The organism is Streptomyces canus 299MFChir4.1, from assembly GCF_000383615.1.
Taxonomy (GTDB): domain Bacteria; phylum Actinomycetota; class Actinomycetes; order Streptomycetales; family Streptomycetaceae; genus Streptomyces; species Streptomyces canus_C.
The window spans coordinates 223592-338934 of record NZ_KB911588.1 but is presented as its reverse complement, the minus strand read 5'-3'; the positions used below and the strand labels follow the sequence as shown (position 1 = coordinate 338934).

General features: G+C 69.4%; 100 protein-coding genes, 3 tRNA genes and 2 pseudogenes (2 of these 105 running past the window's edge). 57 read left to right on the top strand and 48 right to left on the bottom strand.

Translation table 11 applies throughout. From position 1 onward, the window contains the following. Both H293_RS0119450 and H293_RS0119445 read right to left on the bottom strand, forming a co-directional pair. Positions 1-53 carry the beginning of a globin domain-containing protein gene (locus tag H293_RS0119450; RefSeq protein WP_397895347.1) on the bottom strand. 1597 nt of this gene lie to the left of the window's left edge, so the window shows 53 of its 1650 coding nt (coding positions 1-53); the start codon lies at positions 51-53; its stop codon lies beyond the left edge, outside the window. A 220-nt stretch (positions 54-273) separates the two neighbouring features. Continuing rightward, positions 274-906: an HAD family hydrolase gene (locus tag H293_RS0119445; protein ID WP_020119523.1), complete on the bottom strand. Its 633-nt coding sequence runs from the start codon at positions 904-906 to the stop codon at positions 274-276. A gap of 207 nt (positions 907-1113) precedes the next feature. Between H293_RS0119445 and H293_RS0119440 the strand changes: the two genes are divergently transcribed. Next, a complete protein-coding gene (locus H293_RS0119440) occupies positions 1114-1980 on the top strand; it encodes a GNAT family N-acetyltransferase (protein WP_020119522.1) in 867 nt (288 codons plus the stop codon). A gap of 97 nt (positions 1981-2077) precedes the next feature. Here H293_RS0119440 and H293_RS0119435 read toward each other — a convergent pair whose 3' ends face one another. Further along, positions 2078-3286, bottom strand: coding sequence for an MFS transporter (locus H293_RS0119435; protein WP_020119521.1), 1209 nt, complete (start codon positions 3284-3286; stop codon positions 2078-2080). Between the two features lie 143 nt (positions 3287-3429). On the opposite strand from H293_RS0119435, the gene H293_RS0119430 reads away from it, so the two are divergent. Together H293_RS0119430 and H293_RS0119425 are read left to right on the top strand one after the other, a co-directional pair. Then, positions 3430-3912, top strand: coding sequence for a MarR family winged helix-turn-helix transcriptional regulator (locus H293_RS0119430; protein ID WP_020119520.1), 483 nt, complete (start codon positions 3430-3432; stop codon positions 3910-3912). A 9-nt stretch (positions 3913-3921) separates the two neighbouring features. Then, positions 3922-4374: a GNAT family N-acetyltransferase gene (locus H293_RS0119425; RefSeq protein WP_020119519.1), complete on the top strand. Its 453-nt coding sequence runs from the start codon at positions 3922-3924 to the stop codon at positions 4372-4374. Between the two features lie 89 nt (positions 4375-4463). On the opposite strand, the gene H293_RS0119420 is transcribed toward H293_RS0119425, so the two are convergent. Together H293_RS0119420 and dnaB are read right to left on the bottom strand one after the other, a co-directional pair. Continuing rightward, positions 4464-5849, bottom strand: a complete 1386-nt coding sequence (locus H293_RS0119420) for a serine hydrolase domain-containing protein (protein ID WP_020119518.1) — start codon at positions 5847-5849, stop codon at positions 4464-4466. A 94-nt stretch (positions 5850-5943) separates the two neighbouring features. Next, positions 5944-7422, bottom strand: a complete 1479-nt coding sequence (gene dnaB, locus H293_RS0119415) for a replicative DNA helicase (protein WP_028808003.1) — start codon at positions 7420-7422, stop codon at positions 5944-5946. 459 nt (positions 7423-7881) lie between these two features. Between dnaB and H293_RS0119410 the strand changes: the two genes are divergently transcribed. Beyond that, positions 7882-9219 (top strand): MATE family efflux transporter, encoded by a 1338-nt coding sequence (locus tag H293_RS0119410; protein ID WP_020119516.1) that lies wholly within the window; start codon positions 7882-7884, stop codon positions 9217-9219. Positions 9220-9355: 136 nt separating this feature from the next. Here the strand turns inward: H293_RS0119410 and rplI are convergent, their stop codons facing one another. From rplI to rpsF, 4 genes are all read right to left on the bottom strand, one after another. Then, positions 9356-9802: a 50S ribosomal protein L9 gene (rplI, locus tag H293_RS0119405; protein ID WP_007383256.1), complete on the bottom strand. Its 447-nt coding sequence runs from the start codon at positions 9800-9802 to the stop codon at positions 9356-9358. Between the two features lie 18 nt (positions 9803-9820). Next, positions 9821-10057 carry a 30S ribosomal protein S18 gene (rpsR, locus tag H293_RS0119400; RefSeq protein ID WP_003949403.1) on the bottom strand — a complete coding sequence of 79 codons (237 nt, stop codon included), beginning with the start codon at positions 10055-10057 and terminating at the stop codon, positions 9821-9823. A gap of 57 nt (positions 10058-10114) precedes the next feature. Next, positions 10115-10726, bottom strand: a complete 612-nt coding sequence (locus H293_RS0119395) for a single-stranded DNA-binding protein (RefSeq protein WP_020119515.1) — start codon at positions 10724-10726, stop codon at positions 10115-10117. A gap of 78 nt (positions 10727-10804) precedes the next feature. Continuing rightward, on the bottom strand, positions 10805-11095 hold the full coding sequence (gene rpsF / locus H293_RS0119390) for a 30S ribosomal protein S6 (protein ID WP_007383258.1): 291 nt from the start codon (positions 11093-11095) through the stop codon (positions 10805-10807). 263 nt (positions 11096-11358) lie between these two features. On the opposite strand from rpsF, the gene H293_RS0119385 reads away from it, so the two are divergent. The 3 genes from H293_RS0119385 to H293_RS0119375 all read left to right on the top strand — a co-directional run bounded on the left by H293_RS0119385 (position 11359) and on the right by H293_RS0119375 (position 14078). Further along, positions 11359-11673, top strand: coding sequence for a hypothetical protein (locus H293_RS0119385; protein WP_007383259.1), 315 nt, complete (start codon positions 11359-11361; stop codon positions 11671-11673). A gap of 180 nt (positions 11674-11853) precedes the next feature. Next, on the top strand, positions 11854-12972 hold the full coding sequence (femX, locus tag H293_RS0119380) for a peptidoglycan bridge formation glycyltransferase FemX (RefSeq protein WP_020119513.1): 1119 nt from the start codon (positions 11854-11856) through the stop codon (positions 12970-12972). A 74-nt stretch (positions 12973-13046) separates the two neighbouring features. Continuing rightward, positions 13047-14078, top strand: coding sequence for an alanine racemase (locus H293_RS0119375; RefSeq protein ID WP_020119512.1), 1032 nt, complete (start codon positions 13047-13049; stop codon positions 14076-14078). Positions 14079-14193: 115 nt separating this feature from the next. Here the strand turns inward: H293_RS0119375 and H293_RS0119370 are convergent, their stop codons facing one another. Beyond that, on the bottom strand, positions 14194-15693 hold the full coding sequence (locus H293_RS0119370) for a glycosyltransferase family 87 protein (protein WP_028808002.1): 1500 nt from the start codon (positions 15691-15693) through the stop codon (positions 14194-14196). A gap of 108 nt (positions 15694-15801) precedes the next feature. Then, a complete protein-coding gene (locus H293_RS0119365; RefSeq protein ID WP_078612615.1) occupies positions 15802-18489 on the bottom strand; it encodes a transglycosylase domain-containing protein in 2688 nt (895 codons plus the stop codon). Between the two features lie 351 nt (positions 18490-18840). Between H293_RS0119365 and H293_RS0119360 the strand changes: the two genes are divergently transcribed. From H293_RS0119360 to H293_RS0119350, 3 genes are all read left to right on the top strand, one after another. Further along, complete coding sequence (locus H293_RS0119360) at positions 18841-19521, top strand: PadR family transcriptional regulator (protein ID WP_020119509.1); 681 nt, start codon at positions 18841-18843, stop codon at positions 19519-19521. A 44-nt stretch (positions 19522-19565) separates the two neighbouring features. Beyond that, positions 19566-20648, top strand: coding sequence for an inositol-3-phosphate synthase (locus tag H293_RS0119355; protein ID WP_020119508.1), 1083 nt, complete (start codon positions 19566-19568; stop codon positions 20646-20648). Positions 20649-20736: 88 nt separating this feature from the next. Next, positions 20737-22011, top strand: coding sequence for an MFS transporter (locus H293_RS0119350; protein WP_020119507.1), 1275 nt, complete (start codon positions 20737-20739; stop codon positions 22009-22011). Between the two features lie 83 nt (positions 22012-22094). Here the strand turns inward: H293_RS0119350 and H293_RS0119345 are convergent, their stop codons facing one another. After that, on the bottom strand, positions 22095-23537 hold the full coding sequence (locus H293_RS0119345; RefSeq protein ID WP_020119506.1) for a CCA tRNA nucleotidyltransferase: 1443 nt from the start codon (positions 23535-23537) through the stop codon (positions 22095-22097). Between the two features lie 257 nt (positions 23538-23794). On the opposite strand from H293_RS0119345, the gene H293_RS0119340 reads away from it, so the two are divergent. From H293_RS0119340 to H293_RS0119330, 3 genes are all read left to right on the top strand, one after another. Continuing rightward, complete coding sequence (locus H293_RS0119340) at positions 23795-26164, top strand: DUF6049 family protein (RefSeq protein ID WP_020119505.1); 2370 nt, start codon at positions 23795-23797, stop codon at positions 26162-26164. Positions 26165-26208: 44 nt separating this feature from the next. Further along, the gene (murJ, locus tag H293_RS0119335) at positions 26209-28473 is read left to right on the top strand and encodes a murein biosynthesis integral membrane protein MurJ (RefSeq protein WP_020119504.1); all 2265 of its coding nucleotides are present in this window, start codon (positions 26209-26211) and stop codon (positions 28471-28473) included. A 119-nt stretch (positions 28474-28592) separates the two neighbouring features. Next, the gene (locus tag H293_RS0119330) at positions 28593-30305 is read left to right on the top strand and encodes a protein kinase family protein (RefSeq protein ID WP_020119503.1); all 1713 of its coding nucleotides are present in this window, start codon (positions 28593-28595) and stop codon (positions 30303-30305) included. Positions 30306-30496: 191 nt separating this feature from the next. On the opposite strand, the gene H293_RS49745 is transcribed toward H293_RS0119330, so the two are convergent. Beyond that, positions 30497-30910 carry a hypothetical protein gene (locus tag H293_RS49745; RefSeq protein WP_020119502.1) on the bottom strand — a complete coding sequence of 138 codons (414 nt, stop codon included), beginning with the start codon at positions 30908-30910 and terminating at the stop codon, positions 30497-30499. Between the two features lie 595 nt (positions 30911-31505). Here H293_RS49745 and sigM point away from each other — a divergent pair. From sigM to trxA, 4 genes are all read left to right on the top strand, one after another. Continuing rightward, positions 31506-32231 carry an RNA polymerase sigma factor SigM gene (gene sigM / locus H293_RS0119320; RefSeq protein ID WP_020119501.1) on the top strand — a complete coding sequence of 242 codons (726 nt, stop codon included), beginning with the start codon at positions 31506-31508 and terminating at the stop codon, positions 32229-32231. Next, complete coding sequence (locus H293_RS0119315) at positions 32228-33124, top strand: anti-sigma factor family protein (RefSeq protein WP_020119500.1); 897 nt, start codon at positions 32228-32230, stop codon at positions 33122-33124. Before sigM ends, H293_RS0119315 begins: the two co-directional genes overlap by 4 nt. A 168-nt stretch (positions 33125-33292) precedes the next feature. Continuing rightward, a complete protein-coding gene (trxB, locus tag H293_RS0119310) occupies positions 33293-34261 on the top strand; it encodes a thioredoxin-disulfide reductase (protein WP_020119499.1) in 969 nt (322 codons plus the stop codon). Positions 34262-34305: 44 nt separating this feature from the next. Beyond that, on the top strand, positions 34306-34638 hold the full coding sequence (gene trxA / locus H293_RS0119305; RefSeq protein ID WP_003991504.1) for a thioredoxin: 333 nt from the start codon (positions 34306-34308) through the stop codon (positions 34636-34638). 52 nt (positions 34639-34690) lie between these two features. On the opposite strand, the gene H293_RS0119300 is transcribed toward trxA, so the two are convergent. The 9 genes from H293_RS0119300 to rpmH all read right to left on the bottom strand — a co-directional run bounded on the left by H293_RS0119300 (position 34691) and on the right by rpmH (position 41600). Then, positions 34691-35308 (bottom strand): GNAT family N-acetyltransferase, encoded by a 618-nt coding sequence (locus H293_RS0119300; RefSeq protein WP_020119498.1) that lies wholly within the window; start codon positions 35306-35308, stop codon positions 34691-34693. Between the two features lie 325 nt (positions 35309-35633). Continuing rightward, the gene (locus tag H293_RS0119295) at positions 35634-36734 is read right to left on the bottom strand and encodes a ParB/RepB/Spo0J family partition protein (RefSeq protein WP_028807999.1); all 1101 of its coding nucleotides are present in this window, start codon (positions 36732-36734) and stop codon (positions 35634-35636) included. Next, positions 36731-37804 carry a ParA family protein gene (locus tag H293_RS0119290; RefSeq protein ID WP_078612614.1) on the bottom strand — a complete coding sequence of 358 codons (1074 nt, stop codon included), beginning with the start codon at positions 37802-37804 and terminating at the stop codon, positions 36731-36733. The genes H293_RS0119295 and H293_RS0119290 overlap by 4 nt, the downstream gene beginning before the upstream one ends. Before the next feature lie 265 nt (positions 37805-38069). Then, complete coding sequence (gene rsmG / locus H293_RS0119285; RefSeq protein WP_020119495.1) at positions 38070-38786, bottom strand: 16S rRNA (guanine(527)-N(7))-methyltransferase RsmG; 717 nt, start codon at positions 38784-38786, stop codon at positions 38070-38072. A gap of 118 nt (positions 38787-38904) precedes the next feature. Continuing rightward, positions 38905-39417 (bottom strand): Jag family protein, encoded by a 513-nt coding sequence (locus H293_RS0119280; protein ID WP_020119494.1) that lies wholly within the window; start codon positions 39415-39417, stop codon positions 38905-38907. 15 nt (positions 39418-39432) lie between these two features. After that, positions 39433-40719 (bottom strand): membrane protein insertase YidC, encoded by a 1287-nt coding sequence (gene yidC / locus H293_RS0119275; protein ID WP_020119493.1) that lies wholly within the window; start codon positions 40717-40719, stop codon positions 39433-39435. A 3-nt stretch (positions 40720-40722) separates the two neighbouring features. Further along, complete coding sequence (yidD, locus tag H293_RS0119270; protein ID WP_020119492.1) at positions 40723-41073, bottom strand: membrane protein insertion efficiency factor YidD; 351 nt, start codon at positions 41071-41073, stop codon at positions 40723-40725. Then, the gene (rnpA, locus tag H293_RS54960) at positions 41070-41441 is read right to left on the bottom strand and encodes a ribonuclease P protein component (protein WP_078612613.1); all 372 of its coding nucleotides are present in this window, start codon (positions 41439-41441) and stop codon (positions 41070-41072) included. The genes yidD and rnpA overlap by 4 nt, the downstream gene beginning before the upstream one ends. A gap of 21 nt (positions 41442-41462) precedes the next feature. Continuing rightward, positions 41463-41600: a 50S ribosomal protein L34 gene (gene rpmH / locus H293_RS0119260; protein ID WP_006381191.1), complete on the bottom strand. Its 138-nt coding sequence runs from the start codon at positions 41598-41600 to the stop codon at positions 41463-41465. Positions 41601-41983: 383 nt separating this feature from the next. Here rpmH and dnaA point away from each other — a divergent pair, with 383 nt between their 5' ends. From dnaA to H293_RS0119215, 9 genes are all read left to right on the top strand, one after another. Beyond that, positions 41984-43951: a chromosomal replication initiator protein DnaA gene (gene dnaA / locus H293_RS0119255; protein WP_078612612.1), complete on the top strand. Its 1968-nt coding sequence runs from the start codon at positions 41984-41986 to the stop codon at positions 43949-43951. 880 nt (positions 43952-44831) lie between these two features. Then, positions 44832-45962, top strand: coding sequence for a DNA polymerase III subunit beta (gene dnaN, locus H293_RS0119250; RefSeq protein ID WP_020119489.1), 1131 nt, complete (start codon positions 44832-44834; stop codon positions 45960-45962). 154 nt (positions 45963-46116) lie between these two features. After that, positions 46117-46992, top strand: a complete 876-nt coding sequence (gene gnd / locus H293_RS0119245) for a phosphogluconate dehydrogenase (NAD(+)-dependent, decarboxylating) (RefSeq protein ID WP_020119488.1) — start codon at positions 46117-46119, stop codon at positions 46990-46992. A gap of 52 nt (positions 46993-47044) precedes the next feature. Further along, positions 47045-48166: a DNA replication/repair protein RecF gene (gene recF / locus H293_RS0119240; RefSeq protein WP_020119487.1), complete on the top strand. Its 1122-nt coding sequence runs from the start codon at positions 47045-47047 to the stop codon at positions 48164-48166. After that, a complete protein-coding gene (locus tag H293_RS0119235; RefSeq protein WP_020119486.1) occupies positions 48163-48714 on the top strand; it encodes a DciA family protein in 552 nt (183 codons plus the stop codon). Before recF ends, H293_RS0119235 begins: the two co-directional genes overlap by 4 nt. A 396-nt stretch (positions 48715-49110) precedes the next feature. Next, on the top strand, positions 49111-51159 hold the full coding sequence (gene gyrB, locus H293_RS0119230; RefSeq protein WP_199790173.1) for a DNA topoisomerase (ATP-hydrolyzing) subunit B: 2049 nt from the start codon (positions 49111-49113) through the stop codon (positions 51157-51159). Positions 51160-51201: 42 nt separating this feature from the next. Next, a complete protein-coding gene (gene gyrA, locus H293_RS0119225; RefSeq protein WP_020119484.1) occupies positions 51202-53799 on the top strand; it encodes a DNA gyrase subunit A in 2598 nt (865 codons plus the stop codon). An 18-nt stretch (positions 53800-53817) separates the two neighbouring features. After that, positions 53818-54633 (top strand): DUF3566 domain-containing protein, encoded by an 816-nt coding sequence (locus H293_RS0119220; RefSeq protein WP_063746921.1) that lies wholly within the window; start codon positions 53818-53820, stop codon positions 54631-54633. A 111-nt stretch (positions 54634-54744) separates the two neighbouring features. Continuing rightward, positions 54745-54821 (top strand) — tRNA-Ile (locus H293_RS0119215). Between the two features lie 435 nt (positions 54822-55256). Here the strand turns inward: H293_RS0119215 and H293_RS49740 are convergent. Continuing rightward, positions 55257-55610 (bottom strand): DUF6344 domain-containing protein, encoded by a 354-nt coding sequence (locus H293_RS49740; protein ID WP_020119482.1) that lies wholly within the window; start codon positions 55608-55610, stop codon positions 55257-55259. 339 nt (positions 55611-55949) lie between these two features. Between H293_RS49740 and H293_RS54945 the strand changes: the two genes are divergently transcribed. Together H293_RS54945 and H293_RS0119200 are read left to right on the top strand one after the other, a co-directional pair. Further along, the gene (locus H293_RS54945) at positions 55950-56078 is read left to right on the top strand and encodes a DLW-39 family protein (protein ID WP_003999697.1); all 129 of its coding nucleotides are present in this window, start codon (positions 55950-55952) and stop codon (positions 56076-56078) included. 278 nt (positions 56079-56356) lie between these two features. Beyond that, complete coding sequence (locus tag H293_RS0119200) at positions 56357-57736, top strand: hypothetical protein (RefSeq protein WP_106968351.1); 1380 nt, start codon at positions 56357-56359, stop codon at positions 57734-57736. Between the two features lie 2279 nt (positions 57737-60015). Here H293_RS0119200 and H293_RS54940 read toward each other — a convergent pair. Continuing rightward, positions 60016-60916: pseudogene (locus H293_RS54940) on the bottom strand (serine/threonine-protein kinase); the annotation flags it as partial. A gap of 233 nt (positions 60917-61149) precedes the next feature. Continuing rightward, complete coding sequence (locus tag H293_RS0119185; protein ID WP_020119478.1) at positions 61150-61698, bottom strand: helix-turn-helix domain-containing protein; 549 nt, start codon at positions 61696-61698, stop codon at positions 61150-61152. Between the two features lie 185 nt (positions 61699-61883). Between H293_RS0119185 and H293_RS0119180 the strand changes: the two genes are divergently transcribed. Beyond that, positions 61884-61956: transfer RNA gene (locus H293_RS0119180), tRNA-Ala, on the top strand. 120 nt (positions 61957-62076) lie between these two features. On the opposite strand, the gene H293_RS0119175 is transcribed toward H293_RS0119180, so the two are convergent. Continuing rightward, the gene (locus H293_RS0119175; RefSeq protein ID WP_020119477.1) at positions 62077-63027 is read right to left on the bottom strand and encodes a glycoside hydrolase family 26 protein; all 951 of its coding nucleotides are present in this window, start codon (positions 63025-63027) and stop codon (positions 62077-62079) included. A gap of 149 nt (positions 63028-63176) precedes the next feature. After that, the gene (locus H293_RS0119170) at positions 63177-63878 is read right to left on the bottom strand and encodes a DUF5324 family protein (protein ID WP_020119476.1); all 702 of its coding nucleotides are present in this window, start codon (positions 63876-63878) and stop codon (positions 63177-63179) included. A 242-nt stretch (positions 63879-64120) separates the two neighbouring features. On the opposite strand from H293_RS0119170, the gene H293_RS0119165 reads away from it, so the two are divergent. Together H293_RS0119165 and H293_RS0119160 are read left to right on the top strand one after the other, a co-directional pair. Further along, a complete protein-coding gene (locus tag H293_RS0119165; protein WP_007383300.1) occupies positions 64121-64654 on the top strand; it encodes a peptidylprolyl isomerase in 534 nt (177 codons plus the stop codon). 105 nt (positions 64655-64759) lie between these two features. Then, positions 64760-65644: a rhomboid family intramembrane serine protease gene (locus H293_RS0119160; RefSeq protein ID WP_020119475.1), complete on the top strand. Its 885-nt coding sequence runs from the start codon at positions 64760-64762 to the stop codon at positions 65642-65644. Positions 65645-65907: 263 nt separating this feature from the next. On the opposite strand, the gene crgA is transcribed toward H293_RS0119160, so the two are convergent. Next, positions 65908-66162, bottom strand: a complete 255-nt coding sequence (gene crgA, locus H293_RS0119155; protein WP_020119474.1) for a cell division protein CrgA — start codon at positions 66160-66162, stop codon at positions 65908-65910. A 140-nt stretch (positions 66163-66302) separates the two neighbouring features. Between crgA and H293_RS0119150 the strand changes: the two genes are divergently transcribed. Genes H293_RS0119150 through H293_RS0119125 form a run of 6 tightly spaced genes read left to right on the top strand, consistent with a single transcriptional unit; the run spans position 66303 to position 70542 of the window. Then, complete coding sequence (locus H293_RS0119150) at positions 66303-67082, top strand: DUF881 domain-containing protein (protein WP_033415484.1); 780 nt, start codon at positions 66303-66305, stop codon at positions 67080-67082. Between the two features lie 27 nt (positions 67083-67109). Continuing rightward, complete coding sequence (locus H293_RS0119145; protein ID WP_020119472.1) at positions 67110-67799, top strand: class E sortase; 690 nt, start codon at positions 67110-67112, stop codon at positions 67797-67799. 50 nt (positions 67800-67849) lie between these two features. After that, positions 67850-68011 (top strand): hypothetical protein, encoded by a 162-nt coding sequence (locus tag H293_RS57295; protein ID WP_020119471.1) that lies wholly within the window; start codon positions 67850-67852, stop codon positions 68009-68011. After that, the gene (locus H293_RS0119135; RefSeq protein ID WP_007383306.1) at positions 68008-68646 is read left to right on the top strand and encodes an aminodeoxychorismate/anthranilate synthase component II; all 639 of its coding nucleotides are present in this window, start codon (positions 68008-68010) and stop codon (positions 68644-68646) included. The genes H293_RS57295 and H293_RS0119135 overlap by 4 nt, the downstream gene beginning before the upstream one ends. Beyond that, positions 68643-69791 (top strand): class E sortase, encoded by a 1149-nt coding sequence (locus H293_RS0119130; RefSeq protein ID WP_020119470.1) that lies wholly within the window; start codon positions 68643-68645, stop codon positions 69789-69791. Before H293_RS0119135 ends, H293_RS0119130 begins: the two co-directional genes overlap by 4 nt. Positions 69792-69804: 13 nt before the next feature. Continuing rightward, positions 69805-70542, top strand: coding sequence for a class E sortase (locus H293_RS0119125; protein ID WP_020119469.1), 738 nt, complete (start codon positions 69805-69807; stop codon positions 70540-70542). Positions 70543-70745: 203 nt separating this feature from the next. Here H293_RS0119125 and pknB read toward each other — a convergent pair whose 3' ends face one another. From pknB to H293_RS0119095, 6 genes are all read right to left on the bottom strand, one after another. Next, entirely contained in the window at positions 70746-72731 is a 1986-nt protein-coding gene (pknB, locus tag H293_RS0119120; protein WP_020119468.1) for a Stk1 family PASTA domain-containing Ser/Thr kinase, read from the bottom strand. Positions 72732-72900: 169 nt separating this feature from the next. After that, positions 72901-74373, bottom strand: a complete 1473-nt coding sequence (locus H293_RS0119115) for a peptidoglycan D,D-transpeptidase FtsI family protein (protein WP_020119467.1) — start codon at positions 74371-74373, stop codon at positions 72901-72903. Further along, positions 74370-75812 carry an FtsW/RodA/SpoVE family cell cycle protein gene (locus tag H293_RS0119110; protein WP_020119466.1) on the bottom strand — a complete coding sequence of 481 codons (1443 nt, stop codon included), beginning with the start codon at positions 75810-75812 and terminating at the stop codon, positions 74370-74372. Before H293_RS0119110 ends, H293_RS0119115 begins: the two co-directional genes overlap by 4 nt. A 27-nt stretch (positions 75813-75839) precedes the next feature. Beyond that, positions 75840-77405: a Stp1/IreP family PP2C-type Ser/Thr phosphatase gene (locus H293_RS0119105; protein ID WP_033415506.1), complete on the bottom strand. Its 1566-nt coding sequence runs from the start codon at positions 77403-77405 to the stop codon at positions 75840-75842. Positions 77406-77503: 98 nt separating this feature from the next. Further along, positions 77504-78016 (bottom strand): FHA domain-containing protein FhaB/FipA, encoded by a 513-nt coding sequence (locus H293_RS0119100; protein WP_020119464.1) that lies wholly within the window; start codon positions 78014-78016, stop codon positions 77504-77506. A gap of 10 nt (positions 78017-78026) precedes the next feature. Beyond that, positions 78027-78908 carry an FhaA domain-containing protein gene (locus H293_RS0119095; protein WP_020119463.1) on the bottom strand — a complete coding sequence of 294 codons (882 nt, stop codon included), beginning with the start codon at positions 78906-78908 and terminating at the stop codon, positions 78027-78029. A gap of 480 nt (positions 78909-79388) precedes the next feature. On the opposite strand from H293_RS0119095, the gene H293_RS0119090 reads away from it, so the two are divergent. Further along, a tRNA-Leu gene (locus H293_RS0119090) sits at positions 79389-79475 on the top strand. A gap of 118 nt (positions 79476-79593) precedes the next feature. On the opposite strand, the gene H293_RS0119085 is transcribed toward H293_RS0119090, so the two are convergent. Then, on the bottom strand, positions 79594-82107 hold the full coding sequence (locus tag H293_RS0119085; protein ID WP_020119462.1) for an ABC transporter permease: 2514 nt from the start codon (positions 82105-82107) through the stop codon (positions 79594-79596). Then, positions 82101-83021 (bottom strand): ABC transporter ATP-binding protein, encoded by a 921-nt coding sequence (locus H293_RS49735; RefSeq protein WP_020119461.1) that lies wholly within the window; start codon positions 83019-83021, stop codon positions 82101-82103. The genes H293_RS0119085 and H293_RS49735 overlap by 7 nt, the downstream gene beginning before the upstream one ends. Positions 83022-83211: 190 nt before the next feature. Between H293_RS49735 and H293_RS0119075 the strand changes: the two genes are divergently transcribed. The 5 genes from H293_RS0119075 (at position 83212) to H293_RS0119055 (ending at position 88064) form a co-directional block, all read left to right on the top strand. Continuing rightward, a complete protein-coding gene (locus tag H293_RS0119075; RefSeq protein WP_020119460.1) occupies positions 83212-84519 on the top strand; it encodes a sensor histidine kinase in 1308 nt (435 codons plus the stop codon). Continuing rightward, complete coding sequence (locus tag H293_RS0119070; RefSeq protein ID WP_020119459.1) at positions 84519-85151, top strand: response regulator transcription factor; 633 nt, start codon at positions 84519-84521, stop codon at positions 85149-85151. Before H293_RS0119075 ends, H293_RS0119070 begins: the two co-directional genes overlap by 1 nt. A 116-nt stretch (positions 85152-85267) precedes the next feature. Continuing rightward, positions 85268-86791: a DUF2252 domain-containing protein gene (locus H293_RS0119065; protein WP_078612620.1), complete on the top strand. Its 1524-nt coding sequence runs from the start codon at positions 85268-85270 to the stop codon at positions 86789-86791. Between the two features lie 71 nt (positions 86792-86862). After that, positions 86863-87678: a J domain-containing protein gene (locus H293_RS0119060; RefSeq protein WP_028807995.1), complete on the top strand. Its 816-nt coding sequence runs from the start codon at positions 86863-86865 to the stop codon at positions 87676-87678. Between the two features lie 56 nt (positions 87679-87734). Then, positions 87735-88064 carry a rhodanese-like domain-containing protein gene (locus tag H293_RS0119055; protein WP_020119456.1) on the top strand — a complete coding sequence of 110 codons (330 nt, stop codon included), beginning with the start codon at positions 87735-87737 and terminating at the stop codon, positions 88062-88064. Between the two features lie 114 nt (positions 88065-88178). On the opposite strand, the gene H293_RS0119050 is transcribed toward H293_RS0119055, so the two are convergent. The 6 genes from H293_RS0119050 to paaA all read right to left on the bottom strand — a co-directional run bounded on the left by H293_RS0119050 (position 88179) and on the right by paaA (position 93046). Next, positions 88179-89327, bottom strand: coding sequence for an acyl-CoA dehydrogenase family protein (locus H293_RS0119050; RefSeq protein WP_020119455.1), 1149 nt, complete (start codon positions 89325-89327; stop codon positions 88179-88181). A 99-nt stretch (positions 89328-89426) separates the two neighbouring features. Continuing rightward, positions 89427-90485 carry a 2Fe-2S iron-sulfur cluster-binding protein gene (locus tag H293_RS0119045; RefSeq protein ID WP_020119454.1) on the bottom strand — a complete coding sequence of 353 codons (1059 nt, stop codon included), beginning with the start codon at positions 90483-90485 and terminating at the stop codon, positions 89427-89429. After that, complete coding sequence (paaD, locus tag H293_RS0119040; RefSeq protein ID WP_020119453.1) at positions 90485-91012, bottom strand: 1,2-phenylacetyl-CoA epoxidase subunit PaaD; 528 nt, start codon at positions 91010-91012, stop codon at positions 90485-90487. Before paaD ends, H293_RS0119045 begins: the two co-directional genes overlap by 1 nt. Further along, positions 91006-91755, bottom strand: a complete 750-nt coding sequence (paaC, locus tag H293_RS0119035; RefSeq protein ID WP_020119452.1) for a 1,2-phenylacetyl-CoA epoxidase subunit PaaC — start codon at positions 91753-91755, stop codon at positions 91006-91008. The genes paaD and paaC overlap by 7 nt, the downstream gene beginning before the upstream one ends. Next, positions 91752-92039, bottom strand: a complete 288-nt coding sequence (gene paaB / locus H293_RS0119030) for a 1,2-phenylacetyl-CoA epoxidase subunit PaaB (protein WP_020119451.1) — start codon at positions 92037-92039, stop codon at positions 91752-91754. The genes paaC and paaB overlap by 4 nt, the downstream gene beginning before the upstream one ends. After that, the gene (gene paaA, locus H293_RS0119025; protein WP_020119450.1) at positions 92036-93046 is read right to left on the bottom strand and encodes a 1,2-phenylacetyl-CoA epoxidase subunit PaaA; all 1011 of its coding nucleotides are present in this window, start codon (positions 93044-93046) and stop codon (positions 92036-92038) included. Before paaA ends, paaB begins: the two co-directional genes overlap by 4 nt. A 310-nt stretch (positions 93047-93356) precedes the next feature. Here paaA and H293_RS0119020 point away from each other — a divergent pair, with 310 nt between their 5' ends. Genes H293_RS0119020 through H293_RS0119010 form a run of 3 tightly spaced genes read left to right on the top strand, consistent with a single transcriptional unit; the run spans position 93357 to position 96465 of the window. Further along, complete coding sequence (locus H293_RS0119020) at positions 93357-94376, top strand: DUF5819 family protein (protein ID WP_020119449.1); 1020 nt, start codon at positions 93357-93359, stop codon at positions 94374-94376. Further along, complete coding sequence (locus tag H293_RS0119015; RefSeq protein ID WP_020119448.1) at positions 94373-95722, top strand: HTTM domain-containing protein; 1350 nt, start codon at positions 94373-94375, stop codon at positions 95720-95722. The genes H293_RS0119020 and H293_RS0119015 overlap by 4 nt, the downstream gene beginning before the upstream one ends. Beyond that, a complete protein-coding gene (locus H293_RS0119010; protein ID WP_020119447.1) occupies positions 95719-96465 on the top strand; it encodes a TrmH family RNA methyltransferase in 747 nt (248 codons plus the stop codon). The genes H293_RS0119015 and H293_RS0119010 overlap by 4 nt, the downstream gene beginning before the upstream one ends. On the opposite strand, the gene paaN is transcribed toward H293_RS0119010, so the two are convergent. Then, positions 96462-98153 (bottom strand): phenylacetic acid degradation protein PaaN, encoded by a 1692-nt coding sequence (gene paaN / locus H293_RS0119005; protein WP_020119446.1) that lies wholly within the window; start codon positions 98151-98153, stop codon positions 96462-96464. The genes H293_RS0119010 and paaN overlap by 4 nt on opposite strands. A gap of 160 nt (positions 98154-98313) precedes the next feature. Between paaN and H293_RS0119000 the strand changes: the two genes are divergently transcribed. Both H293_RS0119000 and H293_RS0118995 read left to right on the top strand, forming a co-directional pair. Next, entirely contained in the window at positions 98314-99831 is a 1518-nt protein-coding gene (locus tag H293_RS0119000; protein WP_020119445.1) for a 3-hydroxyacyl-CoA dehydrogenase, read from the top strand. Beyond that, positions 99828-100418, top strand: a complete 591-nt coding sequence (locus H293_RS0118995) for a TetR/AcrR family transcriptional regulator (protein WP_020119444.1) — start codon at positions 99828-99830, stop codon at positions 100416-100418. The genes H293_RS0119000 and H293_RS0118995 overlap by 4 nt, the downstream gene beginning before the upstream one ends. A 2-nt stretch (positions 100419-100420) precedes the next feature. On the opposite strand, the gene H293_RS0118990 is transcribed toward H293_RS0118995, so the two are convergent. Beyond that, positions 100421-100906, bottom strand: a complete 486-nt coding sequence (locus tag H293_RS0118990; RefSeq protein ID WP_020119443.1) for an Lrp/AsnC family transcriptional regulator — start codon at positions 100904-100906, stop codon at positions 100421-100423. A 189-nt stretch (positions 100907-101095) separates the two neighbouring features. On the opposite strand from H293_RS0118990, the gene pdhA reads away from it, so the two are divergent. The 6 genes from pdhA (at position 101096) to H293_RS0118960 (ending at position 108105) form a co-directional block, all read left to right on the top strand. Then, on the top strand, positions 101096-102241 hold the full coding sequence (gene pdhA, locus H293_RS0118985) for a pyruvate dehydrogenase (acetyl-transferring) E1 component subunit alpha (RefSeq protein ID WP_020119442.1): 1146 nt from the start codon (positions 101096-101098) through the stop codon (positions 102239-102241). Continuing rightward, on the top strand, positions 102238-103242 hold the full coding sequence (locus H293_RS0118980) for an alpha-ketoacid dehydrogenase subunit beta (RefSeq protein WP_020119441.1): 1005 nt from the start codon (positions 102238-102240) through the stop codon (positions 103240-103242). Before pdhA ends, H293_RS0118980 begins: the two co-directional genes overlap by 4 nt. Then, entirely contained in the window at positions 103242-104549 is a 1308-nt protein-coding gene (locus tag H293_RS0118975) for a dihydrolipoamide acetyltransferase family protein (RefSeq protein WP_020119440.1), read from the top strand. Before H293_RS0118980 ends, H293_RS0118975 begins: the two co-directional genes overlap by 1 nt. Positions 104550-104687: 138 nt before the next feature. Beyond that, entirely contained in the window at positions 104688-105608 is a 921-nt protein-coding gene (locus tag H293_RS0118970; RefSeq protein ID WP_028807993.1) for an NTP transferase domain-containing protein, read from the top strand. Next, on the top strand, positions 105605-107011 hold the full coding sequence (locus H293_RS0118965; RefSeq protein WP_020119438.1) for a molybdopterin molybdotransferase MoeA: 1407 nt from the start codon (positions 105605-105607) through the stop codon (positions 107009-107011). Before H293_RS0118970 ends, H293_RS0118965 begins: the two co-directional genes overlap by 4 nt. Continuing rightward, a complete protein-coding gene (locus tag H293_RS0118960; RefSeq protein ID WP_020119437.1) occupies positions 107008-108105 on the top strand; it encodes a potassium channel family protein in 1098 nt (365 codons plus the stop codon). The genes H293_RS0118965 and H293_RS0118960 overlap by 4 nt, the downstream gene beginning before the upstream one ends. A gap of 24 nt (positions 108106-108129) precedes the next feature. Here the strand turns inward: H293_RS0118960 and H293_RS0118955 are convergent, their stop codons facing one another. Next, complete coding sequence (locus H293_RS0118955; protein WP_020119436.1) at positions 108130-108987, bottom strand: ABC transporter permease; 858 nt, start codon at positions 108985-108987, stop codon at positions 108130-108132. Continuing rightward, a pseudogene (locus H293_RS52785) lies at positions 108984-109996 on the bottom strand (ATP-binding cassette domain-containing protein). The gene H293_RS0118955 and the pseudogene H293_RS52785 overlap by 4 nt, the downstream one beginning before the upstream one ends. 146 nt (positions 109997-110142) lie before the next feature. On the opposite strand from H293_RS52785, the gene H293_RS0118945 reads away from it, so the two are divergent. Beyond that, on the top strand, positions 110143-111123 hold the full coding sequence (locus H293_RS0118945) for an NAD(P)H-quinone oxidoreductase (RefSeq protein ID WP_020119435.1): 981 nt from the start codon (positions 110143-110145) through the stop codon (positions 111121-111123). A 36-nt stretch (positions 111124-111159) separates the two neighbouring features. Here H293_RS0118945 and H293_RS0118940 read toward each other — a convergent pair whose 3' ends face one another. After that, a complete protein-coding gene (locus tag H293_RS0118940) occupies positions 111160-111915 on the bottom strand; it encodes a hypothetical protein (RefSeq protein WP_020119434.1) in 756 nt (251 codons plus the stop codon). A gap of 136 nt (positions 111916-112051) precedes the next feature. Between H293_RS0118940 and H293_RS0118935 the strand changes: the two genes are divergently transcribed. Further along, positions 112052-112594: a bacterial proteasome activator family protein gene (locus H293_RS0118935; RefSeq protein WP_007383385.1), complete on the top strand. Its 543-nt coding sequence runs from the start codon at positions 112052-112054 to the stop codon at positions 112592-112594. Between the two features lie 375 nt (positions 112595-112969). Further along, entirely contained in the window at positions 112970-114538 is a 1569-nt protein-coding gene (locus tag H293_RS0118930) for a protein kinase domain-containing protein (protein WP_028807992.1), read from the top strand. A 75-nt stretch (positions 114539-114613) separates the two neighbouring features. Here H293_RS0118930 and H293_RS0118925 read toward each other — a convergent pair whose 3' ends face one another. Continuing rightward, positions 114614-115343, bottom strand: the 3' portion of a protein-coding gene (locus H293_RS0118925) for a phosphotransferase (RefSeq protein WP_020119432.1). Its footprint extends 467 nt past the window's final position; 730 of the gene's 1197 nt are visible here — the last part of the coding sequence; its start codon lies off the right edge, out of view — the gene reads right to left on this strand; its stop codon occupies positions 114614-114616.

The window sequence follows — 115343 nt, the reverse complement described above, 5'->3', positions numbered from 1 at the left end:
GCCCCGCCCCCGGAAGCGCCGTTGTCGGCCGACATACCGGTTGGAGCGTTCATGGTGTGCCTCGCCTCGAACATCTTTCGGTCGGTCTGCGCACTTCCTCGGCCGGAAGAGTCCTGCTTTCCCCCGCGGACGGCTTGTCTTCCCACTCGACGTCCCGGCCGACGCGACCACACTCAGCCCCCTGCAGCGTGCCACCGCGTCCGGACGCCGTGGCCGCATAACCACGAATGCGGGTCTTCGATCTGTCCGTCCCGTTAGGCTGCATTGCCCTCATCACTGGGCGTGGCGCACCAATTCATAGGCTTCCCATAGATCCATGCCGTCGTAGGAGTGGGTCGAGATGTCGGACAGGTGATGATCCGCGTTGACGGCCACCGAGACCGGCACCACGGCGAACAGGTCCTTGTCGGAGGATGAGTCGCCGTAGGCGATGCAGTCGGCCCGTGTCACTCCGAACTGCTCGCACAACCGGTCCGCGATCAGGACCTTGGCGGCGGCACTGAGTGCTCCGGTGGGATCCACGGGCTCGGTGAAGGGGACGGCCGGAAAACGGGACCCGTACGCGGCATGAGCTCCCCAACCGGTGAGCCGTTCCACAAAGAAGGACGGCGAGAGGGATACGACCGCGCAATAGTCGCCCTGCCCCCTGATCTCCGCCCAGACCTCACGAATACGGGCCAGCCATGGAGCCCCATCGAAGGCCGCGACGACGTGCGCCTCGGTCAGGGACGCCCACAGTGCGTAGACCTGCTGCGCGTATTCGGGCGGCCCTATCAGCCCGGCCCCGATCGCCTGGTCGAGCGCCACCGTCTCGGCCTCGACTCCAAGTTGCCGAGAGATCTGTACGGGCGCGCTGGTCCCGTGCAGCAAAGTGCCGTCGAGATCGAAGAGATGAAGTCTCGCCATGTCGTGAGGCTAATGGTCCAAAGCCCGGTGAAGCCTCATGGGGTACTTCCGACCGATCGCCGGACGGTCGTCGTTCTCCGATGTTTCACGTGAAACACCCAGTATCTGATCGCGCCCTGTGCGCTTGGCCACGACATGACCAAAAGCCGGTACGCACCCCGGGAAACAGGTGGACGCCGAGGCCACCCGTCGGACAGCCTGACCTGCGTGCCGATTCCTTCTCTCGCCGCTCTCCCCATCCGCCGTCTGACGCTTCGTGACCTCAACGCCTGCGCGGACTTGTCCGAGGACCGGGGGTGGCCACGCGAGGAGTACAAGTGGGGCCTCCTCCTCGCGGCCGGAAAGGGCTACGGCATCGACGACCCCGGCGGAGGCCTCGTCACCGCCTGCGTGGTCACGGAGTACGGCCCCTACAGCGAGCCCGATCTGGGAGCGATCGGGATGGTGCTGGTCGCCGAACGGCACGCCCGGCAGGGCATCGGCCGTCGGTTCATGCGGCACATTCTCTCGTCGATGGGCACCACCCCGCTGACCCTTCACGCGACGCCCAATGGCCGCCCGCTCTACGAGGAACTGGGCTTCAAGGTCACCGGCCAGGCGGAGATGCTCCGTGGACACTTCAGTCCGGACGGCCTCACACCGGCGGTGAGCACGCGCGCGGCCACCGCCGAGGACCTCGCCGCGATTATCCGGCTCGACGAGGAGGTGCTCGGTACGGATCGCACGCACCTCATCACCCGGTTGCCCGCCTTCGCCGACCAGTTCCGCGTCGCCGAGGAGAGCGGCCGGCTCACCGGATACGCGGCTGCCTGGCCCAACATGGACACGCATGTCGTGGGCCCACTGATCGCCCGTGACACCGAGACGGCCCAGGCACTCCTCACCTCGCTCGCCGCAGGTACCGACCGCCCCCTGCGCACCGACATCGACGTACGGCACGAAGAGCTACGGGCCTGGGCCAGGGAACGCGGTCTGGCGCCGGTCGCCCTCAACGCGGTCATGACGTACGGGATCCCGGAGTTGCCGGGCGACTGGAGTCGGCGGTTCGCTCCGCTGACGGTGGCTGCGCTCTGAGGCACGCCTGCACGACGGCGCCGGCGCCCCGGGTTTCGGGGAACCGGCGCCGTCGTACCCGGCTGCGGGCCATGCGGTTTCAGTGGTGCATCACGCTTCAGTGGCGCACCGCGGTCCGTTGCTCCGCGAGTGTCGCCCCCGCGACCACGGCGCTGGGAGCGCTGTCCCGGCGCTCCAGCACGGCCGAGAGGAACGCCAGGAGGAGAGCGCCCGTGGCCAGGGTCGCGCCCACCCAGTTGGGGGCGGTGTAACCGAAGCCGGCCGAGATGACCAGGCCGCCCAGCCAGGCGGAGAGGGCGTTGCCCAAGTTGAAGGCGCCGATGTTGACGGCCGAGGCGAGCGTCGGGGCCGCGTGCGCCTGGTCGAGGACCCTCTTCTGGAGCGGCGGCACGGTCGCGAAGCCCAGGGCGCCGATGAGAGCGATCGTGACGCCGGCCAGGACCTTGTGGTGCGCGGTGAGCGTGAACAGCGCGAGCACGACGGCCAGGGCGCCCAGGGAGACGTACAGCATGGGCATCAGGGCCCGGTCGGCGTACTTGCCGCCCACGAGGTTGCCGCCGACCATGCCGAGGCCGAAGAGGACCAGCAGCCAGGTCACCGAGCCGTCGGCGAAGCCGGTCACGTGGGTCATCATCGGCGCGATGTAGGTGATGGCGGCGAAGACACCGCCGAAGCCGAGGACGGTCATCGCCATGGCGAGCAGCACCTGGGCGTTCTTGAAAGCGGCCAGTTCGTGACGCAGGCGCACGCCCTCCGGCCTGGGCATCTCGGGGACGAGCTTGGCTATGCCGACCAGACCGACGACACCGAGGGCCGCGACGATCGCGAAGGTGAGACGCCAGCCGGCGCTCTGACCGATCAGCGTGCCCAGGGGGACGCCGACGACATTGGCGACGGTCAGTCCGGTGAACATCATCGCGATGGCTCCTGCCTTCTTGTCCGGAGCCACCAGGTCGGCGGCGACGACCGAGCCGATACCGAAGAAGGCTCCGTGGGCGAGGGAGGCGACCACGCGGCCGATCAGCATCACTGTGAAGGCCGTGGCGAGGGCGGAGAGCAGGTTGCCGACGATGAACAGCCCCATCAGCAGCATCAGCATCCGCTTGCGCGAGATCTTGGTGCCGAGGGCGGTCATCAGCGGGGCGCCGAACATGACGCCGAGCGCGTAGCCGGTGACCAGGAAGCCGGCGGTGGGGATGGAGACCCCGAAGTCGTCCGCGACCTCGGGCAGCAGCCCCATGATCACGAACTCGGTCGTTCCGATTCCGAAGGCCCCGATCGCGAGGGCCAGAAGCGCGAGCGGCATGGGGGGACACCTTCCCAGACGATTGCAGGAGCATGTTGCGCACGCTCACAATAATTGCAGACGCTTTATATTGGCAAGCGATGGTAATCGCGGATCGTTCCTGCCTCCCGGGCAGGCACCTCGGGACGGAGGACGCAGGCCCCATGACCGCCACAGACCCCTTGCTCACGGCCCTCGCCCAGGGCCGGTGCGCGCTCTCCCTGCTGCACGGACGGATCGAGGCACACATCGAGAAGGCCCTGCAGTCCGCCCACGACCTCAGCGTGCGCGAGTACTCCCTGCTCGACGTCCTGGGCCGCCAGCACGACGGCGAGGGCGGACACCTGCAGATGAAACAGGTCGCCGACGCCGTCGTCCTCAGCCAGAGCGCCACCACCCGCCTGGTCACCCGCCTCGATGACCGCGGCCTGCTCGCCCGCTACCTCTGCCCCACCGACCGCCGCGGCATCTACGCCGACGTCACCGACACCGGCCGCACCCTCCTCGACCAAGCCCGCCCCACCAACGAGAAGGCCCTCCGAGAAGCCCTCGACCAAGCCGCCACCCACCCCGAACTCGCCCCCCTCGTACGAGCCCTGGAGGCCCTCGGCACACCTGCGGTGCCCGCACACGAGTGCCCCGCATAGGGTTCGGACATGGGAGAACTCGACATTCGGCCTGCCACGACGGACGACGTCTCCGCGATCGTCGACATGCTCGCCGACGACCCCTTGGGCGCCCAGCGTGAGTCCCCGTACGACCTGGCCCCCTATCTGGCCGCGCTGGAACGCCTCTCCTGCGACCCGAACCAGCATCTGGTCGTCGCCACGCGGAAGGATCGCGTGGTCGGCACGCTGCAGCTCACCGTCGTCCCGGGGCTGTCACGGCGCGGTGCCACGAGATCGATCATCGAAGGGGTGCGCGTCCACGCCGACGAGCGCGGCAGTGGGCTCGGGTCCCGGCTCATCGAGTGGGCCATCGAGGAATCCCGCCGTCAGAACTGCCAGTTGGTACAGCTGACATCCGACAGCACCCGCACGGACGCCCACCGCTTCTACGAACGGCTCGGTTTCACAGCCTCACACGTGGGCTTCAAACTGGCTCTCTGATCCTCGCCGTGGCCGCTTCCTCACTGCACGGCAAGGCGCCCTGTTTCACGTGAAACAGGGCGCCGCTTCGGCCAACCGGCCAGGGATGCCTAGCCGATGCCGCGCCACCCCTCCGGGTCCACTCCACCCGGCACGGAAGACCCCTCGTCGTACGGCTGCCGGGCGAACACGAACGAACCGAGGTCGAGATGGTCCACGGATCCGTCAGGCCGCCGTACGGCCTTGAGGACCTCTCCTTGGAAGTAGCCCTCCAGGCCGGTCCAGGTGCCGTCGGCGTTGGCCCGGAACCGCGAGCGCCGGCCTGCGCCCGACAGGGGCTCCAGCGAGACGAGTCCATCCGCCGTCAGCCGTAGGGCGAATCCGTTCGTTCCCCAGTACCACTGACCCGCCAACTCCAGTGCGGGTGCATCGGCTTCCCGCAGCGGGCGCCACGGCTCGGGGATCCTGGGCTCGGCCTCGGCGACGATCCGTACGAGATCGGCCCCTACGACGGACAGCAGCGGGCCAGACGTGCAGTTGGCCAGCACGACCGCGGCGACATCGTCCGTCACGCTGATCGTGAGATTCGCGAGGAAGCCCGGCAGCGAGCCCGAATGGCCCACGAGCAGCCGTCCGTCGCGGTGCTGGATCTGCAACCCGAGCCCGTACGTGGCACCGTCGGCGAGATCCCCCGTCCCGGAGGGTGCCGCGGGCGTGCGCATCTGACGCACGGTCTCCGCGCACAACACCCGGTCGTCCCCGTGCGCCAGGAAGTCCGCGAAGCGTGCCAAGTCTTCTGTCGTGGACCAGAGTTGCCCGGCTGGAGCCATGCGTCCGAGGTCCTCGGACGGCTCGGGCAGCATCACGTCGGCCCACGGATGGACCGCCCAACCGCCCGCATGGGGTGCTTCCGGTCGGCCACTCGTACGGCCGAGACCAAGAGGTGTGAGTACTTCACGCCGGAGCACCTCCTCCCACGGAGCCCCGCGCAGCTTCTCGACGAGTGCTCCCAGCAGGGTGTAGCCGGGGTTCGAGTAGTGGAAGAGTCGTCCCGCCGGATGAAGGAAGGGATTCTCGCCCAGTACGTCGGCGAGTTCGGGACGCAGAGCCCCTGAGGTGCGCTCCCACCAGGGCGCTGGGGACTCGGCGGCCAATCCACCGGTGTGGGCGAGGAGTTCGGCGATGGTGGCCTCCCCCGCTCCCGTGCCGGGTACGTGCTTCTCCAGTGGGTCGCCGAGGTCGAGCAGCCCCTCGTCACGCAGTCGCAGGACGAGGACGGCGGTGAAGGTCTTGGTGATCGAGCCGATGCGGTACTGCACGTTCTCGTCCGGGCCGTGCCCGTCCACCGAGGTGCGCGTGCCGTGCCACACGGTCCGTCCGTCCCGCACGACCGCCGCGACCAGTGAGGGTGCCCTGCCCTCCGCCTGGGCCACGGCGATCCGGTGCAGCAGCGCCCGGCGCGTGCCGGGAAGCAGCTCTTCCTGAGATGTCGTCATGCCCCCAGTCCATCCCGCGAGGGACGCGGACGTCGACTTCTTTAGCCCCGGGGAGATGGTGGACGGCCGACACCGATGCCGCGAGGCGCGGACCTCACGTCTGAGCCATGTCCACGAAGCGCGAGTAGTGGCCCTGGAAGGCGACGGTGATCGTCGCCGTCGGGCCGTTACGGTGCTTGCCCACGATGATGTCCGCCTCGCCCGCGCGGGGCGACTCCTTCTCGTAGGCGTCCTCACGGTGCAGCAGGATCACCATGTCGGCGTCCTGCTCGATGGACCCGGACTCACGCAGGTCGGACACCATGGGCTTCTTGTCGGTGCGCTGCTCGGGACCGCGGTTGAGCTGCGAGAGCGCGATCACCGGGACCTCCAGCTCCTTGGCCAGGAGCTTGAGGTTACGGGACATGTCCGAGACTTCCTGCTGACGGCTCTCGGAGCGCTTGGAACCACCGGCCTGCATCAGCTGCAGATAGTCGATGATCACGAGCTTGATGTCGTTGCGCTGCTTCAGCCGCCGGCATTTCGCCCGGATCTCCATCATCGACAGGTTCGGGGAGTCGTCGATGTAGAGCGGTGCTGAGGACACCTCGGGCATCCTGCGCGCCAGCCGGGTCCAGTCCTCGTCCGTCATGGTGCCCGAACGCATGTGATGCAGGGCCACCCGCGCCTCGGCCGACAGGAGACGCATCGCGATCTCGTTGCGCCCCATCTCCAGGGAGAAGATGACGCTGGGCAGGTTGTGCTTGATCGAGGCCGCGCGGGCGAAGTCCAGCGCGAGGGTGGACTTGCCCATGGCGGGACGGGCCGCGATGACGATCATCTGACCCGGGTGCAGGCCGTTGGTGAGCGAGTCGAGGTCGGTGAAGCCGGTCGGCACACCGGTCATCTCGCCGCTGCGCGAACCGATCGCCTCGATCTCGTCGAGCGCGCCCTCCATGATGTCGCCGAGCGGCAGATAGTCCTCGCTGGTGCGCTGCTCGGTGACCGCGTAGATCTCGGCCTGGGCGCGGTTGACGATCTCGTCGACGTCGTCGTCGGCCGCGTATCCCATCTGGGTGATGCGCGTCCCCGCCTCGACCAGGCGCCGCAGGACGGCCCGCTCGTGGACGATCTCCGCGTAGTACTCGGCGTTCGCCGCCGTCGGAACGGTCTGGACGAGGGTGTGCAGATACGATGCGCCGCCGACCTTGTTGATCTCGCCGCGCTTGGTGAGCTCAGCGGCGATCGTGATGGGGTCGGCCGGCTCGCCCTTGGCGTAGACGTCCAGAATCGCCTGGAAGATCGTCTCGTGGGCGGGCTTGTAGAAGTCGTGGCCCTTGAGGACCTCGACGACGTCCGCGATGGCGTCCTTGGACAGAAGCATGCCGCCGAGGACGGACTGCTCGGCGTCCAGGTCCTGGGGCGGGACCCGCTCGAAGGCCGTGCCCCCGCCCTCCCATGTGTCCGTGTCCCTGCCGCGGTCGTGCTGCTCGCCGCGCCCCCGGCCCCCGTCGCCGCGGCGACGCGAGGAAGGCAGACGATCACTGGGACCGCTGTCGGCCCACGGGTCGTCCAAGGGCTCGGAAATACTCACCGAGCCACCTCCTCCCGTCCGCCGAGCGGACCTCGCCGTGCTTCTCAGTTCTACGGCACGGCACTGACAAATGAGACGCCCAACTCCGGTTCTGGCGCGTCGGTTTTGTGATGGTTTACAAGCCGACGGACGGAGCGGGCGCCGGACCACCGTAGGCCCGTCGGCACCGTCAGCCAATCTGGTTATCCACAGGCCATGTGGACGACGGCCCGGATGCTGTGGAGAACTCCGCAAAACCTGTGCACGACCCGGTGGACAGCCCTGTGAACAAGCTCCGCTCCATCGGCAAAAGCATGCCCTGACCTGCATCTTCGCCGTCCACCGGCTGTGCAGAAGAAAAACTTTCCCGGTCGGCTCAAGATCAGTTCGAACTGTACACACCGGCACGCACGTCCCGAACACGGGTAAGGGTCTAACATCGATTGCATCGCTTACCTGTGGACGATTAGATTGGTGCACATGACACAGGCGTCCGCGACCCCCAGGGCCACCCGGCGACAACACGACCGCGAGATCGTCGCACTCGCCGTTCCGGCCTTCGGCGCGCTCGTCGCCGAGCCCCTCTTCGTCATGGTCGACAGTGCGATCGTCGGCCACCTGGGCACCGCCCAACTCGCCGGTCTCGGCATCGCCTCGGCCCTGCTCACGACAGCCGTCAGCGTCTTCGTCTTCCTCGCCTACGCCACCACGGCCGCCGTCGCCCGGCGTGTAGGAGCGGGCGATCTCCAGGCCGCCATCCGCCAGGGTATGGACGGCATCTGGCTGGCGCTGCTGCTCGGTGCTGCCGTCATTGCCACCGTCCTGCCCACCGCGCCGTCGATCGTGGAGCTCTTCGGCGCTTCCGACACCGCTGCTCCCTACGCGACCACTTATCTGCGCATCTCGGCGCTCGGCATCCCGGCCATGCTGGTGGTGCTCGCTTCGACCGGGGTACTCCGAGGACTGCAGGACACCAAGACTCCCCTCTACGTCGCCATCGCCGGCTTCGTAGCCAACGCCGTCCTCAACGCAGGCCTCGTCTACGGCGCCGACCTCGGCATCGCGGGCTCCGCCTGGGGCACAGTCATCGCCCAGTGCGGCATGGCCGCCGCCTATCTCGTGGTCGTCGTCCGCGGAGCCCGCAGACACGGCGCCTCTCTGCGCCCCGACGCCGCAGGGATCAGGACCTCCGCCCAAGCCGGTGTCCCTCTGCTCGTCCGCACGCTTTCCCTGAGGGCGATCCTGATGATCGCAACAGCCGTCGCGGCTCGCCTCGGTGACGCCGACATCGCCGCCCATCAGATCATCCTGTCCCTGTGGAGCCTGCTCGCCTTCGCACTGGACGCCATCGCCATCGCCGGGCAGGCCATCATCGGGCGCTATCTGGGCGCCGGCGACACCGAAGGCGCGCGGCAGGCATGCCGTCGGATGGTGGAGTGGGGCATCGCGGTCGGAGTCCTTCTCGGTGGACTGGTCGTCCTCTCACGACCGCTGTTTCTTCCCCTGTTCACAAGTGACTCTGCGGTCAGTGACACTGCTCTGCCCGCACTGGTGATCGTGGCTCTCTCCCAGCCGATCTGCGGTGTCGTCTTCGTCCTGGACGGCGTACTGATGGGAGCGGGCGACGGTCCCTATCTCGCCTGGGCCATGGTGATCACCCTGGCCGTCTTCGCTCCCGTAGCGCTGCTCGTGCCGGCACTGAATGGCGGTCTCACCGCACTGTGGGCAGCGATGACGCTCATGATGGTGATCCGCATGCTGACGCTCTGGCTGCGCACCCGCTCAGGCCGCTGGCTCGTCACCGGCGCGACCCGCTGACCGTTTCACGTGAAACATCGCGGGCCGTCACGTTTCACGTGAAACACCACGCGTTCCACAACCGCTCGGGCATGCAAGAGGGGCCGTACCTCGTAGGTACGGCCCCTCTCACCAATACTCAGGACAACCGCAGCGGTCAGGCCGCGACGACCTCGATGTTGACCTTGGCGGCAACCTCGGGGTGCAGACGCACGGACGTCTCGTGGGAGCCCAGGGTCTTGATGGGCGAACCCAGCTCGATGCGGCGCTTGTCGACCTCGGGGCCACCGGAAGCCTTGATCGCGGAAGCGACGTCGGCAGGGGTGACAGAACCGAAGAGACGACCGGCGTCGCCGGAGCGGACGGCCAGGCGGACCTTGACGCCCTCGAGCTGGGCCTTCACCTGGTTGGCCTGCTCGATGGTCTGGATCTCGTGGATCTTGCGAGCACGACGAATCTGCTCGACGTCCTTCTCGCCGCCCTTGGTCCAGCGGATCGCAAAGTTCCGCGGGATCAGGTAGTTGCGAGCGTAACCGTCCTTGACGTCGACGACGTCGCCCGCGGCACCGAGGCCAGAGACCTCGTGGGTGAGGATGATCTTCATTAGTCGGTCACCCTTCCCTTATCGCGCGGTGGAGGTGTAGGGCAGCAGCGCCATCTCACGGCTGTTCTTGACAGCCGTGGCGACGTCACGCTGGTGCTGCGTGCAGTTGCCGGTCACGCGGCGGGCACGGATCTTGCCGCGGTCGGAAATGAACTTCCGCAGCATGTTCGTGTCCTTGTAGTCCACGTACGTGACCTTGTCCTTGCAGAAAGCGCAGACCTTCTTCTTAGGCTTGCGCACAGGCGGCTTCGCCATGGTGTTTCTCCTGTGTGATCAAGAAGTGTGGGTACGACCCACCCCTCGGCCCAGGGCCTAGAAGGGGGGCTCGTCCGAGTAGCCGCCGCCACCGCCGCCGCCGCCGGAGTTTCCACCCCAGCCACCGCCACCGCCGCCGGCCGGGCTGCCACCGGCGGGAGCGCCGGTCGCCCAGGGGTCATCGGCCGGAGCGCCGCCGCCCTGCTGACCGCCGCCGGGGCCACCGCCCCAGCCGCCGCCACCCTGGCCGCCACCGCCACCGCCACCGCCGCTGTAACCGCCCTGGCCACCACGTCCGGCACCGCCGGCAGTCTTGGTGACCTTGGCCGTGGCACTGCGCAGGCTGGCGCCGACTTCCTCGACGTCCAACTCGTAGACCGTGCGCTTGACGCCCTCACGGTCCTCGTAGGACCGCTGCTTCAGCCGGCCCTGCACGATGACGCGCATGCCTCGCTGGAGCGACTCGGCGACGTTCTCCGCCGCCTGACGCCAGACCGAGCAGGTCAGGAACAGGCTTTCGCCGTCCTTCCACTCGTTGGTCTGACGGTCGAAGGTGCGGGGGGTGGACGCGACACGGAACTTCGCGACCGCCGCACCGGAAGGGGTGAAGCGCAGCTCGGGGTCATCGACAAGATTGCCGACGACCGTGATGACGGTCTCGCCTGCCATGGGGAACCTCTCGGCGGGTTTGCTGCTCTGGCTGCTTGGTTGCTGCTACTCGAATCCCGGGATCAGCTGAGCGGAAGCTCAGTGGGTCTCGGGGCGGAGGACCTTGGTCCGGAGGACCGACTCGTTCAGATTCAGCTGGCGGTCGAGCTCCTTGACGACCGCAGGCTCGGCCTGCAGGTCGATGACCGAGTAGATGCCCTCGGGCTTCTTCTTGATCTCGTACGAGAGCCGACGACGGCCCCAGGTGTCGACCTTCTCGACCTTTCCGTTGCCCTCACGGACGACGGAGAGGAAGTTCTCGATCAGGGGGGCGACAGCGCGCTCCTCCAGATCGGGGTCGAGGATGACCATCACCTCGTAGTGACGCATGTGGAACCCACCTCCTTTGGACTCAACGGCCACGGTCGTTCCGTGGCAGGAGGGTTGTGATGCGTACGCAACGGTATCGGCCGCCACTGACAATCGGGACTTCCTCGCGGTAGTCCCGGTCGTGACATGGGCAGACACCGTGCAGACGGTACAGACTACCCGCACACCGGCTTCCAGTTGAAATCCGGCCCCTGAGGCGGTCACTCTGTACACATCGGGTGTGTATGGCGCTACCGTGCGCCGTCTTCCGCAGGAGGTGCCCTATGGCACAGGCAATGCGACCCAACACCGCCGGAGGCCTTTTCGCCACGGACGGCAAGCCCCACCCCCTCCAGGACACGCTGCTCGCGGTGACCCTGGTGCTGGGCATCACGGCTTTCGTCTCGGCGATGTTCCACAACCTGCACCTGCTCAGCTCCTGGACCGGTCTCGTGGGCATCCTCACCGGTGCCTACGGCCAGTGGATCTCGGAGACGACCCGGGAGCGCTTCGGACTGATCCTCGGTCTCGGCGCCGCAGCGGTCGGTTTCTTCCTCGGCATGGCGCACGGCGGCCTCTTCGGTGGAGTCATCAGCTGACGCCACGGGCACTGTCCGCTCGACACCACCCAAAGCACCACGGAACGCCGCGGCGGCCCATGAGCCGGGGCGCAGGTTCCGTGCGCCCAGTCAGGGCGCTCTCATGGCGCAGTAGGCTTCGGCGCGAGAGCCGGAGCCCCTGTACCCATGGGGACACACCAGCCCGAGGAGCGCCCCGAAATGAGCCTGACCCTGAGGACGATCAGTCGCGAGCAGCATCTGGCGTACATCCAGAGCCTGCCGTCGGCGAGCCACATGCAGGTTCCGGCCTGGGCAGACGTCAAGGCGGAGTGGCGATCAGAGAGCCTCGGCTGGTTCGACAAGACCGGCGAACTCGTCGGTGCGGGTCTCGTCCTCTACCGTCAGCTGCCCAAGATCAAGCGCTACCTCGCCTATCTGCCCGAAGGCCCGGTCATCAACTGGTTCGCGCCGAATCTGACCGAGTGGCTGGAACCGATGCTCGCGCACCTCAAGCACCAGGGTGCCTTCTCCGTGAAGATGGGCCCGCCGGTGATCATCCGGCGCTGGGAGGCCACCTCCATCAAGGCCGGCATCCAGAACCCGGACGTGAAGCGCCTGCGCGACATCGAGGCCGACTTCATCGAGCCGCGCGCCTTCGAGGTCGCCGACAAGCTGCGCCGCATGGGCTGGCAGCAGGGCGAGGACGGGGGAGCCGGTTTCGGGGACGTACAGCCGCGCTATGTCTACCAGGTGCCGCTCGCGAACCGCTCCCTGGAAGAGGTCCACAAGAACTTCAACCAGCTGTGGCGCCGCAACATCAAGAAGGCCGAGAAAGCCGGTGTCGAGGTCGTCCAGGGCGGCTACCAGGACCTCGAGGAATGGCAGCGGCTGTACGAGATCACGGCGGTGCGCGACCACTTCCGGCCCCGCCCGCTGTCGTACTTCCAGCGCATGTGGACGGCCCTCAACAGCGAGGACCCCAACCGGATGCGGCTGTACTTCGCCCGGCACGAGGGCGTGAACCTGTCGGCGGCGACGATGCTGATCGTCGGCGGACACGTCTGGTACTCCTACGGCGCCTCCGACAACATCGGCCGTGAGGTCCGGCCCTCGAACGCGATGCAGTGGCGGATGCTGCGTGACGCCTACGCGCTCGGCGCGACCGTCTACGACCTGCGGGGCATCTCCGACTCGCTGGACGAGACCGACCACCTCTTCGGTCTGATCCAGTTCAAGGTGGGCACGGGCGGCCAGGCCGCCGAGTACCTCGGCGAGTGGGACTTCCCGCTCAACAAGCTGCTCCACAAGGCCCTCGACATCTACATGTCGCGCCGCTGACGTCGCGCTCTTCGCTTCAATAGCTCGCATACCTCTGATACACCGCAGCCACCAGAAAGGTTCCGGGTCCGGCCATGGCGCTCACGCTCTACGTCGACACCGCGCGCTGGCGTGCGCACCACAAGCACGTGCAGGAGCGGTTCCCGGGGCTCGTCCCGGTCTGCAAGGGCAACGGTTACGGCTTTGGGCACGAGCGGCTGGCAGAGGAGGCCACGCGGCTGGGCTCGGACGTCCTCGCCGTCGGCACGACCTACGAGGCCGCTCGGATCAAGGACTGGTTCGGCGGTGACCTGCTGGTGCTGACGCCGTACCGACGGGGCGAGGAGCCTGTGCCCCTGCCCGACCGGGTGATCCGCTCGGTGTCGTCCATCGACGGGGTCTACGGCCTGGTGGGCGCCCGCGTGGTCATCGAGGTGATGTCCTCGATGAAGCGGCACGGCATCAGTGAGCAGGAACTGCCGCAGTTGCACGCCGCCATAGAGAACGTCCGCCTCGAGGGCTTCGCGATCCACCTGCCGCTGGACCGCACCGACGGCTCGGACGCCGTCGAGGAGGTCATCGGCTGGATGGACCGGCTGCGCGCGGCCCGGCTGCCGCTGCACACCATGTTCGTCAGCCACCTCAAGGCCGAGGACCTCGCCCGGCTGCAGCAGCAGTTCCCGCAGACCCGTTTCCGGGCCCGCATCGGGACCCGGCTGTGGCTCGGGGACCACGACTCCACCGAGTACCGCGGGGCCGTCCTGGACGTCACCCGCGTCTCCAAGGGGGACCGCTTCGGCTACCGGCAGCAGAAGGCGGCCTCCGACGGCTTCCTGGTCGTCGTGGCGGGCGGTACGTCGCACGGAGTGGGGCTGGAGGCCCCGAAGGCCCTGCACGGCGTCATGCCACGCGCCAAGGGGGTTGCCCGGGCCGGCCTGGCCACGGTCAACCGGAACCTTTCTCCGTTCGTCTGGGGCGGCAAGCAGCGTTGGTTCGCCGAGCCGCCGCACATGCAGGTCTCCATCCTGTTCGTGCCCTCGGACGCCCCGGAGCCGAAGGTCGGCGAGGAGCTGGTGGCCCATCTGCGGCACACCACCACCCAGTTCGACCGGATCGTCGATCGCTGATCGCTGATCGCTGATCGCTTCGAGAACTGGTCGCAAAAAGGCCGTACACGGGTTTCCGTGTACGGCCTTTCCCACGAGTGGCCCAACTGGCCTACGCCACACAGGGGCTGTTCGCTCAGAGCGAACGCTCGGTGCCTTCCCGGTCGCTGCCCCACTCCACCGGTCCGTCGAACTGGGCGGCGTGCCGCGGCCGATGAGCGGCGGCGCCGAGCACGAAGACGTCCTCAGCACCGTCGAGCACACCGCCCGAGGGATCGTCGTCACCGGCCCGCCGCACCACGTCCCGCTCCGGCATGAGGATGTCGCGCAGGACCATCGCGCAGAGGTACGCAGTGCCCATGAGATGCAGCCCGATGGCCCAGTGGTAGCCGTCGGTCGGCAGGCCCTTGTGGGCGTTGCCGCTGGTCGTGTACGCGAGGTACATCCAGATCCCCAGGAAGTACGCCACCTCGCACGCCTGCCAGATGAGGAAGTCGCGCCACTTCGGCCGGGCCAGCACGGCCAGCGGAACCATCCACAGGACGTACTGCGGCGAGTAGACCTTGTTGGTGAGGATGAACGCGGCGACGATCAGGAACGCCAGCTGGGCGAAACGGGGCCGGCGCGGGGCGGTCAGGGCCAGCGCGGCGATGCCCGCGCAGGACAGCAGCACCAGCAGCGTGGCGAACGTGTTGACGGTGTCGGTGCTCCACGGGTCGCTGGAGTTCTGGGCCAGGATCAGCCAGAAGGAGCCGAAATCCACGCCCCGCTCCTGGCTGAACGTGTAGAACTTCGACCAGCCGTCGAAGGCGAAGAACATCACCGGCAGGTTCACCACGAGCCAGGAGACGGCCGCCCCGCCCAGGGCCTTGCCGAAGTCCCGCCACTTGCCCGCCCGCCAGCACAGCACGAACAGCGGGCCGAGCAGGAAGACCGGGTAGAGCTTGGCGGCCGTGGCGAGCCCCAGGAGGACACCGAAGGCGAGCGAGCGGCCCCGCGCCCACATCAGCATCGCGGAGGCCGTCAGAGCGACCGCCAGGAGGTCCCAGTTGATGGTTGCGGTCAACGCGAAGGCGGGCGCCAGAGCGACCAGCAGACCGTCCCAGGGGCGGCGGGCGTGGGTACGGCTCACGCAGACGACGATGACGGCCGCGCAGACCATCAGCATCCCGGCGTTGACCATCCAGTACCACTGCTCCTGGTCCTGGATGCTGCCGCTTCCGGGCGTGAGCCAGGCGGCGACCTCCATGAACACACCGGTCAGCACCGGGTATTCGAGGTACTGCATGTCACCGGGGAGCTTGTCGAAGTACGGGACGAGTCCGTCGGCGAAGCCGCGTCCCTGATACAGGTGCGGGATGTCCGAGTAGCACGCGTGGGTGTACTGGGAGCTGGCACCGAAGAACCAGCCGCCGTTGTAGCAGGGCGCCTTCTGGACCAGGCCGAGCGCGAACACGCCGATGGCCACGAGCGCGATGACTCGGACGGGCGTCCACCAGGAGGTCCCCAGCAGGGCGCGCCGCCCGAGGGGGCCACCGATGAACTCGCTGCCGTTCCTGGAGACCTCGTCGTCCTTGGTCGGACGCACTGGGTCCGAGTCGTGCACGCTCGCTGGCGTCGATTCAGCACTGGGCATGCGGCCCATCCTGCCGTACGAGGCTAGGAGTACGCCGAGGGCCGCCGCACCTGGTGGGTGCGGCGGCCCATGTTTCACGTGAAACACCCTCGACGGGGCATTTGGCGACTAACCCCCTGCGCCGCCGAAGAGACCTCCATTGCCATTGCCGTTGGTATTGCCGCCGTTCCCGTCCGTCGATGTGGCCGTGGGTGTCGGGGTCACACCTCCGTCGGTGCCGCCGTTGTCCGTTCCGCCCGCGTCGCTGCACTGCCAGTCGAACCGACAGGTCTCCGTCGCCGTGGGCGTCGGTGACGTCAGCGTCTGGCTGGGCGTCGGGGTCGGTGTCGGAGTGGCCGACTCGGTCTCACTGGGCGTCGGAGTGGGCGTCGGGCTCGGCTCCTCGTTGACGATCACACCGATGGGCTCCGGTGTCGGGAAGGGGATCGCCTTCTGGCCCTTCAGCGCCTGCTCCATGTAGTCGTGCCAGATCTCGGACGGGAACGACGCACCGTGGATCTTCTCCTGGCCACCCGTGCCGTACATCTCCAGGAACGTGCGGTTCTTCTTGGTCTCGTCGTCGTCCAGCCGGAACATGGTGATCGCAGTGGACAGCTGCGGGGTGTACCCGACGAACCAGGCGGACTTGTTGCCGTCCGTCGTACCGGTCTTGCCCGCCACCTCGCGGCCGGTCAGCTGGGCATTGGTGCCGGTGCCCTTGTCGACCACGGTCTTGAGGACGTCGGTGACGTTGTCGGCGACCTTCTTCTCGAAAGCCTGCTCGGGCTTCACCTTGTGAATGAAGACGTCGCCGTCCTTGCTCGTGACCTTCTCGACGGAGTACGGCTCGTTCTGCTTGCCGCTGGCCGCGAAGGTCGCGTACGCCCCCGCCATGCGGATGGCGCTGGGGTCGGAGATGCCGATGGAGAAGGACGGGAAGCTCGTACCGGCCAGGCTGTCCTCCTTGAGACCCGCGTCCATGGCCGACTCCTTCACCTTGTCCAGACCGACGTCCATGCCGAGCTGCACGAAGGCGGAGTTCACCGACTCCCGCATCGCCTCACGAAGATCGATCTGGTACTTGGGCGGAGAGCCGTAGGACTGCTTGCCGTCGTTCTCCTGGTTCCACTCCTTGCCCTCCTCGTTCTTCCAGATCGAGCCGTCGTAGTTCCTGATCTTGAGGTCGTTCTTGCCGCTGAACAGGCTCTTCGCGTTGACGACCGTGCGCTCGTCCTGCGCCTGGCTCTCACCGAGGTCCGGATCGCGCACGCCCCACTTCATCGCGGCGGCGAGCACGAAGGTCTTGAACGTCGAACCGACCTGGGCACCGGTCGAGTCGCAGTTGTTGGTGAAGTGGGTGGTCGCGTCCTCGCCGCCATAGCAGGCCCGGATCGCCCCGGTGGCCGGTTCCACCGACGCCCCGCCGAACTGGACGTAGGTGTCCTTGTCCGGACGCTTCTTGGGGTCGATGTTCTCCTTGCGGACCTTCTTGACCGCTGCCTCGAGATCGCCGACCTTCTTCTTGTCGAAGGTCGTGTAGATCGAGTAGCCGCCCTGCTGAAGCTGGTCGGCGCTGATGATCTTGTTGTTGATCAGGTATGCCTTGGCGAGGTCGACCAGATAGCCGATCTGCCCCTTGAGCTGGGTGTTGGACCGGGGGTTCTGCCACTTGGGAAGCGTGGTGTACCTGGCCCGCTCCGTCGCACTGAGGTGGCCGTACTCGACCATCTTGTCGAGCGTGTCCTGCATCTGCCGCAGGGCCCGACGCTGGTTGGCCTGGGGCGTTGCATTGGCAGAATCGATGGAGGTCGCGCCCGCCGGGTCGTAGTACGTGGCGCCCTTGAGCATGGCGGAGAGGAAGGCGCACTCACCCGGGTTCAGCTTCTCGGCATTTTTGTTGAAGTAGGCCCGCGCGGCGGCCTGGATACCGTAGGCGTTGCGACCGTAGTAAGCGGAGTTCAGGTACCCCTCCATGATCTCGTTCTTGTTGACCGTGGCGCCCACCTTGATGGAGATGAAGATCTCCTTGAACTTGCGCGTGACGGTCTGGGACTGGTCGTTCAGGCGCGCGTTCTTGACGTACTGCTGGGTGATGGTGGAGCCACCCTGCGTGTTGCCGCCCCTGGCCATGTTGAACACGGCGCGGGCGATGCCCTTGGGGTCGATACCGCTGTCGGTGTAGAAGGTCTTGTTCTCCTGCGACACGACGGCGTACTGCATCGCCTTCGGGATCTGCGCGAGGTTGACGATCTGGCGGTTGGTCTCACCACCGGTGGAGACCATCTCGGTGTCGTCGGACCAGTAGTAGACGTTGTTCTGCGCCGTCGCGGTCTGGGCGACGTTCGGAATGCTCACGAGGGCATACCCGACGCCGGCGACCGCGACCAGGCTTCCGACGAAGCCGATGAACAGGCCTGTCACCAGCTTCCAGGACGGCACCCAGCGCGCTACCCCGTACTTGCCCGCACGCGGATAGTCGATGAACCGCTTCTTGCCGGGCTCGGAAGCACGTCCCCGACCGGCCGGCGCCCCGCGCCGGGCTCCGCGGCCAGGCTCCGCCCCTCTGCGGCGACCACCGCCACCCGTACTTCTCTGGCCCGCACGGCGGGCCTCGGCACGGCCGCCGTACTGACGTTCCTCGCCTCCCGGACCGTTGGGCGCCGACTCCTGGGAGCTCGTCCCATAGGAGTCGGCAAGAGACCCGGTGGCGCCTCGCGGAGCCGCGCGGCGGCCGGAGGACGAGCCGGACTGGCCGCGTCGGGCCGCGGCACGTCCGCCTCCCTGCGGCTGCGGCGGTTTGCGACGGTGCTCGCTCATCGAACGACTACTCCTCGGGCAGGCGCACCTTTGCGCGCCTGGAAACGGCGGCTGGTTTCCGGTCCCCCCGAAGTACGGATGTGGTCGGTTCCGCATTCATCCGTACCGCACCGGGACAGCGACGCCCCCCAGGCGTCACTCGGTTCCCGGTGATGTGCATGCCGCACAGACTACGCACCGTCAAAACCCGTCGAGCTCCGAACTTCACCGCAAATCCGGCAACTTGGTTCGGATGAAACCTTGATGTGATCCCGTTCACCGTCCCCCCACTTGTCGCTTCCGGAAGAGCGTTCTATCGTCTTGATGTATCGAGTCGATACATCGGTGCGAGATAGAGACGAGGAGGCGACGATGAGCCGGCGTTCCGGGATCCTCGAATTCGCCGTACTCGGCCTGCTCCGCGAGTCCCCGATGCACGGCTATGAGCTGCGCAAACGTCTCAACACGTCACTGGGCGTGTTCCGTGCGTTCAGTTACGGCACGCTCTACCCCTGCCTCAAGACGCTGGTCGCCAACGGCTGGTTGATCGAGGAACCGGGGCACACCACCGAGGACGCCCTCGCCGCACCACTCGCAGGGCGTCGCGCCAAGATCGTCTACCGGTTGACGGCGGAAGGTAAGGAGCACTTCGAGGAACTGCTCTCGCAGACGGGTCCCGACGCATACGAGGACGAGCACTTCGCCGCTCGTTTCGCCTTCTTCGGGCAGACCTCGCGCGACGTCCGCATGCGAGTCCTCGAAGGCCGCCGCAGCCGGCTGGAGGAGCGCCTGGAGAAGATGAGTGCCTCGCTGGCACGCACCCGGGAGCGCCTCGACGACTACACGCTTGAGCTCCAGCGCCACGGGATGGAGTCCGTGGAGCGCGAAGTGCGCTGGCTGAACGAGCTCATCGAGAGCGAGCGGGCCGGCCGGGACCTGAAGGGTCCCGGCCATGGAGAACCCACTCGCGACACCACAGAGGGAGCGCCGGGCGTCCTGCCCCGGCCCGGGGACACCCCCGGGCCGGATACGCCCGGCGACACCGCCACGTGAGGTCCCTGCCAGGGCCTCACTCGTACACACAGGGAGCAACCGGAATGGGTTCGGTTCGTGTAGCCGTCGTCGGCGTGGGCAACTGTGCCGCGTCGCTGGTTCAGGGCGTCGAGTACTACAAGGACGCCGATCCGGCGGTCAAGGTCCCCGGACTGATGCACGTCCAGTTCGGCGAGTACCACGTCAGTGACATCGAGTTCGTCGCCGCGTTCGACGTGGACGCCAAGAAGGTCGGCCTCGACCTCTCGGACGCCATCGGAGCGTCCGAGAACAACACCATCAAGATCTGCGACGTGCCCAGCACCGGTGTCACCGTCCAGCGCGGCCACACCCTCGACGGTCTCGGCAAGTACTACCGCGAGACGATCGAGGAGTCCGCCGAGGCCCCGGTCGACGTCGTCCAGGTCCTCAAGGACAAGCAGGTCGACGTCCTGGTCTGCTACCTCCCCGTCGGCTCCGAGGACGCGGCGAAGTTCTACGCCCAGTGCGCCATCGACGCCAAGGTCGCCTTCGTCAACGCCCTCCCGGTCTTCATCGCCGGCACCAAGGAGTGGGCGGACAAGTTCACCGAGGCGGGCGTCCCGATCGTCGGTGACGACATCAAGTCCCAGGTCGGCGCCACCATCACGCACCGCGTCATGGCGAAGCTGTTCGAGGACCGGGGCGTGATCCTGGACCGCACGATGCAGCTGAACGTCGGCGGCAACATGGACTTCAAGAACATGCTCGAGCGCGAGCGCCTGGAGTCCAAGAAGATCTCCAAGACGCAGGCCGTGACCTCCCAGATCCCCGACCGGGACATGGGAGCGAAGAACGTCCACATCGGCCCGTCGGACTACGTGGCCTGGCTCGACGACCGCAAGTGGGCGTACGTCCGCCTCGAGGGCCGTGCCTTCGGTGACGTTCCGCTGAACCTGGAGTACAAGCTCGAGGTCTGGGACTCCCCGAACTCCGCCGGTGTCATCATCGACGCCCTGCGTGCCGCGAAGATCGCCAAGGACCGCGGTATCGGCGGCCCGATCCTGTCGGCCTCCAGCTACTTCATGAAGTCCCCGCCGGTCCAGTACTTCGACGACGTGGCCCGCGAGAACGTCGAGAAGTTCATCAAGGGCGAAGTCGAGCGCTAGGGCTCACTCACAACGCTCCTGCCAGGGCTGCAGAGGGTCCCCGGGCTGTATCGCCCGGGGACCCTCGCCGTGTGTGAGGCTGTGTCCCATGTCCGTCGTCCGCGATCTGCGTGTCCTTCTCCGCTTCCGGGACTTCCGGCGTCTGCTCTGCGTACGTCTGCTCTCCCAGGGCGCGGACGGCGTCTTCCAGATCGCGCTCGCCGCCTACGTCGTGTTCTCCCCGGAAAAGCAGACCTCAGCCTCCGCGATTGCCTCCGCGATGGCGGTCCTCCTGCTCCCTTACTCCTTGGTCGGCCCTTTCGCCGGCGCCCTCCTGGACCGCTGGCGCCGCCGCCAGGTCTTCCTCTACGGCAATCTCGTGCGCGCCCTGCTGGCTTCGGGGACGGCCGTCCTGATGCTGAGCAACGTCCCGGACTGGCTCTTCTACGTCTCCGCTCTGTGCGTCACCGCCGTCAACCGCTTCGTCCTGTCCGGCCTCTCGGCCGCACTGCCCCGTGTCGTGGACGAGGAACGGCTGGTGATCGCCAACTCCCTTTCGCCGACGGCCGGAACGCTCGCCGCGACCGCGGGCGGTGGCCTCGCTTTCGCCGTACGGCTCCTGGTCGCCGACTCCGACGCGGCCGTGGTGCTGCTGGGAGCGGGGCTGTATCTGTGCGGTGCGCTTGCCGCACTGCGCATGCCACCGGAACTGCTGGGCCCCGACCGTGAGTTGATCCAGCCCCGCCTGGACGCTGCCCTCGCCGGCACAGCCCGCGACCTGGCCGCCGGGGTACGGCATCTGGCCGCCCCCGCACGTCGGTCGGCCGCTCGGGCACTAGGCGCGATGTCGGTCATGCGATTCTGTTACGGCGCTCTGCTCGTCACGGTGCTGATGCTCTGCCGGTACGCCCTGACGTCGGATCCGGACGACGGACTCGCCCTGCTGGGACTGGCGTTGGGAATCTCCGGCGCCGGCTTCTTCGTCGCCGCGGTCATCACCCCATGGGCGGCCGGGAAACTCGGACCGAAGCGCTGGATCGCCGTGTGCGCGGCAACCGCCGCGGTACTGGAGCCAGTCCTCGGGCTCCCCTTCGCCACCGCCCCCATGCTCATCGCGGCGTTTGTGCTGGGCCTGATCACCCAGGGCGCGAAGATCGCCACGGACACGATCGTGCAGTCGTCCGTCGACGACGGGTTCCGCGGCCGGATCTTCTCCGTGTACGACGTCTTGTTCAACATCGCTTTCGTCGGAGCCGCAGCCGTAGCCGCCCTGATCCTGCCGCCGGACGGTCGCTCGGCGCCCCTGGTGGTCGGTGTCGCCGTGCTCTACGCAGCAATCGCTGTGGGGATGACGAGGGAACGGCAGCTGGCGACGGAACGATGAAGGGGCGATGTTTCACGTGAAACACCGCCCCTCGAAGCGTACGGGGTCATGTTTCACGTGAAACATGACCCGGTTTCACGGCCTCAGTCCTGCGCGGCCCACCACTCCTTGAGGGCGGCCACCGCTTCGTCGTGCTCCATCGGCCCGTTCTCCAGACGAAGCTCCAACATGTGCTTGTACGCGCGGCCCACGGCAGGACCGGGTCCCACGCCAAGGATCTCCATGATCTGGTTGCCGTCGAGGTCGGGCCTGATCGAATCCAGCTCCTCCTGCTCCTGAAGCTGGGAGATCCGCTCCTCCAGACCGTCGTAGGCACGCGACAGCGCGGCCGCCTTGCGCTTGTTCCTGGTCGTGCAGTCCGAACGGGTCAGCTTGTGGAGCCGGTCGAGCAGCGGGCCCGCGTCCCGCACATAGCGGCGCACCGCCGAGTCCGTCCACTCCCCGGTGCCGTATCCGTGGAAACGCAGATGAAGCTCGACGAGCCGCGAGACGTCCTTCACCAGGTCATTGGAGTACTTGAGCGCCGTCATCCGCTTCTTGGTCATCTTCGCTCCGACCACTTCGTGGTGGTGGAACGAGACCCGGCCGTCCTTCTCGAAGCGGCGAGTGCGCGGCTTGCCGATGTCGTGAAGCAGTGCGGACAGGCGGAGGGCGAGGTCGGGCCCTTCCTTCTCCAGCGCGATGGCCTGCTCCAGGACGATCAGTGTGTGCTCGTAAACGTCCTTGTGCCGGTGGTGCTCATCGCTCTCCAGCCTGAGGGCCGGAAGCTCGGGCAGGACATGCTCGGCGAGTCCCGTGTCGACCAGCAGCGTCAGTCCCTTGCGCGGATGGGCGGACACGATGAGCTTGTTCAGCTCGTCCCTCACCCGCTCCGCGGAGACGATCTCCAGGCGTCCGGACATGTCCCTCATCGCGGTGACCACCTCGGGCGCCACCTCGAAGTCGAGCTGCGCCGCGAAACGTGCGGCCCGCATCATCCGCAGCGGGTCGTCCGAGAAGGACGCCTCCGGAGTGCCCGGCGTCCGCAGCACACGCGCCGCGAGGTCGCCGAGGCCACCGTGCGGGTCGATGAACTTCTTCTCCGGGAGAGCGACGGCCATCGCGTTCACGGTGAAGTCGCGCCGGACGAGGTCCTCCTCGATGGAGTCGCCGTACGACACCTCGGGCTTGCGTGAGGTGCGGTCGTACGCCTCGGACCGGTAGGTGGTCACCTCGATCTGGTAGCCGTCCTTCTGCGCCCCCACAGTGCCGAAGGCGATCCCGACCTCCCACACGGCGTCCGCCCACGGCCGAACGATCTTCAGAACGTCCTGAGGACGAGCGTCGGTCGTGAAATCCAGGTCGTTGCCGAGCCGGCCGAGCAGTGCGTCCCGGACCGAACCGCCGACCAGGGCGAGTGAGAACCCGGCCTCCTGGAAACGGCGGGCGAGGTCGTCGGCGACAGGAGTGACCTCAAGCAGTTCGTTCACCGCGCGGTCCTGCACCTGATGCGGGGCACTGAGGTTGTCTTCGTTGGCGTTCGGCACAACAGAAGAGGGTACGTGGCCCGGAGGTCCACAGGCGCCTCCATTAAACGTGCACAGACTCGCCACTGGAACCTGCACAAGGTCTGTTCCGGAGACTCACGAGCACGCTCCCCTTTATACGGGCACATTCAGGACACTGCGGCGGCGTCCCCCGATCTTGTGCAGCAGTCCGCGGCACTTCCCCTCAGCGCGCATCGTTACCATGCGTGGACGCACATTCCGACGACCACTGACGACGACGAGGGACGGGCGAGCGCGTGGCCGAGGCGGCAGACTTCCAGGGGACCAGTCCCTCACCTGCCCGCCGCTGGCTGCGGCGCACAGGGGCCCTGCTCGCAGGGGTCCCGCTCCTGGCCGGCCTGTGCCAGCTTCCCGCCGCGGCACCCGCCCAGGCCGCCGACGCCTCCGGGTCGGTGTCCGTCGCGATCGACACACTCAGCCCCAGCGCGCCTACGGACGGTGACACGCTCACCGTGTCGGGGACGGTTACCAACAACGGCAAGCAGGCTGTCACCGCCGCCCATGTCGGACTGCAGGTAGGCCCCGAGCTGAACACGCGCTCGTCGATCGACACCGTCAGCAACGGCAAAGACTCCCTCCAGGGCGACACAGGGTCCGAGGTCGGCGGCAAGTACGAGGCGAAGTTCGCGAAACTGACCCCCGGGGTGGCCCAACCCTTCTCCCTCTCCGTCCCGGTCGACGAGCTGGACCTCGGTGACGCCGGCGTCTACCAGATCGCCGTCTCCCTCTCGGGCAGGACCGCCGCACAGGCGTGGGATCAGCCGCTGGGCATCCAGCGGACCTTCCTGCCGTGGCAGTCCGACGAGGCGGACACGAAGACGAAGACGACGTTCCTGTGGCCACTGATCTCCTCCGTGCACATGACGGCGGAGACCGGCTCGAACGCCCAGCAGACGCCGGTCTTCCTCAACGACGACCTCGCCGAGGAGATCTCGGCGGGCGGCCGCCTGGACCAGATGCTGTCCCTGGGCGAGAACCTGGACGTCACGTGGGTGATCGACCCGGACCTGCTGGCGTCCGTCGACGCGATGACCCGCAGCTACCGGATCCAGGGCGAGGGTGACACCACCACCCCGGGCACCCACCAGGCACTCGCCAAGCAGTGGCTGGCCAGGCTGCAGAAGGCGGTGGAGGACAAGGAGGTCGTCGCGCTTCCGTTCGCCGATCCCGACCTCGCTTCCCTGGCCCACAACGGCACGAGCGTCACCGGCTCGCTCAGCCACCTCGACGAGGCCACCGACGTCGCGGCGACCACCGTGCGGACCGTGCTCCACGTGACGCCGAGCACCGACTTCGCCTGGCCCGTGAACGGCGCGGTGGACCCGTCGATCGTCAAGGTCGCCACCTCCGCCGGCGCCGACAAGCTGATCGCCCGCAGCGACAGCCTCCAGGAAACCGCCGGACTGACGTACACGCCTTCCGCGGCCCGTCCCATCGGCGGCGGCACCACGGCGGTCGTCGCCGACGCACGGCTCTCGACGGCGTTCCAGGGCGATCTGACGAAGGCCTCCTCCGCCACACTCGCCGTCCAGCGGTTCCTCGCCCAGAGCCTCGCTCTCGATCTCCAGACGGACAAGCAGCGCAGCATCGTCGTCGCCCCACAGCGCATGCCCACGTCGAGCCAGGCCGCCGCCATGGCCGAAGCGATCACCACGCTGCAGGGCGGTAACTGGTCACAGACCCAGAAGCTCTCGGCGGCGGCCGCGGCCAAGCCCGACCCCGGGGCCACCACCAAGGTGCCCTCCGCGTCCGCCTACCCCGCCTCGCTGCGCAGGCAGGAGCTGCCGAAGTGGGCCTTCCAGCAGATCGCGAGCACGCAGAACAAGCTCGACAACTTCAAGGTGATCCTCTTCGACCAGTCCCGCGTCGTGACCCCCTTCGGGCTGGCCATGAACCGCGGGATGTCCACGTCGTGGCGGGGCAGCGCAACCGGGGCGAGCAGCTTCCGCAGTGACGTCGAGGCCTATATCGACGACCTGATCTCCCAGGTCAGCCTGATCGACAAGTCGGAGACCAAGCTCTCCGGCCGCAGCGCCACGATCCCCGTGACGGTGCAGAACAACCTGGTGCAGGGCGTGAAGCACCTGAGGCTGCGGCTGACCTCGCTCAGCCCCAACCGGCTCGAGATCGGTGGCTCCTCCTACGACGAGCAGGCGGTCGAGGTCTCGGGCGGACACAGCCAGACGGTGAAGTTCACCACGACGGCCAACGCCAACGGCAAAGCCTCGGTGATCGCCCAGCTGTACACGGAGGACGGTCAACCGTACGGCAAGGCCGTACGGTTCGACGTGAAGGTCACGGAGTTCACGGCCACGGTGATGCTGGTCATCGGCGGCGGTGTCCTGCTGCTGGTGCTGGCAGGATTCCGGATGTACACCCAGCGCAAGCGCGCGGCCGCCCGTGAGGCCGAGCAGAGTGGTCCCGACGACGAGGCGGGCGAAGCCGCGGACGGTCCGGAGAACCCGGAAGGCCCGGAGGACCGTCTCAAGGAAGAGGCCGCCACCGCGACCGGGGCAGAAGACCCGGAGCAGCCGAGTGACCTGACAGCGGACACCGCAGCGGAAAGCGCCGACCCGTCCGGCACGGGTGAGAGAGTGGACCGTTGAGGATGTCGTGGCCGGTGGGCCCGGGACGATGAGGTGGGGTAACCATGAACGCGCCGTACGACGGTGATCGCGGTCAGGGCGCGGGCAACTCGGATCGCCCCGAGGGGCCGCCGCCCGAGCATGGCCAGGTGCCGCCACAGGCTCCCGCGGACATGTACCTCCAGGACGCCTACGACCAGGACCCCTACCGGGCTCAGGACCTCCATGCCCAGGACCCGGTCGCCGAGGCCCTCTACGACCGTGCCGCGCATCCCCCGCCGCCCCCCGGCACCCATCAGCCACAGCAGCCGCTGTACTCCCAGCCGCCCCAGTCCCCTTACGCCCCGGACCCGCACGTGTGGGCACAGACCCCGGCGCCCGAGCCGGAGGGCCCGACGCAGTACCTGCCGTACGGCGACGACCCTCGCACCACCCAGTTCGTGGGCGTCGACGATCTGGTGAGCGAGGCCGGCGAGGAACGCCACGAGCCTGACGCCTTCGCCCACCTCTTCCGCGACCAACAGCAGCGCGGCGGCCGCCCGACGGACACCCCGTCGGTACCGGGGCCGGGCGGACCGCCGCCGGCACCGCAGTTCCAGGCTCCCGCGGCGGCTGTGCCGTCGGCCGACGAGACCATGAATCTCGGTACTGCGACGGCCGCGGCGGCGCCCGCAACTCCCGCGACCCCCGCGAAGCAGGGTGGGAAGGCCACAGGTTTGCTCAAGTCGAGCGCCGTGATGGCGGCCGGCACGATGGTCTCGCGCCTGACCGGCTTCATCCGTTCGGCCCTGATCGTGTCGGCGCTGGGTGTCGGTCTGCTCGGTGACACCTTCCAGGTCGCCTACCAGCTCCCGACGATGATCTACATTCTGACCGTCGGTGGCGGCCTCAACTCCGTGTTCGTACCGCAGCTGGTACGTGCCATGAAGGAGGACGAGGACGGCGGCGAGGCGTACGCCAACCGGCTGCTGACCCTGGTGATGGTGGCGCTGGGCGTGCTCACCGGGATCGCGGTCCTCGGCGCCCCGTTCCTGATCCGTCTGCTGTCCGACTCGGTGGCCAGCGACCCGGCGGCCAACGAGGTGGGCATCACCTTCGTCCGCTACTTCCTGCCCTCCATCTTCTTCATGGGCATCCACGTGGTGATGGGGCAGATCCTCAACGCGCGCGGGAAGTTCGGCGCGATGATGTGGACCCCGGTCCTGAACAACATCGTCATCATCGTGACGCTCGGCACCTTCATGTGGGTCTACGGCACCGCGGCCGACTCCGGCATGAAGGTCTCGAACATCCCGCCGGAGGGGCAGCGCCTCCTCGGCATCGGCGTCCTGCTCGGTCTCGTCGTCCAGGCGCTGGCGATGATCCCGTACCTGCGCGAGACCGGCTTCCGGATGAGGCTGCGCTTCGACTGGCGCGGCCACGGCCTCGGCAAAGCCGTGACGCTCGCCAAGTGGACCGTCCTGTTCGTCCTGGCCAACCAGGCCGGCGCACTGGTGGTCACCCAGTTGTCCACCGCGTCCGGCAAGGCTTCTCCCGTCGACGGCACCGGCTTCTCCGCCTACGCCAATGCCCAACTCATCTGGGGTCTGCCGCAGGCCATCATCACCGTCTCCCTGATGGCGGCTCTGCTGCCGCGTCTGGCCCGCTCGGCGGCCGAGGAGGACGGCGGCGCAGTCCGTGACGACATCTCCCAGGGCCTGCGCACCACAGCCGTCGCGATCGTCCCGATCGCCTTCGGGTTCCTCGCCCTCGGCATCCCGATGTGCACGCTGATCTTCGGCTCATCCGGTATCAGCGAGGCCACGAACATGGGCTTCATGCTGATGGCCTTCGCCCTCGGCCTGATCCCCTACTCGGTGCAGTACGTCGTCCTGCGCGCCTTCTACGCCTACGAGGACACCCGCACCCCCTTCTACAACACGGTCATCGTGGCGGCGGTCAACGCGGGCGCCTCGGCCCTGTGTTACGTGGTGCTGCCGCCCCGCTGGGCTGTGGCGGGCATGGCCGCCTCCTACGGTCTCGCGTACGCGATCGGCGTCGGCGTCGCCTGGAACCGGCTGCGCAAGCGCCTCGGCGGCGACCTGGACGGCAACCGCGTTCTGCGCACCTACGCCCGGCTCTGCATCGCCTCCGTCCCGGCGGCGCTGCTCAGCGGAGCGGCCTGTTACGGCATCGGTCACTCGCTCGGTCAGGGAGTCGTCGGTTCGTTCGCCTCTCTGATCGCGGGTGGAGCGGTTCTGCTCGGGATCTTCTTCATTGCCGCGCGCAAGATGCGGATCGAGGAACTGAACTCGCTGGTCGGCATGGTCCGGGGGCGTCTGGGGCGCTGAAGCAGGGGTACGCGCACAACCATCGTCCGCCACTGTGTGTCGTGCATAGCGTCGGACTGTGGGCACAATTGGATTCTGCGTCGCACGGCGCGCAACGAATGGGGAGGCAGGGAACGACGGTGGCGGAACGGAGCACGGCTGCCGTCGACGTGGCAGACAACAGCGGTGACAAACCGCTGACCGCCAAGGCGGACCAGTCCACGGCCGACGGCGTGGCCAAGAACCGGGAGCGGGACACGGAAGACGTCGAGGCACAGGGGAGTGGCGGGACCGAGAGTCCTGGCAAAGCGTCACCGCCGGAGTTGCACAGCGGCCACAAACTGGCCAGACGCTACCGTCTCGAGGAGTGCGTCACCCGTCTGGACGGGTTCAGCAGTTGGCGTGCCGTCGACGAAAAACTCCGTCGGGCCGTCGGCGTGCACATCCTGCCCGCGGACCATGTGCGGGCGCGCTCCGTCCTGGCCGCGGCCCGTTCTTCCGCCCTGCTGGGTGACCCGCGCTTCGTCCAGGTCCTGGACGCCGTGGAGGAGAATGACCTCGTCTACGTCGTCCACGAATGGCTGCCCGACGCGACCGAGCTGACCGCTCTCCTCGCTCCCGGCCCGCTGGAGGTGTACGACGCCTACCAGATGGTCAGTCAGGTGGCGTCAGCCATGGCCACGGCCCACCGCGAGGGGCTCGCGCACCTGCGGTTGAACCCGAACGCGGTCCTGCGTACGTCGAGCGGGCAGTGGCGCATCCGCGGCCTCGCCGTGAACGCCGCGCTACGAGGCGTCAGTTCGGAGTCTCCGCAGCGTACGGACACCGAGGCGATCGGCGCGCTCCTGTACGCGGCGCTCACCCAGCGGTGGCCGTACGAGAGCGACGCCTACGGTCTGGCCGGTCTGCCCAAGGATGTCGGCCTCATCGCGCCCGACCAGGTGCGGGCGGGTGTCCACCGTGGGCTGTCCGAGCTGTCCATGCGGGCGCTCGCCAACGACGGTGCGACGGCCTCACGGCACGAGTCGGCGTGCACGACACCCGAGGAACTGGTCAAGGCGATCGGTGAGATGCCCCGCATCCGTCCGCCGGAGCCGGCGTTCACGGCCCCGCCGGACTACCAGCGCACGACGTACCAACAGGGCACATACGGCCGCCCGGCGCCCCACGCCGGTGTCACCTCGCCCGTACCGGCCCCGCCACCGCCGTTGCAGAGCCGTACGGGCCGAGCCCTGAAGTGGGCGGTCTCCGCCCTCCTCATCGCCGCCCTGGGTCTCGGCAGTTGGCAGCTCGCGGACGCGCTGATGGACCGGGGCGGGAAGTCGGACGAGACGAACCCGACGCAGACGACGGACGAGGACGGCGGCAACAAGCCCACCACGCCCTTGAAGCGCATCCCGATCGACAGCGTGCAGGAGTTCGCACCAAGCGGGTCCGGCATACAGGAGGACGAGGTCCAGCTCGCCATCGATGGCAATACGGATACCGCGTGGGTCACCCCGCAGTACCGGAGATTCGCCAACTTCGGGAACCTGCCGCAGCGCAAGGAAGGGAGTGGCCTGATCTTGGACCTCGGCAGTGTGAGGAACGTGTCCCGTCTCGATATCTCCATGTACCGGAGCGGGCAGACCGCCGAGGTACTCGCAGCGGACGCTGATGTCTCAGCTCCCGCATCCCTGAATGCTTTCTCCCAGCGGTTGACCAAGTTGTCGACCACCGGGGTGAGCCTTCAGATCGAACTGAAGAAGCCGATTCGTACGCGGTACGTTCTCATCCACGTCACGGAACTGCCGGAAGACGGGTCTGCCGACCTGTTCCGCGGTGGCATCTCGGAGGTCGAGGTCAGGGGCTGACTGAGACCCGGCTCGCGACGCGCCGGGGCCCCACGGCCCCGGCGTTCTGGCGATTTGCCCCGTTTGCACACTCGGTCTGTATTGGACTCAAAGGCTCCTGACCGGCCCGATCTCCTCATGCCGACTGCGGATCGAGGAGATCGCAACTTGGACATGACGTGAGAATGCCGGGCCGTGCCGGGGACCTGCTTTCATTCCTTCTGCAAGATGTCGCGTGACCTCTTCACCAGGCCGTCCTGAAAGGTCCTGAGTCTTTCGAGCTCCTTGGCGTGTCGGTCGATCATGCCTTGTTGGATCTTCGACTCCGCCTTGTGCCAGCGATCTACCAGGTCAACCTTGTTCTTGCACGACACGTCCGCTTGAGCCACCCGCTCCTCCTCCGCCGTAGCAGAGGTCTCGGCGAACCACTTGTCGCCGGCGGACTCCAACGGTGACGCGTACTCATAGCCCTTCTCGGACATGCATTCCGACCACTCGGCGAAGGCCTGCTTGACGTCTGCGCTGGTCTGGGACTCCTTGAAGGAGGTCAAATCTATCGTCCGAGCGGCTTCCACTCCCTGTGCTGGAAGGTCTCCTGAGCGGAGCGTCGCGTCCGCCTCCGCCATACAGCCGTCCTTCGCCCCGTCCGATCCGAAGAGCAGCTCCTTCTGCGCTGCATTCGGTGCAGGGGCGGGCTGAGTCGCACTCTCGTGAGGTGGATCGCGGTATCCGTATTCCGCTGCGATGCCCTGGTCCACAACTCCGTAGCGACGACTATTGCCGTTCGGTCCTTGGCGCAACGGAGGAACGACCACTGGGACCATCTACTTCCGGGGAATCCTGATGCCCCGATGAGCACGATACGCACAGAGCAACCCCGAGTGCAGCGGCCGTCCGCACGCCAAACCTAAGCATTTCGGCATTCCATCCCAAAGTTTTCAGAATCGGTCCTGGAGAAAAAGCCAGAGTGCCCTGCGCGTGCAGGGCACTCTGATGTCAACCGTTCACCAAGAGATCACGGTCAGCTGCCGAACCGGTAGCAGTCACTCGGCGTGTAAGTCAGGAACCAAGCCGACGCGTTCTCGTTATAGGTGTTCTTGAGCTGGTAGGCGTACTCAATCTCCTGGTATGCCTTGATGGCGTCGCATGCGCCGTTGTAACCGCTGCTGAAGTGTCGCGTCCTCGGAGGCGAGTACGTAGAGTTGCCCACGGGAGGGGCTTATGGCAGAGGGCGCCGGATACGGCGATGCAAGCGACGAGCATCTTCTCACCCGTCATGTCGAGGGCGACCCCGACGCCTTCGGCGAGCTCGTGCGGCGGCATCGGGATCGGCTCTGGGCGGTGGCCCTGCGGACGCTGGGGGATCGCGAGGAAGCCGCTGACGCCGTCCAGGACGCCCTCGTCTCCGCCTACCGGGCCGCCCATACCTTCCGAGGCCAGTCGGCCGTCACGACGTGGCTGCATCGGATCACCGTCAACGCCTGCCTCGACCGTGCCCGTAAGGCCGCCTCCCGCAAGACGTCTCCGGTCGACGACACCGAGCGCCTGGAGCAGCTCCTGGAGCCGCACGAGTCCGCCTCGGCGCCCGCGGAGCGCAACGACCTCCACCGCCAGCTTCTGGAGGCCCTCGGCACGATCCCGCCCGACCAGCGCGCCGCCCTCGTCCTCGTGGACATGCAGGGTTATCCCGTTGCCGAAGCCGCCCGCATCCTCGACGTGCCGACAGGGACGGTGAAGAGCCGCTGCGCCCGAGGCAGAGCCAGACTGCTCCCCCTTCTCACTCATCTGCGGCCGGAAAACGCCGGAGACGGCAGAGAAGGGGGCGTTGGACGGAACCGGACTCAGGGGACATCCGTCCCACCCGCAGCGGGACCTCCGTCACAAGGCCCGCCGGATTCAGGATCAAGCGATTCAGCTGCAGTGAAGGGCGGAGGTGGGCGAGCGTGACTTCCACGACGGACACAGCCGGGCACCCGGACGTCGCGGAGATCTCCGACCTCACCGAAGGCGTCCTGCCCCCCTCCAGGACCGCGGACGTACGGCGGCATCTGGACGAGTGCGACCTCTGCACGGACGTTCACGCGTCGCTGGAGCAGATCCGTGGCCTGCTCGGCACGCTACCGGGCCCGCCTCGCATGCCCGCCGATGTCGCCGGCAGGATCGACGCCGCCCTCGCCGCGGAGGCTCTCCTCCAGGCAACTGCTCCCGAGACCGTGAACGCACCGGAGCCGATCGAGAGCGCGCATGTTTCACGTGAAACATCGCCCACCGCCGACCGCCCGGCGGGACACGCTCGCACTTCCACCACCGGCCCGGGCCGCAAGGACCGCAGCAGGAATGGACGTCGCAAGGTTGCCGTCCTCGGGGCCGTCTTCACCGTCGCCGCACTGGGATTGGGCTCCGTCCTGCTCTCGACGTTGGACGACGGCAAGTCGACCCGCGCGGCAACCGGACATGTCACTGCTCCCGCCGACACCTTCTCCGCGAGCGGACTGGAGAAGCAGGTCTCGGACCTTCTCACCGACAAGCAGAGTGCAACCGGCGGGTCTCAGGCTCCGCACACCAGCATGGGCGCGGCGAGCATCCCGGGCTCCGAGGACCCCCGCACCCTGCTGACGCCGGAGGTTCCCCGATGCATCCAGAACGGCATCCACACCAGTGACTCGCCGCTCGCCACCAAGAACGGCGTCTACGAAGGCACGGACGCGCTTCTGGTCGTGCTGCGTGATCCCTCCGACAGCACCCGGATCACCGCGTACATCGTGGATACCTCGTGCGTGAAGAACGCACCGACGGGCGCCGCGAAGGTTCTGCTGAAGCGGTCCTACGCGCGCTCCTGAGCGGTCACGCATCGTCTTCGTCCTGCGTGGTAATGCGTACGGTGTGGCCTCTCCGTGTGCCCGGACACACCGGGAATGCGCGCCCCTTAGGATCCGTTGGGTGGGGTGAGAGTCCCGCGAGGGGCTCCACCGGTCCGACGACGCAGTCCAGAGACGAGGAACCAAGCCGTGAGCGACGTCCGAAACGTGATCATCATCGGCTCCGGGCCCGCCGGCTACACGGCGGCGCTCTACACCGCGCGCGCGTCGCTGAAGCCGCTGGTGTTCGAGGGCGCCGTCACCGCCGGTGGCGCGCTGATGAACACCACCGAGGTGGAGAACTTCCCTGGCTTCCAGGACGGCATCATGGGCCCCGAGCTCATGGACAACATGCGCGCCCAAGCGGAGCGCTTCGGTGCCGAGCTCGTCCCGGACGACATCGTCAGCGTCGACCTGACCGGTGAGATCAAGACCGTCACCGACACCTCGGGGACGGTCCACCAGGCGAAGGCTGTGATCGTCACCACCGGTTCGCAGCACCGCAAGCTCGGCCTGCCCAACGAGGACGCCCTCTCCGGGCGCGGCGTCTCGTGGTGTGCCACGTGTGACGGCTTCTTCTTCAAGGACCAGGACATCGCCGTGATCGGCGGCGGTGACACCGCGATGGAGGAGGCGACCTTCCTCTCCCGCTTCGCCAAGTCCGTGACGATCGTCCACCGCCGTGACACCCTGCGCGCCTCGAAGGCGATGCAGGAGCGTGCCTTCGCCGACCCGAAGATCAAGTTCGTGTGGGACAGCGAGGTTGCCGAGATCCAGGGCGACCCCAAGCTCTCGGGGCTGAAGCTGCGCAACCTCAAGACCGGCGAGATCTCGGACCTGGCGGTCACCGGCCTGTTCATCGCGATCGGCCACGACCCGCGCACCGAGCTCTTCAAGGGCCAGCTCGAACTGGACGGTGAGGGCTATCTGAAGGTGGAGGCGCCTTCGACCCGTACCAACCTGACCGGTGTCTTCGGCGCCGGTGACGTGGTCGACCACACGTACCGCCAGGCGATCACCGCGGCCGGCACCGGCTGTTCGGCCGCTCTCGACGCCGAGCGCTTCCTCGCCGCCCTCGCGGACGCAGAGAACGCCGAGCCCGAGAAGACCGCTGTCTGACCCCCATCCCGCCCCACCGCACCAACCCAGTTAAGGAGCCCGCCGTGGCCGGCACCCTGAAGAATGTGACCGACGATTCCTTCGAGCAGGACGTCCTGAAGAGCGACAAGCCCGTCCTGGTGGACTTCTGGGCCGCCTGGTGCGGACCGTGCCGTCAGATCGCTCCGTCCCTTGAGGCGATCGCCGCCGAGTACGGCGACAAGATCGAGGTCGTCAAGCTGAACATCGACGAGAACCCGGGTACGGCCGCCAAGTACGGCGTCATGTCCATCCCGACGCTGAACGTGTACCAGGGCGGCGAGGTCGCCAAGACCATCGTCGGTGCCAAGCCGAAGGCCGCGATCGTCCGCGACCTTGAGGACTTCATCGCCGAGTGATGTTTCACGTGAAACACGATGGGGCCGGTCCGAAAGGGCCGGCCCCATCGCGTTACAGAGGGCGCAACGCTGGTTCCTTCTGTACCGCTCCCAGAAGCCGGTCCAGTGCCATCTCCACGTCTTCCTTCCAGGAGAGCGTGCTGCGCAGCTCCAGCCTCAGCCTCGGGTACGTGGGGTGGGGCCTGACCGTCTTGAAGCCCACGGCGAGGAGATGGTCTGCGGGAAGCAGACAGGCGGGCTCTTTCCAGCGGGCGTCGCCGAAGGCCTCGATGGCCTTGAAGCCCCGCCGCAGCAGGTCCTTGGCAACTGTCTGCACCATCACGCGGCCCAGACCCTGCCCCTGATAACCCGGCATGATGAATGACGTCATCAACTGGACGGCGTCCGGAGAGACAGGGCTCGTGGGGAACGCCGTCGAGCGGGGAACATACGCGGGAGGGGCGTAGAGGACGAAACCGACCGGCACGTCGTCGACGTAGACGATCCGGCCGCACGATCCCCAGTCCAGCAGGACGGCAGAGATCCAGGCTTCCTTCTCCAGAGCGGCTGTTCCCGCTTTTACCGCGGCTTCTCCGCTGACGGGGTCCAACTCCCAGAAGACGCACGAGCGGCAACGCTGGGGAAGGTCCGGAAGGTTGTCCAGCGTGAGCGGTACGAGCCGACGCCCCATGAAGGCTGTTCCTCGCTTCCTTCGCCCGCAGCATCGCGGGCGGCCGTCAGAGCGCTCCGTTCCCTGAGCAGGCTACCGACGAATCCGCCGACCGCCCCCAGTCCCAGGCCCGCGCTCACCAGTCCGCTTCGGCTCATCGTTCGCATGGCCCCTGCCTCCCCTCAGAGGTACTGCCGGGTGGATGTGCCGCACCCAGTCGCATCGTATCCACCCAGCGATTCCATCGATACCGCCTGAAAGCAAAGAGCGGGCCGTGCTCCGGGGCACACCGGACACGACCCGCTCTCCATCCTCGCCTGGACGCTGTCACCCTGGCGACCCTGGCTCAGCCCTCTGCCTCTTCGTCCTCGCCGTCCAGCAGGCTCTTCTGCAGAACCGGTCCCTCACCGGGGGCGAGGGAGCTGAGGATCCGTTCGAGGTCTTCCATCGAGGCGAACTCGACGGTGATCTTGCCCTTCTTCTGACCCAGATCGACCTTCACTCGCGTCTCGAAACGGTCCGAGAGACGGGTCGCGAGGTCGCTCAGCGCCGGAGAGACCCGGGCGCCGGCGCGCGGCCCCTTGGAGCGCTGGGCGGTCTGCGGCCGCGACCCCATGAGGGTCACGATCTCCTCGACCGCACGCACCGAGAGGCCCTCGGCCACGATCCGGTGGGCCAGCCGGTCCTGCTCCTCCGAGTCCTCGACAGAGAGCAGGGCACGGGCGTGTCCGGCGGAGAGCACTCCGGCGGCCACCCGGCGCTGTACCGACGGCGACAACTTCAGCAGACGCAAGGTGTTGGAGACCTGCGGACGGGACCGGCCGATGCGGTCCGCCAGCTGGTCGTGCGTGCAGTTGAAGTCCTTCAGCAACTGGTCGTAGGCGGCTGCCTCTTCCAGCGGGTTCAGCTGCGCACGGTGGAGGTTCTCCAGGAGGGCGTCCAGAAGAAGCTTGTCGTCATCGGTGGCTCGCACGATCGCAGGGATCGCGTCCAGACCGGCCTCACGACTGGCCCGCCATCGCCGCTCGCCCATGATGAGCTCGTAGCGGGCGGGACCGACCTGGCGTACGACGACCGGCTGGAGGAGGCCGACCTCCTGGATGGAGGTGACCAGCTCCTGCAGCGCGTCCTCATCGAAGACGTCACGCGGCTGGCGCGGGTTCGGCGTGATGGAGTCGAGAGGGAGCTCCGCGAAGTGGGCACCCATGGGAGGCGCGGGCGTCTCCGCATAACCGTTGACCGAAGGCGTCTCGGTTTCATGTGAAACAGGCGGCAGCGTGGCCACCTTCGCCGCGGCCACGCCACGATCGGTCGTCAGCACCGGAACGGATGCCGGAGACGCGGAACCAGTGCCCCCCATCGCCGCCGGGGTCGGCGTTTTCTCCGTCGGGGCAGCGGGGATCAGTGCGCCGAGACCACGACCCAAACCCCTCCGTCGCTCGCTCACTGGATCCCCTCCACCATGTTCGGATTGCTCTGTGCGCCGATGTGCGCCTGCGTCGGGTCATAGCTGACGCCGACGCCCTTCAGCGCGATCTCTCGCGCTGCCTCAAGGTAGGACAGGGCGCCGCTTGATCCTGGATCGTAGGTCAGCACCGTCTGTCCATAACTCGGCGCCTCGGAGATACGGACCGAGCGGGGAATGCTCGTCCGCAGCACCTCCTCGCCGAAGTGGGTGCGCACCTCGTCCGCGACCTGGGACGCGAGGCGCGTCCGGCCGTCGTACATGGTGAGCAGGATGGTCGATACGTGCAAGGTGGGGTTGAGGTGGCCCCGCACCAGATCGACGTTGCGCAGCAGCTGTCCCAGGCCCTCCAGCGCGTAGTACTCGCACTGGATCGGGATGAGGACCTCCGCACCGGCCACGAGCGCGTTGACCGTCAGCAGGCCGAGCGAGGGCGGACAGTCGATGAGGATGTAGTCCAAGGGCTGCTCGTACGCCTGGATGGCGCGCTGCAGACGGCTCTCACGTGCCACCAGGGACACCAGCTCGATCTCCGCACCGGCGAGATCGATGGTGGCGGGGGCGCAGAAGAGGCCTTCGACATCTGGGACCGGCTGAACGACCTCGGACAGCGGCCTGCTGTCGACCAGGACGTCATAGATGGACGGGACTTCGGCGTGGTGGTCGATACCCAGCGCGGTGGACGCGTTGCCCTGGGGGTCGAGGTCGACCACCAGGACACGGCCGCCGTGCAGAGCCAGCGAGGCAGCAAGATTGACGGTCGTCGTCGTCTTGCCGACCCCGCCCTTCTGGTTGGCAACGACCATGATCCGGGTCTGCTCGGGCCGTGGCAGGCCCTCGCCGGCGCGACCAAGAGCCTCTACCGCCAGTTGGGCAGCACGACCGATCGGAGTGTCGTCCATCGGGGGCGGTGTTTCACGTGAAACATCCTCCCCCATCGACTCGGTTCGGGGACCGGGGACCGGATCGGTCATCGGTCCCGCGATGTTGGCGTCGGACCGCAAGGATTCACTCTCCTCGACTTCAGGCTCGCAATGAACAGAGCCTCCCATGTCTTCGGGGTCGTGAACCAGTGAGGCCTGTTGTTCTGTGGAGAAATCCACCTCTGTGGACAACTCCGTTACCTCTCCGAGTGACCCAAGAGGCTTTCGGTCGCGGGGTTCGGCCGCGGCGCGGCCCCGGCTGATGATGCCGTGCAGCAGTGAGCGACGTTTCACGTGAAACACGATGCAGGGCAGCCGTGCCCGTTCTGCCGCGACACTCCGGCATGCATAGGTTTGACAGCTTGTGTGGAGTAAGTCTCGTCGGCAGGACGGATCAGCGACGCCGACGGGTGCGGCCGGTGCGGGCCGCCTTGGCACGCTTGGCCGCGAAACGTACACCGCCGGGACTTTCCCCGACTTCCACCCTCACCACAGTGGACAACGGATCGACCACGCCCTCACCCACATGCAGGATGGAGGTCGCCACGGCACCGAGCTTGCTCAGGGCCGTGCCTGCCGCCTTGAGCTCCTCCTCCGCGGTGTCGCCCTTGAGCGCCAGCATCTCGCCGTAGGGACGCAACAGCGGGACACCCCAGGTCGCCAGCCGGTCCAGCGGGGCCACCGCCCGTGCTGTCACCACGTGCACGGGAGTCAGCTTGCCCATGACCTCCTCGGCGCGGCCCCGCACGACCGTCACATGGTCCAGCCCCAGCAGCTCCACGACCTCCGTGAGGAAGGTCGTACGCCTCAGCAGCGGCTCCAGCAGCGTGATCTTCAGGTCCTCGCGGACGAGGGCCAGAGGAATGCCGGGCAGACCGGCACCGGAGCCGACATCGCACACCGTCACGCCCTCGGGAACGACCTCCGAGAGCACCGCGCAGTTGAGCAGATGCCGCTCCCACAAGCGGGGCACTTCACGGGGACCGATGAGACCGCGCTGCACACCCGCCTCAGCGAGCAGCTCGGCGTACCGCACCGCGTCCTCGTAGCGATCGCCGAACACCTCGCGCGCCTGCTCGGGCGCGGGGGGAAGCTCCGCTGCCTCCGTCACGGGGAACCGTCCTTCCGTACCGCATCAGCGCACCGGGCGCCGATCATCAGAACTATCAGGCTGACAAAGTTCGGCCCCGCCTGCTCTACAGACGGGGCCGGAGGAACGTACGGACCGATCAGGCGGGAAGCACGACGACGAAGCGCTGTGGCTCCTCGCCCTCGGACTCACTGCGCAGCCCGGCAGCCTTGATCGCGTCGTGCACGACCTTGCGCTCGAACGGCGTCATCGGGTTGAGCTTCACCGACTCGCCCGTGCTCTTCACCTCGGCGGCGGCCTTGGCGCCCAGCTCGGACAGCTCGGCACGCTTCTTGGCCCGGTAACCGCCGATGTCCAGCATCAGCCGGCTGCGGTCCCCGGTCTCACGGTGCACAGCCAGGCGGGTGAGCTCCTGCAGGGCTTCCAGCACCTCGCCGTCACGACCGACCAGCTTCTGCAGGTCGCGACCGCCCGCGTCGCTGATGATCGAGACAGCGGCGCGGTCGGCCTCGACGTCCATGTCGATGTCGCCGTCGAGATCGGCGATGTCGAGCAGACCTTCGAGGTAGTCCGCCGCGATCTCGCCTTCCTGCTCCAGGCGGGTCAGGGTGTCTGCACCCTCGGCAGCGGCGGAGGTGGTGCCTTCCGTCACGGGATGGACTCCTTCTTACTTCTTGGACGGGGACTTGGGCCGCTGCGGACCCTTGCGCTGTCCGGACTGGGCCTTGCTGCGGGTACCGCCGCCGGGCTGCTTCTTGGCGGGAGCGGCGGGCTTGGCGTCCTCTGGCTCGTCGGACTTGGTCAGCGAGGTCGGCTCCGACGACGGTGCGTCATCAGCCGCCTTCGAGCCGGCCGCAATCGCACCCGACTGCCGCTGGGACTTGCTCTGCCGCTTGGGCTGCTGACGCTTGGGAGCCGCCGCGCTCGCCGTCGAACCGTCCTCGGTCTGGACCGCGGCCTGGGAGTCGCTCTGGATGACCGAGCCGTCGGCCTGGGCCGCGAGGCCCGCCTTGTTCAGACCGTTGATGAACTTGCGCTCGAACTCGTTGCGGTCGCGGCCCTTGGCGACGATCGCCTTGATGATGGTGCGCTCGCTGCGCTTGCGGGCCTTGCCGTGGCTCGTGACGTGCTTGGTCAGACGCTCCAGGTACGCGGCCTGGGCCTTGGAACCCGGGGTCGGGTTGTTGTGGATGACGTACATCTGCTGGCCCATGGTCCACACGTTGGTGGTCAGCCAGTAGACGAGGACACCGACCGGGAAGTTGATGCCGAAGACGGCGAACATGACCGGGAAGACGTACATCAGCATCTTCTGCTGCTGCATGAACGGCGTCTTGACGGTGGTGTCGACGTTCTTCGTCATCAGCTGGCGCTGCGTGTAGAACTGCGACGCCGACATCATGACGATCATGACCGCGGTGACGACCCGCACATCGGTGACCGTGGCGCCCAGCGCCTGGACAGTGGCGGAGCCGTCCTTGAACTTCGCGGCGAGCGGGGCGCCGAAGATGTGCGCCTTACGAGCGCTGGCCAGCAGCGACTCGTTGATGACGCCGATGGTGTCGCCCGTCGCGATGCCGTTGAGCACGTGGTAAAGGGCGAAGAAGAACGGGGACTGCGCCAGGATGGGAAGGCACGAGGAGAGCGGGTTGGTACCCGTCTCCTTGTACAGCTTCATCATCTCTTCGGACTGACGCTGCTTGTCGTTCTTGTAGCGCTCCTGGATCTTCTTCATCTCGGGCTGGAGCGTCTGCATCGCCCGCGTCGACTTGATCTGCTTCACGAAGAGCGGGATCAGGCAGATACGGATCAGGATCACGAGGGACACGATCGACAGGCCCCAGGCCCAGCCGGTGTCAGGGCCGAAGATCTTGCCGTACACCGTGTGGAACTGGACGATGACCCAGGAGACGGGTGTCGTGATGAAGCTGAAAAGACTGGCAATCGTGTCCACTAATCATGCTCCTTGGGCATGGGACGGAGTCTCTGCGGCCGGGCTCGAAGGATTCTGCCCCTCGGTGGCCGAGGCGGCGGAGGGCCCGCCCCTACGTGCACGCCAGGCGTTACGCAGCAATTCGTGCCACCGCGGACGCTTGCGCGGCGGGACATGGTCCACACCGCCCAGCGACCACGGATTGCACCGCAGGATGCGCCAGGCGGTGAGTGCCGTTCCCTTGATCGCACCGTGCCGGTCGATGGCCTGGTAGCCGTAGTGGGAGCACGACGGGTAGTACTTGCACACCGGCCCCAGCAGCGGGCTGATGGTCCACTGGTACAGCTTGATCAGCGCCAGCAGCGGGTACTTCATCGTGCGCCCCCTCCCAGCAGCCGCTGAACGGCGGCATCCAGGTCTCGGGCCAGCTGTTCGTGATCGGCGTCGCCCGCCTCGGGCAACGCTCGTACGACTACCAGGCTACCGGGGGGAAACAGGAGGACCCTGTCGCGCATCAGATGGCGAAGCCTGCGCTTCACCTTGTTGCGCACCACGGCACCGCCCACGGCCTTGCTCACGACGAAACCCGCACGCGGCGGGGGAGCGCTCTCCCCAGACGCGTGCGGGTCCGTGGCACCGCTACGAAAATGGACGACGAGGGACGGGCGACCGGCCCGGCGCCCTCGTCGTACTGCGGTCGCGAAGTCCTCGCGCCGCCTCAGCCGATGCTCGGTAGGCAGCACGATGTCATGACCTGATCGGGATCAGGCGGACAGGCTGGCGCGACCCTTGCCACGACGGTTCGCGAGAATCGCGCGGCCGGCACGGGTACGCATCCGCAGGCGGAAGCCGTGGGTCTTGGCGCGACGACGGTTGTTCGGCTGGAAGGTGCGCTTGCTCACTCGGGGGCTCCAGAAATCAATCGGTGGTGGCGGGTGCCGTCCTGGCTGTCACCGTGCGCCCACGAGTAGCTCGCAGTTACGCCCGTGTGCACCGCTTACCGATCACCTGACGCGATCTGTGCCCATCGGAGGCAGGCGGCAGCAGCCATCGACAACTCGACCTGGTTACGGTACGCGCGGCTACGCCATCCGGTCAAACCAGTGGTCACCGGGAGACACTATCCACAGGCTGGGGACAACAACTTGAACCGCACCCGTCGCCCTGACTACCGTGACTGAACTCCGATTCGTTCCGTTGACCCCTGTCTTTCGGCTCCACCCCATTTGAATCCCGACTCGTCCCACAACCACACGTTCGTGGGACCCGTGAGAGAGCGTGCCCTGTGGCTGACGTACCTGCCGATCTTGCCGCAGTGTGGCCACGCGTACTCGAGCAGCTTCTCGGTGAGGGCCGAGTCCAGGGTGTGGAGGCGAAGGACGAGCACTGGATCCGGCGCTGCCAGCCGCTCGCGCTGGTCGCCGACACCGCCCTGCTCGCCGTACCGAACGAATTTGCGAAAGGCGTACTGGAGGGTCGGCTGGCCCCGGCCGTCAGCGAGACGCTGAGCCGCGAGTGCGGACGGCCGATCCGCATCGCGATCACCGTCGACGACTCCGCGGGCGAGCCCTCGGCACCGCCCGCGCCTCCGGCCCCCCGGCCCCAGTCGCGCTACGAGGAGCCGGAGCTTCCCTCCGGCCAGTACGACAACCAGTACGAGGGCTACGGCCGTCACCGCGCCGACGACTCCCACCAGGGCCGCGCCGAACAGCGACCCGGGCACCAGGGCGACCGCTCTCCCCGCCCGGACCAGCTCCCGACCGCGCGCCCCGCCTACCCCTCGGAATACCAGCGCCCCGAACCCGGCGCCTGGCCGCGGCCGGCGCAGGACGAGTACAGCTGGCAGCAGCAGCGGCTCGGCTTCCCGGAGCGCGACCCGTACGCGTCACCGTCACAGGAGCCCTATCCTCAGGAGCCGTACGGGCAGGAGTCGTACGGCCCCTCGTCGCAGGACTACCGCCCGCAGTCGATGGAGCGCCCGCCCTACGACGGCTCGCGCTCCGACTACAACCAGCGGCCGGAGTACGACAAGCCGCGTCCCGACTACGACCAGCCCCGGTCCGACTACGACCAGCGCGACAACCGCCGGGACCTGCCCGATCCGCAGTCCGGCTCCGGCCGTGTGCACCGCGGCGGCCCGGTCGGCTCCAACCTGCCCACCACCGGCGCCCCCGGCCCACTGGCCGCGCAGCCCGCACCGGCGACCGGCCCCGGCGAGCCCACCGCGCGGCTGAACCCGAAGTACCTCTTCGACACGTTCGTCATCGGCGCCTCCAACCGCTTCGCCCACGCGGCCGCGGTGGCGGTCGCCGAGGCTCCGGCCAAGGCATACAACCCCCTCTTCATCTACGGGGAGTCGGGGCTCGGCAAGACCCACCTGCTGCACGCGATCGGGCACTACGCGCGCAGCCTGTATCCCGGCACGCGCGTGCGGTACGTGAGCTCGGAGGAGTTCACCAACGAGTTCATCAACTCCATCCGTGACGGCAAGGGCGACAGCTTCCGCAAGCGCTACCGCGAGATGGACATCCTGCTCGTCGACGACATCCAGTTCCTCGCGGACAAGGAGTCGACGCAGGAGGAGTTCTTCCACACCTTCAACACGCTCCACAACGCCAACAAGCAGATCGTGCTGTCCAGCGACCGGCCGCCCAAACAGCTGGTGACGCTGGAGGACCGGCTGCGGAACCGTTTCGAGTGGGGTCTGATCACCGACGTCCAGCCGCCCGAGCTGGAGACCCGGATCGCGATCCTGCGCAAGAAGGCGGTCCAGGAGCAGCTCAACGCCCCGCCGGAGGTGCTGGAGTTCATCGCGTCCCGCATCTCACGCAACATCCGTGAGCTGGAGGGCGCGCTGATCCGGGTGACGGCGTTCGCGTCGCTCAACCGGCAGCCGGTGGACCTGGGCCTGACGGAGATCGTGCTGAAGGATCTGATCCCCGGCGGCGAGGACTCGGCGCCCGAGATCACCTCGACGGCCATCATGAGCGCCACGGCGGACTACTTCGGCCTGACCGTCGAGGACCTGTGCGGCACCTCGCGCGGCCGAGCCCTCGTCACGGCCCGCCAGATCGCCATGTACCTGTGCCGCGAGCTGACGGACCTCTCGCTGCCGAAGATCGGCGCCCTGTTCGGCGGCCGCGACCACACGACCGTGATGCACGCGGACCGCAAGATCCGCAATCTGATGGCCGAGCGACGCTCCATCTACAACCAGGTGACCGAGCTGACGAACCGCATCAAGAACGGCTGACAGCGGCAGAGCCGCGATGGCTCCGACACCGAAGGGCGCCCTGGGGACGAGGTCCCGGGGCGCCCTTCGTCATGCCCGAGGTCACGCTGCCGTAGCCGGGTGTTCGATTCCCGGCGGGGTTACGGCCTCTCTCCACAGATCCGGTGACTTTTTCCCGTCCACATCCTGGGGACTGCGAAGTTGTCCAGATCGCGGTCCACAGACTCCCTGGTGAAAACCCATCAGGCCAGGTCAGGTGGTTGTGGATTCGTGGACGAAGGATCTCCACAGCCTGTGGACAGCGAGAAGATCCACAGGCTGTGCACCGAGTTGTCCACCGGCAACCCACAGGCTGGAGCCGGTTGTCCCCAGCGATCAGCGGCTTCTCCACATGCCTGTCCACTGTTCGGCAACGCGACGCGCCTGATCACCGGGTCGAGTGAAAGGCGTCACACGAAGGTGCCGGGTTGGGCTGTGGGAAAGGCGGGTAAAGCTGGGGACGGCGCTGGGGAGAAGTCGCCTCAGGCTGTGCACGGAGTGTGCAGAACTTTCTGTTCTCCACAGAGACACCCAGTTGTCCACCGCCGTCGCCCACAGGGCCAGTGGACAAAATTCCCACTCTGAGCTGGGAAAACGAGGTTATCCACGGTATCCACAGCCCCTACTACTACTCCCAACTAGAGAGAGCTGGGAATCCGTTTCGAAGTGGGGCCTGTGCACAACTCGCTGTCCGGCTCCCGGCTGCCCCTCGTCACGACTTGACCCCGAGAGGCACCTACTGTCAGTGGGGTGCGTCAGACTGTTCCCCGGTGTCCTTCCCGGCACAGGGACCGACGACACCGAGACAGACGACGAAGCCAGGCAGGCCGAGCAGCGCCGGCAACAGCAGGAGGCGGCAACAGTGAAGATCCGGGTGGAACGCGACGTACTCGCGGAGGCAGTGGCCTGGGCGGCGCGCAGCCTCCCGGCCCGTCCGCCGGCGCCTGTCCTCGCCGGCCTTCTCCTGAAGGCCGAGGAAGGCCAGCTGAGCCTGTCCAGCTTCGACTACGAGGTCTCCGCGCGGGTCTCCGTGGAGGCCGAGGTCGAGGAGGAGGGCACGGTGCTCGTCTCCGGCCGCCTGCTCGCCGACATCTGCCGCGCACTGCCCAACCGCCCGGTGGAGATTTCCACAGACGGTGTACGGGCGACGGTGGTCTGCGGCTCCTCGCGCTTCACCCTCCACACCCTGCCTGTGGAGGAGTACCCGGCGCTGCCGCAGATGCCGAGCGCCACGGGCACCGTCCCCGGTGAGGTCTTCGCCTCCGCCGCCGCTCAGGTGGCCATCGCCGCGGGACGTGACGACACGCTCCCCGTCCTCACCGGTGTGCGCATCGAGATCGAGGGCGACACCGTCACGCTGGCGTCCACCGACCGCTACCGCTTCGCGGTCCGCGAGTTCCTGTGGAAGCCGGAGAACCCGGAGGCGTCCGCGGTGGCCCTGGTGCCCGCCAAGACGCTCCTGGACACCGCCAAGGCCCTCACGAGCGGTGACAGCGTCATCCTGGCGCTGTCCGGTTCGGGCGCGGGCGAGGGCCTGATCGGCTTCGAGGGCGCGGGCCGCCGTACCACCACGCGGCTGCTCGAAGGCGACCTGCCGAAGTACCGCTCGCTGTTCCCGACGGAGTTCAACTCCGTGGCCGTGATCGAGACCGCACCCTTCGTGGAGGCCGTCAAGCGTGTGGCCCTGGTCGCCGAGCGCAACACCCCGGTGCGGCTGAGCTTCGAGCAGGGCGTGCTGATTCTGGAGGCCGGCTCCAGCGACGACGCACAGGCTGTGGAAAGGGTCGACGCCCAGCTGGAGGGCGACGACGTCTCGATCGCCTTCAACCCGACCTTCCTGCTGGACGGCCTGAGCGCCATCGACTCCCCGGTCGCCCAGCTCTCCTTCACGACGTCCACCAAGCCCGCGCTGCTGAGCGGCAAGCCGGCCCTGGACGCCGAGGCGGACGAGGCCTACAAGTACCTGATCATGCCGGTGCGCCTCAGCGGCTGAGCGTGCCCGGTGCGGCTGAGCGGCTGAGGCAAAGCCCCAGGTGAGGGCATACGTTTGAGCGCGTATGCCCACAGGTGTGCGTGAGCGTCCGGGTTTAGGCTCGTACGTGGGTACGAAGGTGCCCCACACGCCACAGCAACCTAAGGAACAACTGATGGAGCTCGGTCTCGTCGGCCTCGGCAAGATGGGCGGCAACATGCGCGAGCGGATCCGCCGCGCAGGCCACACTGTGATCGGATACGACCGCAACCCGGACGTCGCCGATGTCCACAGCCTCAAGGAGCTTGTGGACGCGTTGCAGGGCCCGCGGGTCGTGTGGGTGATGGTCCCGGCCGGTGCGCCGACCCAGGCGACCGTCGACGAGCTGGCCGAACTCCTGGAGCCCGGCGACGTCGTGGTGGACGGCGGTAACTCCCGCTGGACGGACGACGAGAAGCACGCCGAGGAACTCGCCGCCAAGGGCATCGGCTTCGTCGACTGCGGCGTCTCCGGCGGCGTGTGGGGCCTGGAGAACGGCTACGCGCTGATGTACGGCGGCGACGCGGAGAACGTCGCCAAGGTGCAGCCGGTCTTCGACGCCCTCAAGCCCGAGGGCGACGCCGGAGCGGTGCACGCCGGCAAAGTCGGCGCCGGTCACTTCGCGAAGATGGTCCACAACGGCATCGAGTACGCGATGATGCAGGCCTACGCCGAGGGCTGGGAGCTCCTGGAGAAGGTCGACTCCGTGACCGACGTCCGGGAGGTCTTCCGCTCCTGGCAGGAGGGCACGGTCATCCGTTCCTGGCTCCTCGACCTCGCGGTCAACGCCCTCGACGAGGACGAGCACCTGGACAAGCTGCGCGGTTACGCACAGGACTCCGGCGAGGGCCGGTGGACCGTGGAGGCCGCCATCGACCACGCGGTGCCGCTGCCGGCGATCACCGCCTCCCTGTTCGCGCGGTTCGCGTCCCGCCAGGACGACTCGCCGCAGATGAAGATGATCGCGGCGCTGCGCAACCAGTTCGGCGGCCACGCGGTCGAGACGAAGTAATCCACAGGGCTGTCACCACAGTCCACAAGCTGGGGGAGGTCGGCGACCGACCATGCACGTCACGCACCTGTCGCTGGCCGACTTCCGCTCGTACGCCCGGGTCGAAGTCCCGCTCGACCCGGGCGTCACCGCGTTCGTGGGCCCCAACGGACAGGGCAAGACGAACCTGGTCGAGGCGATCGGCTACCTCGCCACCCTCGGCAGCCACCGGGTCGCCTCCGACGCTCCCCTGGTCCGCATGGGCGCCGACCGCGCGATCGTCCGGGCACAGGTCAGGCAGGGCGAGCGGCAGCAGCTGGTCGAGCTGGAGCTGAACCCCGGCAAGGCGAACCGGGCCCGCATCAACAGGTCCTCACAGGTCAGGCCCCGTGATGTGCTCGGGATCGTACGCACGGTGCTGTTCGCGCCGGAGGACCTCGCGCTGGTGAAGGGCGACCCGGGTGAGCGGCGCCGCTTCCTGGACGAGCTGATCACCGCGCGCTCCCCGCGCATGGCCGGCGTCCGCTCCGACTACGAGCGGGTCCTCAAGCAGCGCAACACCCTGCTGAAGTCGGCCGCCCTCGCGAGGCGGCACGGCGGCCGCTCGATGGACCTGTCCACCCTCGACGTGTGGGACCAGCACCTCGCGCGCGTGGGCGCCGAGTTGCTCGCCCAGCGGCTCGACCTGATCGCCGCGCTCCAGCCCCTGACCGACAAGGCGTACGAACAACTGGCCCCGGGCGGCGGCCCGGTCGCCCTGGAGTACAAGCCGTCCGCGCCCGGCGAGGCACACACGCGCGAGGATCTCCACGAGCAGCTGATGGCGGCGCTCACCGAGGTGCGCAAGCAGGAGATCGAGCGGGGCGTGACCCTGGTAGGACCGCATCGGGACGATGTGAATCTCAAACTCGGTCAGCTGCCCGCCAAGGGATACGCCTCGCACGGCGAGTCCTGGTCGTACGCGCTGGCGCTGCGCCTCGCGTCGTACGACCTGCTCCGGGCCGAGGGCAACGAGCCCGTGCTGATCCTCGACGACGTGTTCGCCGAGCTGGACACCCGTCGCCGTGAGCGGCTGGCCGAGTTGGTCGCGCCCGGTGAGCAGGTGCTGGTGACGGCGGCGGTCGACGACGACGTGCCGCACGTCCTGACGGGCACGCGGTACGTCGTGTCCGAGGGGGCGGTGGAGCGCGTATGAGCGACGAAGCACGCCCCGCCGACAACGCCGAGAAGCCCAAGGCCGCCGAACCCTCCGGCGTCGACCTCGCGCGCGTGGCGCTCAGGGCCGCGAAGGAACAGGCACGCGCGCGTGGGGATGCGGCTCAGCAGAAGCGGCAGGCGCGGCGCGGTGGCGGGCTGCGCTCCGGGGCGCGGGCCGACGGACGCGACCCCATGGCGTTCGGTGCCGCCATCAACCGCCTGATCACCGAGCGCGGCTGGGAGACGCCGGCCGCGGTCGGCGGGGTGATGGGGCGCTGGCCGCAGATCGTGGGCGAGGACGTGGCCAAGCACTGCGAGCCGGAGAAGTACGACGAGGACGAGCGGGTCCTGGTGGTGCGCTGCGACTCGACGGCCTGGGCGACGAACCTGCGGCTGCTCGCGCCGCAGTTGGTGGCCCGGCTGAACGAGGATCTCGGGCACGGCGCCGTTAAGTTGATCAAGGTGAACGGCCCCGGCGGGCCCCCTCGTCGCTACGGTCCGCTGCGTGCCCCAGGCAGCATGGGACCCGGTGACACCTACGGGTGACAGACATCACATCAAGGGCGTCGGCGGTGCCTTCGGGGCGCCGCCGACGCCTTTGTCGTGGCACTGCACGCGGTCGCGAATTCCGACCTGACTCCCAAGTAGCCAAGGCTTGACAGCCAGAAGCGCTGAAAGCCTCCGTGAGCCTCTTGGAGCCCCGCTCCGTATATGGGGACCCGGAAGACGCCGGTTCAGGGCGGCACATGCGGACTCAGGTACCCGCAAACCCCCATCAGTGTCGGCGCTACCGGTAGACTGGAAGCCAATCCCGCCCCGACCGTGGGGACCGCCCGGGAGAAGCTGAGCAACGCTGATCAAGGCTTACCAACGCAACATGCCGCAGCCGCTCCGGCAACCCGCCGACGAGCCCGGCTCGTGCTGTGCCAGAAAGGGCGCTTCGTGGCCGATTCCGGCAACCCCAACGAGAACATTCCGTCCACCGACGCCGAGGCGACCTCGTCGAACGGCGAGGTAACCGCCTCGTACGACGCCAGCGCCATCACCGTCCTCGAGGGTCTGGACGCGGTCCGCAAGCGACCCGGTATGTACATCGGCTCGACCGGTGAGCGCGGCCTGCACCACCTGGTGCAGGAAGTCGTCGACAACTCCGTGGACGAGGCACTGGCCGGCCACGCGGACACCATCGACGTGACGATCCTCGCCGACGGCGGCGTGCGCGTCATCGACAACGGCCGCGGCATCCCGGTGGGCATCGTCCCGTCCGAGGGCAAGCCGGCCGTCGAGGTCGTCTTGACCGTGCTGCACGCGGGCGGCAAGTTCGGCGGTGGCGGCTACGCGGTCTCCGGCGGTCTGCACGGCGTGGGTGTCTCCGTCGTGAACGCCCTGTCGACCAAGGTGTCCGTCGAGATCAAGACCGACGGCTACCGCTGGACGCAGGACTACAAGCTGGGCGTGCCGACGGCCCCGCTGGCCCAGCACGAGGCCACGGACGAGCACGGCACCACAGTCACCTTCTGGGCCGACCCGGACATCTTCGAGACCACCGAGTACTCCTTCGAGACGCTCTCGCGGCGCTTCCAGGAGATGGCGTTCCTCAACAAGGGCCTGCGGATCAACCTCACCGACGAGCGCGAGTCGGCGAAGGCCACCGCCGGCGCGGACGAGGCGGGCGAGGACGAGAAGCACGAGGTCAAGACCGTCTCGTACCACTACGAAGGCGGCATCGTCGACTTCGTGAAGTACCTCAACTCCCGCAAGGGAGAGGTGGTCCACCCCACCGTGATCGACCTCGAGGCCGAGGACAAGGACAGGAGCCTGTCCCTTGAGCTCGCGATGCAGTGGAACGGCGGTTACAGCGAGGGTGTGTACTCCTTCGCGAACATCATCCACACGCATGAGGGCGGCACGCACGAAGAGGGCTTCCGCGCCGCGCTGACCTCGCTGATCAACAAGTACGCGCGCGACAAGAAGCTGCTGCGCGAGAAGGACGACAACCTCACGGGTGACGACATCCGCGAGGGTCTGACCGCGATCATCTCGGTGAAGTTGAGCGAGCCGCAGTTCGAGGGCCAGACCAAGACCAAGCTGGGCAACACCGAGGTGAAGACCTTCGTCCAGAAGGTCGTCTACGAACACCTCACCGACTGGCTGGACCGCAACCCCGTCGAGGCCGCGGACATCATCCGCAAGAGCATCCAGGCGGCCACCGCGCGCGTGGCGGCCCGCAAGGCCCGCGACCTGACCCGTCGCAAGGGTCTGCTGGAGACCGCGTCCCTGCCGGGCAAGCTCTCCGACTGCCAGTCGAACGACCCCACCAAGTGCGAGATCTTCATCGTCGAGGGTGACTCCGCCGGCGGCTCGGCCAAGTCCGGCCGTAACCCCGAGTACCAGGCCATCCTCCCGATCCGCGGCAAGATCCTGAACGTCGAGAAGGCGCGGATCGACAAGATCCTGCAGAACCAGGAGATCCAGGCACTGATCTCCGCCTTCGGCACCGGAGTCCACGAGGACTTCGACATCGAGAAGCTGCGCTATCACAAGATCATCCTGATGGCGGACGCCGACGTCGACGGCCAGCACATCTCCACCCTGCTGCTGACCTTCCTGTTCCGCTTCATGCGGCCGCTGGTCGAGGCCGGGCACGTGTACCTCTCCCGTCCTCCCCTGTACAAGATCAAGTGGGGTCGGGACGACATCGAGTACGCGTACTCCGACCGCGAGCGCGACGCACTGATCGAGATGGGCCGCCAGCGCGGCAAGCGCATCCGCGAGGACTCCATCCAGCGCTTCAAGGGTCTCGGCGAGATGAACGCCGAGGAACTGCGCGTGACCACCATGGACCAGGAGCACCGCGTCCTCGGCCAGGTCACCCTCGACGACGCCGCCCAGGCGGACGACCTGTTCTCCGTCCTGATGGGCGAGGACGTCGAGGCGCGTCGGCAGTTCATCCAGCGCAACGCCAAGGACGTCCGCTTCCTCGACATCTGAGTCGGTCTCAGCTGACCGCACCAGGAAGGATCTTCACCCGCAATGGCCGACGACATCACCCCTGCCACCCCCGAAGCAGGCGGCATCATCGCCCAGCGTGTCGAGCCCGTCGGGCTCGAGACGGAGATGCAGCGCTCGTACCTGGACTACGCGATGTCCGTCATCGTGTCCCGCGCGCTGCCGGACGTCCGGGACGGCCTCAAGCCCGTCCACCGCCGCGTCCTGTACGCCATGTACGACGGCGGCTATCGCCCCGAGCGCGGCTTCTACAAGTGCGCGCGCGTGGTCGGCGACGTCATGGGTAACTACCACCCGCACGGCGACTCCTCGATCTACGACGCCCTGGTGCGCCTCGCCCAGCCGTGGTCGATGCGGATGCCGCTGGTGGACTCCAACGGCAACTTCGGCTCCCCGGGCAACGACCCGGCGGCGGCCATGCGCTACACCGAGTGCAAGATGGCGCCGCTGTCCATGGAGATGGTCCGTGACATCGACGAGGAGACCGTCGACTTCACGGACAACTACGACGGCCGCTCCCAGGAGCCGACCGTCCTGCCGGCCCGCTTCCCGAACCTGCTGATCAACGGTTCGGCCGGTATCGCGGTCGGCATGGCCACCAACATCCCGCCGCACAACCTGCGCGAGGTCGCGGCCGGAGCCCAGTGGTACCTGGAGAACCCGGAGGCCTCGCACGAGGAGCTCCTGGACGCCCTCATGGAGCGCATCAAGGGCCCCGACTTCCCGACCGGCGCCCTCGTCGTCGGCCGCAAGGGCATCGAGGAGGCGTACCGCACCGGCCGTGGCTCGATCACCATGCGCGCGGTCGTCGAGGTCGAGGAGATCCAGAACCGCCAGTGCCTGGTGGTCACGGAACTGCCGTACCAGACCAACCCCGACAACCTCGCGCAGAAGATCGCCGACCTGGTGAAGGACGGCAAGGTCGGCGGCATCGCGGACGTCCGGGACGAGACGTCGTCGCGTACGGGCCAGCGGCTCGTGATCGTCCTGAAGCGTGACGCGGTCGCCAAGGTCGTCCTGAACAACCTCTACAAGCACACGGACCTGCAGTCGAACTTCGGCGCCAACATGCTGGCGCTCGTCGACGGCGTCCCGCGCACGCTGTCCCTGGACGCGTTCATCCGGCACTGGGTGGCGCACCAGATCGAGGTCATCGTCCGCCGTACGAAGTTCCGGTTGCGCAAGGCCGAGGAGCGGGCGCACATCCTGCGCGGCCTGCTGAAGGCCCTGGACGCCATCGATGAGGTCATCGCGCTGATCCGGCGCAGCGACACCGTCGACATCGCGCGCACGGGCCTGATGGAGCTCCTGGAGATCGACGAGATCCAGGCCAACGCCATCCTCGAGATGCAGCTGCGCCGACTGGCTGCCCTGGAGCGCCAGAAGATCGTCCAGGAGCACGACGAACTCCAGGCGAAGATCACCGAGTACAACGAGATCCTCGCCTCGCCGGTCCGCCAGCGCGGCATCGTGAGCGCCGAACTCGCCGCGATCGTCGAGAAGTACGGCGACGACCGCAAGACCATGCTGGTGCCCTACGACGGCGACATGTCCATCGAGGACCTCATCGCCGAGGAGGACATCGTCGTCACGGTCTCGCGCGGCGGCTACGTCAAGCGCACCAAGACCGTCGACTACCGCGCCCAGAAGCGCGGCGGCAAGGGCGTACGCGGCACGAAGCTCAAGGAAGACGACATCGTCGACCACTTCTTCGTCTCCACCACGCACCACTGGCTGCTGTTCTTCACCAACAAGGGCCGCGTCTACCGGGCGAAGGCCTACGAACTGCCGGACGCCGGGCGGGACGCGCGCGGACAGCACGTCGCCAACCTGCTGGCCTTCCAGCCGGACGAGGCGATCGCCGAGATCCTCGCGATCCGCGACTACGACGCGGCGCCGTACCTGGTGCTCGCCACAAAGGCGGGTCTGGTCAAGAAGACGTCACTGAAGGATTACGACTCTCCGCGTTCCGGTGGTGTCATCGCCATCAATCTGCGGGAGCGCGAGGACGGTTCGGACGACGAACTGATCGGTGCCGAACTCGTCTCGGCCGACAGTGATCTGCTTCTGATCAGCAAGAAGGCGCAGTCGATCAGGTTCACCGCTTCGGACGACACCCTGCGTCCCATGGGCCGTGCCACCTCGGGTGTCAAGGGCATGAGCTTCCGCGAGGGCGACGAGCTGCTCTCGATGAATGTTGTTCGACCCGGTACGTTCGTGTTCACTGCTACGGACGGCGGGTACGCGAAGCGGACCCCCGTCGACGAGTACCGCGTCCAGGGTCGCGGCGGCCTTGGCATCAAGGCTGCCAAGATCGTGGAGGATCGCGGATCGCTCGTCGGAGCGCTGGTGGTCGAGGAGACCGATGAGATCCTCGCCATCACGCTGTCCGGCGGTGTGATTCGTACGCGAGTCAGCGGAGTCAGGGAGACGGGCCGTGACACCATGGGCGTCCAACTGATCAACCTGGGCAAGCGCGATGCCGTGGTCGGCATCGCACGTAACGCCGAGGCGGGGCGTGAGGCGGAGGAGGTCGAAGGCGATGTGGCCGACGACGAGACCGTCGAAGGTGCCGCCGAGACCATCGGCACGGACGAGGGTGAGGCACCCTCGGCCGAGTAGCACGAGGAGTGAGTCATCGTGAGCGGAGCCACTGGCGCCGGATCGACCGGAACCTCTAGGGGGCCCACCCCCGGCACGGAGGCGGACGGCGGCGGCCGTGGCTCTGCCGCGCGTGCGACGGACGCGCGTGCCGCGGACGCGCGGCCGGCGGAACCGCATCCGACAGATACGCACACGACTCAACTCAAGGCGATCAAGCCGCCCGCGACGGAGTCGCGCTCGCCCGAGGCTCGTGGATCCCAGGGGGGACCTGTGACGGACACCCAGCCGCCGGCCCAGCCGACGGCGCCCGCCGCACCGCCGCAAGCTGCGGTACAGCCCCAGCCTTCGCCCTCTCCGTTGCCGGGGGAACGGCAGCCGCAGCAGCAGGCCGGCCCGTACCACCCGCCGCAGGCCTACCCGGCACAGGCCGCCCAGGCCGGTGCCGTACGCCGTCCGCGCACCGGCGCGCGCACCATGCCCCGTACCCGCAAGGCACGTCTGCGGGTGGCCAAGGCCGACCCGTGGTCCGTCATGAAGGTCAGCTTCCTGCTCTCCATCGCGCTCGGCATCTGCACGATCGTCGCGGCCGCCGTGCTGTGGATGGTCATGGACGCGATGGGCGTCTTCTCGACGGTCGGCGGGACGATCGCCGAGGCAACCGGCTCGAACGAGTCGAACGGCTTCGACCTCCAGGCGTTCCTCTCCCTGCCGAACGTCCTGATGTTCACGTCGATCATCGCGGTCATCGACGTGGTCCTCGCGACGGCGCTCGCGACCCTCGGCGCGTTCATCTACAACCTCTCCGCGGGCTTCGTCGGTGGCGTCGAGCTGACGCTGGCCGAGGACGAGTAAGCCTGCCTCAAACGTGCGGGGGCGGTCCTCGGGGAACCGATTTTGGGACTGCCCACGTCGTGCGCTAATCTTCAGGAGTCAGCGCGCGGGACACACTCCGCAGAGCGCGGCGGGGCTATAGCTCAGTTGGTTAGAGCGCATCCCTGATAAGGATGAGGCCACAGGTTCAAATCCTGTTAGCCCCACCAGCACGAAGACCCTCAGCCGATCACGGTTGGGGGTTTTTGTCATCTACGGCGGACGCATGGCTTGGCGATGCTGCCAAGCGTGTCGAGTCCGTCAGGGTGACCAGGCGTGGGTGGTCATGGCCGATCCCGTAGGCGGCGAGCTCTGTGTCTCGGGCCATGGTGTCGGTGCGAAGCCCTGAGCGGGTTGAGTACGTGTAGGGGCTGGTGAACACGGATGGCGTGTTCATCATGTGCGGTGTCCTTCGGAGTGCGTCCCGCAGGTGTTTCCGTGCGGTGCGGTGTGTGACGTCTTCACTTCTTCACTTCTTCGGCGCTGCTTCGAGGCGTCTGCGCTGCGTCTTTGCTGCATCGTCGGTGCTTGTTCGCTGCGTGTGCGGTGCGTCTTCAGCGGGTCTTCGGTTCGGCTTGGGTGGTTCTCGGGCGGGGCGGTGGGCTTCAGGTGCAGTCCGCTCCGGCCACTTCGGCTGTGTCCGCTTCCGTGCCCGGGTGACCGGCCGTGTCCGCGGCCGTCTCCGTGTCGGGGAGGGAGCGGGGGCGGCAGCTGGGAGTCTTGCCGTGGGCCTCCGCCCGGATGCGCTGCTTCATCGTGGGGGGCAGGGACCTGGCGTAGGACCAGAGGCCCTGGGAGATCGCCGGGGGCTCCGGGTGTGCGACGGCGCTGTTGCCGGCCGGCTGGGTCTGCGGTACGGCAGCGGCGGCGGTCGTCGTGATGAGTCCGAGCGCCGTGAACAGCGCGAGGACGGCGGTGATGACGACGGTCCACAGCTTCATGACCTTGTTCCGGGCCATGGTCCCTCACTTTCGGGTTGGGCGATTTGCGTACTTTCCTCATGATGTGTATGGGCGCCGTGAAATCACGGACCTGAGCCTGTGGCGCGTCGATCTTCAGATGAACACCACACGGATGGGTGCATGAAGGGAGAAAAAGTGGAGAAGCGGGGCGACAGAGGCTGAAGTGACCGTCCGAGGGGGTGTGATCACCCGCTGATCGGAGGTCCCTGTTCCGCTTCTACTGGGCCGTTCCCGACGGGAGTTGAGGGCCCGGACGCAGGTCACCGATCGGTATCGGTCGGTGTGTATAGTCGGGCGCCAGAGGTCCCCTACGTCAAGGAAAGACGAGGTCGCGCGGTGAAGAAGCTTCTCCTGGTCGCACTGGCCGCCATCGGCGGGCTCCTCGTGTACCGCCAGATCCAGGCGGATCGCGCCGAGCAGGATCTGTGGACGGAGGCGACTGACTCCGTGCCCACGGGTTCGTGAGGACCGACATCCGGTTCTGAGCAGACCCCGGCCGTCGTTGCGGTCGGGGTTTTGTGTTGTCCGGGGCCAGGCTCGGTGCCGGAATCAGCGGCGACCGGGGGTTTCGGACGGTCGTACGGATTGCGAGGGTGGGCGGCGGCCCGGCGGGGCAGGATGGGCCAGGCCCGCCCGGCCGCACAGGCGGGCATGGCGCATCGGTGACGGTCGGTCGTAGGAGCTCGGGCGCGGGCACGGAGGGGTGGCGCGGGATGGGGCGGCGGTGTAGGGCGTGGTGGCGGGTGGCCGTCGTGACGGTCGGGGGGGCCGTCCTGGGCGCGGTGGGCGGTGCGCCGGGATCTGGCGGCTTCGCCGCGTCGGCCTCTCCCTTCAGGTCCCCCTCGGCCTCTCCGTCTTCGTCAGTTACGGCTTCGTCGTCCACTACGGCCTCCTCCTCGACCACGGGTTCCTCGTACGCCTTCGCCGAGGGAGCCCCGTCGGTCAGGGCAGCTACGGACACCGGGGACGCCGAGCGTCTTGACCCAGGCACCACGTACCGGAGTTCGCTGCCCAGCGAGGGCAAGGTCTACTACCGCCTCGTACTCGACGGCACGTCGACCGTGTACGTCGCCGCGACGGCCGTACCCCCGGCGGACACCGTGGTCACCCCTACAGAGGGCGTCAGGGTGTCCGTACAGGACGCCGACGGCCGTACCTGCTCCGCGCCGGACACCGCCAGCATCGGCGCCGGCCGCAGCCCGCGACCTCTCACCGTGTGGGGCGTGCGTCAGCTCCCGTCGAGCCGGTCGCTGTGCCGGGGCGCCGGTACGTACTACGTCGTCGTCGAGCGGGTGCTGCGCACCGAGTCCTCGCCGGGAGACTGGGACCTGGAGCTGGCACCCGTGCTGGAACCGCGGCTGCGGGAGGCCGGTTCGACCAGTGCGCCCGAGGCCTGGGACTCGGCCACGCCCTCGCCCCCCGGCGGTGAGGCCGTACGGCGGCGGGGCGGCGGCGGCTTCACCTCGGCGACCGCGCTGGAGCAGGGGGCCTGGCGCGACGACGTACGGCCCGGACAGACGCTGTTCTACAAGGTGCCCGTCGGCTGGGAACAGCAGGTGTACGCCACGGCCGATCTGAGCAGCGCGAGCGGTGGTGGGGCGGGTGGGGGCTTTGTGCCGGGGGGCGTGAATCTGGCGCTGTACAACCCCGTGCGCGGCCTCGTCGACGACACGAGCATCAGTTACAACGGCAGCCAGAAGTCGGGCGCGCTCGCTGCCCTGCCGCCGGTCGGGTACGACAACCGGTACGCCGTTTCCGACCGGGTGGGCGGGATGCGGTTCGCCGGGTCGTACTACCTCGTCGTGCATCTCGCCGCGCGGGTGGGCGAGGAGTTCGGGGACGGGCCGCTCGGGCTGACGCTGCGTGTGCGGGTGAAGGGGCAGGCGGCGGCCGGGCCCGCTTATGCGGGGCGGTCCGAGCCTTCGGGGATCTTCCAGGTGGGGCTTCTCGGGCGGGGCTCGGGGGCGGTGGGGGACGCGGGTTCGAGCGACGCTGGTGGGGACGGCGGTGGCGGCGCCGGGATGATGCTGGTGGCCGTCGGGGGGATCGGGGCGGGGACCTTGCTCTTGGTGGTCCTCGGAGTGTGGGTTGTGGTGGGGCGGCGGAGGGCTGCCGGGGTGTAGGGCGACGGGGCGGAGCGGATCGGGGCCGAGCGGGTCGGGTCTCGGGGGCTTCGGATAGTCCAGGTTTCAGGGGTGAATGTGCCGGGGCCTTGGGGGTGCCGGGGCTCGGAGCTGGGTGTCCGGTTGAGTACGGCTGCTGTGCGGCCGGGCGAGGCGACTGACTGCGATTCCCGGGCTGCGGGTGGGTCAGGACAGGGCTGTGGGGCTGCCTGGGGCCGCGAGCCGTTCAGGAGGCCGGTCTGTCGGGGTGCCGGACCCTCAGATCTGGGTGAGCGCCCAGAACCCCACGGCGTAGCAGGCCAGGGCCAGGAGCAGGAGAGGGATCGCCACCTTTGCGGGTGGGCCGCTGCGGCGTGCTCGCGAAATCGACCTGGCGGGGAGTGGAACCTGCGGGCTCTGAGCGGTGTACGAAGCAGTAGAGGTATCAGCGTGGAGCTGGTGCGGGGCCGGGGCCGGGGCCGGTGCTGGTGCCGGAGCCCGCGTGGGGAAGCGTGGCGCGTGGGGTTGGGGGGAGGGCAGGACGTGAGTGGAGGGTGTGGGGTCGTGAGGGGAGACGTAGGCGGAGTGTGCCGGGGTGGCAGGCCGGTGTGGTTGTGCTTGGGCCTGTGGATGCGGGTGGCGCCGGCGCGGTTGTGGCTGGTGCTCCGATGGAGTGGGGGGCTGCGAACGGGAGTCGGTGGGCTGGGGCGGTGGCAGATGGAAGCTGCCGGTGTCCGACGCCGAGGATGGGCCGTCAGCGGAAGCGGGCCAGGGGGTCCCGTGGCCTGTGGTGGGGGAGGACGCGTTGGTGCCGGTGTTCGGATGGGTAGCGGGGGCGGCGGTACCTGGGGAGTGCGGAGGGCCGGCCTCGCGGGGCCAGGACGTCTGGTCGGCGTGTTCGGGCCATGGCGCCGGGCTCGATTCCCTGGGCCAGGACGCCGAGTTCGCCTCCGCGGGCCAGGAGGGTGTGTTTCCTTCAGCAGGCCGAGATACGGGTCTGCTCCCCCCGGGGCGGCGGGAGACGTCGCTGCCCTCGCCGGGCCAGGACTGGTCGCTTCCTCGATCGGGCCAGGACGACTGGTTTCCCTCACCGGGCCAGGAGGCCGCCCCGTACGCTTCGCCGGGCCGGAACCCAGGCCCGTTCGGCTCACCAGGTTGGTAAGCGGGGCCGTTGGCATCGCCGGGGTGGTAAGCGGGGCCGTTGGAGTCGACGGGCGGGTAAGCGGGCCCGTTCGCGTCGCCGGGCGGGTAAACAGGTCCGTTCGGCTCACCGTGCCCGTGGACGGCCCCGTTCGCCTCGCTGGGCTGATAAGGCGCCTCGCTTGCCTCGTGGGGCTGGGGAGGTATGCCACCTGCCTCGCTCTGCCAGGAGGGCACCCCGCCTGGCGCCTCGGGGTGGGAGGACCGTCCGTTTCCTTCGCCGGACCAGTTGGGCGCTCCGCTTGCCTCTCGGGGCCGGGAGGGGGTGGGCCCATCGCCTGGCTGGGCGGGAGGCCCGCCTGCTTGACCAGGCCGGAATCCCGCCGCGTTGCCATCGCCGGACCAGGAGGGGGCCACGCTCGGGTCCTCGGGTTGCGAGGTGGACGGCCCACTGTCTGCGCCGGGCCGGGGAGGGGTTCCGCTCGCTTGGCCAGGCCGGGGCTCCAGCCCGTTTCTTTCGTCGGGCCAGGAGGCGGCCCGGTCCGTGTCCCCAGTCCGGAAGCCGCCCGGCCCACGCCCTTGGCCGGACCGGAAGTAGGCCTCGCCCGCGTCTCCAGGCCGCGGTCCCATCCCCTGTCCTTGTCCTTCACCGAACCAGGAGGACGCGTCACCCCTCTCACCTGCCTGGGAAGCCCCGCCGCCGTTGCCCTGACCAGGCCCCGAAGGCCACTCACCGACCTCACCAGCACCGCGCGCCCCACCGCCACCGGCCCCAGAGCCGGCCCCAGCATCGGCACCAGGTCCAGCAGCACCGCCAGACCCCCTACCGGCACCCGATTCAGCAGCGGCACCGGATCCAGCACCAGCGCCAGTCCCAGCAGCACCACCGGACCCAGCACCAGCCCCGGGCCCAGCAACACCACCGGCTCCGGCACCCGACCCCGCACCACCGGCTCCCGCACCACGGGCTCCGGCACCCGACCCCGCACCACCGGCTCCCGCACCACGGGCTCCGACACCGAAACCTGACCCGGTACCACCGGCGCCCCCGGAGGGAACCCCGCTCCTCCCACCACCCCCGAACGAACCGCCGGTCCCCTCACCCATCCCGAAGACCGTCGCTCCCCCTGTCCCGGACCCCCCGCTCCGTGTCCGGTTCGGGTCCACGCCCGGTGCCTGCTTGAGGGGGCCTGCCGGGCCGAACCCGGGGGGCAGGGGGCCGAGTTGGTCGAAGATTTCGATGGTCTCGTCGTCGGGGCCGGGGTCAGGGAGGAGTTCTCTGGCGGCGGCGAGGGCTTTGCGGGCCCCCGTGGCGGTGCGGAAGCGAGCGTGGGGGTCCGGCTGGAGGAGGGAGGCCACGACCTGCCAGAGCGGTTCGGGGACGCTCTGGGGCGCGCCGGGGGTGCCGTGGGCGGCGAAGTACTGGATGAGCGCCTTGGCGTCGGGCTTGGCGCCCTCCAGGAGGTACAGCGCGACCAGGCCGACGGCGAACAGGTCGGCGGGGAAGTCCGGTTCCGCGCCCATCATCTGCTCGGGGGCGAGATAACCGGGCGTGCCCACGACGAGGTTGGTCTCGGTCAGGCGGGGTTCGCCCAGCCGCATGGCGATGCCGAAGTCGGACAGCCGCAGCCGCGGGCGGGCCGTGCCGGTGGCTTCGAGCAGGATGTTGGCGGGCTTGATGTCACGGTGCACGACACCTTCCGCGTGCACCGCGGCCAGCCCCGCGAGGAGTTGGTCGAGCAGGGTGCAGACGAAGGCGGGCGGCAGGGGGCCGTAGTCCCCGATCAGATGGACCAGCGAGCCGCCGGCGACCAGGTCCATGGTGAACAGGACCTTGTCGTCGTCGGCGGCCCAGCTGGCGGGCGCGAGGACATGGGGGTGGTCGATCCGCAGGGCCTGTTCGCGGACGAAGCGCAGCAGGGAGTGGGCGTCGCTCTGCAGGAGGACCTTGGCGGCCACGTACCGGCGGCGCCGGTGGTCCCAGGCACGCCAGACGGCGCCGACGCCTCCGCGTCCGATCGGATCGGCCAGTTCGTACCGGCCGGCGAACACCTCGCCCATGACTCTGTGTCGCTCCTCCCCCTGCGGCTTACCCCCCTTGCTTCCCCCGCGATGAGCGATACGACCCCTCGTGGCCTCCCGGATGAGAGATACGGCCCCGTGTTCCTCGTCTCCTCGGCGGCCGACACACCCCCGTATGTCGCCCGCCGGTGAGGAGCGCGACCCCCCGCGCTCCTCCCTGGCACCGGCACCGCCCCGGCTGCCGAACCCCCTTCGGTGACCGGGCGGACGGCTCAGTTCTGGTGGGACTGGTAGTGCGTGACCGCGTCGGAGGTGCGGCCGGCGCCGTAGACCCGGAGGAACTCTGCCAGTTCCGGGTGGGTCGGGGCGAGAGTGTCGGCGGCGTCGATGATGTCTCCGGCGGCGGCGACCGAGCGCAGCAGCGACTGGATCTCGCGGACGACCCGCTTGACCGTCGGCGCACCCGAACTGCTCGTCGTGGTCGTGGTGTTGCTGAGCACCGAACCCCCCTGCGACTTCTTGATCTCGTCCATGCGCTCCGTCGCCTCGGCCGCGCTCACGCTGCCGTCCGCGACCTGCCCCGCCAGGTCCTGCAGCAGCTGCACCCGCTGGACCACGGCGGGATTGCCGATCTTCGCCCGCTGACCGCTCATCAGCTGTGACAGCATCGGAGCGGACAGTCCCAGCACCCCCGCGAGCCGGGCCTGATTGAGGCCCAGGTCCTCTATGAGCTTACGGAAGAGCGCCCCCAGCGGCTCCCCGTACCAGTTCCGCTGCAGTTCCCGCGCTCTTGCGGTCGCTTCCTGCTGTGCGGCGTCCATGTGCGTCTCCCCATCGCTTCCCCAAAAAACCGTGGTTCGCGACAGCGAACCACGCCGAGCATCTTACGGAGAGTGGTCGTTCGCGGGGACCCCCAATCCCTTTTGCGGAATCCCGGGGATGACCCGGTACTCTGGTCTGCGACGCCCACCGGTACGTGGTTCTTCCGGCGGACGTTCCTCTTCACGGGGCCTTAGCTCAGTTGGTAGAGCGCTGTCTTTGCATGGCAGATGTCAGGGGTTCGACTCCCCTAGGCTCCACCCCAGGAATCCCCTCCGACCTGCGAATACGCGGGCGGAGGGGTTTTTCGTGCGCGCGGTGGAAGCGGTTCGGAACGCGGGTTCGGAACGCGGCCGCCGGGCGTCGTCCGCTCGACCGGCCTACCTCATCAGCGAGCGATACACCGCAGCCGACCTCGGATGGGCCCGGCAGCCCCACACGCCGTGCGGGCAGTAGTCCGTGATGGCCTGGTAGAGGGGACGCTGCCGGGCGAACCAGGTGAGCATGCCGCGCATGTACGCCGGGTCGTCGCCGTTCTCGTACAGGCCCCACTCCTGGTAGGAGAAGGGTTTGCGGTGGGCGCGGGCGAAGCTGACGTGGGCGCGCAGGCCGTACGGCTCGCTCACCTGGTCGGAGAAGCGCAGGCCGCGCGGGGCGTCGTAGGCGTCCATGCCGATGATGTCGACGACCTCGTCGCCCGGATAGCAACGCGGCCACGGGATCGCGTCGCGGCCGCGGTTGGGCGTGAACTCGAAGCGGAGGCGCCGGCCGGGCACCGAGCGCATCGCCCGCACGATCCTCGTCCAGTACGCCTTCCACGCGGCCGGGTCCGGGCCGCAGCGGTGGGTGTAGGTGGTGCCGTTCATCTCCCAGCCGAGGACGACGATCGTGTCCGGGACGCCGAGAGCCGTCAACCGCCGGGCCAGGGCGCGGAAATGGCCGTCGTAGTCGCCTTTCGCACCGCGCCGGAGTTCCTCGCGGACCGTGCTGTCGGGGAGGTGGGCCTCGGTGTGTTCCAGCATCGGCACGTCCAGGACGAACATGCGCCGCGGGTCGGCTCGTCGCCAGGACGCCCAGGCCTCCAGGTAGCCCGGTGCTCCCTCGATGTTGCTCCAGCGGTCGCCGGGCAGGTACACGTGCCCGACCCGGGGGGCCGGTCCGCCGAGCCAGGCGCCGAACGCGTCGAGACGGCCCACGTCGGCGGGCTCGTAACCGACGTACGCGCCGTACGCGGAAGTCGCTGCGGGCTCGGGGGCGCGGGCGGTGCAGGCCGAGGCCAGGAGCAGCAGTACGGCGGCCAGGGCGAGCGGCCCGCGGCGCGAGGGGTTCATCAGGGCGGCGGTCCGTCCGGTGGGCAGAGGTGTCCCCGCGACTGTGGTGCACGGAAGCCCTGCCGTACCGGTTCGCTCACACCGTCGGGTGAACATGACGGTGGGGCGGAGAACTTCCGCCCCACCGCTGGTACACGCCGGTTTCGGCGTCAGCGCCCTTCGTCGTGCCTTGCGGCGTCCTCCTCGGCCTCCTTCGCCTCGACCTCCGGGTCGAGGACGGACTGGCCGGTGCCGTCCACGGACGTCAGCCGGCCCGTCTCGGGCACCTCGGTCGCGGCGGGCGGCTCGACCAGCCAGTCGGGGTTGGCCTGCTTGTCCCACCACTTCCAGGCGGCGTAGGCGCCGCCCGCGACGATGCCCGCCACCGCCAGCGCCTTGGCAAGCCGTCCTGCGCGGGCCCGCCGCTCGTGCTTGCGGACCAGCTTCTGGACCTCCTTGGGCGAGATCTGGCCGCGCAGTGCGGCCAGTGCGGCCACGCTGCGGGCTGCGGCCTCCTCACGGACCGGGCCGGCCGCGGCGACGGCCTGCTCGATCCTCGGGCGGGAATAGTCGGCGGCCTGCCGAGCTGCCTTTCGGGTGCGTTCGGCGGCCTCGTGGGCGGCCTGGTCGACCTTCGGCGGAACATGCGTACGGGCCTGCTCCAGACGCGGCGCGAGATGAGCGCCGTACTGGACACGCGCCTGCTCGGCCGCAAGGGAGACCTTGGGCGCGAGCCGTACGCGTGCCTCCGTCGCGTAGTGCGAGGCCTTGTCCTTTGCCGTGTCGGCGTAGGGCGCCACCACTTCCGCGGCGTGCAGCACGCTGTCCTTCGCCGAGCCGGTCGCGGCGCGCACGCTGTCGATGCGGGTCACGGGATCCTCCTCCTCGGTGGCGTACGGTAATTCGACTTTCCACCCTTTTACGGATCATGCCTGCCGGAGCGCAGCCCGGCACCTGAGGGCGGGCATCCGGATCAATAACGGATGAATACGTGGCAACAGGAGCTTGTCGACGACAATGCCACGGATCGCCGCTCCGCGCCCCTGCCCGGACTCTCCTCGGCCGGATCCGTGCGAGGATCGGTCGGGCACAAGAAGACAACGGAAGGCAGATCGTGGCCGAGCAGCTTTACGCCACCCTGAAGACCAACCACGGCGACATCGAAGTCCGGCTCCTGCCGAACCACGCCCCGAAGACGGTCAAGAACTTCGTCGAACTCGCCCAGGGCGAGCGCGAGTGGACGCACCCGGGCACCGGTGAGAAGTCCACCAAGAAGCTCTACGACGGCACGATCTTCCACCGGGTCATCAGCGGCTTCATGATCCAGGGCGGCGACCCGCTGGGCACCGGCATCGGTGGCCCGGGCTACGAGTTCGAGGACGAGTTCCACCCGGACCTCGGCTTCAACAAGCCCTACCTGCTCGCCATGGCCAACGCCGGCCCCGGCACCAACGGCTCGCAGTTCTTCATCACCGTCTCCCCGACGGCCTGGCTGAACCGCAAGCACACCATCTTCGGCGAGGTCACGGATCCGGCCAGCCAGAAGGTCGTCGACGCCATCGCCGGCGTCAAGACCACCCGCCCCAACGACCGTCCGGTGAACGACGTCGTCATCGAGCAGGTCGTCGTGGAGACGCGCCAGGGCTGAGCCCCGGGCAACCGCCGCGAAGGGAACCAAACGCCCCGCTCAACCGTAAGGATGAGCGGGGCGGTGCATGTGGGCACGACGGCTCAGGGCGAGTTAGGGGATGGCATGAATCAGGAGGCGGGCACTTCACCGGAGGCCCAGAACCTGCCTGGCTGCTACCGGCACCCGGACCGTGAGACCGGCATCCGCTGCACCCGCTGCGAGCGCCCGATCTGCCCCGAGTGCATGGTCAGCGCCTCCGTCGGTTTCCATTGCCCCGAATGCGTGCGCGACGGGGGCGGCAGCGGCCCGGCTCCGGCCACGGCGAGGCCGCGCACCATCGCGGGAGGTACGGTCACGGCCGATCCCCGCCTCTTCACGAAGATCCTGATCGGGATCAACATCGCGGTGTTCATCGCCATCCAGGCCAAGGCGTCCCTGGCGGCGGACCTCAGCCTCGTCGGTGCCTGGCCGCCGAAGCCGTTCCAGCCCACCGAGGGTGTCGCGGACGGGCAGTACTACCGCCTGGTGACCTCGATGTTCGCGCACCAGGAGATCTGGCACATCGGCTTCAACATGCTGAGCCTGTGGTGGCTCGGCGGCCCCCTCGAAGCCGCCCTGGGCCGGGTCCGCTATCTCGCGGTCTACTTCGTCTCCGGTCTGGCGGGCGGCGCCCTGGCCTATCTGCTGGCCAGCCCGGTCACCCAGACGCTCGGCGCCTCCGGTGCCATCTTCGGCCTCTTCGGCGCGACCGCGGTCCTGATGCGCCGGCTCAACTACGACCTGCGGCCGATCATCGCGCTCCTGGTGATCAACCTGATCTTCACCTTCAGCTGGAGCGGCATCTCCTGGCAGGCCCACATCGGTGGCCTCGTCGCCGGGCTCATCACGGGCTACGGCATGGTCCACGCCCCGCGTGAGCGGCGGGCGCTGGTGCAGTACGGCACCTGTGCGCTGGTTCTGCTGGTCCTCGTGGTCATGATCGTGATCAGAACGGCCCAGCTGACCTGACGGGCCCGCACACCCCCTGTGAGCGGCCGTTGTCCACAGCGCGTGCCCGATCTTGTGCATACAGTGCGGGAACAGCTGTGCCCCCTGGCACTGACCCGCGTTTTCGCAGGTCAGGCAGGGGGCGAACAGGCTTGCGGAAGCTGGTGCGATGGTCGTACCGGCGTCAACACCCGATGGGTTATCCACAGATCGTCGTCTTTTCCCCAGGCCCTGTGGAAATTGCTCCAAGCTGTGGATAACTCAGCGGATACCCCTGGGGAGAGCTACTTCCACTGGGTGGAGACGCCGAAGCCGGCGGCGATGAAACCGAAGCCCACCACGATGTTCCAGTTGTCCAGGGCGTCGATGGGCAGGGAGCCGTCGGTCACATAGAAGACGACGATCCAGGCGAGCCCGATGAGGAACATGGCCAGCATCACCGGGGCGACCCAGGCGCGGCTGTTCAGCTTGATGGCGGTCGCCTGCTTCGCCGGGGGCGGCGTGTAGTCGGCCTTCTTGCGGATACGTGACTTCGGCACGAGGGTCTCTCCTGTCGATGCGCTGCGTGGCCGCGCAGGTAACTGGTCGGGCTCCGGGCAGCGTACAAGGGGACTCTTAGCGCTCCCCCGGGCGTCCGTTAGCGTAGTGCTTCCGCGGCGCCGAAGGAGATAAGGGTACGTTGAGCAATTCTGCCGACTCCCCCCAGTCCGGATCCAGTCCTGTCCGCAGGCGAGGTTTCCGGCCGGTGCGGGTGCTCACCGTGGCCGTCTTCGCTCTCGCGGGACTCATTTTCTTCACGAGTTTCAATACGGCCAAGGGCACCGACATCCGCACGGACGCCTCCATGCTCAAGCTCTCGGACCTCATCCAGGAGCGCAGCCGCAACAACGGCACGCTCGACGAGTCGAACGGCTCGCTGCGCCGGGACGTCGAGTCGCTCGCCGAGCGCGACGACGGCAGCACCAAGGCCGAGGACGACAAGCTCGCCGCCCTGGAGGACCGGGCGGGCACCCAGAAGATCAAGGGGAAGGCGGTCACGGTCACGCTCGACGACGCCCCGCCGAACGCCACCGCCAAGCTCCCCGGCTATCCCGAGCCGCAGCCCGACTACCTGGTCATCCACCAGCAGGACCTGCAGGCCGTGGTCAACGCCCTGTGGAAGGGCGGCGCCCAGGGCGTCAAGGTCATGGACCAGCGGCTGATCTCCACCAGTGCCGTGCGCTGCGTCGGCAACACCCTGATCCTCCAGGGCCGCGTCTACTCACCGCCGTACAAGATCCAGGCGGTCGGAGACCCCGGCAGGCTGAAGCAGGCGCTCGCGGACTCCAAGGCGATCCAGAACTACATGGTCTACGTCAACGTCTACGGCCTCGGCTGGAATGTCGCCGACGACGGCACGGTGACTCTTCCCGGCTACTCGGGCACAGTGGATCTGCAGTACGCCAAGCCCGTGGAGTGAGCACGGTGTGAGTCCCTGGAGCCGCCGGTGCGTGTTGTCGTCCGGACCGTCAGCGAGCTGTGCATCACCGCCGGCGCCCTGATCGTGTTGTTCGTCGCCTATGTGCTGTTCTGGACCGGTGTGAAGGCCGACACCGTCATGGACGACCAGATCGACCAGTTACAGCAGCAGTGGTCGCAGGGGAGTGTGCGGCAGCCCAAGGTGACGGCCGGCGCCTCCGCCTCTCCCGCGCGGCCGGCGCCGTACCGGAGCGAAAAGCCCTTCGCGATCATGTACATCCCCCGGCTCGGTTTCACGTGGAACAAGCCCGTGCTCGAAGGCACCCAGGTCGGCACCCTGAAGAAGGGTCTCGGCCACTACGCGAACACCGCGCAGCTCGGGCAGCCGGGCAACTTCTCGGTCGCCGGACACCGGCGCACCTACGGCGATCCCTTCAAGGACTTCCCGCGGCTGAGGCGCGGTGACGCGGTCGTCCTGACCGACGGAACGACCTGGTTCACGTATCGGATCGACAAAGGGCCTTACAAAACCGTGCCCTCCGACATTGAGGTGATCGATCCTGTGCCACGTAAATCCGGGTACACGCGGCCTGGCCGCTATCTCACGCTGACCACGTGCGATCCGGAGTGGGGACACAGTCACCGGCTGATCGTCTGGGCACACCTGGACTCCACACAGCCTGTGGAGGACGGCAAGCCTGTTGCCCTGCGCCGTTAGTCTGGTGCGGTACGGCGTGTGTGGTGCCGTGGTGCGACGGAAGGGACGGCATGTACGGCTGGATCTGGCGGCATCTGCCGGGGAGCGCATGGGTGAAGGCGCTGCTCTCACTCATGCTGGTCGTTGCTGTGGTCTACGTCCTGTTCCAGTACGTGTTCCCGTGGGCCGAACCGCTGCTGCCCTTCAACGATGTGACGGTGGACAACCAGTGAGCGCGCGCATTCTCGTCGTCGACAACTACGACAGCTTCGTCTTCAACCTGGTCCAGTACCTGTATCAGCTGGGCGCGGAGTGCGAGGTGCTGCGCAACGACGAGGTGTCGACGGCACACGCCCAGGACGGCTTCGACGGCGTCCTGCTCTCGCCCGGCCCCGGCACACCGGAGGAGGCCGGGGTCTGCATCGAGATGGTGCGCCACTGTGCCGCGACCGGGGTGCCCGTCTTCGGTGTCTGCCTCGGCATGCAGTCGATGCAGGTGGCGTACGGCGGTGTCGTGGACCGCGCCCCCGAGCTGCTGCACGGCAAGACCTCCCTGGTGGAGCACGAGGGCAGGGGAGTCTTCGCCGGTCTGCCGACGCCGTTCACGGCGACCCGCTACCACTCGCTGGCCGCCGAGCCGGCGACGGTCCCGGCCGAGCTGGAGGTCACCGCGCGGACGCACGACGGGATCGTCATGGGGCTGAGGCACCGTGAACTCCCGGTCGAGGGTGTGCAGTTCCACCCCGAGTCGGTGCTGACGGAACACGGTCACCTGATGCTGGCCAACTGGCTGGTGGAGTGCGGGGACCAGGGCGCGGTGGCGAGGTCGGCGGGGCTCGCCCCGGTGGTGGGCAGGGCCACGGCGTGACGGCCCTGCGCCCCGAGCGCGAGGACTTGTACGGCGACGCGTCGTACGAGTCCTACGGCGGCGACCCCTACGGCGGGCAGTCCTTCGGTGCTGCTTCCTACGTCGAGGAGCCGTACGCCGAGAAGCCCTTCGCCGAGGGGCAGCACACCGAGCAGCCTTCCGGCCGGGCTTCGCGCGGCGGGGTGCCGGACGGCCGGGCGTCGGCGCCGTACGTGCCGCCGGCCGACGACGAGACGGTGGCGCTGCGGGTACCCGATCCGCCCCCACCCTCCATATCCGCCTCCGCGGCCTCTTCTGTCACATCCGCCACTGGATCCCCACAGGGCGGCCGTGCGGCCCGCAGAAAGGCCGCCAAGGGCCGTCACGGACGCCATGGCGGCGGAGCCGCTGCCGAAGCGCAGCCGGAGCAGGAGTCGCCGGACGGCAGGCCGCTGTCCCGCGTCGAGGCCCGCAGACAGGCGAAGGCGCGCAAACCCGGCGCGGCCGTCGTCGCGAGCCGGGCGATCGGTGAGGTGTTCATCACCACCGGTGTGCTGATGCTGCTGTTCGTCAGCTACCAGCTGTGGTGGACCAACGTCCGGGCGCACGCGGCGGCGGACAAGGAGGCGAGCAGCCTCCAGAACGACTGGGCGAGCGGCAAGGGCGCCCCGGGCACCTTCGAGCCGGGCCAGGGCTTCGCCCTGCTGCACATCCCCAAGCTGGACGTGGTGGTGCCGATAGCCGAGGGCGTCAGCAACAAGAAGGTTCTCGACAAGGGCATGGTCGGGCACTACAGCGAGGGTGCGCTGAAGACGGCGATGCCCGACGCCAAGACCGGCAACTTCGCTCTCGCCGGTCACCGCAACACGCACGGCGAGCCCTTCCGCTACATCAACAGGCTCAGCCCGGGTGACTCGATCGTCGTCGAGACGCAGGACGAGTACTTCGTCTACAAGATGACGTCGACGCTCCCGGTGACGGCTCCGAGCAACACGAGCGTGATCGCCCCTGTCCCCAGGGGATCCGGATTCACCACGGCCGGCCGCTACATCACCCTCACCACCTGCACGCCGGAGTTCACCAGCAAGTACCGCTTGATCGTCTGGGGCAAGATGGTCGAGGAACGGCCGCGCAGCAAGGGCAAGCCGGATGCGCTCGTCCAGTAAGGGCAGATGATCAGTGGCAGCGACCACAGAGCAAGAGCAGAACACCGGCAGCCCCGCGCCGCGCCGCCGCGGCACCGGCCGGATCGCCATGGCGGTCAGCTTCTTCGGTGAACTCCTCATCACGGCAGGCCTGGTGCTCGGCCTGTTCGTCGTCTACTCGCTGTGGTGGACGAACGTCGTCGCCGACCGCGCGGCGGACAAGCAGGCCGACAAGGTGCGTGACGCCTGGACCGAGCGGACCACGGGCGGCCCCGGCGCGCTGGACACCAAGAACGGCATCGGCTTCCTGCACGTCCCCGCGATGAAGAACGGCGAGGTCCTGGTCGAGAAGGGCACCTCGACGAAGATCCTCAACGACGGTGTCGCCGGCTACTACACCGACCCCGTCAAGGCCACGCTCCCCACCAGCGGCAAGGCCGGCAACTTCGCCCTCGCCGCGCACCGGGACGGCCACGGCGCGAAGTTCCACAACATCGACAAGGTCAAGAAGGGCGACCCGATCGTCTTCGAGACCAAGGACGAGTGGTACGTCTACAAGGTCTACGCCGTCCTTCCCGAGACCTCGAAGTACAACGTCAAGGTCCTCGGCCGGATCCCCAAGGAGTCCGGCAAGGAGAAGGCCGGCCACTACATCACGCTGACGACGTGCACGCCGGTCTACACGTCCCGCTACCGCTATGTCGTGTGGGGCGAACTGGTCCGCACGCAGAAGGTGGACAGCGAGCGGACCCCGCCGAAGGAACTGACCTAGCATGACGGAGGCCCGAAGCCGCAACTTGCTCTTGCGGCTTCGGGCCTCTTTGCGCCGGGCGCGGCAGGATACCGGGCCTCGTGCGGGCCCGAGCACGTGGAGCTGCGGAAGCAGCCTGCCCGTGCAACAGGAAAAGGCAGGGCCCCGGCACCCTCGAGAGGGTGCCGGGGCCCTGCCTGGCGCTCTTGGCAACGGCGCGGCCGTCAGCCGCTGGTACCGCCGAAGAAGTTGGGACCGCCGTTGTTGTTCCCGCCGTCGTTGTTGCCGCCCACCGTGGTGAGGGTGATCGTCGTGCCGCCGGGGTTGTCGACGCCCGTGTTGGGCTGCGGGTCCTCGCCGGTGACAATCGCGTTGTCGCTGGAGTCACCGTTGAACTGGATCTGGGTGAAGCCGGCCGCCTGCAGGGTCTGTTTGGCCTGCTTCACGGTCTGGCCCCGCACCTCCGGCACGGGCGTCTGCTGCTTGACCTTGCCGACCTTGATCGTCACCGTCGAGTTCTTGTCGACCTGCTGGCCCCGATCCGGAGAAGTCGAGATGACCTTGCCGTCCATGTTGGGGTCGGTGGTGGGTTCATCGACGCAGGTGCCGACCAGGTTGTTGGCCGTCATCTGAGCCTTGGCCTCGTCACACGACTTGCCGACGACGTCGGGCACGGTCGACTTCGCCTCGGCCTTCGCCACGGTGAGGGTGATCGTCGAGCCCTTCTGGACCTCTTCGCCGAGGTTCGGGTTCTGCCCCAGGACGGTGCCCGCTTCCTCCGGCGACACCTTTTCCTTCTTCTCGACCTTGAACTGGTACTTGTCGCCCTCCAGCAGCGCCTTGGCCTCGTCGAAGCTCTGGCCCAGGACGCTGGGGACGGCCACCTTCGGCGCCCCGGTGGACACCACGATGCTGACGGCGGAGTTCTTGTCGACCTTGGTGCCGCCCGTCGGGTTCTGCTCGCAGACGTTGCCCTTGGCGGTGTTCTCGCACGGCTTCTGCGTGACCTCGCCGAGCTTCAGGTCGACGTTGCCCAGTTGTCTGGTGGCGTCCGGCTGCGACTGGTTGACGAGGTTCGGCACGGTCACCTGGTCGTTGCCCGCACCGCCGCCGCTGAAGATCCACTTGCCGATCAGGATCGCGCCGACGAGCACCAGGATGCCCGCCACCACCAGCAGGATCGTCGAGGTGTTCGACTTCTTCTGGCGCCGCCGGTCGGGACGGTCGTCATAGCCGAAACCGCCGTCGTCCGGGCTCATCGGGGGCAGCATGGTGGTGGCGCCGGCGTCGGAGCGCAGGGCCGTGGTCGCCTGGTCGTCCGGGTAGCCGCCGTAGCCCACCGAGCCCATCGCGGCGGTGGCCGCGACCGGCTGTCCGTCGAGGCAGGCCTCGATGTCGGCGCGCATCTCGTCGGCCGACTGGTAGCGGTAGTTCGGGTCCTTGACCAGGGCCCTGAGGACGATGGCGTCCATCTCGGGCGTGATCTCGGGGTCGAAGACCGACGGGGGCTGCGCCTCCTCGCGTACGTGCTGGTACGCGACGGCCACCGGGGAGTCGCCCACGAAGGGCGGCCGGACCGTCAGCAGCTCGTACAGGAGACAGCCGGTGGAGTAGAGGTCCGACCTCGCGTCGACCTGCTCGCCCTTCGCCTGCTCCGGGGAGAGGTACTGGGCGGTGCCGATGACCGCGGAGGTCTGCGTCATGGTCATGCCGGAGTCGCCCATGGCGCGGGCGATGCCGAAGTCCATGACCTTGACCTGGCCGTTGCGCGTGAGCATGACGTTGGCCGGCTTGATGTCCCGGTGGACGATCCCGCTGCGGTGGGAGTACTCCAGCGCCTGGAGGATCCCGATGGTCATCTCCAGGGAGCGCTCCGGCAGCAGCTTGCGGCCGGAGTGCAGCAGCTCGCGGAGCGTGGAGCCGTCGACGTACTCCATGACGATGTACGGGATCGAGACCCCGTCGATGTAGTCCTCGCCCGTGTCGTAGACCGCCACGATCGCGGGATGGTTGAGCGAGGCGGCCGACTGGGCCTCCCGGCGGAACCGGGCCTGGAAGGACGGATCGCGCGCGAGGTCCGCGCGCAGCGTCTTCACCGCCACCGTGCGGCCGAGGCGCGTGTCCATGGCGAGGTAGACCTCCGCCATGCCACCACGGCCGAGCACCTGGCCCAGCTCGTACCGGCCGCCGAGGCGACGCGGCTCTTCCATAGCTTCCTACCAGCCCTCTCCGTCGGTCCCGACAGACACGTGTGTGCCGTCGGAGGCTGCACTCCGGGCCTACCGTACCCGGCTAGCTTTGTGTGACCTGGCCAAGTGCGTCACCCGATACAGGACCGGTATCGCAACGTGCACCGATGTGAAGGCGACGTGAGCGGGGTCACTTCTTGGAGTCGATGACCGCCTCCATGACGCGCTTGGCGATGGGCGCCGCGAGACCGCTGCCGGAGATGTTCTCGCGGACCGCGTTGTCGTCCTGGACGACCACGGCCACGGCGACCGGCGCGCTGTCACCGACCTTGGCGTACGAGATGAACCAGGCGTACGGGTTCTTGCTGTTGTTCTCGCCGTGCTGGGCGGTACCGGTCTTGCCGCCGACGGTGACGCCGTCGATCTGGGCCGTGGTGCCGGTGCCCTTCTGGACGACGGTCTCCATCATCGACTGGAGGATCTGGGCGTTCTCCGCGGACAGCGGCTCGCTCATCTTCTCCGGCTGGGTCTTCTCCAGGGTGTCGAGGTTCGGGGCCTGGAGGGAGTCGACCATGTACGGCTTCATCAGGGTGCCGTTGTTGGCGACGGCCGAGGCGACCATGGCCATCTGGAGCGGGGTCGCGGCGGTGTTGTACTGGCCGATGGAGGACAGCGCGGTCTGCGAGGGGTTCATGTCGTCGGAGAAGACGGGTGCGCTGGAGCGGACCGGCGTGAACTGCTCCTCGGTGAAGCCGAACTTCTTGGCCTCCTCGAGCATCTTGTCGTTGCCGAGGTCGGAGCCGACCTTGCCGAAGACGGTGTTGCAGGAGTACTGCAGCGCGACCCGGAGGGTGGCGTTCTTGCAGGGGATGCTGCCCTCGTTCTTCAGCTGGGTCGTGGTCCCGGGCATCGTCCAGGGCAGCGGGGAGTCGGTCTTCTCGTCGGCCGTCTTGTACAGGCCGTTCTCCAGCGCCGCGGCCGCGGTGACGACCTTGAAGGTGGAGCCGGGCGGGTAGACCTCGCGCAGCGCCCGGTTGAGCATCGGGTCGTCGGGGTTGTTCTTCTTGTCGAGCTTCTTCCACGCCTCTGCGTCGGAGTCGCTGCCGCCGGCGATCGACGAGGGGTCGTACGACGGGTAGGAGGCCAGCGCCAGGATCTTGCCGGTGGACGGCTCGATGGCCGCGACCGCCCCCTTGGCGCCCCGCTTCTTCAGACCGTCGTAGGCGGCCTTCTGCGCGGCGGCGCTGAGGGTGGTGACGACGTTGCCGCCCTCCTTCGGCTTGCCGGTGAGCATGTCGAGGGTGTTGCGGAAGAAGAGCCGGTCGTCGTTGCCGGTGAGGATGCCGTCCTCGATGGACTCCAGCTGGGTGGCGCCGTAGGACTGCGAGACGAAGCCCGTGACCGGCGCCCACATCGCGCCGTCCTTGTAGGTGCGCTTGTACTTGAAGTCGCCCGAGGTGGTCTCGGCGTGCCCGGTGATGGACTTGCCGTCGACGATGATGTCGCCGCGGGGCGTGGCGTACCGCGCGATCAGTACCCGGCGGTTGTCCGGGTCCTCCCGGAGGGTGTCGGCCTTGACGTACTGGAGCCAGTTGTCGCGGATGAGCAGGGCGAGGACCAGGAGGCCGCAGAAGATCGCGATCCGGCGCAGGGGCTTGTTCATGACGGGCGGACCACCTGGGTCATCTCGGCGTCGGGGCTGGGGGCGGGAGCGGGCGCGGGACGGCGTGCGGTGTCGCTGATTCTGATCAGGATGCCGATCAGGGCCCAGTTGGCGATGACGGAGGAACCGCCGTACGCCAGGAAGGGCATCGTCATACCGGTCAGCGGGATCAGGCCCATCACACCGCCGGCCACCACGAAGACCTGGAGCGCGAAGGCGCCGGACAGGCCGATGGCGAGCAGCTTGCCGAAGGGATCGCGGGCGGCGAGGGCGGTGCGCACGCCGCGCTCCACGATCAGGCCGTAGATCAGCAGGATCGCCATGAGGCCGGCCAGGCCCAGCTCCTCGCCGAAGGTGGCGAGAATGAAGTCGGAGTTGGCGGCGAAGCGGATCAGCTCGGAGTGGCCCTGGCCCCAGCCGGTGCCGAGGGTGCCACCGGAGCCGAAGGCCCACAGGGCCTGCATCGACTGCGCGGAGTGGCCAGGGACGGTCTGGCTGAGGGTGTACTCGCGCATGGGGTCGAGCCAGGCGGCGACGCGCTGCTTGACGTGTGGTTCGAAGCTGGCCACGCCGACGGCACCGGCCGCGGACATCAGCAGACCGAAGACGATCCAGCTGGTCCGCTCGGTGGCGACGTACAGCATGATGATGAACATTCCGAAGAACAGCAGCGAGGTACCGAGGTCGGTCTCGAACACCAGGATGAGGATCGAGATCATCCAGACGACGATGATCGGCCCGAGGTCGCGGCCGCGCGGCAGGTACAGACCCATGAAGCGGCGGCTGGCCAGGGCGAGCGCGTCGCGCTTGACCATCAGGTAGCCGGCGAAGAAGATCGCCAGGACGATCTTGGCGAACTCTCCGGGCTGGATGGTGAAGCTGCCGACCTGGATCCAGATCTTGGCGCCGTAGGTGATGTTGGCGCCGAGGCCCGGCACCAGCGGGAGCAGCAGCAGGACCAGTGCGCCGACCATGGAGATGTAGGTGTAGCGCTGCAGGACCCGGTGGTCCTTGAGGAAGACCAGGACCACGGCGAACAGGGCGATGCCCAACGCCGTGTAGATCAGCTGGTTGGTCGCCTTGCCGCCGGCCTGGCCGATCGACTGGAGCAGCTTGGACTGGTCGAGGCGCCAGATCGCGACGAGCCCGAGGCCGTTGAGCAGGGTAGCCAGCGGCAGCATCAGCGGGTCCGCGTACGGGGCGAACTTGCGTACGACGAGATGGGCCACGCCGGCCAACAGGCCGAGGCCCAGGCCGTAGCTCAGCAGCCCGGCCGGGACCTGGTCGTTGATGGCCAGGCCCACGTTGGCGTAGGCGAAGACCGGGATGAGGACGGCGAACACCAGCAGCGCCAGCTCGGTGTTGCGACGGCTGGGAGCGCCGATCGCGCCGATCGTGGACGTGTGGTGCGTCGATGTGTTCGAAGTACTGCTGCTCATCGTGTGCCAGGGCCTCTCACGGCTTGCCTACTGCGTACCGCAGTTCCCGACGACCTGCTTCTCCTCGTCCGAGAGAGTGGGGCCGGGGGTGGGAGTGGGCTTCGGGGATGCGGAAGCGCTCGGGGACGGGGAGGTCGTGCTCGTCGGGGTCGGTGTGGCCTTTGACGTCAGAGAGGACCGAGTGGTTCCCGTGGTGCCGCCGGCCTGGCCCTCGCCCGTCTTGGAGTTCTTCTTGCTCTCCGTGGCCTGCGCCTGGGCCTCCTTCTTGCACGCGGAGGCCTGCACGCCCAGTTCGTCGATCTTCTTCTGGGCCGTCTTCAGATCGCCCTCGGCGATGGTGCCCTCGACCGACTTCTGCTGGTACGGCGGCAGGTACTTGAGTTCGATCTCGGGGTGGTCCTTGGACACCTTAGAGAGCGAGACCCACGCCAGGTCCTGGCTGATGCCCCGGTACAGCGCGACGTGCTCGCCGTTGGTGCCGACGTAGTACTGGGTCTGCGTCCAGCGCCAGCCGCCGTACAGGCCACCGCCGATGACGGCGAGCGCGAGGACCGAGTAGAACGATCTCTTCAGCCACTTGCGGCCCTTGCGGGGCTTGACGAAGTCGTCGTCGGAGTAGTCGCCGAAGCTGCCCGCGGGGATGTAGCCGGTGGTGTCGGAGGGGTTGGACGGCCCGAAGTCACCGCCCTCGCCCTGCCCGTGGCCCTGGCGGCCGAGCCCGGAGGCGCGGCCCGCGGGGGTCTGCATGATGCCGTTGTCGTGCAGCTGGTGCTGGTTCTCGGCGACCGCGCCGACCACGACCGGGGTGTCGGAGAGCTGCCCGGCGAGGGTGTCCCCGGTGTCCAGGTCCAGGACATCGGCCACGATGACCGTGATGTTGTCGGGGCCGCCGCCGCGCAGCGCGAGCTGGATGAGCTCCTGCACGGTCTCCTGGGGGCCCTGATAGCTGGCGAGGGTGTCTTCCAGGGTCTGGTGGGAGACCACGCCGGAGAGGCCGTCGGAGCAGATCAGATAGCGGTCGCCGGCGCGGACCTCGCGGATGGAGAGGTCGGGCTCGACGTGTTCGCCGCTGCCCAACGCCCGCATCAGCAGGGAGCGTTGGGGGTGGGTGGTGGCCTCTTCCTCGGTGATGCGGCCCTCGTCGACCAGGCGCTGCACCCAGGTGTGGTCCTGCGTGATCTGGGTGAGGACGCCGTCGCGCAGCAGGTACGCGCGCGAGTCGCCGACGTGCACGAGGCCGAGCCGCTGGCCCGTCCACAGCAGGGCGGTCAGGGTGGTCCCCATGCCTTCGAGCTGGGGGTCGTCCTCGACCATGGAGCGCAGCTGGTCGTTGGCGCGCTGGACGGCCACGCCGAGCGAGGTGAGGACGTCGGAGCCGGGGACGTCGTCGTCGAGGGCGACGATGGTGGAGATGGCCTCGGAGGAGGCGACCTCGCCGGCGGCGGCGCCGCCCATGCCGTCGGCGATGGCGAGCAGGCGGGGCCCGGCGTATCCGGAGTCCTCGTTGCCCTCCCGGATCATGCCTTTGTGCGATCCGGCGGCGAAGCGCAGTGACAGACTCATGCGCACCTCGCCTGTCGGCTCCGGGTACATCCGCACGGTGCCCACCCTCCGGTCGGGAGCGCGCCGGGGCCCGGGGTGGGGGCCCACACCGCGTGCTCGCTCCGCTCGCGCCTATTCATGATGTAGCACTACTTCCGCAGCTCGATGACGGTCTTGCCGATGCGGATCGCCGCGCCCAGCGGAATCGGTGTCGGGGTCGTCAGCCGCGTTCGGTCGAGATACGTGCCGTTGGTGGAGCCCAGGTCCTCGACGATCCACTGACCGTCGCGGTCCGGGTAGATCCTGGCATGGCGGCTGGAGGCGTAGTCGTCGTCCAGCACGATGGTGCTGTCGTGCGCCCGGCCCAGCGTGATGGTCTGGCCCTGGAGCGCGACCGTGGTGCCGGTGAGGGTGCCCTCGGACACGACCAGCTTGGTGGGTGCGTTACGGCGCTGGCGGCCGCCGGCGGCCTGCTGCTGGCGCTGCTGCGGAGGCGCCTGCCGCTGGGCCTGCTGGGCCCGGCCGGCCTCCCGGCGCGCGCCGCGCTGGGTGACGCGCGTACCGAACAGGTCGCTGCGGATGACCTGAACGGCCACGATCACGAACAGCCACAGTACGGCCAGGAAACCCAGCCGCATGACCGTCAGGGTCAGCTCTGACATTGCCCCCGCTTCACCCTTCGGCTTGCCGGTAAATGATGGTGGTACTGCCCACGACGATCCGCGAGCCGTCGCGGAGCGTAGCGCGGGTGGTGTGCTGCCCGTCCACCACGATGCCGTTGGTGGACCCGAGATCCTGGATCGTCGAGGGCGTTCCGGTCCGGATCTCACAGTGCCGGCGCGAGACGCCGGGGTCGTCGATCCGCACGTCGGCTTCGGTGCTGCGGCCCAGCACCAGCGTGGCGCGGGAGATCTGATGGCGGGCGCCGTTGATCTCGATCCAGTGGCGGGTACGGGAGCCCGGCGCGGGCGCGCCGACCGGGCCGCCGGCGCCGGGGCGCTGGGCCTGGGCCGACTGTGGATAGCCGTAGCCGCCGGGAGCGCCACGGCCGGGAGGCGGGGCGGCCGGCATGGGCGGGGCGCCCGCCGGAGCGGCCGGCGGGTAGCCGTAGCCGCCGCCGGGTGCCGGTGCGCCGCCCCGGCCGGCCGGGGCCGCGGGGCCGGGGGCCTGCTGGTTGGTGGAGGAGGCGAGCGTACGGCTGCGCACCCGGTACAGACCGGTGTCGAGGTCGTCCGCCTTCTCCAGGTTGACCTTGATCGGGCCCATGAAGGTGTAGCGCTGCTGCTTGGCGTAGTCGCTCACCATGCCGGCGAGCTCGTCGCCGAGCTGGCCCGAGTAGGGGCTGAGCCGCTCGAAGTCCGGCGTGCTCAGTTCCACGATGAAGTCATTGGGTACGACCGTGCGGTCGCGGTTCCAGATGGTCGCGTTGTTGTCGCACTCCCGCTGGAGCGCGCCCGCGATCTCCACGGGCTGGACCTCGGACTTGAACACCTTGGCGAAGGTGCCGTTGACCAGACCTTCGAGACGCTGCTCGAACTTCTTCAGGACTCCCATGAGGCACCTCCTCCGTCCTTGCCGTCCTGGGTACTGCGCCGGCTGCTGTTTACCTGGTACTGCTTACTGATCGTATCCACGCGCCGGTGAATCGGCTGGTTCCCCCTGTCGGCACTGTCGACGGGTGTCGACGCCTCCGAAGTTCCCTGTGGAGCTCCACTTCGAACTCCGCGGTCGAAGTCCTCTGTGCGCTCCTCTGTCAAGGATCGTAGAGGCGGCCGCAGACCAGTGTCCCGCACCTGACTGTGGACCCCTACCTGCTCCTGGGGAGACGGGTGCTACCGGTACGAGGTTGATACGTGAACAGGCACAGGTTGATACGTGGCCGACGGCACCCCGTTTCGGTGGACCGCTTCCGAAGCCGCTGGTGGGCGGCTGCCCCCGGATATGGGATGTGAACCCACCCCCTCCAGCGTGCTAATGTTCTGCGTGTCGGAAGGCGCCGCACCGCAAGGTCAGGAGCCCGAGGACACACCCAATGCGCGGGTGGCGGAATAGGCAGACGCGCTGGATTCAGGTTCCAGTGCCCGAAAGGGCGTGGGGGTTCAACTCCCCCCTCGCGCACCACTGGAAGCCCCTCAGGTCCTGGACCTGAGGGGCTTCTTTTTGTCCCTTCACGGAGTGCCGGGTGAGGGCGGGTGTGAGTGGGTGGGGTGGTGGTGTGGCTCACCCTGTGAGGTCTCTCTCATTCCCTCGTACCGGCCAGTTCCACGGCCCTGCGGCGCATCGCCCAGGCGGCCGGGAGGACCGAGAACGTCACGGCGAGGACCGCGCAGGCTCCGCCGACCACCGCGAGCTCCGGCCACGGGATCCGCATCGGAGCGTGCACCGACAACAGGCCCAACGCACCCTGCATCCCGGCCAGGTTGATCCCGGCGACCAGGAGCCCGAGCACTCCGCCCACCGCCACGACCGTCAGCGCCTCGGCGCCGACCAGCCGCAGCACCTGGCGGCGGGTGGCCCCGGCGAGGCGGAGCACGGCCAGGTCGCGCAGCCGGTCCGAGGTCGCCATGACCATCGTGTTGGCCAGCGAGATCCCGGTGTAGAGCAGCGCGATGCCGAGTACCAGCAGAAAGCCGTACCGGGTGGTCCGGTCGGTTCCGGGGTGACTCGCCCGCAGCCATTCGTCCCTGGTCAGGAAGTGTCCGCCCGCGGTGCGCAGGGCTCCGGCCACGGCAGCCGGGTCGGCACCGGCCGCGAGGGTGACGTCCACGCGGTCGATGTGGGCGCCGGGGGCGTTGGCCGGGGTGACGTAGACGCCGTTGTCACCGGTGCCGGTCGTCATCACCGCGGCGATCCGCAGCGACTTCCTGGTGCCGTCGCCGAGCCACACGTCCACGGTCTGCCCGACGGTGTGCCGCTCCCATTCCTCGTTGACGATGATCGACCCGTCGTCGAGGTCGCTCACCTTTCCGGCGGCCAGGGGGAGGCCGGCGGTCGCGGCGAGCGGTGCGGCCTCGGCGGCGCGGGCCTCGGACCTGATGAGGGCCACGCCGTCCGCCAGGACGAAGACGGCGCTCGACGAGCTCGCGGAGACCGTGGTGCCGGGGATCGCTCGGAGCCTCTGGAGTGTGTGCGCGTCGAAGGCCGGGGTCTCGGTGGAGATGGTGTCCGAGCTGTCCGCGGGGCGTTTGCTCCCGGCATGGTCGGCGTCCCCGGCGGGGACGACCACGAAGTCGGCCGTGGTCCGCTCGCGTGCCTCGGTGGCCTTCGCCGCGTTCAGCGTGGCGGTCGCCCCCAGCAGTGAGCCCGTGAGGGCGACCGTGACCAGGACGGGTGCCGCCACGGCTGCTGTACGGCGGACTCCCGCGGTCGCGTTCTCCCCCACCAGTATTCCTCCCGCGCCCGGGAGTTGGGCCGACAGCCAGGCGAGCAGCCGGGTCAGCGGCCGCACCAGGACCGGCGCGAGCAGCGCGACCGCGGTGATCAGCAGCATCGGACGGCTGACGTACGTCTTGCGGTGCAGCAACTCACCCGGGTCGGTGACCAGCGCCAGGGCCAGCGTCACCGCGGCGGTCAGCAGCAGGCCGGAACCGAACAGCAGGCGGCCCCATGTCATCGATCCGGCATCCACGGAGGCCTCGCGCAGTGCTTGGGCGGCACCGGTGCGGCCCGCCCGCCAGGACGCGGCGACAACACCGAGCAGCGCGACGAGCAGACCCGTCCAAAAGGCCATGTGGTACGGCCACTTGGCATCACCGATGGCGAACCAGCCAGGCGCGAGGCCGACTTCGACCACCCAGGCGGCGAGGCGTGGGGCGCCGTACGAGCCGAGCACGCAGCCGGTGGCCGAGGCGAGGACACCGACCAGCAGCGCCTCCGCGGACACCGTCCGGCGGATCTGCCCGGGCGTGGCTCCCGCGGTGCGCAGCAGGCCGAACTCCCGGCGCCGCTGGGCGACCGCGAAGGCGAAGGTGGACGCCACGACGAACACCGACACGAACGCGGTGACTCCGCCGGCGGTGCCGAACAGGGCGTTCATCGCGGTGAGCGCCTCCCGGTCGCGGTCCGGGTCGGGGTCGGCGAGACGGCGGGCGCTGCCGGTGAGCACGTGGACGGAGTCGCCTTCCACTGCTTCTCGTACGTCTCGTGCGGCTGCCTCCACCACGAGTTGTGTGCTCTTCGGGGACAACGCGGCGGCGCGGGCGTCGGTGTAGAAGACGGCGGTCTCGAAGCCCCGCGAGAGGACGGTGCCTACGACCCGCACGGCGCCGTGGTCGGTGCGCAGCCGGTTGCCTGGATGCGTCCAGTCACCGGTGACGACCACTTCGTCCGCTGTACGGGGTGCGCGGCCCTCAACGATCTCGTAAGGGGCGAAGGCGGCAGTGGACCAGGGGTGACCGACGAGATGGCCAGGGCCGCCCTCGGCGCGCACCGGGAAGGAGCGGTCCGGGATGACCGTGCCGAGCTCCTTCAACGCGGTCACGGTGGCCTCGGGCACCGGGCGGGGGTGGGCGAGTTCGCGTGTTTCACGTGAAACATGGGTGCCGATCGAAGCCGGCACGCTCAAGGTGTTCTGGCCCTGCACGACGACTGGTGCGAGGGCGAACCGCTCCGGCTGTCTCTCCGGCGCGTCCAGGGAGGAGGCGAGGGTCAGGCCCATCACGGTGAGCAGGGCGACGCCGAGGGAGAGGGTGACGAACGTGCCCAGGAAGGTGGACCAGCGGGTGCGGAGGGTGTGGAGGGCGATGGTCAGCACGGCCGGCCTTCCGGGCGGGTCCCGGTGCCGGGTGCGGGTTGAGGTCCGGGGTGCGGTGTGCGGTGTGACGTGGGGTGGGGTGCGGGAAGGGCGGCCGGGCGGGCCGGCGGTGTGGTTTCCCGCGTGGCCATGTGGGTGGCGATGTCGTTGGTGCCCGCTCCGACGAGTTCACCGTTGAACCGGCCGTCGACGAGGAAGACCACGCGGTCGGCATAGGACGCGGCCACGGGGTCATGCGTGACCATGACGACGGTCTGGCCCTCTCGGTCGACCATGGCACGCAACAAGGTCAGTACCTCGCGGCCGGTCTGCGAGTCCAGGGCGCCGGTCGGTTCGTCGCCGAAGAGGACTTCAGGGCGGGTGACCAGGGCACGGGCCAGGGCGACGCGCTGCTGCTGGCCGCCGGACAGCTCTGTCGGCCGGTGCCGGGCGCGTTCGGCGAGACCGACCTGCTGGAGCACCTCGCGGATGCGGGCCTTCGGTACGCGTCGGCCGGCCAGCCTGAGCGGCAGGGCGACGTTCTGCTCGGCGGTGAGTGAGGGCAGCAGGTTGAACGCCTGGAAGACGAACCCGATGCGCTCACGCCGGAGCAGGGTCAGTTCGGTCTCGCTGAGCGTCGTGAGCTCGGTGCCGCTCATGGTGACGGAGCCCGAGGTGGGCCGGTCCAGGTCCGCGGCGCACTGCAGCAGGGTCGACTTGCCGGAGCCGGAGGGGCCCATGACGGCGGTGAAGGTGCCGCGGGGGAAGGCCAGGGTGACGTCTTGGAGTGCGGTGACGGTCAGGGGGGTGTCGTCGGGTGAGGCGGGTCTGCTGTTGCTGTTGTGCGTTCTGTTGCGCGTCCTGCCGTATGTGCTGCCGGGTGCCTTGCCGTACGTCCTGCTGACGGATCGCAGGCTGATGGCGTCGGTGGTCATGGATCCCCCACTCGTCCGGTGTTCTCGGTGGCGCCACGAAACCGTTCGGAGGTGCTCGGGCGCAGTGCGGCGGGACCGAGTCCTGGGGTAGGGCCGGCCATACCCCGGCTCCTCCGTCCTGGCCAATGGCCCCGCCCCGCGCCGCGCTTCTACGGTGATCCGCATGCATCCTCGGAATGTGTGGCAAGCCATGTCCCGGCCGGGCTTCCTGCTGTCGGCGTGGCCCTGGCGCTCGGTCGGATATCTGCTGAGCGGTGCGGTGGCCGGCATGGTCGCGCTGGTGGGGATCGTGACGCTGGTGGTGGTCGGCGGGGCGCTCACCGCCGTACTCGTGGGACTGCCGTTGCTCGTCATGCTGGCGCTGTCCGGTGTCGTGGTCGCGCGGGTGGAACGGCGGCGACTGTGCCTGGTCGACGCGGACCCGGTACCTGATCCGCACCGGGCGCCTGCCGCCACGGGGCTGTGGCCGTGGCTGACGACGCGGCTGAGGGAACAGGCGACCTGGCGCGAGTTCGGGTACACCCTGCTGTTCGCCGGGCTGCTCTGGCCGGTCGACGCCCTCGCGGTCACCGTCGCTCTGCTCCTTCCGGTCTCCATGGCCGCCACCCCGCTGCTCATGGCCACGGTCGGGGACGGCCGGGAGGCGAAGGTGCTCAAGCAGTGGACGGTCACCACCTGGCCGACGGCCTTCGGGGTGGCCGTATTGGGGCTGCTGCTCCTGGCAGTGGGCCTGTACGTGCTGGGGGTCGTGGCGGGCGCCCGGGCCGGCCTCACGCGGCTGCTGGTCGCTTCACGTGACGGTGAGCTGGACGCCAGAGTGGTCGAATTGAGCCGTTCGCGCTTGCGGTTGGTGGACGCCTTCGAGGCGGAGCGCAGGCGCATCGAACGCGATCTGCACGACGGGGCCCAACAGCGCCTGGTGGCCCTGACGATGGCCCTCGGCCTGGCCCGTCTCGACGCCCCGTCCGGACCGCTCGCCGACCAGCTCGCCAAGGCCCACGACGAGGCGGGAAAGGCCCTGGCCGAGCTGCGCGAGCTCATCCAGGGCATCCACCCCAAGGTCCTCGCGGACTACGGTCTGAGCGCCGCCGTCGCCGACGCCGCGGACCGTTCCGTCGTCCCGGTCGACGTCGATCTTTCGGTGCCGGGGCGGCTGGACCAGGCGGTGGAGGCGGCCGCCTACTTCGTGGTCTGCGAGGCCCTGGCCAACGTCGCCAAGCACAGCGGGGCGGGGCGGGCCGAGGTGCGTGGCGGCCACTCGCGTGGGCGGCTGCTGCTGGAGGTGCGGGACGACGGCCGCGGCGGCGCGGACGTCTCGGCGGGCAGCGGACTGACCGGATTCGCCGACCGGGTGTCGGTCCTGGATGGCAGACTCTCCCTGTCCAGTCCGCCGGGTGGTCCGACCATGTTGCGTGTGGAGTTCCCTTGCGAGGTGACCGGGTCGGCCGAGGCGCGCGGGACGCACGGGGTGACGGCGAAACGCGATCGCTCCGGATAGTGCTCGCCGAGGACAGCGTGCTGCTGCGCGAGGGGCTGATCGGTCTGCTCGGCCGCTGCGGCCACGAGGTCGTCGCGGCGGTCGGCGACGCCGAGGCCCTGCTGGTCGCGGTCGAGGAGCACAGCCCCGACATCGTCGTGACAGACGTCCGTATGCCGCCAGGCTTCCAGGACGAGGGGCTGCACGCGGCGGTCCGCCTGCGGGAGCGGCGCCCCGGCCTGCCGGTGCTGGTCCTCAGCCAGTACGTGCAGCGGGCGTACGCCTCCGAGCTCCTCGACTCCGGAGACGGCACGGGTGTCGGCTATCTGCTCAAGGACCGGGTCGGCCAGGTCGAGCAGTTCGTCGACGCCCTGTGCGAGGTCGCGGACGGGGGGACGGTCGTGGACCCCGAAGTCGTACGGCAGTTGCTGCGCCGTCGCCGTGATCCGCTGGAGCGGCTCACCCCGCGCGAGCGTGAGGTCCTCGCCCTGATCGCCGAGGGCAAGTCCAACGGGGCGATCGCCCGGGAACTGGTGGTGTCCGAGGCCGCGGTCGGCAAGCACATCGGCGGCATCCTGACGAAGCTGGACCTGCCGCCGGCGGAGGAGTCCCATCGGCGGGTGCTGGCTGTGTTGGCGTACTTGCGGGCGTGAGGGACGCGGGCCGTGTCGCCTCCCAGCGGTTTTCCACAGCTGTGGAGTCACGGCTGTGGAGTTGTCCACAGGGTCTGACGCGTTTCGGCCGGTGGTTGTACGGTCTGCACGAGTTGATGTTCTTGCGAGTCACGGGGGAGGCGGTCGCTGTGGCCGATGCCGGTGTGGAGGCGAAGGCCGGGGCGCGGGCCGGTGAGGAGGCCGGGGCGCGGGAGGTGCCGGCCTCGGAGTCGACCGATGCGGCCCCGGGCTCGGCCCGGCGGCGGCCCCGGGTGCGCGGCTTCGCCCAGTGGCCCGTCGAGGGCTCGCCCAAGAAGGAGGGCAAGGCCCTGCGGGAGAGCGTCCCGCGCAGTGCCCATGCGGCGCTGGACCTCGACATCTCCCGCCCCGGCGCGGTGGACGCGGTCGAGGAGTCGAGCCGGGGCCGTCTGCCCGAGCTCACTCCCCTGCGGGTCGGCCGGATGGCGGCCACGCCGTTCGCCTTCCTGCGCGGCTCGGCCGGCCTCATGGCCTACGACCTCGCCCGCACCCCGATGACCAGGATCAGCGCCCAGATCTGCGGCGACGCGCACGCGGCGAACTTCGGCCTGTACGGCGACGCCCGCGGCGACCTGGTCATCGACCTGAACGACTTCGACGAGACGGTGTACGGCCCCTGGGAGTGGGACCTCAAGCGGCTCGCCGCCTCCCTGGTCCTCGCGGGCCGGGAGACCGGCGCCGACGAGGACACCTGCCGTGCGGCGGCGCACGGGGCGGTGGGCGCGTACCGGCGCACCATGCGGCTGCTCGCCAAGCTCCCGGTGCTGGACGCGTGGAACGCGATCGCGGACGAGGAACTCGTCTCCCACACCGACGCCCACGACCTGGTCGGCACGTTGGAGCGGGTTTCGGAGAAGGCGCGGGCCAACACCAGCGGGCGCTTCGCGGCGAAGGCGACGGAGCTCACGGAGGACGGTGGCCGGCGCTTCGTGGACGCTCCGCCGGTGCTGCGCCGGGTGCCGGACGAGGAGGCCGCGGCGGTGGCCGCGTCCCTGGAGCACTACCTGGCCACGCTCTCCGAGGACCGCCTCCCGCTGCTGGCTCGCCACGCGGTGCACGACGTGGCCTTCCGCGTCGTCGGCACGGGAAGCGTGGGCACCCGCTCCTACGTCGTCCTGCTGCTGGACCACCGCGGCGAACCGCTGGTCCTCCAGGTCAAGGAGGCGCGGCCCTCGGCCCTGCTGCCGCACCTGGTCACCGCGGGCTTCGACGTGCCGCCGGTCGACCACGAGGGCCGCCGGGTGGTCCTCGGCCAGAAGCGGATGCAGGTCGTCAGCGACATCCTGCTGGGCTGGACGACCGTCGAGGGCCGTCCCTTCCAGGTGCGCCAGTTCCGCAACCGCAAGGGCAGCGTCGACCCGGCCGCCCTGTCCGCCGACCAGATCGACGACTACGGCCGCATGACCGGCGCCCTCCTGGCCCGCGCCCACTCGCACAGCGTCGACCCGCGCCTGGTCTCCGGTTACTGCGGCAAGAACGAGGAGCTCGACGAGGCCGTCGCCACCTTCGCAGTGACCTACGCCGACCGCACGGAGGCGGACCACGCGGAACTGACGGCGGGGATCCGGGCGGGGAGGGTCGCGGCGGAGACGGGGGTGTGAGGAGCAGCCCGGCACCCCGGCCGTCACCCCGGTTGGCGTCCGGCTCCGGTCGACACGGTTACGCTGTTCGGATGACGTCCCCGGAAGCTGACCCCCACGGCACAGCCGCCGCAGGTACGGAGCGGTTGGAGCGGGCCGTGCGGGCCGCCGAGCAGGCGCTCATCGAGTACGAGATCGCGGTGGAGACCTTCCGCATCGAGGTGGAGAACTTCTCCCGCCTGCACCACCAGAAGCTCGGCCCGATGTACACCCGCCTCGACGAGCTGGACGCGCAGATCGCGGAGATCCGGGCCGCCCGCAGCGGCGACCCCGAGGATCTGCGCCAGGCGCAGGAGGCCCGCGCCCGGGTGATGCCGATGCCCGGCGTCGAGGAACTGTTCCACGGCTGGATGGACGGGGAGGGTTTGTTCCCCGAGGCCGCCGCGATGCTCACCGAGCAGCCGGTCCGGCCCCCGCAGCGGGTGCGCCCCAGCGACGAGGCCCGCAAGCTCTACCGCGAGCTCGCCCGCAAGGCGCACCCGGACCTCGCTCAGGACGACTCCGAGCGGGCGCGTCGCGAGGAGTTCATCACCCGGGTCAACGCGGCCTACTCCCGTGGCGACGAGCCTCTCCTGCGGGAACTGGCCGAGGAGTGGGCCGCCGGTCCCAAGCCTCCGGAGCAGGGCCCCACTCCCAGCGAGGAGCTCTACGCCCGCCTCGAATGGCTTGCCCGGCGCAAGGAACTGCTGTCGCTGGTCGCGCGGGAGCTGGAGGAGAGCGCGATCGGCTCGATGCTCCGAATGGCACCGGACGACCCGGACCGCCTCCTGGAGGAGATCGCCGAGAAGCTCCTGACCGACGTCTCCACGCGCGAGGCGGAGCTCGGGGAACTGCTCGCACAGGAGTGACCGGCCGCGTCCCCGGGGCGTCGGGTAGCGTCGGACTCATGAATTTCGGTGCTGGTGTGCCCACGGTCCAGGTCACGGACCTCAAGGACGACGATTTCCTGCTGGACGTCCGTGAGGACGACGAGTGGCAGGCGGGTCACGCCGAAGGGGCGCTCCACATCCCCATCAGTGAGTTCGTGGCCCGCTACGGCGAGCTGACCGAGGCCGCCCCGCAGGATGGCCGCGTCCATGTGATCTGCCGGTCCGGCGGCCGCTCGGCCCAGGTCACGATGTACCTGGCCCAGCAGGGCATCGATGCCGCGAACGTGGACGGCGGCATGCAGCTGTGGGCCGAGGCCGGCCGCCCCGTGGTGACCGACGACGGCCGACCGGGCTTCGTGCTCTAGCCGTCGGCAGCTCTGATCGCGGGCACCTGGTGGAATATCTGGTGCCGGGTGCCGGGTGCCGGGGCCCGGTGTCGGACGGTGGGTGGCGGGCGCTTGGTGTGGGGGTTGGGCGTGTCAGCCCAGGGGATGTGCCGCCAGCAGATCCCCCAACGCCTCCTCGTGCGCCGCCGCCGGACCGAGCGACAGCTCCAGATGCTTGGCCCAGGCGTGGTACCGGTGCAGGGGGTAGTCGACATCTGCGCCGAACCCGCCGTGCAGATGTTGTGCCGTCTGCACCACCCTCCGCACCCCCTCGGAGGCCCAGATCTTCGCCACGGAGACATCCCCCGCGACCGGCAGCGCTCCGCGCGCTCCCGAGGCGATCCGCCACGCTGCCTGCCACAGCGTGACCTCCATGGCGCGCAGGTCGATGTAACGGTCGGCGGCCTGCACGGCGACGGCCTGGAAGGTGGCGACCGGGAACCCGAACTGCTCCCGCTTGCTGGTGTATTCACTGCTCATCCTCAGGACCCGCTCGCCCAGCCCGAGTGCCAGCGCACAGGTCCCCGTGGTCAGCAGATCCCGCAGCCACTCCCACGCGCCCTCGACGTCGATCACGTCCCGCGCGGTGATCCTCACCGACTCAAGGTGCAGCTCGCCCAGCCGCTCCCCGCTGGTGGAGAACTGTTCGCCGAGTGCGAGCCCGTCATGGGCCCGGGGCACCAGCGCGAGGACGGTCCGGCCCGCGGTCGTGTGCGCCGGGACGACGACGAAGTCCGCGTCGTACGCCCACGGCACCGCCGTCTGCACCCCGTCCAGGATCCAGTCGGCGCCCTCGCCCTCCCCCTCCTCCTGCCGTGCGGTGACGGCGAGTTCGGCGGGATCGTGCCCGGTGCGGCCGCTCGCGGCGACGGTCAGCACGATCTCGCCGCGCCCGGCCCGCTCCAGCAGCTGCCCCCTCAACTCCGGCCCGCCGTAAGCCTGTACGGCCGCCATGGCCGCACTGTTCTCCAGCAGGGGCACCCGCGCCAGCACCTTCGCCGATTCACGCAGCACCAGGCACAGCGCGACGGCGTCCAGACCCGCCCCGCCGTACTCCTCCGCCACCAGCAGGCTCAGCAGGTCCGCGTCGGCGAGCCTGGCCCACAGCGCGCGGTCGAACTCGTCGGCCACGGCACCCGCGGTCAGCGCCGGGGACGGCACCGCGTCCGGCACCACGTCGGCGAACACCCCCCGCGCCGCCTCGGCCGCCGCCTGCTGCTCCTCGCTGAAGGTGAAGTCCACGGTCCCTGTCCTTCCGACGGGTCGGCAGATCGGGTCAGCTGATCTGGCGGTCCGTCAAGATAGAACAGGTTCTAGAAGAAGGGAACGGGCTTCCCCGGCCTACCTGTCGAAGTCCAGCTCCACCTTCTCCGTCACCGGATGCGACTGGCACGCCAGCACATAGCCCGCCTGCGTCTCCTCCGGCTCCAGCGCGAAGTTGCGGTCCATGCGGACCTCGCCGGAGACCAGGAAGGCCCGGCAGGTCCCGCACACCCCGCCCTTGCAGGCGTAGGGCGCGTCGGACCGGTTGCGCAGCACCGTCTCCAGCAGCGACTCACCGTCCTGGACGGGCCAGCTGCCGCCGCGTCCGTCGAGCCGCGCGGTCACCGTGCTGTGCGCGGGCGCGGGAACCGTCTGTGCCGGGGCAGCCCCCGCGTCCACATGGAAGATCTCCTCGTGGATCCGGGTACGCGCGACCCCGAGTTCCCGCAACGCCCGCTCCGCACCCTGCACCAGTCCGAACGGCCCGCACAGGAACCAGCCCGCCACCCGGTCCACCGGCAGCAGTGCCGGCAGCAGCCCGGTCAGCCGCTGCCGGTCGAGCCGTCCGGAGGGCAACCCTGCCTGCTGCTCCTCCCGGGAGAGCACCGTGACCAGCTGGAACCGCTCGGGGTAGCGGTCCTTCAGGTCGGCGACCTCCTCCAGGAACATCGTCGACGCGGAAGTGCGGTCGCTGCGGATCAGACAGAACCGGGCCTCGGGCTCGCGCGCCAGCAGCGTCGCCACGATCGACAGCACCGGGGTGATGCCACTGCCGCCGACGACCGCCGCGTACAGACCGGGCGCCGGGTCGAGGGTGAACCGGCCCGCCGGTGTCATCACCTCCAGCTCGTCGCCGACGTTGATCTCCTTGAGCGCGTAGGTCGAGAAGGCGCCGCCCTCCACCAGCCGCACGCCGACCCGCAGTTCGCGTGGTCCCTCGCCGTCCGGTGCCGGGGAGCAGATGGAGTAGGTCCGGCGTATCTCCGTGCCGTCGGCCGTGCGGCGCAGGGCGAGATGCTGGCCGGCGGCGTACCGGAACTCCTCGCGCAGCTCGGGCGGCACGGTGAGGGTCAGGGCCACGGAGTCGTCGGTGAGCCGGTCGACCGCGGCCACCGGGAGCGGGTGGAAGCGGGCCATCACAACTCCTTGAAGTGGTCGAACGGTTCACGGCAGTCCAAGCAGCGCCGCAGCGCCTTGCACGCGGTGGAGGAGAACCGGCTGAGCAGTTCGGTGTCGGCGGAGCCGCAGTGCGGGCAGAGGATGGCTTCGGCCTGCGCGTCCCGTGTCCGCGTCGGTCCCAGTCCCACCGCGACCGGCCCGGCCGCCGCCGCCACGCGGGGTGGCGCTATGCCGAACTCCCGCAGCTTGCGGCGCCCTTCGGCGGTGATGTCGTCGGTCGACCAGGCGGGCGCGAGCACCGTGCGCACCATGACCTCCCGCACGCCGTGGTCGCGCAGCACCCGCTCTATGTCCTGGGACATCGCCTCGATGGCCGGGCAGCCGGTGTACGTCGGGGTCAGCTCGACCTCGACCGAGTCCGCGTCCCGGACATGCACCGCGCGCAGCACGCCCAGCTCGCGCAGGGTGAGCACCGGCAGCTCGGGGTCGGGCACCGAACCGGCGAGCGCGAACAACTCGGTCTCCAGCGGGGTGAGCGTCACCATGACGCCCCCGGGTGGCTGCGGTGCAGGTGCTGCATCTCGGCGAGCATCCGCCCGAAGGACTCGGTGTGCAGGCCCTGCCGTCCCGCCCCGGCGGCCCACGCGCCCGAGCGCGGCCCCTCGGGGACGCTCAGGGTGGCCCGGCGCAGGATCTCCCCCACGGACGCCAGCCAGGCGGTCTCCATGCGCTTCCCGTCGACCTCCACGCCCTCCACCGGCTGGAACAACTCACCGGTGAACCGCCACAGCGCCTCGCACGCCCGCAGCATCCGGGCGTGGCTCTCCTCGGTGCCGTCACCGAGCCGCAGGGTCCACTGCTCGGCGTGGTCGCGGTGGTAGGCGACCTCCTTGACGGCCTTCGCGGCGAGCGGGGCGAAGGGGCCGCCGCCCGCTGCCAGTTCGGCGTAGAGCAGGTGCTGGTAGGTGGAGAAGTAGAGCTGGCGGACGATGGTGTGGGCGAAGTCGCCGTTCGGCTGCTCCACCAGCTGGAGGTTGCGGAAGGCGCGCTCCTCGCGCAGATACGCCAGTTCGTCCTCGTCGCCGGCCAGGGACAGCAGCACCCGGGCCTGGCCGAGCAGATCGAGGGCGATGTTGGCGAGGGCGACCTCCTCCTCCAGGACCGGGGCGTGGCCCGCCCACTCGCCGAGGCGGTGCGAGAGCACCAGCGCGTCGTCGCCGAGGGCGATCGCGGCAGCCCGGGGAATGGGGGAGGCCGTGGGAGCGGCCGTCGTCTCAGGTGTGCTCACAGGTGCTTCACCCCCTCCGGGATCTCGTAGAACGTGGGGTGCCGGTACGGCTTGTCGGCGGACGGCTCGAAGAACGGGTCCTTCTCGTCGGGCGAGGAGGCCGTGATCGCGGACGAGGGGACGACCCAGATCGAAACGCCCTCGCCGCGCCGGGTGTACAGGTCGCGGGCGTTGCGCAGGGCGAGCTCCGCGTCCGGGGCGTGCAGGCTGCCGGCGTGGGTGTGGGAGAGGCCGCGGCGCGAGCGCACGAAAACCTCCCACAGGGGCCAGTCGGTGTTCGTCATGCGCGCGTCGCTCCTGTCTCGCCGATGTGCTTCGCCGCGTGGGCCGCGGCCGCCTCGCGCACCCAGGCGCCCTCGTCGTGCGCCTTCCTGCGCTGGGTGATGCGTTGTTCGTTGCACGGGCCGTTGCCCTTGAGGACCTCCCGGAACTCCGTCCAGTCGATCGGGCCGAAGTCGTGGTGTCCCCGCTCCTCGTTCCACCGCAGGTCCGGGTCGGGGAGGGTGAGGCCCAGGGACTCGGCCTGGGGGACGCAGATGTCGACGAAACGCTGACGCAGCTCGTCGTTGGAATGGCGCTTGATCTTCCAGGCCATCGACTGCGCGGAGTGCGCGGACTCGTCGTCGGGCGGGCCGAACATCATCAGGGACGGCCACCACCAGCGGTCCACCGCGTCCTGGGCCATCGCGTGCTGCTCGGGCGTGCCCTTGCTCAGGGCCAGCAGCAGCTCGTAGCCCTGGCGTTGGTGGAAGGACTCCTCCTTGCAGATACGGACCATCGCGCGCGCGTACGGGCCGTAGGAGCAGCGGCACAGGGGGACCTGGTTGGTGATCGCGGCGCCGTCCACCAGCCAGCCGATCGCGCCGACGTCCGCCCAGGTCAGGGTCGGGTAGTTGAAGATCGAGGAGTACTTCTGGCGGCCGGAGTGGAGCTTGTCGAGGAGCTCGTCGCGCCCGGTGCCCAGCGTTTCCGCCGCGCTGTAGAGGTAGAGGCCGTGCCCCGCCTCGTCCTGGACCTTGGCCATCAGGATGGCCTTGCGGCGCAGGGAGGGGGCGCGCGTGATCCAGTTCGCCTCCGGCTGCATGCCGATGATCTCGGAGTGGGCGTGCTGCGCGATCTGACGGACCAGGGTCGCGCGATAGGCGTCCGGCATCCAGTCGCGCGGCTCGATGCGCTCGTCGGCGGCCACGGCGGCGTCGAAGACGCTCTGGTACGCGGTGGTGTCGCCGATGGCGCCCTGAGCGCCGTACGCCTGTGTGCTCGCCGTCTGCTGCGCGGCTGCTGTCGCCATGAGGCCCCCTCGCCTGGGCTCCGCCGGAACCTGCTCCCGACCGATCGTTCGGTTCGTGCGATTCCATGGTGTGCCGGGCGCCGTAAGGTGTCAACCGCTGTGGAAAACCCACGGGCCAGCCTGTGGAAAACCGGGGCGGGAGTGAGAACGGCCACGGCGGGGCCGGTCCACAGGGGCTGTGCGGGGCGGTCGGGCCTGAGTACCGTGCCGTGCGAGCCACCGCGGCGAGGCGGGTGCGGGCGCCGGCCACCGGGCGCCGCCGTCTGCGGCCGGGCGGCGGTGGACGGACCGGAATCGGGAACGGGGCGGAATGGACGCGTACGACGGAGGCTCGAACGCCCGGCGAGGACCGGGCGCCGCGAGCGAGCCGGGCGATGCCCCTGAGCCGGAGCGACCAGAGGAGGTCTACGGGTCGCACGGGGCGAACGGTCCCGAGGCGCCGGGTGAGCCGGAGGCGCCGGGTCAGCCGGACGCGGCCGCCGAGGCACTGGCGAAGGTCCCCGCGCAGGATCGTGGACCCGCTGAGGTGCGGTCGGCCACGAGCAATCCGTTCGCCGAGCCCACCCACCCCGGCTCCTCTGAGGCCGCCCACCCCGACCCCTCCGACACCCGCCCCTCCGCGATACGCCCGGCCGCCCCGGCCCCGGGCCTCGCCCCCTACCGAGCCCCCGACCCCGAGCCCCGTACCGGCGTGGCCGCCCTCTCTCTGCGCTATCAGATCGGGGTGGCCCTGGCGCTCGCCGTCGTGGCCGTCGCGGTCTGTGTGCACATCGGGATGGTGTTCCTGCACGTCGCGCCGTCGAACACGGTGACCAAGCAGCACGGCGGGGCGGTCGACGACTGGGTCTATCCGGAGTTCGAGCAGAACTGGAAGCTCTTCGCGCCGAACCCCCTCCAGCTGAACATCGCGGTGCAGGTCCGGGCCCGGGTACGGAGTGCGGACGGCGGCAGCCGTACGACCGGCTGGTACGACCTGTCCGCCCAGGACGGCCGGGCCATCGACGGCAATCTGCTGCCCAGCCACACCCAGCAGAACGAGCTGCGCCGCTCCTGGGACCTCTTCGTCGCCACGCACGACGCCGACAACCGCCCGGTCGGCCTGCGCGGCACCCTGGCCGGGACGTATCTCCGCCGCATCGTGGTGCTGCGTCTGGAGCGCGACCACGCGACCGCGCGGGGCGACGTCCTCGTGAGCGTCCAGGTCCGCTCCAGGACCTCCAACGTGCCCCCGCCGAAGTGGAGCGAGGAGAAGGTGCAGGTGCAGCCGGTCTACCGCGAGCTGCCCTGGTGGGCCGTGACGGCGGACGACACCGAGGGGAGCGCCCGGTGAACCGATTTGCCCTGGCGGTGTCCACCGGCATCGCCCGCGTCACCGAGGCCGCCCTCGGCCCCTACCAGACCGCGATGATCCGTATCGGTTTCAGCGCGACCTGGCTGCTGTTCCTGCTGCGCGAGTTCCCGCACCGCCAGGAGCTGTACGGCCCGGACGGTCCGTGGAGCTGGAACCTCGCCGAACAGCTGGTCTCGCTCAACGGCGCGTTCACGGTCCTGATGTGGTCGGACGGGCAGTTCTGGTTCGAGACGGTCTATGTGCTCACCGTCGTGTCGAGCGTCCTGCTGCTGCTCGGCTGGCGCACCCGCGCGATGTCCGTGCTCTTCATGGTCGGCGTGCTCTCACTCCAGAACCGCAGCATCTTCATGGGCGACGGCGGCGACAACGTCCTGCATCTGATGTGCATCTACCTGGTCTTCACGCGCTGCGGCCAGGTCTGGTCGCTGGACGAGCGGCGGGCCCGTCGCACACGGGAGGCACACGCGCGTGGAGAGCATGTCGTGGACCGCGTCGGGCCGGCCCTGTGGGGCGTCCTCGGGCTCGTGCTGGTGTCGTCGGCCTTCCTGGACAGGCTGAGCGGCGACTGGGTCGTCCCGGCGCTCCTGTGGACCCTGTGGCTCGCGCAGGCCCTGTGGTGGGCGGTCGGACGGTTCACCCGGTCCGGGCAGTCGCGGATCATGCTCGACGTCGTGGCCAACATCGTCCACAACGGCGCCCTGCTCGTGATCATGGCCGAGGCCTGTCTCATCTACGCGACGGCGGGCTGGTACAAGATCCAGGGCTCCCGCTGGCAGGACGGCACCGCCGTCTACTACCCCCTGCATCTGGAGTCCTTCTCACCGTGGCCCGCCCTCGCCGACCTGCTGTCGGCGAACGGCGTCATGGTGATGCTGGTGACGTACGGCACGGTCGCCGTGCAGGTCGCCTTCCCGTTCACGCTGTTCAACCGGCGGGTCAAGAACGTCCTGCTGGCGGCGATGATCACCGAGCACGCGGTGATCGCGGTCGTCCTCGGACTGCCGTTCTTCTCGCTGGCGATGATCGCCGCCGACTCGGTCTTCCTGCCGACGTCGTTCCTGCGCCGGCTGGGCGAGGGGGCCGCACGCGTCCGTGGACGGCTGTGGGCGCGCTTGGCCCCGGGCGGGGGCGGCCCGGGAGCGGCTCTGCTCGGACAGCGCGTTCCGAAGGGGCGGCCAACGCCTGAGGGGCACCGGACTCCCGGTCGGCCGGCCCCACCGGCGGAGCCGGGATCCGCGCAGACCCCGCCGCCCGCCGACCGCCGCGACGACAACCCCGGCGACCCCGAGAACCCCGGTCACCGGCACGTAGGCTTCCCCGCATGACCGGTCCCGATCCCGTGAGCCTGTGGCACCGGCTCGCCGACACCTGCGTGCTGCTCGACGGCTTCCACGCCCTCAAGCACGCCGTGCGCTTCGGGGCCGAGGTCCCCGTGGCGGTCGCCGTCGACCGGGGCGCCGCGCTCGCCCTGGCCGAGGAGCTGGCACCGGACGTACGGAACACCCTGGACGCGCTGCTGACGCAGGTCCCGGAGTCGGTGTACGCGTCCCTCGTGCCGCGCCCGCATCCCACGGGGGTCGCGGCGCTGGCCGTACGGCCGTCCCGGGCGGCCCATCTCGAGAAGCTGGCGCACACACCGCGTACCGCCCCCGTGGTGGTCCTCGACAATCCGCGCAACCTCGGCAACGCGGGGGCGGTGATCCGGCTGGCCGCGGGCTTCGGGGCGACCGGCGTGGTCACCACGGGCACGCTCGACCCCTGGCACCCGACCGTCGTCCGCGGTGGCGCGGGCCTGCACTTCGCGACCGCGGTGGAGCGCCTGGAGGTCGCCGAGCTGCCGCCCGGGCCGGTGTTCGCCCTGGACCCGGAGGGCGACGACATCCGGGGCGTGAAGCTCCCGGACGACGCCGTCCTCGCCTTCGGCTCGGAGCGCAGCGGGCTCTCACCCGAACTGCGCGCGCGTGCCGGTCACCTGGTGGCGCTGCCGATGCGCCCCCAGGTCTCCAGCTACAACCTGGCGACCAGTGTGGCGATGACCCTCTACCACTGGAGTCTCGGCGAGGCCTAGGCTTCCCGGCGCACCTCGACCACCCGGAACCGGTTGGCGACGAACGCCCCGTCGCACAGCGCGGAGTTGGCCGCCGGGTTGCCGCCCGAGCCGTGGAAGTCGGAGAAGGCGGCCGTCTGGTTGACGTACACCCCGCCGACGAGGTTCAGCGACAACTGCGCCGCCTCCTCCAGACAGACCTCCCGGACGGCCTGCTCGACCTCCTCGTCGGTGGTGTACGCGCCGACCGTCATGGCGCCCTTCTCGCGGATCGTGCGCCGCAGCAGCTCCACCGCGTCGGCCGCCGAGTCGACCGCGACGGCGAAGGAGACGGGCCCGAAGCACTCGCTCATGTAGGCGGCCTCGGCGTCCGGCTTGGCGCCGTCCAGTTTGACGACGACCGGCGTGCGTACGACCGCGCCCGGGAACTCAGGGTTGGCGATCTCCCGCGAGGCCAGGGCGACTTCGCCGAGACCGGCCGCGGCCTCCAGGCGCGCCTTGACGTCCGGGTTGACGATCGCGCCCAGCAGCGCGTTGGCGCGTGCGTCGTCGCCGAGGAGGCCGTCGACCGAGCGGGCGAGGTCGGCGACCACCTCGTCGAAGGTCTTGGGGCCCTCGTCGGTGCGGATGCCGTCCCGGGGGATCAGCAGGTTCTGCGGGGTGGTGCACATCTGGCCGCTGTACAGGGACAGGGAGAAGGCCAGGTTGGAGAGCATCCCCTTGTAGTCGCCGGCCGACTCCACGAGCACCGTGTTGACGCCGGCCTTCTCCGTGTAGACCTGCGCCTGGCGGGCGTTGGCCTCCAGCCAGTCGCCGAACTCCGTCGAACCGGTGTAGTCGATGATCCGGATCTCGGGGCGCGTGGCCAGGGTCTTCGCGATGCCCTCGCCGGGGCGCTCGGCGGCGAGCGCCACCAGGTTCGGGTCGAAGCCCGCCTCGCCCAGGACGTCCCGCGCCACCTGGACGGTGAGCGCGAGCGGCAGCACCGCGCGCGGGTGGGGCTTCACCAGGACCGCGTTGCCGGTGGCCAGGGAGGCGAACAGGCCCGGATAGCCGTTCCACGTCGGGAAGGTGTTGCAGCCGATGACCAGGCCGATCCCACGCGGGACCGGGGTGAACTGCTTGGTGAGCGCGAGCGGGTCTCGCTTGCCCTGCGGCTTGGTCCACTCCGCGGTGTCGGGGGTGCGGACCTGCTCCACGTACGCGTACGCCACTGCCTCCAGGCCGCGGTCCTGCGCGTGCGGGCCGCCCGCCTGGAACGCCATCATGAAGGCCTGGCCGCTGGTGTGCATGACCGCGTGCGCGAACTCGTGGGTCCGGTCGCTGATCCGCTTGAGGATCTCCAGGCACACCACCGCGCGGATCTCGGCACCCGCGTCCCGCCAGGCCTTCTGACCCGCCTTCATCGCGGGCAGCAGCACGTCCAGGTCCGCGTGCGGGTACTCGACGCCCAGCTCGATGCCGTAGGGCGAGACCTCGCCGCCCACGAAGTCGTCGGTACCGGGCTGGCCGAGGTCAAGGCGGGTGCCCAGCAGGGCGTCGAAGGCGGCTTTGCCCGCCGCCATGTCGAGGCTGCCGGCCTCGCCGTAGGCCTTGGGGTGCTCCGGGTGCGGGGACCAGTACGCGCGTGTGCGGATCGCTTCCAGCGCCTGGTCGAGGGTGGGCCGGTGCGCGGCGATCAGCTGGTGGTAGGTCAGTTCGGCGGCCATGCGGGACCAACTCCTCGTCTTTCGAACTCTTCGTCGAGTTCATGACCTGGGTAGAAATATGGGCAGGAACAGCCGGTCAGGGTTAGAGTAACCGAACGATCGGTCGGTACAAGGGGGTCCGCCGCATCTGTGGAAAACCCCGTGCGGGAGGATCGCGCACATGACAGGACTCGACCTCAGCAGCCCCGTGGCCGTCGTCGGCACCGGCACCATGGGCCAGGGCATCGCCCAGGTCGCGCTGGTCGCCGGGCATTGCGTGCGGCTCTACGACGCCGTCCCCGGCCGTGCCCGGGAGGCGGCCGACGCGATCGGGGCCCGCCTCGACCGGCTCGTCGAGAAGGACCGGCTCACCGCCGCCGACCGGGATGCCGCGCGCTCCCGTCTCGTGGCCGCCGGGCACCTCACCGACCTCGCGGACTGCACCCTGGTCGTCGAGGCCGTCCTGGAGCGGCTGGACGTCAAGCAGCAGCTCTTCCGGGAGCTGGAGGACGTCGTGGGCGAGGACTGTCTGCTCGCCACCAACACCTCCTCCCTGTCGGTGACGGCCATCGCCGGCGCCCTGCGCCACCCGGGCCGTTTCGTGGGCCTGCACTTCTTCAACCCCGCGCCGCTGCTGCCGCTGGTCGAGGTCGTCTCCGGGTTCGCCACCGACGTCTCCTCGGCCACGCGCGCGTACGAGACGGCACGCGCGTGGGGCAAGACGCCGGTCGCCTGCGCCGACACCCCCGGCTTCATCGTCAACCGGATCGCACGGCCCTTCTACGCCGAGGCGTTCGCGGTCCACGAGGCCCAGGGCGCCGAGCCCGCCACGATCGACGCGGTCCTGCGCGAGTGCGGCGGCTTCAAGATGGGCGCGTTCGAACTGACCGACCTGATCGGACAGGACGTCAACGAGTCCGTGACGCACTCCGTGTGGCGCGCCTTCTTCCAGGATGTGCGCTTCACGCCCTCGCTGGCCCAGCAGCGCCTGGTGGAGTCGGGCCGGCTCGGCCGCAAGAGCGGGCGGGGCTGGTACGACTACACGGACGGCGCCGAGCGCGACGAGCCGCACACCGCGGAGCCGGCCCAGGCGCCCGCGTACGTCGTCGCCGAGGGCGATCTGGGCCCCGCGTCCGAACTGCTCGCGCTGATCCGTGAGGCGGGCATCCAGGTCCGCGAGGACGAGGAGGACCACGGCAGCCGTCTCGTCCTGCCGAGCGGCGGGCAGCTGGCGCTCGCCGACGGGCAGACCTCGGTGGAGTTCCGGGACGTCGTCTACTTCGACCTCGCGCTCGACTACCGCAGGGCCACGCGCATCGCGCTGTCCGCCTCCCAGGACACCTCGCAGCAGACCCTCGCCGAGGCCACCGGGCTCTTCCAGGCGCTCGGCAAGGACGTCAGCGTCATCGGGGACGTGCCGGGCATGATCGTCGCCCGTACGGTCGCCCGGATCGTCGACCTGGCGCACGACGCCGTCGCCAAGGGTGTGGCCACTCGGGAGGACATCGACACCGCCATGCGGCTCGGGGTGAACTACCCGCTCGGCCCGTTCGAGTGGAGCCGCAGGCTCGGCCGCAACTGGGCCTACGCCCTCCTCGACGACCTGCACCTGCGCGACCCGTCCGGCCGGTACGCGCCCTCGCTCGCGCTGTACCGGCACGCCTACGCCTCCGACAAGCGGGAGGGCAGCACCTCATGACGACCGCCAAGCGCGACACGTACACGCCGGAGACGCTGCTGTCCGTCGCCATCCAGGTCTTCAACGAACGCGGCTACGACGGCACCTCCATGGAGCACCTCTCCAAGGCGGCGGGCATCTCCAAGTCGTCGATCTACCACCATGTGGCCGGCAAGGAGGAACTCCTGCGCCGGGCCGTCAGCCGGGCCCTGGACGGCCTCTTCGGGATCCTCGACGAGGAGCACGCGCGCGTGGGCCGTGCCTCCGACCGCCTGGAATATGTAGTGCGGCGCATGGTCGAGGTACTGATCGCCGAACTCCCCTACGTCACCCTGCTGCTGCGGGTGCGCGGCAACACGGACACCGAGCGGTGGGCCCTGGAGCGCCGCCGCGACTTCGACCACCGGGTCGCCGAACTCCTGAAGGCGGCCGCGGCGGACGGCGACGTGCGCGGTGACGTGGAGGTGCGCCTCGCGACCCGTCTGGTCTTCGGCATGATCAACTCCATCGTGGAGTGGTACCGCCCGGACGGCCGGGGCATGAACCAACGCGAAGTGGCCGACGCGGTGGCCCAGTTGATCTTCGGGGGACTGCGCAGGGCGTCCTGAACTCAGCCCTGCGGCTCCAGGTCCTCCTCCTCGAAGACCAGCAGGGTGCGGGTGCTGAGGACCTCCGGGATCGCCTGGAGGCGGGTGAGGACCAGTTCGCGCAGGGATCTGTTGTCCGGGGTGTGGACGAGCAGCAGCACATCGAAGTCACCCCCGACCAGAGCGAGGTGGGAAGCCCCCGGCAGCTGTCTGAGCTGTTCGCGGACCGTGCGCCAGGAGTTCTGGACGATCTTCAGGGTGATGTACGCCGAGGTGCCCTGGCCCGCGCGCTCGTGGTTGACGCGGGCGCCGAAGCCGCGGATGACGCCGTCCTCGACAAGGCGGTTGATCCGCGCGTAGGCGTTGGCGCGCGAGACGTGCACCCGTTCGGCGACCGACCGTATCGACGCGCGCCCGTCCGCCTGGAGCATCTGGAGGATGTCCTGATCAATGGCGTCGAGCGGACGCGGTGGCGGAAGCGGGGCGCCGCCCTCCGCGCCTTCGGCCATTTGTTCAGGTGCCATGTCCCCCCGCCTCCCTACCATGGACGTACTGCGTCCATCTCAGGCTGTGGAGAACCGTTTGTCCACAGCCTGAGGGGGCCTGTAGCCAAAATGTGCCGACGACCGAACAATCGGTAGGTGAGGCGCCTCACACCCGTGGTGCGCCACCAGCCGCTCCCACGAGGAGGTGCCGTCATGACGGTCATGGAGCAGCGTGGCGCGTATCGGCCATCGCCGCCGCCCGCCTGGCAGCCCCGCACGGACCCCGCGCCCCTGCTGCCCGACGCGCAGCCCCATCGCGTCCTCGGCACCGAGGCGGCCGCGCAGGCCGACCCGGCCCTGCTGCGCCGGCTCTACGCCGAGCTGGTGCGCGGCCGCCGTTACAACACGCAGGCCACCGCCCTCACCAAGCAGGGCCGCCTGGCCGTCTACCCCTCCAGCACCGGCCAGGAAGCCTGCGAGGTCGCCGCCGCGCTGGCCCTCCAGGACCGCGACTGGCTCTTCCCCAGCTACCGCGACACCCTCGCCGCCGTCGCCCGGGGCCTCGACCCCGTCCAGGCGCTGACCCTCCTGCGCGGTGACTGGCACACCGGCTACGACCCGCGTGAGCACCGCGTCGCCCCCCTGTGCACCCCCCTCGCCACCCAGCTCCCGCACGCCGTCGGCCTCGCGCACGCCGCCCGCCTCAAGGGCGACGACGTGGTCGCGCTCGCCATGGTCGGCGACGGCGGCACCAGCGAGGGCGACTTCCACGAGGCGCTGAACTTCGCCGCCGTCTGGCAGGCCCCGGTCGTCTTCCTGGTCCAGAACAACGGCTTCGCGATCTCCGTCCCGCTCGCCAAGCAGACCGCGGCCCCCTCACTGGCCCACAAGGCCGTCGGCTACGGGATGCCCGGGCGCCTGGTCGACGGCAACGACGCGGCAGCCGTGCACGAGGTCCTCACCGCTGCCGTACGCCACGCGCGCGCGGGCGGCGGTCCCACCCTGGTGGAGGCGATCACCTACCGCGTGGACGCCCACACCAACGCCGACGACGCGACCCGCTACCGCGGCGACGCCGAGGTCGAGACCTGGCGCGGGCACGACCCGGTCGCCCTCCTGGAGCACGAACTGACCGAGCGCGGACTGATCGACGAGGCCGGCATCGAAGCCGTACGCCAGGACGCCGAGGAGTTCGCCGCCGGGCTGCGCGAGCGCATGAACCAGGACCCGGTCCTCGACCCCATGGACCTGTTCGCCCATGTCTACGCCGAGCCCACCCCGCAACTGCGCGAGCAGCAGGCGCAGCTGCGTGCCGAGCTCGACGCCGAGCACGACTCCCACGGGGGTGCGCACCGATGACCACCGTCGCCCTCAAGCCGGCCACCATGGCGCAGGCCCTCACGCGCGCGCTGCGCGACGCGATGGCGGCCGACCCCACCGTGCACGTCATGGGCGAGGACGTCGGCACCCTCGGCGGTGTCTTCCGGGTCACCGACGGGCTGGCCAAGGAGTTCGGCGAGGACCGCTGCACGGACACCCCGCTCGCCGAGGCGGGCATCCTCGGTACGGCCGTCGGCATGGCGATGTACGGACTGCGGCCGGTCGTGGAGATGCAGTTCGACGCCTTCGCCTATCCGGCGTTCGAGCAGCTGATCAGCCATGTGGCGAAGACGCGCAACCGCACCCGCGGGGCGCTGCCGCTCCCCATCACCATCCGGGTCCCCTACGGCGGCGGCATCGGCGGGGTCGAGCACCACAGCGACGCCTCCGAGGCCTACTACATGGCGACGCCTGGGCTCCACGTCGTCACCCCCGCGACCGTCGCCGACGCCTACGGACTGCTGCGCGCCGCCATCGCCTCCGACGACCCGGTCGTCGTCCTGGAACCCAAGCGGCTGTACTGGTCGAAGGACTCCTGGAACCCGGACGACCCCCAGACCGTTGAACCGATAGGCCGCGCGGTGGTGCGGCGCCCCGGCCGGAGCGCCACACTCATCACGTACGGGCCGTCCGTACCCGTGTGCCTCGAAGCCGCCGAGGCCGCGCGGGACGAGGGCTGGGATCTCGAAGTGGTCGACCTGCGCTCCCTGGTGCCGTTCGACGACGAGACGGTCGCGGCCTCGGTACGGCGGACCGGACGAGCGGTCGTCGTGCACGAGTCGGGCGGGTTCGGCGGACCGGGCGGGGAGATCGCGGCCCGGGTCACGGAGCGCTGCTTCCACCATCTGGAGGCGCCGGTGCTGCGCGTGGCCGGGTTCGACATCCCCTATCCGCCGCCGATGCTGGAGCGTCACCACCTGGCCGGCGTGGACCGGATCCTGGACGCCGTCGGGCGTCTGCAGTGGGAGGCGGAGAGCTGATGGCGCAGGTGCTGGAGTTCAGGCTGCCGGATCTCGGCGAGGGCCTGACCGAGGCGGAGATCGTCCGCTGGCTGGTGGAGGTCGGCGACGTCGTCGCGGTCGACCAGCCGGTCGTCGAGGTCGAGACGGCCAAGGCGATGGTCGACGTCCCCTGCCCCTACGCCGGTGTCGTCACGGCCCGCTTCGGCGACGAGGGCAGTGAACTCCCGGTGGGGTCGCCGCTCATCACCGTGGCGGTGGGGGCGCCGGCGTCCGACCCCGACGCGCAGAACGAGGGCTCGGGGAACGTGCTCGTGGGGTACGGCACCTCGGAGGCCCCCGCGCGCAGGCGCAGGGTGCGGCGCGAGCAGCAGGTTCCCGTGCCGGTGAACGGCCGGTCGGCACCTGCCGAGGTGGTCGAGGGCCCCGTCCCCGTGATCTCCCCGCTGGTCCGCCGCCTCGCCCGCGAGAACGGCCTCGACCTCAGGGAGCTCACCGGCTCCGGACCCGAGGGACTGATCCTCAGGGCCGACGTCGAGTACGCCCTGCGTGCCGCCGCCTCACAGGAGCACCAGGCACCGGCACCGGCACCCACCGTGGTCCCCCAGGCCACGGCGGCAGCCCCGGCCTCCACTCCCGCACAAACCCGTGTCCCCCTCAAGGGTGTCCGGGGCGCGGTCGCCGACAAGCTGTCCCGCAGCCGGAGCGAGATCCCCGACGCCACCTGCTGGGTGGACGCCGACGCGACGGAACTCATGCGTGCGCGTGCGGCGATGAACGCGGCCGGCGGTCCGAAGATCTCCCTGCTCGCGCTGCTCGCCCGGATCTGCACCGCCGCCCTCGCCCGCTTCCCCGAGCTCAACTCCACCGTGGACACGGCGGCCAGGGAGATCGTGCGACTGGACGCCGTGCACCTGGGGTTCGCCGCGCAGACCGAGCGCGGGCTGGTGGTGCCGGTCGTGAAGGACGCGCACGCGCGGGACGCCGAGTCGCTGTCCGCGGAGTTCGCCCGGCTGACCGAGGCGGCCCGCACCGGCGCCCTCACCCCCGCGGAACTCACGGGCGGCACCTTCACGTTGAACAACTACGGCGTGTTCGGTGTCGACGGCTCCACGCCGATCATCAACCACCCCGAGGCGGCCATGCTCGGCGTCGGCCGCATCATCCCCAAGCCATGGGTCCACGAGGGCGAGCTGGCGGTGCGTCAGGTCGTGCAGCTCTCGCTCACCTTCGACCACCGGGTGTGCGACGGCGGCACCGCGGGCGGCTTCCTGCGGTACGTGGCGGACTGCGTGGAACAACCGGCGGTCCTGCTGCGCACCCTGTGACCCAGGCACCCGCCGACCACGACCGCGGCACCGGCACCGTCCTCCGCCCACCACGATCGCGCGCCGCCACCCGGGCGGCGCGCGATCCCGGTGCCGCCGCACGTTCCCTGTGATCGCGGGGGCACGCATACTCGGGGGGTGACCTCGCACCAGCCCTCGCGCGACCCGGACGCCGGTCCTGTGTACGACGTGGTCGTGCTCGCCGGGGGTGCCGCCCGGCGGCTCGGCGGCGCGGACAAGCCCGGTGTGCGGGTGGGCGGGCGCGCCCTGCTCGACCGCGTCCTCGCGGCCTGCGCCGACGCGGGCACCACCGTCGTGGTCGCCGACCCCCGCCCCACCGCCAGGCCCGTGACCTGGGCCCGTGAGGACCCGCCCGGCGGCGGCCCGCTGGCCGCCCTGGACGCAGGACTGCGGCACACCACGGCGCGGTACGTCCTGGTGCTCTCCGCCGACCTGCCCTTCCTCCGGGAGGACACCGCACGCCTGCTGCTGACCGTCCTGCGCACGGGCGGCGCCGACGGCGTGCTGCTCACCGACGCGGACGGCCGCGACCAGCCGCTGGTGGCCGCGTACCGCACGCCCTCGCTGCGCATTGAACTCGCCGCACTCACGAAGGAGCACGGCGCTCTCACCGGCCTTCCGCTGCGCCGGCTGACCGCCGCGCTCGATCTCACCCGCGTCCCCGACCCCGTCGCGTCCTTCGACTGCGACACCTGGGACGACATCGCCACCGCCAGGGCACGCATCAGGGAGCATGGGCACGTGTTGGATGAATGGATTTCCGCAGTCAAGGACGAGCTGGGCATCGACCTCGACGTCGACACCGGCGTGCTGCTCGACCTCGCCCGTGACGCCGCGCACGGCGTGGCCAGGCCCGCGGCACCGCTGACCACCTTCCTCGTCGGCTACGCGGCCGCACAGGCGGGCGGCGGACCCGAGGCGGTCGCCGAAGCCTCCCGCAAGGCCGCGGCCCTGGCCCTGCGCTGGGCGGACGAGGCCGACGGCGAGACCGCCGCCGCGCCCGACGGGACCTCGGACAACCGCCCGGACGCCGGATGACCGCCCGGTCCGTGCGCACCGGCGACGTCCAGGCCGGCTCCGCCGCAGACACCGCAGACGCCGACGATCTCGACGTCGAGGAGGCGCTGGCCCTGGTGAGAGAAGACAACGGCACCGCGCACCCCGGGGGTCAGCGCCCTCCCGGGCCGCCGCCCCAGGGCTCCGGCCCGGCGGCCCGGCCGGACGCCCACCACCGGGCGACCCCCTGGCCCGAGGCCCGCGCCATCGCCGCCCGGGCCGCCCGCACGGTCACCCGCGGCGCCCGTCGCGCCCCCGTCTCGGTACGGCTCGACGACGCCCTCGGTCTCACCCTGGCCGCCCCTCTCGACGCCCTCACCGACCTCCCCTCCTTCGACACCTCGGCCATGGACGGCTGGGTGGTCGCCGGGCCCGGACCCTGGGCCGTACGGGACGAGGGGGTGCTGGCCGGGCACGCCGAGCCCGCGCCCCTGACCGACGGCGAGGCGGCCCGGATCGCCACCGGCGCGCGCGTGCCCCCGGACACCACCGCCGTCCTGCGCAGCGAGCACGGGCAGACCGACGACAAGGACCGGCTGCACGCCACCCGGGCCGTCGTGCCCGGCCAGGACATCCGCCCCCGCGGCCAGGAGTGCCGCAGCGGCGACCAGCTCCTGCCGCCCGGCACCCTCGTCACCCCGGCCGTCCTCGGCCTTGCCGCGGCCGCCGGATACGACACCCTCACCGCCGTCCCCCGCCCCCGGGTCGAAGTCCTCGTCCTCGGCGACGAGTTGCTCACCGAGGGGACTCCTCGGGACGGCCTGATCCGGGACGCGCTCGGGCCGATGCTCCCGCCCTGGCTGCGCGCGCTCGGCGCCGAGGTCACCGCCGTACGCCGACTCGGCGACTCCGCCGAGGCCCTGCGCAAGGCGATCACCAAGTCGCAGGCCGACGTGATCGTCACGACCGGCGGCACCGCGGCCGGACCCGTCGACCACGTCCACCCCGTCCTTCGCCGCATCGGCGCCGAACTCCTGGTCGACGGCGTCAAGGTGCGCCCCGGCCACCCCATGCTGCTCGCCCGCACCAAGGAGAACCAGCACCTCGTCGGCCTGCCGGGCAACCCCCTCGCCGCCGTCTCCGGCCTGCTCACGCTCGCCGAGCCGCTGCTGCGCACCCTGGCCGCCCGCCCGGCCCCGGAGCCGTACACCCTGCCCCTGAGGGACGAGGCCCACGGTCACCCGTACGACAACCGGCTCGTCCCGGTCGTCCTGCGCGGTGACAGCGCGGTCCCACTGCACTACAACGGCCCGGCCATGCTGCGGGGCATCGCGGCCGCCGACGCTCTCGCCGTCGTACCGCCCGGGGGTGCCCGGCCGGGGCAGGAGGCCGAACTGCTCGATCTGCCCTGGGCGTCCGCCGGGATCGGGGTGTGTTTCACGTGAAACTTCCGGGCCATGACGCGATCGCCCGCCAGGCGGACGAGCATCTCGTGACCCACAAGGTGAAGCTGCCGCGCAAAGTGGTGGAGCACCCGTTCCGTCAGGTCGCCAAGCGGGTGCTGATGGCCCTGCTGGTCCTCGCCGCGACAGCCCTGATCGTCTACGCCGATCACGACGGCTACAACGACAACTCGGACGGGTCCGTCGACTTCCTCGACGCCTGGTACTACGCGACCGTCACGCTCTCCACCACCGGCTACGGCGACATCACCCCGGTCAGCGATGCCGCCCGGCTCACCAACATCTTCGTCATCACGCCCCTGCGTGTGCTGTTCCTGATCATCTTGGTCGGCACCACGCTCGAGGTCCTCACCGAGCGCACCCGCGAGGAGTGGCGACTCAACCGCTGGAGGTCCACCTTGCGCGACCACACCGTCGTCGTCGGCTTCGGGACCAAGGGCCGTTCGGCGATCCAGACCGTGTGCGCGACGGGTCTGAAGAAGGAGCAGGTCGTGGTGGTCGACCCCAGCGGCAAGGCGGTCGAGGCCGCGACGGCCGAAGGCTATGCGGGGGTCATAGGGGACGCGACGCGCAGCGAGGTGCTGAAGCGGGCCGAGGTGCACAGGGCCCGGAAGATCATCATCGCCACCCAGCGCGACGACACCGCCGTCCTGGTGACGCTGACGGCCCGGCAGCTCAACAAGGCCGCGAAGATCGTGGCCGCGGTGCGCGAGGAGGAGAACGCCCCGCTGCTCAAGCAGTCCGGGGCCGACGCGGTCATCACCAGCGCCAGCGCGGCCGGCCGGCTGCTCGGTCTGTCGGTGCTCAGCCCCGCGGCCGGCATGGTGATGGAGGACCTCATCCAGCAGGGCAGCGGGCTCGACATCATCGAACGGCCGGTCATAAAAGCCGAGGTGGGCAGGAAGCCGCGGGAGACGGACGACCTGGTGGTGAGCGTGCTGCGCGGGCACCGGGTGCTCGGCTACGACGATCCGGCCGTCGGGACGCTGGAGCTGACGGACCGGCTGATCACGATCGTGCGGGCAACGCCGGGCACCCAGGTGGCACCCGACGCCCGCCCGCTTCGGCAGGACTGAACGCCGGACCGCACGCCGGTCCGGTCACTTGCGGTTGTACAGCCGCATGGTGACCGGCCCGAAGACCGCGACGAACAGCCCCGCCCACCCCAGCGACCAGGCGATCTCATCGGCGGGCCAGTCGCCCGCCATCAGCTCGCGCACGGCCGAGGACAGATGGGTGATCGGGCTGTTGTTGACGAAGGCCTGGAGCCAGCCCGGCATGGTCCTCGGGTCGACGAAGACGTTGGACAGGAAGGTCAGCGGGAAGATCACCATCATGCTGACGCCCATCACCGACTTCTCGGTCCGCAGCAGCAGCCCGAACATCGTCCAGATCCACGAGAACGCGAACGAGAAGACGACCAGCAGCGCGATCCCGGCGGCCACCCCGCCGACCCCGCCGTCCGGGCGGTAGCCGATGACCAGGCCGACGACGAGCATCACCACGGACGCGATCGTGTAGCGCAGGGTGTCGCCGAGCAGATAGCCGACCATCACCGACGGCCGCCAGATGGGCAGCGAGCGGAAGCGGTCGAAGACGCCCTTCTCGATGTCGGTGTTGACCGAGACGCCGGTGTACATCGTGATCATCACGACCGACATCACCAGGATGCCCGGCAGCAGGAACTGGATGTACTCCGTCGGGGACCCGGCCAGGGCGCCCCCGAACAGGTACGTGTACATCAGCACCATCATGATCGGGAACGCGGTGACGTCGAAGAGCTGCTCCGGCACGTGCTTGATCTTGAGGACGGCCCGCCAGCCGAAGGTCAGCGAGGCCGACAGCGCGCTCGGGCGCGGCGGCCGCTCCCCGGTGACCAGCAGCGCGGCCAGCGACTCGGCACTGACGGGGGCGAGGTCCTGGGCTGCTTTGGACGGGGGCTGGGTCACGGTGCTCATGCGGCCATCTCCTCGGTGCCGTGGGTGGGGTGCCCGGTGAGGGCGAGGAACACCTCGTCCAGGCTGGGCTGGCCGAGCGAGAAGTTGTCGACGGTGATGCCGGTGCGGGCCAGTTCGGCGAGGGCGCGGGAGGCCTGTTCGGCGGCCGTGTCACCGGCTGCCGTGGCGAGCCGGGCCGTCAGCGCGACCGAGTCCGGTTCCAGCTGGACCTGGGCGTCCAGGGCCCGTCGTAGGATCTCCGCCGCCTCGGGCCGACGTCCGCCGCCTCGGGCCGACGTCCGCCGTCCCGTAGGCGCAGATGTACGGTCCCGGCGCCCACGGAGGCCTTCAGCTCGCCCTTGGTGCCCTCGGCGATCACCCGGCCGTGGTCGATGACGGCGATCCGGGAGGCCAGTTGGTCGGCCTCGTCCAGGTACTGCGTGGTCAGCAGCACGGTGGTGCCCTGGGCGACGACCGCGCGCACGATGTCCCAGACCTGGTTGCGGCTGCGCGGATCGAGGCCGGTGGTGGGCTCGTCGAGGAAGAGCAGCTCGGGGGTGTTGAGGATGGACGCGGCGATGTCGATCCGGCGCCGCATGCCGCCGGAGTAGTGCTTGACCTGCTTTCCGTCCGCCTCCGAGAGACCGAAGGCCTCCAGGAGCTGTCCGGCACGCTCGCGTGCGGCCTTCTTGTGGTGGCCGAGGAGACGGCCCAGCAGGACCAGGTTCTCGGCGCCGGTGAGGTCCTCGTCGACGGAGGCGTACTGGCCGGTGAGGCTGACCCGGCCGCGGACCTCGTCGGCCTCGCGGACGACGTCGTGGCCGAAGACGTGGGCCTCTCCGCCGTCGGGCCGCAGGAGGGTGGCGAGCATCTTCACGGTGGTGGTCTTCCCGGCGCCGTTCGGACCGAGGACGCCGTAGACCGTGCCGGCCGGCACCGCGAGGTCGACTCCGTCGACGGCCCTGGTCTCACCGAACGTTTTCACGAGGCCCGCGGTCTCGATCGCCAGGGCTGACGTGTGCTGGCTCATGGGCGGGTTCCTTCCGCGTACTTGGGCTACGCATGGGGAGACCTTTACCGTCGCGCGAACTCATCGGTTGCGCACGCGGATTTTCGGGCCGGGCGCCCTCCGGGGGCCCAGGGCCGGGTGGTCGGGCGGGGAGTAGCGTCGGGCCCATGCATGCGATCACGATTCCCGAACCCGGTGGGCCCGAGGCGCTGGTCTGGAGCGAGGTGCCGGATGCCGTGGCCGGCGAGGGCGAGGTGCTGGTCGAGGTGGTGGCCAGTGCCGTCAACCGCGCCGACATCCTGCAACGCCAGGGCTTCTACAACCCCCCGCCCGGCGCCTCCCCCTACCCCGGCCTGGAGTGCTCGGGGCGCATCGCCGAGATCGGCCCCGGTGTCTCCGGCTGGTCCGTCGGCGACGAGGTGTGCGCGCTGCTCGCGGGCGGCGGATACGCCGAGAACGTCGCCGTACCGGCCGGACAGCTGCTGCCCGTGCCCAAGGACCTCGACGTGAAGCGGGCGGCCGCGCTGCCCGAGGTGGTCTGCACGGTCTGGTCGAACGTCTTCATGGTCGCCCACCTGCGCCCCGGCGAGACCCTGCTGGTGCACGGCGGTTCCAGCGGTATCGGCACGATGGCGATCCAGCTTGCGAAGGCCGTGGGCGCCAAGGTCGCGGTGACCGCGGGCACGCCGGAGAAGCTGGAGCGCTGTGCCGAGCTCGGCGCGGACATCCTGATCAACTACCGGGAACAGGACTTCGTCGAGGAGGTCAGGAAGGCCACCGACGGGGCGGGCGCCGACGTCATCCTCGACAACATGGGCGCGAAGTACCTCGACCGCAACGTCAATGCCCTCGCCGTCAACGGACGGCTCGCGATCATCGGCATGCAGGGCGGTGTCAAGGGTGAGCTGAACATCGCCACGCTGCTGAACAAGCGTGCCGCGATCAGCGCCACCTCGCTGCGGGCACGGCCGCCGGCCGAGAAGACGGCGATCGTGGCGGCCGTACGCGAGCATGTGTGGCCCCTGCTGGACGCCGGGCACGTCCGTCCCGTCGTCGACCGCGAGCTCCCGATGAGCGATGCGGCGGCCGCGCACCGGGTCGTCGAGGAGAGCGGCCACATCGGCAAGGTCCTGCTGGTCACGCAGTAGGCGTACGGGCCTGCCCGCGTCGTACCCGCGGCGCCCCTATCCGCGCCGCACCCGCAGCGCGTAGAGGCCGAGCCCGAGTCCCAGTCCGACCAGGACCAGCCCGGTGCCGAGCGGCAGGATGAACACCTTGGGGCCGGCCACCGGCCGCTGCGCGGGACGGGACGGTCGTGCCACGGCGGTCTGCGGGGGCGGCTCCGACACGCCGGTGAGGTCATCGTCCCCGGAGTCGGTCCCCGCGGAGGCCGCCCCGTCGGCGTCCGCGTCCTCCGTCACCGGCTCCTCCGGCCGGCCCGGCCGCTCCCGGCCCTCACCCGCGCGGCTCCCCGCACGGGAGGGAGGGGCGGCCGAGGGCGAGGGCGCCAGGGAGGCCGAGGGCGAGGCGCGCTCCGGACCGTGGCCGCGCGAAAGACCCGGGGGACCGGCGGATGCCGACGCGGGGTGCCGCGGACCGTGAGCCGGCGCCGGGGGCCGCGGGATGCCGGAGGGGGAGGCCGAGCCGCCCGGCGAGGTGTGCGACGGGAGCACGGTGGCGTACGGCCGGGCGGTCTTCCGCAGGCTCTGGTGGGCCGGTGCCGAGTCCGGCGACCGCGTGGCGGACACGGAGGCCGACGTGCTCGTCGTGCCGCGCGGTGGTTCCTGAAAGGGCACCGAGTCCGCCGCCCGTCGGGCGGGCGCGCCGGCCGGGACGAGAGGCGTCAGCTCGGCGCCGTACGCGCGGTCGGTCTGCGGCACGGCGGTCACGCTCGTGCCCACCAGGATCGCCAGTACCGTCGCGCGCAGCCAGGGAGTCACGGGACAAGACTGGCATCGCGGAAGGATACCGGCATTCCGGGTGACGCCATGGGGGCGATCCGTGCCGGAAGCGGTGGATCAGCACACAGTGGGGGCACCCCAGTGGTGAGGTGTACGGGTGCGAGAGAATGGCTGCATGGAGATGCCGAGGAACGAAGGTTCGCCGGAAAGCCCCCAGATCCTGGTCGTGGGCCAGGACGGGATGGCGCTGGGCGGCGGGGGTGACGACGACTCCCGCGAGGTCCCGGTCACGGAGATGGTCGAGCAGCCCGCGAAGGTGATGCGGATCGGCAGCATGATCAAGCAGCTGCTCGAAGAGGTGCGCGCGGCTCCTCTCGACGAGGCCAGCCGGGCCCGGCTCAAGGAGATCCACGCCAGCTCGGTCAAGGAGCTGGAGGACGGTCTGGCCCCCGAGCTGGTGGAGGAGCTGGAGCGGCTGTCCCTGCCCTTCAATGAGGAGTCGACCCCGAGCGACGCGGAACTGCGTATCGCCCAGGCCCAGTTGGTGGGCTGGCTGGAGGGCCTTTTCCACGGGATCCAGACCACCCTGTTCGCCCAGCAGATGGCCGCGCGGGCCCAGCTGGAGCAGATGCGCCGCGCCCTCCCGCCGGGTGTCGGCGGGCAGGAGGACGGCATCGACCCGCGTGCGGGCGGCCGCTCAGGCGGACCGTACCTGTAATTCCCCGACCAGGAAGGGCCCGGCAGCCGACGCTGCCGGGCCCTTCGTGTCGCCGAGGGAAAGCCGCTGCTGGGAAACGCTCGTTCGGGTTCCTTTTCGTGAGTTTGGCCACGGAGTCCTGACCGTCGGCTCTTCGGACGCGGTGCCCGTTCCGTGACCGTAAGAGAAAGAAAGGTCGTGCGGGCGTTACAGCTGCCCCACGGCCGGTACACAGAATTTGCACGCTGAGACGTAGTACAGGTTTGATGGCCGGTCCGTCTCGGGCCGGTCCCCGGGCTCATCCCGGACCGGCGGCTTGCGCGAAGGCTGTAGCGTGGCCGACGGAGACCGTAACAACACCGCGCGCACCGCGGGCAGAAACGACGGCGAGGACCGATGGCACAGCAGCAGCGCGCTCAGGGCCCGTCCGACCCCGAGGCGACTGGCGGCGGAATGTCAGATGCGCCGGAGCTGTGGGGTAACGGCGGACTGGTGGGGGACGGCCGGTACCGGCTGACCCGCAGACTCGGCCGGGGCGGTATGGCCGAGGTGTTCGCGGCCGAGGACGTACGGCTCGGGCGCACCGTGGCGGTCAAACTGCTGCGCGCCGACCTCGCCGAGGACCCGACCTCCAAGGCCCGCTTCACACGTGAGGCCCAGTCCGTGGCCGGCCTCAACCACCACGCGATCGTCGCCGTGTACGACTCCGGCGAGGACTTCGTCGGCGGTCAGTCGGTGCCGTACATCGTCATGGAGATCGTCGAGGGACGGACGATCCGGGACCTGCTGCTCAACGCCGAGGCGCCCGGGCCCGAGCAGGCCCTGATCATCGTCTCCGGGGTCCTGGAGGCGCTCGCCTACTCGCACCAGCACGGCATCGTGCACCGCGACATCAAGCCCGCCAACGTGATCATCACCCACAACGGCGCGGTCAAGGTGATGGACTTCGGCATCGCCCGCGCCCTGCACGGCGCGTCCACGACGATGACGCAGACCGGCATGGTCATGGGCACCCCGCAGTACCTCTCCCCGGAGCAGGCCCTCGGCAAGGCCGTCGACCACCGCTCCGACCTGTACGCCACGGGCTGTCTGCTGTACGAACTCCTCGCACTCAGGCCGCCGTTCACCGGCGAGACCCCGCTCTCCGTCGTCTACCAGCACGTCCAGGACATCCCGACGCCTCCCTCGCAGGTCTCCGGCGCCGTCCCGCCGGAGCTCGACGGTCTGGTCATGCGCTCGCTCGCCAAGGAGCCGGACGACCGCTTCCAGACGGCCGAGGAGATGCGCGGGCTCGTCCAGTACGGGCTCCAGATGCTGTACGACCAGGGCGGCCACACCGGCACCTGGAACACCGGCCCGGTGACGGCGCACGACGGCCGCGGCACGCCCGCCGCGGGCTTCGCGAGCACCAGCGTGCTGGCGCACCCCGGCGCCGCCTCCGGCACCACCCAGATCCCGCAGCAGATCCTGCCCTCCGGTTACGGCGGCGGGGACGAGGGCGGCTTCGAGGGACACGGCAACCGGGGCAGCGGCCGCGGCAAGCTGTGGATCCTCGCCGTCCTCGCGGTGATCGCCGTCGCGGCGGGCGTCGCCCTGGCGCTCAACAACGGTGGCGGAGGTGGAGACGGTGGCGGCACCGGCAGCTCCGTGTCGCCGACCACCTCGAAGACCACCGACGACGAGACGGCCAGCGAGACGCCGAGCGACGAGGCGACGAGCGAGGAGACCGACACGTCCACGGACGACAACGGCAGCTCGGGCGGCTCCGGCTACACGCCGTCCTATACGCCGTCGTACACGCCCTCCTACACGCCTTCGCCCTCGGCGACGCAGCCGTCCGAGACGGCGACGGAGCCGTCCGACACGCCGGAGCCCACCGACACGGCCGAGCCCTCGAACACGGCGGAGCCGACCGGCGGCGGCCTCGTAGGAGGCCCGGGCGGCGGCGACGGAGGCGATTCCTGACCGACCGCGACGCCTCACGCGCGCGTGGCACCCGTTCCCGGGGCCACGCGCGCGTGCCGTTTCCGGGACCGCGCGTCAGCCCGCGAACGCGTCGCACACCGCGTCGTACTCCCGTGTCCACCACACCACCAGCGCCGAGGCCGCCGGGAACTGGGGGTCCGCGCGGGTGTCGCCGCGCTCGTAGTGCCAGCGCAGCATCCAGAAGTCGTTGAGACGCTCCCACCACACGCGGTGCACGGCCGCCGCGAGTTCCGAGGGCGTGGCTCCCGCCGTACGCCGGTACGCGCGCGCGTAGGCCCGCACCCTCGGCAGGTCGAGTGTCCCCGCGGGCCGGACGAAGAAGATCGCGGCGGCGCGTACGGCCTCCTCGGCGCGGGGCTTCACGCCCAGCCGGTCCCAGTCGACGATCGCGGCGGGGGCGTCGCCCCGGTAGAGCAGGTTGAACGGGTGGAAGTCCCCGTGCACCCAGCCCACCGGTCCGCTGTGCGGTGGCCGGCGCCCCACGTGCTGTTCGAGCAGGGCCCGCCGCTCCAGCAGTCGGTGCCGGGCCAGCTCGTCGAAGGAGTCGGCGGGCCGGTGCCGGCGCACGCGCGCCAGCAGGTCGTCGATGAGGGCGAAGGTGGTGGCGGGGTCGGCACCTCCGTCGACGGGACCCGTGTCGACGGAACCCGCGTCGGGGTCCGAGGCCTCGGCGGTCGGGTGACCGGCGTGCGGCTCTTCCGCGCGGGCGCCGGCGGCCCGAGCGGGGGCATGGCACAGCGGTAGTGGGGTGCGGTGGTGCGGCGCGGTGTCCGGGGCGCCTGCG

What these genes read in the sequence shown, in the direction of transcription:
- H293_RS0119115 (WP_020119467.1), bottom strand. Translation starts at nt 74,373, where the DNA reads ATGAACAAGCCCCTGCGCCGGATCGCGATCTTCTGCGGCCTCCTGGTC.
- H293_RS0119350 (WP_020119507.1), top strand. Translation starts at nt 20,737, where the DNA reads ATGTCCGTCGTCCGCGATCTGCGTGTCCTTCTCCGCTTCCGGGACTTC.
- H293_RS0119430 (WP_020119520.1), top strand. Translation starts at nt 3,430, where the DNA reads ATGACCGCCACAGACCCCTTGCTCACGGCCCTCGCCCAGGGCCGGTGC.
- H293_RS49740 (WP_020119482.1), bottom strand. Translation starts at nt 55,610, where the DNA reads ATGGCCCGGAACAAGGTCATGAAGCTGTGGACCGTCGTCATCACCGCC.
- H293_RS49735 (WP_020119461.1), bottom strand. Translation starts at nt 83,021, where the DNA reads ATGACCACCGACGCCATCAGCCTGCGATCCGTCAGCAGGACGTACGGC.
- rpsF (WP_007383258.1), bottom strand. Translation starts at nt 11,095, where the DNA reads ATGCGTCACTACGAGGTGATGGTCATCCTCGACCCCGATCTGGAGGAG.
- H293_RS0119060 (WP_028807995.1), top strand. Translation starts at nt 86,863, where the DNA reads ATGACGTCCCCGGAAGCTGACCCCCACGGCACAGCCGCCGCAGGTACG.
- H293_RS0119010 (WP_020119447.1), top strand. Translation starts at nt 95,719, where the DNA reads ATGACCGGTCCCGATCCCGTGAGCCTGTGGCACCGGCTCGCCGACACC.
- H293_RS0119045 (WP_020119454.1), bottom strand. Translation starts at nt 90,485, where the DNA reads ATGGCCCGCTTCCACCCGCTCCCGGTGGCCGCGGTCGACCGGCTCACC.
- femX (WP_020119513.1), top strand. Translation starts at nt 11,854, where the DNA reads ATGAGCCTGACCCTGAGGACGATCAGTCGCGAGCAGCATCTGGCGTAC.
- H293_RS0119395 (WP_020119515.1), bottom strand. Translation starts at nt 10,726, where the DNA reads ATGGCAGGCGAGACCGTCATCACGGTCGTCGGCAATCTTGTCGATGAC.
- H293_RS0119185 (WP_020119478.1), bottom strand. Translation starts at nt 61,698, where the DNA reads ATGGACGCCGCACAGCAGGAAGCGACCGCAAGAGCGCGGGAACTGCAG.
- H293_RS0119095 (WP_020119463.1), bottom strand. Translation starts at nt 78,908, where the DNA reads ATGGGAGTCCTGAAGAAGTTCGAGCAGCGTCTCGAAGGTCTGGTCAAC.
- H293_RS0119235 (WP_020119486.1), top strand. Translation starts at nt 48,163, where the DNA reads ATGAGCGACGAAGCACGCCCCGCCGACAACGCCGAGAAGCCCAAGGCC.
- H293_RS0119110 (WP_020119466.1), bottom strand. Translation starts at nt 75,812, where the DNA reads ATGAGCAGCAGTACTTCGAACACATCGACGCACCACACGTCCACGATC.
- H293_RS57295 (WP_020119471.1), top strand. Translation starts at nt 67,850, where the DNA reads ATGTACGGCTGGATCTGGCGGCATCTGCCGGGGAGCGCATGGGTGAAG.
- paaD (WP_020119453.1), bottom strand. Translation starts at nt 91,012, where the DNA reads ATGGTGACGCTCACCCCGCTGGAGACCGAGTTGTTCGCGCTCGCCGGT.
- paaN (WP_020119446.1), bottom strand. Translation starts at nt 98,153, where the DNA reads ATGGCCGCCGAACTGACCTACCACCAGCTGATCGCCGCGCACCGGCCC.
- H293_RS49745 (WP_020119502.1), bottom strand. Translation starts at nt 30,910, where the DNA reads ATGGCGGAGGCGGACGCGACGCTCCGCTCAGGAGACCTTCCAGCACAG.
- H293_RS0119410 (WP_020119516.1), top strand. Translation starts at nt 7,882, where the DNA reads ATGACACAGGCGTCCGCGACCCCCAGGGCCACCCGGCGACAACACGAC.
- H293_RS0119360 (WP_020119509.1), top strand. Translation starts at nt 18,841, where the DNA reads ATGAGCCGGCGTTCCGGGATCCTCGAATTCGCCGTACTCGGCCTGCTC.
- H293_RS0118980 (WP_020119441.1), top strand. Translation starts at nt 102,238, where the DNA reads ATGACCACCGTCGCCCTCAAGCCGGCCACCATGGCGCAGGCCCTCACG.
- H293_RS0119290 (WP_078612614.1), bottom strand. Translation starts at nt 37,804, where the DNA reads ATGGGAGGCTCTGTTCATTGCGAGCCTGAAGTCGAGGAGAGTGAATCC.
- recF (WP_020119487.1), top strand. Translation starts at nt 47,045, where the DNA reads ATGCACGTCACGCACCTGTCGCTGGCCGACTTCCGCTCGTACGCCCGG.
- H293_RS0119300 (WP_020119498.1), bottom strand. Translation starts at nt 35,308, where the DNA reads ATGGGGCGTCGGCTCGTACCGCTCACGCTGGACAACCTTCCGGACCTT.
- H293_RS0119435 (WP_020119521.1), bottom strand. Translation starts at nt 3,286, where the DNA reads ATGCCGCTCGCGCTTCTGGCCCTCGCGATCGGGGCCTTCGGAATCGGA.
- H293_RS0118995 (WP_020119444.1), top strand. Translation starts at nt 99,828, where the DNA reads ATGACGACCGCCAAGCGCGACACGTACACGCCGGAGACGCTGCTGTCC.
- H293_RS0119445 (WP_020119523.1), bottom strand. Translation starts at nt 906, where the DNA reads ATGGCGAGACTTCATCTCTTCGATCTCGACGGCACTTTGCTGCACGGG.
- rplI (WP_007383256.1), bottom strand. Translation starts at nt 9,802, where the DNA reads ATGAAGATCATCCTCACCCACGAGGTCTCTGGCCTCGGTGCCGCGGGC.
- paaA (WP_020119450.1), bottom strand. Translation starts at nt 93,046, where the DNA reads ATGGCGACAGCAGCCGCGCAGCAGACGGCGAGCACACAGGCGTACGGC.
- H293_RS0119000 (WP_020119445.1), top strand. Translation starts at nt 98,314, where the DNA reads ATGACAGGACTCGACCTCAGCAGCCCCGTGGCCGTCGTCGGCACCGGC.
- H293_RS0119425 (WP_020119519.1), top strand. Translation starts at nt 3,922, where the DNA reads ATGGGAGAACTCGACATTCGGCCTGCCACGACGGACGACGTCTCCGCG.
- gnd (WP_020119488.1), top strand. Translation starts at nt 46,117, where the DNA reads ATGGAGCTCGGTCTCGTCGGCCTCGGCAAGATGGGCGGCAACATGCGC.
- H293_RS0119420 (WP_020119518.1), bottom strand. Translation starts at nt 5,849, where the DNA reads ATGACGACATCTCAGGAAGAGCTGCTTCCCGGCACGCGCCGGGCGCTG.
- gyrA (WP_020119484.1), top strand. Translation starts at nt 51,202, where the DNA reads ATGGCCGACGACATCACCCCTGCCACCCCCGAAGCAGGCGGCATCATC.
- H293_RS0119100 (WP_020119464.1), bottom strand. Translation starts at nt 78,016, where the DNA reads ATGTCAGAGCTGACCCTGACGGTCATGCGGCTGGGTTTCCTGGCCGTA.
- rpsR (WP_003949403.1), bottom strand. Translation starts at nt 10,057, where the DNA reads ATGGCGAAGCCGCCTGTGCGCAAGCCTAAGAAGAAGGTCTGCGCTTTC.
- H293_RS0119365 (WP_078612615.1), bottom strand. Translation starts at nt 18,489, where the DNA reads ATGAGCGAGCACCGTCGCAAACCGCCGCAGCCGCAGGGAGGCGGACGT.
- H293_RS0118975 (WP_020119440.1), top strand. Translation starts at nt 103,242, where the DNA reads ATGGCGCAGGTGCTGGAGTTCAGGCTGCCGGATCTCGGCGAGGGCCTG.
- H293_RS0119160 (WP_020119475.1), top strand. Translation starts at nt 64,760, where the DNA reads ATGAATCAGGAGGCGGGCACTTCACCGGAGGCCCAGAACCTGCCTGGC.
- pknB (WP_020119468.1), bottom strand. Translation starts at nt 72,731, where the DNA reads ATGGAAGAGCCGCGTCGCCTCGGCGGCCGGTACGAGCTGGGCCAGGTG.
- H293_RS0119020 (WP_020119449.1), top strand. Translation starts at nt 93,357, where the DNA reads ATGGACGCGTACGACGGAGGCTCGAACGCCCGGCGAGGACCGGGCGCC.
- H293_RS0119065 (WP_078612620.1), top strand. Translation starts at nt 85,268, where the DNA reads ATGTTCTTGCGAGTCACGGGGGAGGCGGTCGCTGTGGCCGATGCCGGT.
- pdhA (WP_020119442.1), top strand. Translation starts at nt 101,096, where the DNA reads ATGACGGTCATGGAGCAGCGTGGCGCGTATCGGCCATCGCCGCCGCCC.
- H293_RS0119175 (WP_020119477.1), bottom strand. Translation starts at nt 63,027, where the DNA reads ATGAACCCCTCGCGCCGCGGGCCGCTCGCCCTGGCCGCCGTACTGCTG.
- H293_RS0118965 (WP_020119438.1), top strand. Translation starts at nt 105,605, where the DNA reads ATGACCGCCCGGTCCGTGCGCACCGGCGACGTCCAGGCCGGCTCCGCC.
- H293_RS0119375 (WP_020119512.1), top strand. Translation starts at nt 13,047, where the DNA reads ATGGCGCTCACGCTCTACGTCGACACCGCGCGCTGGCGTGCGCACCAC.
- H293_RS0119370 (WP_028808002.1), bottom strand. Translation starts at nt 15,693, where the DNA reads ATGCCCAGTGCTGAATCGACGCCAGCGAGCGTGCACGACTCGGACCCA.
- H293_RS0118945 (WP_020119435.1), top strand. Translation starts at nt 110,143, where the DNA reads ATGCATGCGATCACGATTCCCGAACCCGGTGGGCCCGAGGCGCTGGTC.
- paaB (WP_020119451.1), bottom strand. Translation starts at nt 92,039, where the DNA reads ATGACGAACACCGACTGGCCCCTGTGGGAGGTTTTCGTGCGCTCGCGC.
- H293_RS0119075 (WP_020119460.1), top strand. Translation starts at nt 83,212, where the DNA reads ATGTCCCGGCCGGGCTTCCTGCTGTCGGCGTGGCCCTGGCGCTCGGTC.
- H293_RS0119385 (WP_007383259.1), top strand. Translation starts at nt 11,359, where the DNA reads ATGGCACAGGCAATGCGACCCAACACCGCCGGAGGCCTTTTCGCCACG.
- H293_RS0119355 (WP_020119508.1), top strand. Translation starts at nt 19,566, where the DNA reads ATGGGTTCGGTTCGTGTAGCCGTCGTCGGCGTGGGCAACTGTGCCGCG.
- H293_RS0119105 (WP_033415506.1), bottom strand. Translation starts at nt 77,405, where the DNA reads ATGTACCCGGAGCCGACAGGCGAGGTGCGCATGAGTCTGTCACTGCGC.
- sigM (WP_020119501.1), top strand. Translation starts at nt 31,506, where the DNA reads ATGGCAGAGGGCGCCGGATACGGCGATGCAAGCGACGAGCATCTTCTC.
- H293_RS0118935 (WP_007383385.1), top strand. Translation starts at nt 112,052, where the DNA reads ATGGAGATGCCGAGGAACGAAGGTTCGCCGGAAAGCCCCCAGATCCTG.
- H293_RS0118955 (WP_020119436.1), bottom strand. Translation starts at nt 108,987, where the DNA reads ATGAGCACCGTGACCCAGCCCCCGTCCAAAGCAGCCCAGGACCTCGCC.
- H293_RS0118930 (WP_028807992.1), top strand. Translation starts at nt 112,970, where the DNA reads ATGGCACAGCAGCAGCGCGCTCAGGGCCCGTCCGACCCCGAGGCGACT.
- H293_RS0118990 (WP_020119443.1), bottom strand. Translation starts at nt 100,906, where the DNA reads ATGGCCGAAGGCGCGGAGGGCGGCGCCCCGCTTCCGCCACCGCGTCCG.
- murJ (WP_020119504.1), top strand. Translation starts at nt 26,209, where the DNA reads ATGAACGCGCCGTACGACGGTGATCGCGGTCAGGGCGCGGGCAACTCG.
- yidD (WP_020119492.1), bottom strand. Translation starts at nt 41,073, where the DNA reads ATGAAGTACCCGCTGCTGGCGCTGATCAAGCTGTACCAGTGGACCATC.